This window comes from Sulfitobacter sp. UBA1132, from assembly GCF_002311545.1.
Lineage (GTDB): Bacteria > Pseudomonadota > Alphaproteobacteria > Rhodobacterales > Rhodobacteraceae > Sulfitobacter > Sulfitobacter pontiacus.
In genome coordinates, this window is sequence record NZ_DCAN01000016.1 from 1 (window position 1) to 113,006 (window position 113,006).

Here is a 113,006-nt window from a genome sequence, read left to right on the forward strand (position 1 = left end):
AGTCTCTGTCGCGTCGGCCAATGCCATGCGTGCCAAGATGGATGCGGCGGGACTGACCCATGAGACTGCGATACTCACCGCGGGCGAGGAGGCCCTGCGCGCGGCGGGGCTCAGCCGCCAGAAAATCCGCTATGCGTTGGCGTTGGCTGAGGCTGGGATCGACTATACCGCCTTGCGGGAGGCACCGGGTGCGGTCGTGATCGAGACGCTGACCGCGGTGCCCGGTGTCGGGCTGTGGACGGCGCAGATCTATGCGATGTTTTCGCTGGGCCGCGCCGATATCCTGCCGCAGGGCGATCTGGCCTTGCAAGAGGCCGCAAAAATCCTGTTTGATCTGCCCCAGCGACCAAAGCCGAAGCAGCTTGCGGAGATGGCGCAGGACTGGTCGCCCTGGCGATCGGTTGCAGCCCGCATCCTGTTTTCGTACTACCGCGTGGCAAAACAACGGGAAGGGATTTCATGACACGAGTACTAAACGCAGAGCGCCGCGAACCGGTCTCGGGGGAAACGCGGTCTGCCGTCGTGTTCCTGCATGGCTATGGCGCGAATGGTGCCGATCTGCTGGGGCTTGCCGACCCGTTGGGGGAACATCTGCCCGACACGCTGTTCGTGGCCCCCGATGCGCCCGAAGCCTGTGCCGGTGCGCCCATGGGGTTCCAGTGGTTCCCGATCCCCTGGATCGATAACTCCTCTGAGGAAGAAGCCGAACGCGGGATGATGCAGGCGGTCGATGACCTGAACGCCTTTCTCGATGCGCTGATGGTGGACGAAGATCTGCTGCCCGAACAGGTCGTGCTGTTTGGCTTTTCCCAAGGTACGATGATGGCGCTGCATGTCGCGCCGCGCCGCGAAGATGCCGTGGCCGGTGTTGTCGCGTTTTCGGGGCGCTTGCTGTCGCCCGAGAGCCTGAAAGACGAAGCGGTCGTGCGCCCTCCGGTCTTGCTGGTGCACGGCGACGCCGACGATGTTGTCCCGCCGCAATCCCTGCCGCAGGCCGCCGAAACCTTGCAAGAGGCCGGATGGACGGACGTTTTCGCCCATATCATGAAGGGGACAGGCCACGGAATCGCCCCCGACGGGCTGAGCGTGGCGCTGGCCTTTATGCGCGACAAACTGGGTCTTTGATCCCATCCCCTGCGGGCGCATGCGCGACCCGCAGGAAGGCCCCGGCCGGATTGGCCGTTTCCGTCACATGCCTGTTACGTAATCAGCTTACGCATTCTGCGACATCTTGTACCCGTTTGCGACTTGTCAGACGCAAACCACGAGATATAGTCGAAAGCATCAGCGGGGCTGTCCCGCTGGACCGGACGCGGAACGGCAAGGGGCTATCGAACAATGGACGGCGACTTTAGAACTGAATTCACCCGAAGCCCGGCAGGGCTGAAAAACAAACCGGCCCTTGTGCTGAACGCGGATTACAGGCCCTTGTCCTACTATCCGCTGTCGCTGTGGCCCTGGCAGGAAGCGGTGAAGGCCAAATGGCTGGATCGGGTGGATATCGTCGCTGAATATGACGACTATGTTCACAGCCCGTCGATGCAAATTCGCATCCCGTCGGTGGTCGTTCTCAAAGATTATGTCAAACCTCAAAAGCGCGTGGCCTTCACGCGCTTTAATTTATTTCTGAGGGACGAATTCTGCTGCCAGTACTGCGGTGCACGGGGGGATCTGACCTTTGACCACGTGGTGCCCCGTGCCGCGGGCGGTATCACAAGCTGGCAGAACGTTGTTGCGGCGTGTAGCCCGTGCAATCTGAAAAAAGGGTCCAAGGCGCTGCACCAGACCGGATTCCAGTTGCGCAAACCGCCGCGTCAGCCGCAAGCCGAGGATCTGCGCAATATGGGCCGGAAATTCCCGCCCAACTACCTGCATGATAGCTGGATGGATTTTCTTTATTGGGACGCCGAGCTTCAGGCGTGATCTAGGGCCGCGCTTGTGCGTCCGCGTTAGAGGTCAAGCTCCACCCAGACGGGCACGTGATCGGAGGGTTTCTCGCGTCCGCGTACATCCTTGTCGATCTGGCAGTCGCGCAGGCTGTCCGCGATGGCAGGGCTCAGCAGGAAATGGTCGATACGGATGCCGTTGTTGCGGTTCCACGCGCCTGCTTGATAATCCCAAAAGCTGTAATGCCCCGGCCCTTGGGTCCGTGCGCGGAACGCCTCTGTCAGGCCAAGGGCCAGCAGACGTCGCCAGGCGGCGCGGGATTCAGGACGAAACAGCGCATCTTCACGCCAGGCATCTGGCGTTGCCGCGTCTTCGGCTTGGGGAATGATGTTGAAGTCGCCCGTCAGCAGAAACGGTGTTTCCTCGGCCAAGAGTGCGCGCGCACGGTCTTCAAGACGCTGCATCCACGCCAGTTTGTAATCGTACTTCGGGCCCGGCGCGGGGTTGCCGTTGGGCAGATACAACCCACAAAGCCGAACCGAAGAATGATCGCCCACGACCGTTGCCTCGATATAGCGCGCCTGTTCGTCGCTGTCGTCCCCGGGCAGGCCACGGGTCACATCCTCAAGCGGGAGCTTTGACAGGATCGCGACGCCGTTAAATGATTTCTGCCCGTGGGTCTCGACGTTATAGCCGCGATCCTCGAACAGCTCGCGCGGGAAGCCTTCGTCGACGGATTTGATCTCTTGCAGAATGGCGACGTCGGGCTGCGCTTCGTCGAGCCATTGGGGCAGGGCGTCGATCCGCGCTTTGATCCCGTTGATGTTGAACGTGGCGATTTTCATGGCGGCCCCCTGCATTGGTCCCCGCAGCTATCGCGCATACCGCAATATGGGGCAAGGGGGCTGCACCGGTTTGGGCATGTTTCGCCCGCGATTCGAAGGAGAGCCGACAGTGCCCACGCCGCCGCGGGGCGCTTTGCCTGCGTTCCGTTACAATTGTCGCTATTGTGGAGAACACGGCATCGCCGCGTGGTTTCAACCGGATCAAAGACGCAGCGCATGTGGATGATTTACATCGTTAAAATGCGATCTTTTTGTCGCCTAGGTCAAAGCCCTTAGGTGGTGATTGATGAAGAGAGTGCAGCTTGAGGTTTAGTTGCCGATTTCAAAATCACGTCAAAAAGGAAAACTCATGACCGCTATTGCCTACGTCGAAACTGCTTTCCCGAATGTTCACGCCGGGGCGGCATCGCTCCATCAGGGGGCGGGGACAGGGTTTTATACCACCGGCTGTATCCGTGCAGGGCAAGACCCCCATTGCGGCCACGGCACCGGGCTGTTCACCACAGGGCTACAGTCGGGACCGCAGGCAGGCGGCATGGCGACTGGGGAGCTTACCGGTTTGTTTACCACCGGCTGCTAATCCAAACACACCCTGCGCTTGAACCGGCGCAGGGGTTTCTTGCCGAAGGGGGGCCTATGTCGAATGTTATACCGCTGTCATCCGTGCGTGCGCGCAATAGCGGTCGCAAACACGCCGATACCGCCGCGATCAGCCGTATGTTTGCGGTACAGCGACGCCGTGCGGGGGATGTGTTCTGGTTGAAGGAAAACGCGGAATGGTTGGGGATTCTGGCAAGCGCGGACATGCCTGTCCCGCCAGACGCTCTGGTGCCCTATGCATCCTTCTATGACCACATCGAAGAGACGATCCGCTTTTTTCCGCAGTACTACCGCTTTTTCCTGTCCCTCGCGCTGGACCTTGAGGATCTGGGCTTGCCCGGCGACGCGGGGGAGCGGCTGGTGCATTGGGTCGCCCGTATGCGGCTGACGGATGGGGAGCTGTCTGACCTGCAACGCGCCGAAGCGCAGCGCCTACTGGCGCGTCGGATGTCCGTGCCGCGCGATGACGCGCTGCAGTCACGCTTGCGCCGGTTTTTCACGCGATCCGAAACCTTTGCGCTGCCCAACAAGAAAGCATCCTATGAGCTGGCACATATCGTTTTCTATCTGTCAGACTACGGCCAGAGCGACCCCCAACTGCCGGCGACAGCGATCAGAAGCCTGAATTTTGCCGGTATTCTGGCGTATCTTGATCAGGATATGGATCTGCTGGCCGAGATTTGTGCCGCGCTACGGTTTGCAGGCGCTGCGGCACCTGCACTGTGGGAGGATGCGGTTCAGTCCGCTGCGCGTGCCTGCCGGATCGTACCGCAGCAGGGGGGCGGACCGGTGGACGGGTATCACGCCTATCTGGTGACCGGCTGGGCCGCGCACATGTCCGGAGGGGCGGCATTCTGCCAACCGGTGCCACAAGGGGCTGTGGCCATCCGCTATACCCCGCCAAACGGGGCGCTGCAGGCGCTATCGGCGGCGCTTTTTGACATGGGAGAGACGCGGCAAGCGCAGTGGTCGCTTATGCGTGGACGGGTCATGAGGGCTCTGGACCCTGAGGCGCAAGAGATACTGACCGAGGCAGAGGCGTCCTGCCCGCAATTTGAAGCGTTTTTCGCGCGGTTTGCGCGGGCACCGATCCCGGCCGTGGCTTCTATGGTGCAGCTACGGCACTAGAATGGCCTCATGCGGGCATGAGGCCAGCCTCCGGCGGGAGTTTACTTTGGCAAAATGAAGCGGGCGCGTGTATCGGGCGGGCGTTACATCGAGAAAGACGTGCCGCAGCCGCAGGCGCTGGTGGCATTGGGGTTTTCGATCACGAAACGCGCGCCGATCAATTCCTCGGAAAAGTCGATGACGGCATTGGCAAGAAAGGGCAGGGAGATGCTGTCGACCACAACTTTCTGGCCGGCCCCTTCAAGGATCAGGTCATCGTCTTTGGGATCATCCAGCGCGATGTCGTACTGAAATCCGGAGCAGCCGCCGCCCTCTACGGCGACGCGCAGGGCTTTGCCCTCTGCGGCGGCACCGATTTCGGCAAGGCGGTCAAAGGCGCGCGGGGTAACTTGGGGGGGCAGGTTCATTTTCGGGCTCCGGTGTGATCGGTTTCCATCTGTGTTGTCTTACAATATAGAAACCCGCAGGACAGGCCACAAGGACCACCGACTATGCGCGCTTCTTTTGCCTCTGATCCGGCGTTGACCCGGGGACGGTTGATACCGGAAGAGGAAAGCACCTTTCGTTCCTGCTTTCAGCGGGACCGCGACCGGATCATCCACGCCAGCGCCTTCCGGCGGCTCAAGCACAAGACGCAGGTCTTTATCGAACATGAGGGCGATTACTATCGCACGCGGCTGACCCATTCGATCGAGGTGGCGCAAGTGGCGCGCACGATCGCTGGTGCCTTGGGTCTGAATGCCGAGCTGACAGAGGCGGTCGCCCTGGCCCATGATCTGGGGCATCCGCCCTTTGGTCACACGGGCGAGGACGCGCTGGAAGCCTTGATGGCCCCCTATGGCGGGTTTGACCACAACGCCCAAGCCATCCGCATCGTCACCCATCTGGAGCGGCATTACGCGGATTTCGACGGGCTGAACCTGACTTGGGACACGCTGGAGGGGTTGGCCAAACATAACGGGCCGGTGACGGGAGAGCTGCCGTGGGCACTTGCGGCCTATGAGCGTCAGCATGATCTTGAGCTGGAGACATTCGCCAGTGCCGAGGCGCAGGTGGCGGCGATTGCCGATGATGTGGCCTATAACCACCACGACCTGCATGACGGTTTGCGGGCCGAGCTGTTCTCGACGGACGAGCTGGCCGAACTGCCGATCCTGAAGCAGAATTTCGCCGAAGTGGACAGGCTGTATCCCGGTCTGAACTACTATCGCCGCCGTCACGAAGCGCTGCGCCGTTTCTTTGGCGTACTGGTGGAGGACGTGATCAGCGTCGCGCGGCACCGTCTGGCCGAGATGAAGCCCGAAACCGCCACCGATATTCGCATGGCCGGGCGCACGTTGATCCAGTTCTCCGATCCGGTTTTCCAGGATCTCAAGGTCATCCGCGCCTTTCTGTTCGACCGCATGTATCGCGCGCCATCCGTGGTGATCATGCGCAAGCAGGTCACGCAGGTGGTCGAGGATCTGTTCCCCTATTTCTGCGCGCATACGGACCAATTGCCCAAGCAATGGCGCAAGGATGTAGAGGACGCGGACGGCGATACGGCGCTTGCGCGGATCGTCAGCGACTATATCTCGGGGATGACAGATCGCTTTGCCTTGCAGGAACATGAGCGGTTGATCGTTAAAGGCTGAACCGCCCTTGATTATGGGCGCATATTCAGGTGATACACGGGGCCAAGTCGAAGGAACCCCGTTATGAACCTATTTGCCGATATCCGCAGCCTCGTGCTGTCCACCCTTGATACGCTGGTTGCCGACGGGTTTCTGCCCGAGGGGCTGAGCTTTGACGCCATCACCGTAGAGCCGCCGCGTGATGCGGCGCATGGGGATATGGCGACCAATGCCGCGATGGTGCTGGCGAAACCGGCCCGTATGAAACCGCGCGATATCGCCGAGAAACTGGCCGAAAAACTGGCCGAGGATCCACGGATCACGGCGGCGGATGTGGCGGGCCCGGGGTTCTTGAACCTGCGGCTGAGTGCTGCGGTTTGGCAGGGCGTTGTCGGTGCCGTTCTGGGGCAGGGCACAGACTTTGGCCGCGGCGATCTGGGGCAGGGCAAACGGGTCAACGTCGAATATGTCTCGGCCAACCCGACGGGGCCGCTGCATGTAGGGCACACCCGCGGTGCGGTCTTTGGCGATGCGCTGGCGTCCTTGCTGGATTTCGCGGGTTTCGATGTCACGCGTGAATATTACATTAACGACGGCGGCGCGCAGGTCGATGTCTTGGCGCGCTCTGTTTATCTGCGCTATCTCGAGGCGCATGGCCAAGAGGTCGCCTTTCCCGAAGGCACATACCCCGGCGACTATCTGATTGATGTGGGGGCCGCGCTGAAAGACAAGGTGGGCGACGCCTATATCGACGCCGATGAATCCGTCTGGCTTGAAGAGGTGCGCAACTTTGCCACCGACGAGATGATGAAGCTGATCCGCGATGATCTCGCCTCTCTCGGGGTGGAGATGGATGTCTTTTATTCCGAAAAATCGCTTTATGGCACGGGCCGGATCGAATCCGCGATTGATGACCTGAAAGCCAAAGGGCTGATCTATGAGGGCGTGCTTGAGCCGCCAAAAGGCAAGAAGCCCGAGGACTGGGAGCCGCGCGAGCAGACCCTGTTCAAATCCACCGCCCATGGCGATGACGTTGACCGTCCGGTGATGAAGTCCGACGGCGGCTGGACCTATTTCGCGCCCGATATTGCGTATCACTACGACAAGGTGCAGCGTGGCTTTGACATGCTGATCGACGTCTTTGGCGCGGATCACGGCGGATATGTCAAACGGATGAAAGCCGCTGTTTCGGCGCTGTCCGAGGGGGCGGTGCCGCTCGACATCAAGCTGACGCAGCTGGTCAAGCTGTTCAAGAACGGCAAGGAATTCAAGATGTCCAAACGGGCAGGGACATTCGTCACCCTGCGTGATGTGGTTGATCAGGTAGGCCCTGATGTGACGCGTTTTGTCATGCTGACCCGCAAGAATGACGCGATGCTGGACTTTGACTTTGCCAAGGTGCTGGAACAGTCGCGCGAGAATCCGGTGTTCTACGTGCAATATGCCCATGCGCGTGTGCACTCTGTCCTGCGCAAGGCGGCAGAGGCGGGTGTTGCCACGGATATGGAAACCTTGCAGCGTGCCGACCTGAGCCAGCTTGACCACGAAGCAGAGTTGAAACTGGCGCAAAAGCTGGCCGAATGGCCCCGGATGGTAGAGACCGCGGCGCGCAGCAACGAACCGCACCGGATCGCGTTTTATCTCTACGAGCTGGCGGGCGATTTCCACGGGCTGTGGAACCGCGGCAACGACGTGCCTGAACTGCGTTTCCTGCAGGATGATGTGGCCATGTCCCAGTCAAAAATCGCGCTGGCCCAAGCCGCAGCGATTGTAATTGCGTCAGGTCTTGGTATTCTTGGGGTCAAGCCAGCGGAAGAGATGCGATAACGCACCATTGCTGGTCAGGCAGGTTCAAAAAACAGACCCGCGCGGGTGATATCTGACGCGGGCAGTGAGGCAGAAATGGCAGATTACACGTCCTCCTCCCAGGGTGGGGGGTACTCCTTTGAACATGACGCAGGGATGGCACCGCAAGTTGCGGCCAAGCCCTTGACCAAGTTTGCAAATTTCGCGGGCGCGGCGCTTTCCATCACCTTGATCGTCGGCATCGGGGTCTGGGGCTACAAGCTGCTGGTGCGCGATGTTACCGGCATTCCGGTGGTGCGTGCGGCCCAGGGCGATATGCGCGTGCGGCCCGAAAATCCGGGCGGCCAACTGGCGGATAATCAGGGTCTGTCGGTCAATGCTGTGGCCTCTGAAGGGACGGCGAACCAATTCGCGGAACAGCTGATTTTGGCCCCGAAGCCACTGGATCTGGAAGAAGAAGACCAGCCCATTCCCGTCGCGATGGTTGCACCTGCGCAACAGGCACCAACGCAATCATCGCCTGCGGCTGACGTGGCAGAGGCGTTGAAAAACGGCGATGTGGACGATCTTGTCGCCTCTCTCACCGATGGGGTGGAACCACTGGAAGACGAAGAAGACGGCACCGCCCTGCCAGAGCCGATGAACGCAAGTGCCACGATGGATGTCGACCCGCTTGAGATGGCGGTGTCGAACGCGGTGGCCGTTGCCATGGGCGAAGAGCCGGGCGTGCGCGCATCCTTGCGTCCTCAAACGCGCCCCGGTGGCCGTGCCGTGGCGACCAAAGCGTCGTTTGAACCCGCACCGGTTGCCGCCGCCGAAGTGAAAGAGCTTTCGCCCGACAGCCTGCCGACAGGGACGCGTCTGGTGCAGCTTGGCGCATTCGATTCACCTCAGATCGCACGGGCGCAATGGGTCCGTCTGAACGCGCGTTTCGGGGCCTATATGGAAGGCAAGGACCGCATCATCCAAGAGGCCAGCAGCGGCGGGCGCACTTTCTACCGTCTGCGTGCGCATGGGTTCTCGGACATCGCGGATGCGCGACGCTTCTGTTCGGCGCTGGTTGCTGAAAACACCGACTGCATTCCCGTCGTTACACGCTGATGCGATACGGGGCGACGATACTGGACGCGTCGGGGCTTCGGCTGACGGCGCAGGAACAGGCGTTGTTTCGCGCCGTAAAGCCCTTTGGGTTCATTCTCTTTGCGCGCAATATCGACACGCCGGATCAGGTCCGCGCGCTGTGTGATGAATTGCGCGAGGCGGCGGGCCACGAGGCTGTTATCACCGTGGATCAAGAAGGCGGGCGGGTGCAGCGGTTGCGCGCACCGCATTGGCGCGACTGGACGGCACCGCTGGACTTCGTGCAGGCAGCAGGCCCCAACGCGGCAGAGGCGATGTATCTGCGCTTTCGTCTGATCGCGGACGAGCTGCACCGCGTGGGCATCGACAGCAATTGCGCGCCGATGGTCGATGTCGCCGGGGCGGAAACCCACACATTCCTGCGCAACCGCTGTTACGGCACGACGCCCGATGCGGTGGCGGCTTTGGGCCGTGCGGCGGCAGACGGCATGTTGGCGGGGGGCGTCTTGCCCGTGGTCAAACATATGCCCGGACATGGGCGCGCCACGATGGATAGTCATTTTGACTTGCCGCAGGTTGACGCGCCGCGTGCCGCGTTGGACACCCATGATTTCGCCCCGTTCAAGGCGTTGAACGACCTGCCGATGGGGATGACGGCGCATCTGGTCTATGACGCGATTGATCCGCGCCCTGCCACGCTGTCGCCGGTGATGATGCGGCTGATCCGCGAGGATATCGGCTTTGATAACCTGATCATGACGGATGACATTTCGATGAAAGCATTGACGGGCGAGGTGGATGCCATCGCCGCCGGTGCCTTGGCAGCAGGCTGTGACGTGGTGTTGTACTGCAACGCCACGCTTGAGGATCGCACCCGCGTTGCCGATGCTGCCGGAGAGATGTCTGAGGCCGCGCAAACACGGGCCGTGCGCGCCCTTGCCATGCGCCGGACCCCTGATGATGTTGACATTCCTGCCCTGACTGCAAAGCTCGACAGGCTTTTGGGCGGGGCGGTATATGGCTGAAACGCAGTTGGAAGACGGGCAAACGAAAGTTGCTGAACGGCTCGCGGCCGAGGCGCTGATCGTGGATGTCGACGGGTTCGAGGGCCCGTTGGACCTGTTGCTGACCCTCAGCCGCACCCAGAAGGTCGACCTGCGCAAAATCTCGGTGCTGCAACTGGCACGCCAATATCTGATGTTCGTGGACAAGGCCAAGGCGCTGCGGCTGGAGCTTGCGGCGGATTATCTGGTCATGGCTGCGTGGCTCGCCTTTCTGAAATCCCGCCTGCTGCTGCCGCCTGATCCGCAGGACGATGGCCCCTCGGGCGAGGAACTGGCCGCGCATCTGGCGTTCCAGCTGGAACGTCTGCAAGCGATGCGCGACGTGGCGGCTCAGTTGATGGCCCGTGACCAATTGGGGCGCGACTTCTTTGCCCGCGGCCAGACCCAGGAAATGCGCCAGACCCGCCGCGTGACCTATACCGCGACCTTGCTGGACCTGATGCAGGGCTACGCGCGTATCCGCACCCGCGACGATTTCCGCCCCTTCGTGATGGATCGTGACAAGGTCTTTACGATGGAGCAGGCACTGGAGCGCATGCGCGGCTTGATTGGGTTTTCTGGCGACTGGTCTGACCTGACCAGCTACATGCCTGACGGATGGGGCGAAGAACCGGCAATGCGCCGCTCGGCCACGGCATCGACGTTTGCGGCGTCGCTTGAATTGGTAAAGGAAGGGCATCTGGAAATTCGTCAAGAGGGCGTGTTTGCCCCGATCCAGTTGCGCAAGAAGGATATCTGACGTGGCCGAACCCGTTGAACACACAGAAGAAAGCCTGTTCGAGGCCCCGCCATTGGCCGAACAGGAGCGCATGATCGAAGCGATCCTTTTCGCCACCGCAGAGCCGATGACCCTGCGCGAGATCGCGGCGCGTCTGCCGCATGGCTGTGACCCTGCCGAAGCGATGGTGCATCTGCGCAAACGCTACACCGGCCGCGGTGTCGAGCTGTGCCGCATCGGGGATGCCTACGCCATGCGCACGGCGGCGGATCTGGGGTATCTCATGCAGCACGAAACGGTCGAGACGCGCAAACTGTCGCGCGCCGCGATCGAGACCTTGGCGATCATCGCCTACCACCAGCCCGCCACCCGCGCCGAGATCGAAGAGATCCGCGGCGTATCCGTATCGCGCGGCACGCTGGATCAGCTGCTTGAGCTGGACTGGATTCGCTTTGGCCGTCGCAAAATGACCCCCGGTCGTCCGGTGACCTTTGTCGTGACACAGGAATTTCTGGCCCACTTCGGTCTGGAAAGCCCCCGCGACCTGCCGGGGTTGAAAGAGCTCCGCTCTGCCGGATTGCTGGAAAGCCGCCCCGCCTTTGGCGAGATGCCGGGTGTCGACAGCGAGGAAGAGCCAGAAGCGACCGAGGGCCAGAGCGAGCTGTTCGAGGATTAATCCCGCAGGTGGCCTGAAAATCGCCGCAATAGGTGTTATATTAGCCTCAGACACAGTTTAACGCGCGGTAAAGAGGTCAGGACATGAACCAGATAATTAATATGATTATGCGTCGCGTGATGGGGCGTTTGATCAACAAAGGCGTTGATATCGGCTTTGATCAGGCGTCAAAGCTGGGCAAGGGGCGTCGGGCGTCGGTGGACCGTGACGGCAATCCTGTCCAACCAAGCGCCGAGGAAATGGCCCGTCGTGACAGAAGCAGCCGCGAGCAGGGCAAACAGGCGCGCAATATGGTCAAGAATATGCGCAAGCTGACGCGTTTCTAACCCGCGTGATCAGACGCTGCGAAGTTTAACGCGGCGCGCTGAAATGCTTGCTGAGCTTGAGGCCCTGACCCTGATAGTTCGACGCGATGCCCGACCCGTAAAGCTGGGTCGGGATGTCGGTCATTTTCTCATAGACCAACCGTCCGACAACCTGACCATGCTCCAGCACGAAAGGGGCCTCGTGGCAGCGCACTTCAAGCACGCCCCGTGATCCCGCACCCCCTGCAGAGGCATGGCCGAAACCGGGGTCAAAGAAACCTGCGTAATGCACGCGGAATTCGCCCACCATCGCCAGATAGGGGGCCATCTCTGCGGCGTATTCGGGCGGGATGGTCACGGCTTCGCGGCTGACCAGAATGTAGAACGCACCGGGGTCGAGGATGATCTGACCGTTGTCGCTGTGCACCTCTTCCCAGTATTGCGCGGGGTCATAATGGCCGATCTTGTCCAGATCGATAACACCCGTATGCGGCTTGGCGCGGTAGCCAACCAGCGTGGTGTCAGGCAAGCGCAGATCGACCGAGAATCCCAGACCATCATCGATCACGGCCTCGCCATCCACCAGCGGGCTGTCGGCGTGCAATGCGCGCAGCGCTTCATCGTCAAGCGTGGCGGCACCGGTGGAAAAACGGATCTGGTTCAGCCGCATGCCCGGACGTACGAGCACCGAGAAAGAGCGCGGACAAATCTCTGCGTAAAGCGGGCCGGTATAGCCCGGCGCGATGCGATCAAACTCGGTCCCGCCGTCGGTGATGGTGCGCGTGAGTAGGTCCAGCCGCCCGGTGGAGCTTTTGGCATTGGCCGCCGCGGAGGTGCCTTGGGGCAGGGCGAGGCTTTCCATCAGCGGGACAACGTAGACGCAGCCCTTTTCCAGCACCGCCCCATTCGTCAGGTCGACGCGGTGCATCTCGAACTCTTCCAGACGGTCGGCGACCTTGGCCCCATGCCCCGCAAGAAAAGACGCACGCACGCGGTAAGCCACTGTTCCTAGACGAAGATCTAGGCTCGCAGGCTGGATCTGGGCACTGTCGACAGGCGGTGTGCCGATGATCTGACCCGAAGCGATCATGTCGGTGATATGCTGGTTGGGAACTACGCCGATCATATCCGGGCCTTTCAAATGCAAACACCCGCACCCATTAGGGTACGGGCGTTTGTTGTATGTCGGTTGGTCGGGCTAGCAGGACTCGAACCTGCGACCTTCCGTCCCCCAGACGGACGCGCTACCAGGCTGCGCCATAGCCCGACATGAGGCGTTTCATACCTGATAAAACCGTGCGTGCAAGGGGGAATTGTCGCAAATCGCACGCGCGGCTTAGACTTTTGTGCCGCGGACCACATCGGCCCGAATGGAATCGCGCAGTTCGCCCAAACGGCTCAGCAAAGGCGCGATATCGCGGGCCGAATCCTCGGGCAGATCGCGGCACAGCAGTGCAGCAGAAAGCACAGAGGGTTTGGCGGGGAAGTCTTCTTCTGCCGTCAGAGGCGGCAGATCGATCACACGCGGCTTGGGGCCTGCAACAATAGGGGCTTTCGGTGCCTCGTTGATCTCTGGGGCTTCGACGTCCCGCGTTTCCGCCTCCAGCGTTTCGGCGGTGCTGTCTTCCGGCGCTGCCTCTGGCGTGCTGTCGATGGTCGGCGCGGGCGCGTCCTGATCCGGGGCGCGTGTTTGCGTAGCGTCAGGGGCTTCGTCCGGCGTGTTATCGCTTGGCGGGACCGGCGCGTCGGTCATCGGGTGGCGCAGGAAGCCGGGCAGGGTGGCACCGTCCTCCGCAGAGCTATCGGCGGGGGTGACGGTTGTCTCCTCCGGCTCCGGCTCTGTTGCGTCGAGGGTCGGTTCGTCGGTAGGCAGGGGTGGGGTATCCTCGGCCGACATCTCGGGCGCGGAAACGGCTTCTACGTGTGTTTCGGGCGCTTCGACAGGGGCTGGCTTGGCCGCTTTGCTCCCGCGTTGCTCGAACGGGAGAACAACACCCTCGTGGGTCTGTTCTGCGTCTTCTTGCATCGGCGCGGGGGTCATGTCGATGGTGTCGCCACCAGCATCCAGATCATCCTGCGTGACCCCGTCAAGAGGCGCGGACAGGGCTGCGACATGGCCCATGCCTTCTTCACGCAATACCTTCTGGACACCTTTGATCGTCAGCCCGTCTTCATGCAGCAAGCGTTTGATACCGCCAAGCAGCAACATATCGTTGGGGCGATAATATCGCCGCCCGCCTGCGCGTTTGATCGGTTTGACTTGCGTGAACTTGCTTTCCCAGAAACGCAGGACATGTGCCTGAATTTCAAGCCATTCTGCAACTTCGGAGATGGTTCTGAATGCGTCCGGAGACTTGGGCATTAGGTTATCGCTTGTTCCCGTCTGCAACCCGGTCCTTCATCAGATGGGACGGGCGGAATGTGAGCACGCGGCGCGGGTTAATCGGGACCTCTTCGCCGGTTTTGGGGTTCCGGCCCACGCGGGCCGACTTGTCGCGCACCGAGAAAGTACCGAAAGATGAAATCTTGACCTGTTCGCCTTTGACCAGCGCGTCGGACATATGTTCAAGCACCGCTTCGACCAGCTGTGCGCTTTCATTGCGGGAAAGACCTACTTCACGAAAGACTGCTTCGCTCAAATCCATCCGGGTCAACGTTTTGTCGGCCATATCTTCCCCCCATGTGTTTTAAGCAGCATAGGCTGTGATTTTTCCGCAAGTCAACAACTATGGGGCGTAACGTGCTGTTCGCGCGAAGAAAAGCCGCTTACCAGCGCAGAACGATCGCGCCCCAGGCCAGCCCGCCGCCGATCGCCTCGGTGACCAGCAGGTCGCCTTTCTTGATCTGGCCGCGCTCTTGCCCGACGGAAAGGGCCAGCGGAATCGACGCGGCAGAGGTGTTGCCGTGGTCCTGAACCGTCACGACGACGTTATCCATCGACAGGTTCAGCTTTTTGGCAGTGCCTTGAATAATACGGATATTCGCCTGATGCGGGACGATCCAGTCGACGTCCTCGGCGCTGACACCGGCACGGTCCATCGCTGTGTTTGCCGACGCGGCGAGCTTTTCGACCGCGTGACGGAAGACCTGATTCCCCTGCATGCGCAGATAGCCGGTCGTGCCCGTGCTGATGCCACCGTCGACATACAGCAAGTCTTTGTAGCGCCCGTCCGAATTCAGATCGGTGGAGAGGATACCGCGGTCGGCTGCCGTGCCGTCGCCGTCTTGCGCTTCAAGCAGGATCGCGCCAGCACCGTCCCCAAACAACACGCTGGTGCTGCGGTCGGTCCAGTCCATGATTTTCGAGAACGTCTCGGAGCCGATGACCAGCACGCGGTCAGCCTGACCCGAGACGATCAGCGCGTTGGCATTGGCCAGCGCATAGACAAAGCCCGCGCACACGGCCTGTACATCAAAGGCAAAGCCGCGCTCCATCTCTAGCTGCGCCTGCACCATCGTTGCGGCGGAGGGGAAAGTCAGATCGGGGGTAGAGGTGGCGACAATCACCGCATCCACATCGGCGGCTGTCTTGCCCGCGTCGGCCAACGCGGCCTTGGCGGCAGCGGTGGCCATGGTCGACGTGGTTTCGCCTTCGCCGACAAAGTGACGCCGTTCAATGCCAGAGCGTGACCGGATCCATTCGTCACTGGTGTCGATCTTGCCTTCAAACTCTGCGTTTTCGACAATGCGTTCCGGAAGGTAGTGTCCGGCACCAATTACGACGGCTCTTTTTGTCATTCTTCGGTCTCTTTCGTCGGCTTTGCTGCGGCAACACGCGCAGCCAACCGATTTGTAAATTCACTTTCCGCTAATCGCGCGGCCAGTTTGATCGCCGAGGAAACCCCCGTCGCGTCAGCGGCACCGTGGGATTTAACGACCGTGCCGTTCAACCCCAAAAACACACCGCCGTTCACACGGCGCGGGTCAAACCGTTTGCTGACGCGGCGCAGCGAGGTATAGGCCAGCAGCGATGCCGCGCGGGACCAGATCGAATTCTTGAACGCTTGGCGCAGGCCATTGCCGATCAGCGTCGCGGTGCCTTCACCGGTCTTGATCGCAATATTACCTGTAAATCCATCGGTGACGATCACATCTGCGACATCACCCGAGATATCGCCGCCTTCGACGAAACCGACAAATTCAAAACCCGCGTCATCCGCGGCGTCGCGAATCAACTCGTGGGCTTCTTTCAGTTCGGTCCGGCCTTTGTGTTCTTCGGTGCCGACATTCAGCAACCCGATGCGCGGGCGTTCGATGTCCATGCCGTTGCGGGCGTAGGATTTGCCCATCAGCGCATAGCGCAACAGGTCATCGGCATCCGCACGCACATCCGCACCCACATCCAGCAGAACGTTAAAGCCCTGAGGGTTGGTGGAGGGATACAGCACAGCGATGGCAGGACGGTTCACACCCGGCAGCTTTTTCAGGCGGATCATCGACAGCGCCATCAGCGCGCCGGTGTTCCCGCAGCTGACCGCGACCGAGGCTTCGTTGTCGCGCACGGATTCGATGGCGGACCACATCGATGTGCCCTTGCCATTGCGCACGACATTACTGGGCTTGTCATCCATTGTGACAACCCCTTGGGCATCCCGAATGGTGCAGCGCCCTTTCAGTTCGGGCCGCTTTGCCACCAGCGGTTCCAGCGTTTCGGCAGGGCCGTGCAGGATAAAGCTGATATCGGGATTCTTTAGCGCGGACGCAGAGCACCCGGCAACAACGATTGCCGGGCCCTGATCGCCCCCCATCGCATCAACTGAGATAAGGGTGCGCTGAGTTCTCGCGCTAGGCTGATCGGACGTGGCCGTCATCTGGTGCGATGCCTCTTATGAACTGCGGTTGACGTGACGAGCTTACGCCGCGTCTTCGTCGAGGTCGATCTCTTCGTTCAGAGAAACAACTTCGTTGTCGTCATAGTGACCGCATGCTGCGCAAACGTGGTGCGGGCGCTTCAGCTCACCACAGTTGGAGCATTCGTTCGGGTTCGCTGCAGTCAGCGAATCGTGTGCGCGGCGGTTGTTGCGACGCGATTTGGAAACTTTATTCTGTTGGACAGCCATGTCTGGTGCCTTTGCCTTCGGGGTCGTTCATCGGCTTCCTGCCAAAGACGACCGTGTTTCAGATCAACTCCCGGTTTGGGCGTGACGTGCGTTTAGGCCGAAGCCTATCCGATGTCCAACCTTAATTGGGGTGAAGGGCGCAAAATACTGCGAAAACCCGCCGAAGCAACCCTTTTTTCACCCAAACCGGCAGGGTTATTCGGTGGTATCGTCCTTAAGCTGGTTCTTGAGGCCGGCCAGCCCCGCAAAGGGGCGGGCGTCTTCGTCGGTCATCGGGGTGTCGCCGGGTTTGGTATAGACCGCTTGCCCCAGTTCGGCCCCGTCGGCGCGGGGATATTCGGGAATCTCAAGCGCCAGCGCTTCGATCATGATGGCCGCGGGATCAATCCACGCGCCAAGCGGTTCGGTGCGATCATCCTCGGGCATCTCGACCTCGGCTTCCTCGGGTTCTTCGTAATCCTGCACGAAAAGCCGTGTGACATCGACGTCGATCCGAGTCTGGACCGGCTCCAGTGTCACCACGCAGGGCTGCACCACAGTGGCCCCCAGACGCGCCTTGAGTTCCCAATCGCTGCGACCAAGCGCCTTGAGACGCCCTTCGAATGAAAGTTTACGTAAGGCTGAAAGATCAAGTTCTTCTGCGATCATCCGCAAGCTGTCGGCGTCGGGACGCAGGGAGAAAGGGGTTTGCGCATTCTGCGACAGCTCTGCGACGCGCAATGCTGTGGGGCTTGGGGGCGTGCGAGACATGTTAGGGGTACTTTCGTTTCTTGAACCATGGGGCGTGCTTAGTGTATGCGAGATAAAAGCCATGATCCCCAAGGGCAAGAGGGCACCAAGAATGCGTATCGACCGCCATGTCAAAAAGACACTGCTGACCGCCACAGTTCTCGCTGCTGGTCTGACGCTTGGGGCCTGCTCCCCGCAATACTCCAACCACGGCTATATCCCGCCGCAAGAGGATCTTGAGAAGATCACCGTGGGCCAGGACACTCGCGACACCGTGGCCGAAACCGTGGGCGTGCCCGCGTCGGCAGGGTTGCTGACCAATTCGGGGTATTACTATGTGCGGTCGCGCCGTCAGGCGATGTGGTTCATGGCCCCGCGCGAGACAGAGCGCGAAGTTGTCGCTGTCAGCTTTGACAGCAACGGGGTGGTGCAGAACGTCGAACGTTTCGGGCTGGAGCGTGGCAATGTCGTCACCCTTGACCGCCGCGTCACCAGTTCGCCGATCTCGGATAAATCCTTTATTCGCCAGCTTCTGGGCAACATTGGCCGCTTCAACCCTGCGGCGCTGGCTGGCTAGGGCAGGCCCGTGACGGTGCCACAGGGTGCTGTGATCAAGCCGCTTTTACGCGGTCCGTACCGCGCCTATTGTGCCACCACGCCTGAGGATATCGACGCCGCGCAAGCCTTGCGCGCGCGGGCCTTTGGGCTGGTTCAGTCGCGCGATATCGACGGGTTTGATGCGCAAAAGCATCATATACTCGTGCGGCATCAAGGCAGCGGTGACCTGCTGTGCTGCTATCGGATCGGGCTGATGGAGGGCGCGTCGCTGGATCAAAGCTATGCCGCGCAATTCTACGATCTGACCAAGCTATCATATTTCCCCGGCACGATGATGGAGCTGGGGCGGTTCTGTCTGGCCCCGGGGGTCACAGACCCGGATGTCGTGCGCATGGCCTGGGCCGCGCTGGCGCAGTTTGTGGACGCCCATAGGGTCGCGTTGCTCTTTGGGTGCACCTCCTTCAAGGGTACCGATCCGGCACCCTATAGCGATGTCATGGCGCTTTTGCACAGCCGCCACCTTGCGCCACTGCACTGGCAGCCGCAGGTCAAGGCCCCCGATACGGTGGGCTTTGTGGAACGGACGTTGGATAAACCGGCCGAGAAAGCCGCGCTACAAATGCTGCCGCCGCTGCTGCGGAGCTATCTGATGATGGGGGGCTGGGTGAGCGATCATGCGGTGATCGACCACCAGATGAACACGCTGCATGTATTTACCGGCCTTGAAATCGCGGCGATCCCCGAGGGGCGTAAGCGCCTGCTGCGCGGTGCCGCCTAAGAGTTTCATGCCTTCGGCGAGGATTTTAGCCCATTTGGAAGAGGGGTCATTGACGCTGACGCGGCGCGGCGCTAGCTGGCTGTCATGGCACGCGCACCCCTTTTACAAGTTAACGAGATCTCGCTGACATTCGGCGGAGATCCCGTATTCGAAGACATGTCCCTTGTGGTTCAATCCGGCGACCGACTGGCGCTGGTGGGCCGGAACGGGTCAGGTAAATCCACTTTGATGAAGGTTATGGCCGGATTGGTCGAGGCCGACAGCGGCGACGTGATCGTCGGGCCCGGCGTTTCGGTAGGCTATATGGAGCAAGACCCGGATCTGACCGGTTTCGAGACTTTGGGCGACTTCGCGGCCCATGGACTGGACCCGTCCGAGATGTACAAGGTCGAACGCGCCGGAGAGGGGCTGAAGTTCGACCCCGCGCGCCCTGTCAGCACCGCATCCGGGGGGGAACGTCGCCGCGCGGCATTGGCGCGTCTGATGGCCTCTGAGCCCGAGCTGATGTTGCTGGACGAGCCGACGAACCACCTGGATATCGAAGCGATCCGCTGGCTTGAAGACGAGCTGAAAGCGACGCGGGCCGCTTTTGTGATTATCTCTCACGATAGGGCGTTCCTGCGCGAGTTGACCCGTGCGACGCTCTGGGTCGACCGCGGTGTTGTGCGTCGGCAGGACATCGGCTTTGGCGGGTTTGAAGCCTGGCGCGACCAGATGTGGGAAGAAGAGGACATGCAGCGCCACAAGCTGAACCGCAAGATCAAGGCGGAGGCACGGTGGGCTGTCGAAGGCATTTCGGCGCGGCGCAAGCGCAACCAGGGCCGTGTGCGTGCCCTGCAAGACCTGCGGGCCGAACGCGCCAGCCAGATCAAACGTCAGGGCACCGCCGCCATGGCGCTGGAAGCGGGTCCGAAGTCGGGCCGCAAGGTGGTCGAGGCTATGGGCATCACCAAAGCCTTTGGCGACAAGACGATTCTACGCCCCTTTGACATCACCATCCAGCGGGGGGATCGGATCGCCTTGGTCGGGCCGAATGGTGTGGGCAAGACGACGTTGCTGAATATGCTGATCGGGAAAGAACAGCCCGACGGAGGCGAGATCAAACAGGGTACCAACCTTGAGATCGCGCTGTTCGACCAGGCGCGCGCGCAGCTTGATGGCGATATGTCGCTGTGGGACAGTCTGACCGGGGATCCGGAAATGCGTGTATCGGGCAAGGCGGACCAGATTCTGGTGCGCGGGCAGCCGAAACACGTGGTTGGGTACCTGAAAGAATTCCTCTTCGACGAGGGGCAGGCCCGTGCGCCCGTGCGGTCCTTGTCGGGGGGCGAAAAGGCGCGGTTGCTGCTGGCCAAGATCATGGCGCGCTCCAGCAACCTCTTGGTGCTTGACGAACCGACCAACGATCTGGACGTCGAAACCCTTGATCTGATGCAGGAGCTGCTGTCGACCTATGACGGCACCGTGCTGCTGGTCAGCCACGACCGTGACTTCCTTGACCGTGTTGCCGCGACCACCATCGCGATGGAGGGTGACGGCAAGGCGACTGTCTATGCGGGCGGTTGGACGGATTATCTGGCACAGCGCCAGCAGGATGATTTTGACCAAAGCGTTGTTGTCAAATCAAAGCCCGGGGCGAAATCCGAAAAGCCCAAAGCGGCGCAGCAATCGGGCCTGAGCTTTACCGAAAAGCACCGGCTTGAGGCGCTGCCCGCCGAGATTGCGCGTCTGGAAGCTGAAATCGCGAAACTGGAAGAGTTGATGAGCGACCCGACGCTCTATTCCGACAATCCGGTGAAATTCCAGAAAGCGACCGATGCCTTGGTCGAGCGGAATGAAAAGCTGCAGGACGCAGAGGCCGAGTGGCTGATGCTGGAAGAAAAAGCCGAAAGCTGAAGGGGGCAGGGCGACCCGCCCCCTCTCATTCTGCGGGAGACTTAGCCCAGTTGTACCAGCGCGTGGCGTTTCTTGCCCGCGCTAAGCTTGATCGGTGTGGCCAGCGTGGCAGCATCGACCATCAGGCCTGCGTCTGTCAGCGGTTCGTCATTATAGCGGGCACCGTTTTCGGTGATCAGACGCTTTGCCTCTTTGCCCGAACCGGCCAGACCGGATTTCACGATCAACTGCACGATAGAAATGCCGTCGCCGATATCCGCCGCGCTGAGCGTCAGGGTGGGTAGGTCATCGCCGACACCGCCTTTTTCGAACACTTCGCGTGCCGTGGCTTCGGCATTCTTTGCGGCTTCGGCACCGTGCAGCAGGGTCGTGACCTCATTCGCCAGAATGATCTTGGCCGCGTTGATGTCGGAGCCTTCCAGCGCGCCCAGACGGTCGCATTCCTCGACCGGTAGTTCGGTGAAGATCTTGAGAAACTTGCCCGTATCCGCATCGGTGGTGTTGCGCCAGAACTGCCAGAACTCGTAAGGCGACAGCATGTCCCCGTTCAGCCAGATCGCGCCGCCTTGGGATTTGCCCATTTTGCGGCCGTCGCTGGTGGTGAGCAAAGGCGTGGTGAGGCCGAAAATCTCTTGATCCAGCACGCGGCGGGTCAGGTCGATCCCGTTGACGATATTACCCCATTGATCCGAGCCGCCCATCTGCAGCAAACAGCCATAGCGGCGGTTGAGTTCAAGGAAGTCATAGGCCTGCAGGATCATGTAGTTGAATTCGAGGAAGGACAGCGACTGTTCCCGATCAAGACGGGATTTGACGCTTTCGAACGACAGCATCCGGTTCACGCTGAAATGCCGCCCGATGTCGCGCAGGAATTCGAGGTAGTTCAGATTGTCCAGCCATTCGGCATTGTTCAGCATGATCGCGTCACTGTCGCCGTCACCGTAGGACAGGTATTTCTCGAACACCTGCTGCATGCCGGCGATATTGGCGTCGATGGCGGCATTGTCGAGCAGGGGGCGTTCATCCGACCGGAAGGACGGGTCGCCCACTTTGGTGGTGCCGCCGCCCATTAGGGTGATCGGTTTGCCGCCGCATTTCTGCAACCAACGCAGCACCATGATATTCATCAGATGCCCCACATGAAGGGATTTCGCTGTCGCGTCATAGCCGATATAGGCAGGCACAGCCCCGTTGATCAGCGCGTCATCAAGGCCCTGATAGTCCGTACAATCGGCGAGAAAGCCGCGCTCCATCATGATGCGGATGAAATCGGATTTGGGGTGGTATGTCATGGTGCTTGCCCTCAGCTTGGGTGGTGGTGCACTCTATAGGTGCTGAGCAGACAAAGGAAAAGGCCATGAATAAGGCCCAAGGGGCAAGAACCCCGACACGGATCGCGAAAACAGGCCCGCTGCGGGCCGCAGGCGCGATGAGCGGCACTTCGCTCGACGGTGTGGACGTTGCGGTGATCGAGACGGACGGCCGCGATATCATAGGCTTCGGCACATCGAGCTACCGCAGCTATTCAGCCGAGGAGCGCCGCACCATCGCGGCCGGTTTCGGCAAATGGTCAGGGCCAGAGGTGGCGGCGGCGACGCAGGTGGTCGAGGCGGCGCATATCGATGCCCTTGGGGCGTATACCGATGTCGATCTGATCGGCTTTCACGGACAGACGCTGGCCCATGCGCCGCGCATGCAGGGGACGTTGCAGGTGGGCGACGGTGCAGCGCTGGCGGATCATCTGGGGCTGCCCGTCGTGTGGGATTTCCGCAGCGCCGATGTACATCTGGGCGGAGAGGGCGCACCGCTGGCCCCGTTCTTTCACCACGCCTGCGCCCGCTATGCCGGGCTGACGGGGCCGGTGGCCTTTTTGAATCTTGGCGGGGTGGGGAACCTGACCTGGGTGGATCCGGCGATCCCCTTGCCCGAGGCGGAGGGGGCGCTGCTGGCTTTCGACACGGGGCCCGCCAATGCGCCCATCAACGATCTGATGCAGGCGCGTCTGGGGCTGCCCTTTGACGAGGGCGGCAAGACCGCGTCGCGTGGGCAGGTCGAGGCCGGCGCGCTTGAGCTGTTTCTGGCCGAGCCCTATTTCGCACGGATGCCCCCCAAGTCGCTGGACCGGAACGATTTTGACGAGATGGTCGCGCTGGTGACCGAACTGTCGGACGCAGATGCCGCCGCGACGCTGACGGCCATGTGTGCCGCTGGCGTGGCCGAAGCAATGCAGCATTGTCCGCGTTTGCCCGATCGTGTGTTGGTCACCGGGGGCGGGCGGCACAACCCTGTGTTGATGAAGATGCTCAGTGTCAGTCTGGATTGTCCGGTCATGCCGATTGAAGAGATCGGGCTCGACGGTGATATGCTGGAGGCGCAAGCCTTCGGATATCTTGCCGTGCGGGTGGCGCGCGGGCTGCCGACCTCTTGCCCCGGCACCACTGGGGTGCGGGCTGCGGTCGGGGGCGGCACCGTCAGCATGCCGACCGAGGCGATGAGCGTTTAGAATAAGGCCCTTTGATGGGTGGCGCGCCAGCGTATCGTCGCCCTTGTGACCTGCGTTTTTCGCTGGACAGGACGTGTTGCGGCGTGAGTCGCCTGTTAGAATTTCGCGCTATGGTCGTACGTAATCTTCATTTCTCCCGAATAGGTTAGCTCCGCGCCGCGGGTTTTCCACGCGGCAAAGGGCTGTTGCCCGGTTGCACAGTGGCGTTCCGTAAACAGTCTGTTTCCTTGCTTGGGATCGGAGTGGTTCTACCTTGAATTGTACTACCTCAGAACGGTGGCGCAGAAAGTGGGGGCTTTGCTTGCGCCGTTCCTTTTCAAAAGGAGAATGACCATGACGAGTATGTTTCTTAAAAACGCCGCAACTTCGGTTGCAACGGTATTCATCGCCACGTCGGCCTTTGCGCTGGATGTCGGCGTCGGTGCCAGCGTGGGCGGTATTGGCGCGGGCGTAGGGGCCAGTGTCGGCCACGGGTCCGCCGCGGATGTCGGTGTTGGTGTGGGCGCAGGCAGCGTCGGCGCGGGGGCGGGAGCCTCTGTCGGTGGCGGTTCGGTTGCTGATGCGGGCGCTGGCGCCTCTGTCGGCGGCGTGGGCGCTGGTGTCGGGGCCTCGGTTGGCGGGGGTTCCGTCGCGGGCGTTGGCGTGGGTGTCGGCAGCACTGGCGGGTCCAACAGCGGTGGCGGCACGACGACCGACAACAGCGGAACGACCGGCAGCACGACTGCCGCGGTATCGCGCAGTGTCAGCGGCGATGTGACCCGCGCCGCGGCCTCTGTCCCGATCACGGCGGCATTGGGCGCTACGGTCATGACCACCGACCGCGAGGTCGTGGGTATGATCGAAGACGTGCGCCCGTCGACGCAAGGCAAATTCGTGGCCACCATCCGGATGAACGTGGCCTTTGGCGCGCAGCCGCGGACGATCCAGATCAAGATGCCGATGCTGAAAAGCGACACGGACATGATACGTGTGGGCTTTACCAGGTCGAGCCTGTTGCGTCAGATCCAAAGCTGACGCCGGACGCGATACTGCAAGCATAAAAAAAGCGCGCCTTGATCGGCGCGCTTTCGTATCTTCGGGCGGGGCGAACTGCCCCCCGTAATCAACCTTTCAGGATCGAACGACCGGCGTATTCCGCTGTCACACCAAGCGATTCCTCGATGCGGATCAGCTGGTTGTATTTCGCCAACCGGTCGGACCGCGCGAGCGAGCCCGTCTTGATCTGACCGCAGTTCGTCGCAACAGCAAGATCCGCAATCGTCGCGTCCTCGGTCTCGCCCGAGCGGTGGGACATCACGTTGGTAAAGCCCGCACGATGCGCCATGTCGACCGCTTGCAGCGTCTCGGACAGGGTGCCGATCTGGTTGACCTTCACCAGCATGGAGTTGGCAGAGCCCCGTTTGATGCCTTCGGCCAGACGTTCGGGGTTGGTCACGAACAGATCGTCGCCCACCAGCTGGATCTTGTCGCCCAAACGGTCGGTCAGCAGCTTCCAGCCATCCCAATCGTCTTCGGACATGCCGTCTTCGATAGAGATGATGGGGTAGTCGGCGCATAGGGCCGCCAGATAATCCACATTCTCGGCGCTGGTCAGGGTTTTCCCTTCTCCAGAAAGGACATAGCTGCCGTCCTTGAAGTATTCCGTTGCCGCGCAATCCAGTGCGAGGTAGATTTCCTCGCCCGGTTTGTAGCCTGCTTTTTCGATGGATTTCAGAATGAAATCAAGTGCATCTCGGGTGGAGCTGATGTTGGGTGCGAAGCCGCCTTCGTCGCCGATACCGGTGGACAGACCTGCGGCCGAAAGCTCTTTCTTCAGCGTGTGGAACACCTCGGAGCCCATGCGCACCGCGTCGCGGATATTCTCTGCCGCGACGGGCATGATCATGAATTCCTGAATGTCGATCGGGTTATCCGCGTGCTCGCCCCCGTTGATGATGTTCATCATCGGCACGGGGAGCATGCGCGCAGAGGTGCCGCCCACATAGCGGTAGAGCGGCTGCGAGCAATAGTCAGCGGCGGCCTTGGCCGTCGCCAGCGATACGCCCAGAATGGCGTTTGCCCCCAGACGCGACTTGTTGTCGGTGCCGTCCAGCTCGATCATCGTGCCGTCAATCTCGACCTGTTCTGTCGCGTCGATGCCGACCAGCGCATCCGCGATCTCGCCATTGACGGAGGCGCAGGCTTCCAGAACGCCCTTGCCCATATAGCGCTTTTGGTCGCCATCGCGACGCTCTACCGCCTCATAGGCACCGGTGGATGCGCCAGAGGGAACGGCCGCGCGGCCCATTGTGCCGTCTTCAAGCGTCACATCGACTTCGACCGTGGGGTTGCCCCGGCTGTCAATGATTTCGCGGGCGTGGATGTCGATGATCGTGCTCATAAGGGGCTATCCTTTTGCAGATGACAATTGCGCAGCGGTTTAGCGCGCCGGGGGGAGGATGGAAAGTGTTCAGGCCTGTTCTTTGACCTTTCGCTCACGCCATACCGTATAGATGCCCGAGGCAACAATGATGGTTGCGCCAACATAGGTCAGCAGATCGGGGCGTTCGCCAAAGATCGTGATGCCCACAACCATCGCGAACAGCAGGCGCGCATAGCGGAACGGTGTGACAAAGCTGATTTCGCCGATACGCATGGCCGCGACGATGCCGTAATAGGCGACCATGCCGGTTGTCAGCGCGGCCCCCATGAACAGCCATTGCACCCCCGACATCGGCGCAAAAGCCGTGCCCGTGCCCAGCATGAAAAGCAGGCTTGCAGGGACCAACGCCAGAAACGCAAGGAACGACAGTTGGAACGTAGAGGTCGATTTCGGCACCCGCCGCGTCGCCAGATCGCGCAAGGACAGCCCCAGCACCCCAAGCACCGCCAGCAAGGACAGCGCCTGAAAGCTGTCCATCCCGGGGCGGATCACCAGCAAGACGCCCAGCATACCAACCAAAATAGCGCTCCACCGGCGCCAGCCGACGGGATCGCCCAGAAACAGCGCCGCGCCTAGGGTCACCACCAGCGGTGTCGCCTGCAAAATGGCCGAGGCAGAAGAAATCGGTGTCAGCACAATGGCCGATACGAACCCCAAGGTGCCGACAATCTCGCCCAAGGCGCGCAGCAGGATCGGGCGGGTCAGCATCGCGCGATCCATCAAGGGTTCGCCCTTCATCACCACCATCGCACCATAGCAAAGCGCGCCACCGGTCCCGAGCATAAAGATAATCTGCCCGATCGGGATATCCGTCCCGATCAGCTTGATGAACATGTCCTCAATGGCAAAGCCCAACATCGACAGCACCATGATCAAAGCGCCGCGCAGATTGTCCATATCCTATTCCTTCATACAATCGTTCTAAAATTCCGTCAGTGGATGCATGTCCCTTTGTCGGGGGATGTGCAAGCCTCGCGGCGCATCGCGTGACGGGGCTGGTGGCGGAAGGGACCAACTGCTAGCACAAGCGTATGAAATGGCCGCGCCCCCCGACTGATACGCTTACGACCGTTTTCACCGTCTGTATCGGCGCGGTGGGGGCCGGTATCGGCTGGCTGCTGAACGCGCCGATTTACATGCTGCTGGGGCCTGCGGTGCTGGTGTCGCTGGCCGGTCTGGCGGGCGCGCGCATGGGGGTGTCGCTGCCGCTGCGCAACATCTGCTTTGTCGTCATTGGCCTGTCGGTGGGGGCAGGGTTTGACCAAAATGCGGTCGATGCCATGATGCGCTGGCCGCTGGCTTTTGTAGGGATGGCCGTGCTGGTCTGGGCGATGCTGGTGCTCAGCCGCTGGCTGCTGGCGCGGTTCTTTGGCTTTGACCGTCGTGCAGCACTGCTGGCTTCGGCGCCCGGACACCTCAGCTTTGTGCTGGCGATGGCGGCCGATGGCGGGGATAATGTGGTGCGTATCTCGACCACGCAGTCGGTGCGGCTGTTGTCGCTGACGCTGGTGGTGCCCTTTGTCGCGCTGGCGATGGGGGTTGATCTGGGCGGGTCCATCGTGCCCGACGGCCCTGTTATGGGCGGCGTGACATTGCTGGTGATGGCGGTGCTCTCCGTCGGGGCAGGGGTGCTGCTGGGGCGCATCCGGGTGCCTGCGCCGATGTTGATCGGGCCGATGCTGGTGTCATCGCTTGCGCATGTGACAGGGCTCGCCCCCGGTGTGCTGCCCCTGTGGCTGGTGATGCCCGCCTATGTGGTGCTCGGCGCCCTGATCGGCACGCGGTTCTCCGGCGTGCGGCTTGACGATCTGACCAAGGGCCTTGCCGCAGGGCTGGCTGTGACCTGCCTTGCCGTGGGGCTGGCCCTGCTGGGGGCGATCCCGGTCGCTATGGCGCTTGGCATGCCGCTGGCGCATATCCTCGTGGCCTTTGCGCCCGGTGGGTTCGAGACCATGATCGCCATGGGCAGCGTGCTGGGGATCAGCCCGGGTTTCGTCGCCGCCTGCCACATGATGCGTCTGTTCATCCTCAGCGCTGTGCTGCCCCTGATGCTGGCCCGCAGCACCCCGCGCTAGGCTATCTTTCACAGCACCGTTGACTTTGCCGCCCAAACAGCCCATCTGGGGCGCAAGCGATGCCTTCTGCCGCGTGAGCAGACCAGCCCTTGACCTGTCGACCTAAAATCGTCGCGTCTTATGAGAGCTGAACAAAAGGCCGCCGATGTTCCCAAAATCACGCGTGGGGCCAAGCGCAACAGACAGGGTGTTGGCACTAGGCTGCCCCCTGCGATCTGCTTTGCGTCCCTCGCGGTTTCCCTGCATCGACAGGGCCCGCGTGATTGCTATGGCGGGAAGGGGCTTTGCCCCCGCATCCCGCGGAAAGACGACAAAACGATGAGCGATTTTGAAATGATGGGCCTGCCGCGCCGTCTGGTCAAAGCCTTGACCAACATGGGTATGACCGATCCGACCCCGATCCAGAAACAGGCGATCCCCCACGGGATGAATGGCCGCGACGTAATGGGGCTGGCACAGACCGGCACCGGCAAAACCGCCGCCTTCGGTATCCCGCTGGTGGCCCAGATGCTGGAACGCGAAGCCCGCCCCGAGCCGCGCACCGTGCGCGGGCTGGTGCTGGCCCCGACCCGCGAGCTGGCCAACCAGATCATGGAGAACCTCAAGGGCTTCTGCGAAGGCACCCAGCTGAAAACCATGATGATTGTCGGCGGCCAGTCGATCAACCCGCAGATCAAACGGATGGAGCGCGGCGTCGACCTGCTGGTGGCCACACCCGGGCGCTTGCTGGACCTGATGGACCGCCGCGCGGTGCTGCTGCACAAGACCACTTTCCTTGTGCTGGATGAAGCGGATCAGATGCTCGACATGGGCTTCATCCACGATCTGCGCAAGATCGCGGCGGTGCTGCCGAAAGAGCGTCAGACGATGCTCTTTTCGGCAACCATGCCGAAACTGATGAACGAGATCGCCAACAGCTACCTCAACAGCCCGATCCGCATCGAAGTCTCGCCTCCGGGCAAGGCGGCGGACAAGATCACCCAAGAGGTGCATTTCATCGCCAAGGCGGAAAAGAAATCCCTGCTGATCGAACTGCTTGGCAAACACACCGAGGAACGCGCCCTGGTGTTCGGGCGGACCAAACACGGCTGTGAAAAGCTGATGAAAGATCTGGTCAAAGCCGGTTTCAAAGCCGCCTCTATCCATGGCAACAAAAGCCAGGGTCAGCGGGACCGCGCCATCGAATCCTTCAAGAAAGGCGAGGTCACCGTGCTTGTAGCAACGGATGTCGCCGCCCGCGGTCTGGATATTCCCGACGTGAAGCACGTCTACAACTACGAGCTGCCCAATGTGCCCGACAATTATGTCCATCGTATCGGCCGGACCGCGCGCGCGGGCAAAGACGGGGCGGCGATCGCTTTCTGCGCACCGGATGAAATGGGCGAGCTGAAAGATATCCAGAAGACGATGAAAATCTCGATCCCCGTGGCCTCCGGCCGTCCGTGGGAAGCGATTGACGAACCCGCCAAGCCAAAGGGTCGCGGGGGACGCGGTCGTGGTCGCGGTGGTCGCCCCGGTGGCGGTGGCGGCAACGGGGGCGGTGGCAATGGCGGCGGTGCGGGCAACCCCGCCGGTGCCGCGCGGCGTCGTCGCAAGCCAGCCGGACAGCGCGCCGCATAAGCGCGCAGGTACCGACACACTATCAAAAGGGGCACCGCCATCAGCGGTGCCCTTTTTGTTACCTCTCTCTAAAGCGCCTTGGTCCGCGCTTCCAAATGGCTCTAAATCCTCGCCCGAAGGGCGAAACCGGCACCACCAGCCACCACGTGGTCGCTCAGCCCTATTCCGCGGGGTCTGCTGCCGCCTGCCGGTTGACCCGCGCCAGAAGCAGCATCAGCGCAAAGGCGAGTGTCGCCAGCGTCAGTACCGCGCCGATCAGCGGGGTGATCGTGCCGTTGAACATCAACCCGATGGGCGAGGCGAGCATGGCCGCCATCACCGTCGACACCGCCCCGATGACCGACGCCGCCATGCCGGCGATATGGCCCAAAGGCTCCATCGCCAGCGCGTTGAGATTGCCCATCACCAGCCCCACCTGAAAGAACAGCGACGCCTGCCACATCAGGAAAAAGACAAAGCCATAGGGCTCGGGCAGATCGCCCAGACCAAGGCCCAGCATCAGGCCCGACAATACGATCTGCAGGCCAAGCGCAAGGATCACGATGCGCTGCATCCCCAGCCGGACGACCAGCAGCGCGTTCAGCAGGCTCGACGTCCCCGAGATCAGCGCCGCGACGCCAAACCAGAAGGGGAAGCTCTCGGCGCGGTCATAGACTTGGTCGTAAATGGGTTGCACCAGCATCAGCGTCGAGAACAAGAACCCCATCACCAGCGTCTGCACCGTGATCGACAGACACACCATCGGGTTGCTGAATATCTCTTTCACCGCGTTCCACAGCAGGCCGATCTGTAAAGGTCGACGCTTGGGCTTGGGCAGGGTTTCGGGCAGGCGGAGCATGGCCCAGACCACACAGGTTGCCGAGAAAACGATGAATGACAAGAATACGCCACGCCAATCGGACAGGGCGATGATCACAGCCCCCATTGCAGGGGCAAAGGCGGGAACCACGACAAATATCATCATCACGAAAGACATGATCTTGGCCATCTGCCGGCCCGAATAAAGGTCGCGGATCACCGCAAGCGCCACAACCCGAGGGCCCGCAGCCCCCACGCCCTGCACGACCCGCGCGATCAGCATCACCTCAAGCGATTGGCTTAGCCACGCCACCACAGCCCCCGAGATATAGATCGCAGACCCGAGGTAGATGATATTCTTGCGCCCGAAAGCATCCGACAGCGGGCCGGTGACAAAAGTGCCCATCCCCATCCCCAGAATAAAGGCGGTCACAATCAGCGGGACTTTGGTCATATCCAAAGGCGACAGCTCTGCGCCGATCTCTGGCAGGGCAGGCAGCATTGCATCGGTCGAGAAAGCAATGATTGCAAACATCATCGCAATCAGCGCCACGAACTCGGGGCGGCTCATGTTGATGTGGGGGCGGTCGTCGGTCATCCATCGGCTCCATCGTGACGGTGGGCCGCAGGGCGCAGCCTATGGTGTTCATAAGGCTGCCTTACAGATAGTGCAATCGGCGTCGCGCCGTCAGCTGGCTTGGGCGCGGTGGCGCGGCTCTGTCTCGCGGGCGGTCACCGGCAAACGCAGTACCTGAACGATCTCGTCCAGTCCCGACACCGGCAGGGGAAGATGCGCGGGCAGGGCCAATACCGAGACGTTGTAATTCACGATATCGCTGCGCACCTGATCCCATGTCTCAAGCGGAATGACCCGCGAGACATAGCGGCACCGCTCCAGCACCGCACGGCGGGCGGCAAAGGCGAGATGCGCCGGACGCCCCGCACGTTGACAGAACTGTTCGCTCTGGCATCCGACGACCAGATCGCTGCCCATACGGGCCAACTGCCGTAGCCAGACGGCGTGACCGGTGTGGAAACCGTCGAACCCGCCATAGGTCAGGATCGTCCGCGTCATTGGCGTGGAGGGTGTGAAGCTGGACGGGCGCGCTGCCGGTGTCACCACCGTCGCCCGCCCGCGTCCCATAAAGGGAAAGGGGATATCGTATTTCATGCTGCCCGCTCGATCTGGATAGGGGTCTTTGCCCCTTTATCCGTTTGATTCTAGGCGGGTTTCAGCACAAAGGCAAAGCCTTTCTGCCCCATATCGCCAGTGCGGGCGCGTGGCCTCAGCCTTCGTTGCGCAGCTCGGCCAGAACTTTTTTCCAAAGCTCGGGCGGCTGCGCGCCCGGCACCGCGTGACGCCCGCCCACGATAAAGGTCGGGACGGAGTTGATGCCCATCTCGCGGCTGTGCGCATCGCGTTTGCGGATGTCTTCCATATCCTCATCTGTCGCCAATAGACGCGTCACGACAGATGCATCCATCTCGATCCCGTCGGCGATATCGGCGAGCACCTCGGCATCGCCAATATCGCGCGCATCAACAAAATAGGCTTTGAACAACGCCGATACCGCAGCGGTTTGGCGCCCTTCGATCCCGGCCCAGTGGATCAACCGATGGGCGTTCAGCGTGTTGGGGGTGCGCTGCATCGCCTCGAAGTTGATCTTGAGACCGGCTTTCTCGGCATGTTCCACCACAGGGGCATAGGCCCGCACTGCACCTTCCTTGCCGCCGAATTTGCCTTCCAGATAGGCACGGCGGTCCATCCCTTCGGCAGGCATGTCGGGGTTAAGCTGGAACGGGTGCCATTCGATCGCGAAAGGGTGGTCCGGCTCGCTTTCCAGTGCGCGGTCCAGATGGGCCTTGCCGATATAGCACCAAGGGCAAATCGGGTCGGACATGATATCAAGCTTGATCGTCTGGGTCATCGTTGTGCCTCATAGGCTGCACGCAAGGACCGGCGCAGCAGTTTGCCATTCGCGCCCATCGGCAGCTCTGGCAGGTGGATGAAAAGGCGCGGCTGCTTGTAGCGCGCCATGTTGTCTTGTGCATAAAGCGCCAGCGCGGCCTCGTCCAGCGGGCTGTCGGCGGTATAGAAGGCCGCGATCACGGTCACGTCGGGTTTAACCTCGACCTCCGCCGCACCGACAGCATGGATGCCGGGGAATTTGGCGAGGGTTTGTTCCACCTCGATCGGCGAGACACGGACCCCACCCGCGTTCATCATATCGTCATTGCGCCCCAGATAGGTGATCTGCCCATCGGTGCCCATGACGCCTTGGTCGCCGGTCAGGAACCAGTCCCCCTGATATTTCTGGGCCGTTTGATCCGGCGCGCCAAGATAGCCAAGCATCAGCCCCGGGTCGCTCTTGTGGATCGCGATGGTGCCCTCTTGGCCGATCTCTACCGGGCCTTCCGTCCCGATCAACGCGATGCGCCGCCCGTCCTGAGGCTGGCCCAATGTGCCGGCCCGCGCCGGCCGGTCGGGAGAGGCGGAGAGAAAGGTCGAACACTCCGACATACCGTAGGCCTCGAAGATCGGCGTGCCGCTGGCAGCTTCCCATGCCCGGGCAACGGCCGAGGGAAGCTTCTCCCCCGCGCTCAACCCGTGGCGCAGGCTTGGTACGTTGATCCGGTCGTGGTGTTTCAGGATCTGACGGTACACCCCCGGTGCGGCTGCAAAAAGACTCGCCTCATGCCGCGCCATCAAGGCAGGTAAATCCGCAGGCACCACGCCCGCAGCCGGGATCAAGGCGGTGGCACCGGCGGTCCAAGGGTCCATCAGGCCGGTCCCCAGCGTATAGGTCCAATTGAACGCGCCTGCATGCATGACCCGATCCTCGGGCTTCAGATCATACCATCCGCGCACCATCATCTGCCGCGCCCAGATGGCGCGATGTGCGTGCATCACCGCACTCGGCCGGCCCGACGTGCCAGAGGTATAGATGATATAGCCCAGCCGGTCGGGGTCTCCCATATGCCAGGGGGCCGCGGGCAAATCGCGCATGGACCTGAGCTGGGCCAGATCAACGGTGGTGTCATTCGGCGGACAGGGCACGGCGGGATCGCGCAAGACCGCCTTGGGCGCGAGGGTGGCGATGATCGCGGCAACCTCCGGCTCTGTCAGTGCGGCGGCGGTGGGGACAGGCACCAAGCCTGCGGCCAGCGCGCCCAGATAGGCCAGCGGGAAATCCACAGTATTGCCAAGGCGCATCAGCACGATGTCCCCCGGGCGCAGCCCCATGCCCAGCAACCCCGTCGCGGTGCCGCGCACGGCGGCCTCAAGCTGGTCGAAACGCCACGCCTCAACGCGATCGGGCCCGACAATGGCAAGCGCCGTCTTGTCGCCCAAAGCGGCGGCGCGGCCCAGAACATGGGCGGCAAGATTGAACGGGGCGGGGCAAGGCGCAAAGCCGGTGGACGCAGAGACGGACAGCATGCCCAATCGCTACCCCGCGCGCAGCAGCGTTGCAAGCGCTCCGGCGCGACGCTATAGCCAGCGCATGACGCAAGACGGCCCGAAATCCATGATCCAGATCGCCCGCGAAAGCGGCGAGACGGAAACCGCCCCGCCTGTTGATCTGGGGGCGCGCGTGCGCGAGCTGCGCAAGGCGCGCAACTGGACGCTGGAGCAAGCCGCCAATCAGGCCGGACTGGCCCGCTCCACGCTCAGCAAGATCGAGAACGGCCAGATGTCGCCCACCTATGAGGCGCTGAAAAAGCTCGCCGTGGGGTTGGAAATCTCGGTGCCACAGCTCTTTACGCCCCCCTCGGCGGGGCAGATCAACGGGCGCATGGCGGTCACCAAATCGGGCGAGGGGGCGGCCAAGGCGACGACTACCTACGAGCACACAATGCTGGCCGATACGCTGCGCAAAAAGCAGATGCTGCCCTACCGCGCGCGTATCCGTGCCCGCCGGATGGATGAATTCGACGGCTGGGTGCGCCACGACGGGGAAGAGTTCCTTTACGTGCTGACCGGCGTCATCACCTTATACACCGAATTCTACGAACCCGTCGAAATGCGCCGCGGGGACAGCGCCTATTATGATGCGACGATGGGGCATAACGTCGTCTCTACCAGCGATGAGGACGCCACGATCCTTTGGGTCACATCGCTCACCTAACCGACGGGCCCGCGCTTCATTTTGCCAAATAAACTCTCCCCGAAGGGCCGCTACGCCACAGGCACCGCCGCCTGATACCTATATGCGTCGCTTACTGGGCCGGTTCAATCCACCAGACCTCGGGCATATAGTTCGGCCCGTCGCCATACAGCGGCACGTGTTCAGGGTATTTCAACGCTGCGACATGCGCGATGCGGTCTTCGGTGAACTGCCAGAACGGGATGACATAGCGCCCGGCGGTCAGCACGCGATCCAGCGCGCGCGTGGCGGCGGTGAAATTCTCGGCGCTGCTGGCCCCGACCATCGTATCGATCATCGCATCAATGGCAGGGGATTTCACCCCCATCAGGTTGCGGCTGCCTTCCTGATCGGCTGCCTCCGACCCCCAGTAATAGCGTTGTTCGTTGCCCGGGCTCAGCGAGAGGGCGCGGCGGAAGATGGCCATGTCAAAGTCGAAGGCCGCGTTACGCGCGACGAATTGCGCGTCATCCACAGCGTCCACGCGGGCGGTGATGCCCAGACGGGCCAGCGCCTGGATATAAAGCTCGGCAATGGCGATATTCTCGCTGCTGCCTTTGGACAGCAGGATGCTGAACGACAAAGGCTGCCCGTCAGGCCCCCGCATGGTGCCGCCGTCGGCGCTGAAACCCGCGTCGGCCAGCGCGCCCATGGCGCGGCGGATGCCCGCGCGGTTGCGGGCGGATCCGTCGGACACGGGCAGCGCATAGCCGTCAAGCGCACCGGCGGGCAGATCATCAGCAAAGGGAGTCAACAACTCGGCCACACGGCCGGTGGCGGGGCCGTCTTGCATCGCCAGCGGAGAGTTCGAGAAATAAGAGGTAATGCGCGGTTGCGCCCCGCCGGTCAGCGTCTCGTTGATATACTCAAAGTTAAAGGCCGCGATCAGCGCCTCACGCACGCGGATGTCGTCAAAGGGCGCGCGGCGGGTGTTCATGACCAATCCGGTCATGCCCGAGGGTTTGCTATGGGCGAAGGTGGATTTGACCACGTCACCGCGCTGCACGGCGGGGAAGTCATATTGCGTCGCCCAGCTTTCGGCGTTGAATTCGCGCAGGGCGGAAATCTCTCCGGCCTTGAACGCCTCGAACAACACATTCGCGTCGCCGTAAAAGTCGAGCTTTATCTCGTCGATGTTATGGGTGCCTTTGCGAAACGGCACATCCTTGCCCCAGTAGTCAGGGTTACGCGTCAGGATGACCTGTTTGCCCGCCTTATAATCGCTGACCACATAGGGGCCGGAGCCCAGCGGTATCTCCGCCAGCGGGGCGTTGGCGAAATCGCGGCCTTCCCATTGCGCCTTGCTCAGGATCGGACGCATCCCTGCCAGCAGGGCCAGCTCTCGGTTGTCGGTGTTGAACACCATTTTGACGCTGCGCGGACCGGTCAGGGTGATGCTGTCGATCTGGGCATAAAGCCCATGGTAGCGCGGGTGCCCCTTTGTGCCGAGCATTTCGTAGCTAAAGATCACATCCTCGGGGGTGACCGGACTGCCATCAGAGAAGCGCGCCTCGGGTCGCAGGGTGAATTCGACCCAGGACCGGTCCTCCGGGACCTCAATCGATTCGGCCAAAAGCCCGTAAAGCGCGAAAGGTTCATCCCACGAACGGCCCATCAGGCTTTCATGGGTGAAGAACGGCAACTGCCACGGAGAGGTGCCCTTGCGCACGAAGGGATTGAGGCTGTCAACCCCGCCGGTGTTGCCCAGAACGATCGCGCCGCCTTGGGGCGCTTCAGGGTTGGCATAGGGCAGCGACACAAAATCAGGTGGGAGAGCAGGGGCCCCATACATAGATATACCATGTGCGGGCTCGGCGCGGGCGAATCCACTGAGAAGAATCAGTGAAGAAACAGCTGCAACTGCCCGACAGCTTTGGAAAAATTTAAACGCCATTTTAGCAACAATCCCGCTCTGCCCTTGTTTTATTAGCGTATTCCTTAGCGATGCGGCGGCTACAGTTCAAACTTTAAGCTTGGATTACGGCGGCGAATTGCGTATAACGAACTCACTGCTCGATAGGTTTCTTGCCTGTATGAAACCTGCCTCAATAACTTAACGTCCGCTTCGTGCGGACGTTTTTTTTTGCCCGTGTTCCGGCATATGTCTAGGCAGCAGGGGCATTCCGCCGGGGTGCGGAATTAGCCGTTTCCATTCGTTTCGCAGCCCGCCATGATGCACCTGCAGAAACGCTAGGAGATTTTCATGGCTTACAGCATCGATCTTTCAGGAAAAACAGCAGTCATCACGGGGTCCAATTCCGGTATTGGGCTTGGCATCGCTTGGGCATTGGCGCGGGCGGGGGCGGATGTCGTGCTGAACTCCTTTACCGACCGCGACGAAGACCACGCTATTGCTAAAGACATCGCCACCGAAACCAGCGTGACCGCGCGCTATATCAAGGCGGATATGTCGAAAGCCGAAGAATGCCGCCAGCTGATCACCGATGCAGGGCGCTGCGATATTCTGGTGAACAACGCGGGCATCCAGCATGTCGCGCCGATCCCCAGCTTCCCGACCGAAAAATGGGACGCGATCATCGCCATCAACCTCAGCTCTGCGTTTCACACCACGGCGGTGGCTCTGCCAATGATGCGCGAGGCGGGCTGGGGCCGCGTGATCAACGTCGCTTCGGCGCACGGGCTGACAGCCTCGCCCTATAAATCCGCCTATATTGCGGCCAAGCACGGGATCGTCGGGCTGTCCAAAACCACAGCCCTGGAAACGGCCGAAGACCCGATCACCTGCAATGCCATCTGCCCGGGCTATGTGCTGACCGATATCGTAGAAAAGCAGATCCCCGACACGATGAAAGAATACGACATGTCGCGCGAAGAGGTGATCAAGAACGTCATGCTCAAGCGCCAACCGTCGAAAGAGTTCGCCACGGTCGAACAACTGGGCGGCACCGCGACCTTCCTATGTTCCGAGGCGGGGGACCAGATCACCGGTACAACGATCAGCGTCGATGGTGGCTGGACCGCCCTGTAATATAGCACCCGTCGCCGCGCGCGGGGATACCTCGCGCGCGCCGATTGGCGGAGCGTCTAGATGCAGAAAAAACAGATCAACCTTGCCCTACAGGGCGGCGGCGCGCATGGGGCCTACACCTGGGGCGTGCTTGACCGGCTGCTGGAAGAGCCAGAGCTTGAGATCAGCGGTATTTCCGGCACATCGGCTGGCGCACTGAACGGCGCTGCATTGAAGGCGGGGCTGATCAAGGGCGGGCATCAGGCCGCGCGCGATAATCTGGATTGGCTGTGGGATAAGGTCGCCGGTGTCGGTAACCTGCATCTGAACGGCTGGATGGCCCCCTTTGGCGTCGGTGCGCTTAGTCAGGCGATGGCCTATAGCTGGCCGGTCATGCTCAGCACGGCGATGACGCAGATCGTGTCGCCCTATGTCTACGGCCCGCTCTATCGCAACCCGCTGCGCGATATTGTCGAGACGTTTGATTACGAACATATCTGCGAGGCGGCGGGACCACGGCTGTTTGTCAGCGCGACCAAAGTGCGCGACGGCAAGATCCGCGTCTTCGAGAAAGAAGAGATCACGCCGGATGCGATCCTCGCCTCTGCCTGTCTGCCGACGCTGTTTCAGGCGATCGAGATGGAGGATCCGAAATCGGGCCGGCGCGAGGCGTTCTGGGACGGGGGCTATACCGGCAATCCGGCGCTTTTCCCGCTGTATTCCTCGGACTTGCCGGGGGATATCGTCATCATCAATATCAACCCGCTTGAACGGGACGAACTGCCCACCACGCCGCAGATGATCCACAATCGAGTGAACGAAATCAGCTTTAATTCCAGCCTGTTACGCGAACTTCGTGCGATCCACTTTGTGCAGAACCTGCTGGATCAGGGACGTGTCGAGGAAGGTCAGATGCAGCGGTTGCGGATTCATATGGTCGCTGACGATGATCTGATGTCGCAGCTGTCCACCGCTACCAAAAGCGTGCCGAACGGGGCGGTGATCACTGCGCTTAAATCCGCGGGCCGCACCTCGGCCGAGCGGTTTCTGCAAACCGATATCGACAGTATAGGCAAACGCAGTTCAGTCGATCTGCGCAAGATGTTCAGCTAGGGGAAATGCGGTCGGGCCGCGGGGTCGCGGATGGGTCCACAGGCACCGGTTTCTTTGGCGGATAGACCAGCCCGGCAGAGATCACCAGCTTGGCTGCGTCCTCGACCGACATGTCGAGCTCGGTCACATCCTTTTGCGGCACGAACAACAAAAAGCCCGAGGTCGGGTTGGGCGTGGTTGGCACAAACACCCCCACAAGGTTCGATCCTTCACCCCCTGCTGCGGCGACCTCTCCCTTTGCGGGGATAGAGATAAAACCAAGCGCCCACATACCCTTACGCGGGTATTCAATCATGCAGGCGGTTTCAAAGCTGCGCTCTGACTGGGCGAAAATCGTTTCCGAAATCTGCTTGATGCCGGAATAGATGGTCCGCACCACAGGTGTACGCTCTACCAGACTTTCGGCGAAACGGATGAACGACCGCCCGATAATGCCCTTGGCCAGCCAACCGACGATGACCGTAAACAGCAAGAAGATGATCACACCGATGCCGCGCACGTTGATCTGGGCAGACGGGTCCAACCCGAAATACGTCTGGATCAGCCGGTCGGGGTGATAGGCCAGCGGCACCATCGGCAGCACGATCCCGTCGATCCAGCCGATCACGCTCCAGATCAGCCAGATCGTGAGGCCGACCGGCGCAATCACCACCAGCCCCGTCAGGAACGAAGCCCTGATCCGCGAGAGCAAAGTCCGGCGCGGTGCGGGAGGAAGGGGCGGCGTAAACGGTGTGTTCATGAATGAAGGTTATCCCACTGCAGCAATGCGTTAGAGCTAGGGCGTTTCACGCGTTGCTACAATGGAGGACGCATAATAATTAAGCTTTATGCGTCTTTTGACATAAGTGCAGCCGCAATTTTGGACGCAAAACGGGCGTTGTTGCGCACCAATGCGATGTTCGCGCTGAGCGACCGGCCTTCGGTCAGTTCAAAGATGCGCTGCAATAGATAGGGGGTCACGGCCTTACCGCTGATGCCGTGGGTATTGGCATCGGCTTGCGCGGCCTTGATGATGGGTGCCAGATCAGCGGCGGCGATTTCATCCTCTTTCGGGATCGGGTTGGCGACCAGCTGCCCCCCGGGCAGACCCATGTGGCCGCGCATTTTATGGGCGGCGGCGATATCAGTCGCGTTATCCATGCGCAGGGGCGATTTCAGCGGGGAGGTGCTGCTCCAGAAGGCGGGGAAGCTGTCTTGGCCGACGGTGATCACCGGCACGCCTTGCGTTTCCAGCACCTCGAGCGTTTTGGCCACATCCAGAATGGCCTTGGCCCCCGCGGCGACAACGGTCACCGGCGTTTGGGCAAGCTCCATCAGGTCGGCAGAGATATCAAAGCTGTCTTCTGCGCCCTTATGCACGCCGCCGATACCGCCGGTGGCGAAAACCGCGATCTCGGCCAGATGGGCGGCGATCATCGTCGCGGCAACCGTTGTGGCACCGGTGCCGCCCGTGGCGATGCAGGCCGCCATATCGGCGCGAGACAGTTTGGCGACATTCTTGGCCTGCGCCAATGCCGTCAGCTCCTCGTCCTCGAGCCCGATGTGCAACCGTCCGTCGATCACAGCGATGGTGGCGGGGATCGCACCGGCCTCACGCACATCTGCCTCGACCTGACGCGCTACCTCGAGGTTTTGCGGATAGGGCATCCCGTGGGTGATGATCGTGCTTTCCAGCGCAACAACGGGGGTGCCATTCGCATGGGCTTTGGCGACTTCGGCAGAGCGGTGCAGGGGAATCATATTTTGGTCTCTCCAGAAACATATTGGGCAGCGGCACTAAGCGCTTGGGTCAGGGCCGCGTCTGGTGCCGCCCCTTTGATTTCAGCCGCGATATGGGCAGCCATGAACGTATCACCGGCACCGGTGACGCGGGTGACAGAGACGGGCGGCGGGTTCTGGGTGATCAGACCGCTTGGCGCACCCACCGTCGCGGGATTGCCGCCATCGGTCACCACCGCGCGAACGGCACCGCGCGACAGCAGCGCCGTGGCCGCATCGCGCGAATTGTCGAATGTCGCCTGACACAGCAGACCCGCTTCTTCGAGGTTGACGTAAAGCGTGCCGCGTTCCGCCTGCAAAAACGGTGTGAGCCGTTGCGCCTTGCCCGGCGACGCAGGAGCGACGCGCAGATCGGCATGCTCAAGCAGCGGGCTACGGGCCATTTGCGACAGCAGGTCTAGCGTCAGGTTGCCATCCAGCGCCACGGCCCCGCGGTAGGGAGTGGGCAGCGATCCGTCTTCGAACGGGCGCAAGATTTTGTCGCCCGCAGCCTCGAGCGAATGAGCATCGGCAATGGCAGCGATCAGGCCGTTGGTGCCCTCGACCGCCATATAGCGGTCCGTGGGCAGATCATCCGAGCGGTACACATGATCCGTATGCAGCCCGCGCAGCTTGCACGCGGCGATCAGTTCATCGCCTTCCGGGTCACGCCCGACGGCGCTGATGAGGGCGGGGGACAGCCCAAAGCGGGCCAGCGCCATCGCGATATTCAGCGCAACGCCACCGGGCAGACGCGAGATGCGACCGGGCATATCAGAGCCTTGTCGCATGACCGTATCGCCACGGCCGATAATGTCCCAAAGCACGGAACCGATGCAGAGAATGTCAGGTGTATGTGTCATGCCGCCGGTATGGCCCAACCGATATGGCGGGCGCAAGGCGCGGCGGCGCGAAAAGGCCTATTCCGGCACGGCAAATGTCAGCGATGCCCAAAGGCTCTCCCATTGGGGGCTGGTGGGGGTGGTTTCCACGTCCGGGGCAGGGCGCAGCACCACGGCATCCACCAGATAGGTCATCCCCGCGGTAACCGGAAATTGGACGTGCCCCGCGTCATCCGTCCGGTATTTGGTCACGGTGACGTTCTTGTCGGCGTCGCGTTCATAGACTTCGACCTGCACATCGCGGCGCGGCTCTTGCTGGTAGGTCAGCGCGACCTCCATCTGCTGATCGGCCGCAAGCGTGTAGGGGTTGGTGAGAGCGACAAATTCGGTTTCAAGCCCCAAGGCTTTGTCTTCACCTTGTCCGTCGCCGACAGCGATCAGTGCCTTGGAATAGCGGCTATAGCGTTCGCGCACCTTGTCTTGGGGGTAACCCTTCGAGCGGTGCTCGGCCAATGCCTGCATGAAATCCTTGTGCACGGTAAATCCGACGAATGTTTGCCAGTCTTTATAGGTCAGCATTGTCGCCTTGGCCTGATGCGCGACGATTGCCAGCCCTTCCTGATCCGGCGCGGTCATCTTCAGCGCCGGGATATCGCCCATGCGCGCTGCGACCGGTGTGGTTTCCCCGTCAAAAGTCACGTCAAACCGTTCGGTGCTGTTCGGGAAATAGGCGAGGCGTGTGCCCTCGAACAACTGACCGTTGCGGATGTCGGTTGTTATTTCGGTGCCGGGCTGTACTTGATACGCGGGCGCGTCCAGCCAGAATTCATGCGCAGTGACAGCCGAAGTTGGTAATAAGAATGATAGTACGAGTACGAAACGGGACAGAAACATGATAACAACCTTTTATAAACTGATACTCAAGCTGGCCTATGCGCTGGTTTTGTCAAGTGGGATGGCAGGGCTCGCGCAGGCGCATGAAGTCGTGCCGACCATCGCCGATGTGCAAAGCAGCGACGGTCAGGTCACGCTTGATCTGCGCGTGAACCTAGAGGCGCTGATGTCCGGCATTGATCTGGACGCTGTGGCCGATACGAATGATGCCGAAAATGCCAGCGATTACGACAGCTTGCGTGCCTTGCCCGCCGATGAGGTCGCGGCCCGTACGCCGGAATTGCTGGCCCAGTGGAACGCGCTACCGCTGCTGCGCGCCGATGGGGAGCCTGTGGCGCTGGAGGCAGTGGCGCTGACGCTTCCCGAAGACGTGAACCCAGAGCTGCCCCGTATCGCCGAATGGTCGCTGCAAGGAATGGTGCCGCAAGACACGCGCGGGCTGGTGGTGTCATGGCCTGATGGGTCGGGCGCGCTGGTTCTGCGCCAACAAGGGGTCGAAAACCCCTATACCGGTTATCTGGACGGTGGCGCGGAAAGCCCCGAAATTTTGCTTGCGGGCGGCGGACAGCAATCCGCGTGGGAGGCGTTTGCCAGCTATATTCCCGTCGGGTTTGACCACATCCTGCCCAAAGGGCTGGATCATATCCTGTTCGTGCTGGGGCTGTTTTTCCTGTCGACGCATCTGCGCCCGCTGGTCTGGCAGGTCACGGCGTTTACGGCCGCGCATACGGTGACATTGGCGCTTGGCGCGCTTGGCTGGGTGACTGTCCCCGGTAGCATTGTCGAGCCGTTGATCGCCGCCTCTATCGTCTATGTCGCGGTCGAGAATATCTTTCTTGCAGGGCTCAGCCCGTGGAGACCGCTGGTGATCTTTGGCTTTGGTCTGTTGCACGGGCTTGGTTTTGCCTCGGTGCTGGGGGAATTCGGCTTGCCGCAAGACCAGTTCATCCCCGCGCTCATCGGGTTCAACATCGGGGTAGAGATCGGGCAGCTCACCGTGATTGCCGTCATGTTCCTCTGTGTCTGGCAGGCGCTGCGGGTGATGCGCGGGCAGGGTGACCCGCGTGCGACCAAGGGGCTTTATGTTGCGCTGACGGTGATTGCGCTGGCGCTGTGCATTGTACCGATGCCCGCCGTGGCCGCGCTGCTGGAGGCACCGGTGCCGGTGTTCCTGATCCCGCTGGCGCTGGTCTTTACCGGGTGTTTCCTGTCGGTGCAGTTCCGTCAGGTCGCGGCACCCTACCGTCGCTTTGTCGCCATCCCGGCGTCGGTCGCGATTGCGATCATCGGGGCCTATTGGTTCGTAGAGCGGGTGTTCCTGTAACACCCGCCCTGCGTGGTTACTTCATCGCGGCAATCAGATCAGCGAGCGCATGTTCGGGTGTTTCGCTGGTCCAGATTTCATCCCCGATGCCGAAAAAGTCGGTAACGGGGGTGAGCGCGCGGATCAGATCGGTGTTGAGCCCGCCTTCGGCGACGACCGGCACTTCGATCACTTCGGACCACCATTGGAATAGCTCTAGTTCGGCGTGGGTGCCATCGTCCAGCAGGGACGCGTTCACCGGACCAAAGCTGATGTAATCCGCACCCGCTTCGCCTGCGGCCATGCCGTCGTGACGCGAGCCGTTGCAAAAGCTGCCGACAATGGCGTCATCGCCCAAGGTCTTGCGCGCATGACGCACGGAGCGTGCCGCATCCGACAGATGCACGCCATCAAGCCCCAACCGTTCCGCCAGCAAAGTGTGATCCGCAATCACCAGCGCAATGTCACGCGCGTCGGTGACGCCCCGCAGTGCATCCGCCGCGCGCATTACGCGATCTTCGTCACGGGTGCTGAGCGCCAGACGCACGCAGGCCACATCATGCGCATCCAGCACACGCGCCAGCTGGTCGGGGAAGCTGGAGAGTTCAAGCTCGGGCGGGGTAATCAGGTAAAGCTGCGGCTGTTCGGGCGTATCCATGGCTTGCTGTCCTTTGCGTTATTGCGCGTCAATTAGCGGATCACGCGGGGAAAGAAAAACTTTTATGCCTTCGGCGAGGATTTTTTCCCATTTGGAAGGCGCGCGGAGCGCCCCGTCGTTCTTGCGAGGTGCGCGCCGCGCGCGTATGAGGTGCCCATGAATGATACAGTAGAACACCCGCAGATCCCGGCCTTTGTGCTTGTGCGCCCGCAGATGGGCGAAAACATCGGTGCCGCCGCACGGGCCATGTGGAACTTTGGCCTTGATCGCATGCGCATTGTCGCGCCGCGTGACGGCTGGCCGAACCCTTCGGCCGTTGCTATGGCCTCGGGTGCAGGGCGGTTGCTGGATGAGGCAGTGATCTATGATGATGTCGCCGGTGCTGTGGGCGACGCTGCCTTTGTTTTTGCCACCACGGCGCGTGATCGTGATCTGACCAAGCCAGTGTATAGTCCTGAAGCAGCCATGGCCAAAGCCGCGCAGATGATCCGCGAGGGCCGCCGTGTGTCGGTGCTGTTCGGGCCGGAACGGGCTGGGCTTGAGAATGATGATATCAGCCGCGCGAATGCGATTGTCTCGGTGCCGGTAAACCCTGCCTTCGCCTCGCTTAACCTTGCGCAATGTGTGTTGCTGATGGGCTATGAGTGGATGCGCGCGCAGGGCGATGTCGTGGCCGAGCAGGTCGAGATGGCGGGCACCGACTGGGCCGACAACAGCGAGATCGAACATCTCGCACGTCATTTCGAGGAACGTCTCGACACCGCCGGCTTTTTCTACCCCGAGCACAAGGCCGCCAGCATGAAGATCAATCTGCGCAACATGTGGTCGCGCCTGCCGCTGACCCGTGCCGACGTGCAGACCTTGCACGGCACCCTGCGACAGATGGTACGTTGGAAAGAGCGCGGCTAGACCTTTGTGCGCTTGTGTCCTACTTCTGCACAAACCCTAGCAGACGAGAGGCACCATGGCCGAAAAACGAAAGCTGTTCGAGGACGTAGGCGAGGCGCAGGCCACGCGCCCCGTGGCACAGGCTGGCGGCATTGACCGCGGGCGGGGTGGGGCACGCCGTGGCATCCGTATCTGGCTGTTCATCCTATTCGCATTGGTCTTTGTGATGATCGCCGTGGGCGGTCTGACCCGATTGACCGACAGCGGCCTGAGCATCACCGAATGGAAGCCCTTTACCGGAGCCATGCCGCCGATGAACGAGGCGGACTGGCAGTCGGAATTCGCCAAATACCAAGAGATTGACGAGTTTCAGGTCCAGAACTCCTGGATGGAACTGTCTGATTTCAAAGCAATCTACTGGTGGGAATGGGGCCATCGGCAGTTGGGGCGGGTGATTGGTCTGGTCTGGGCTGTCGGGTTTTTGTGGTTTCTCTTGCGTCGCCAGATCCCCGTTGGCTGGTCCGGGCGTTTGCTTGTCTTGGGCGGTCTTGGCGGTCTGCAGGGTGCGATCGGCTGGTGGATGGTGTCGTCGGGCGTCACCACCGGAGAGGCGGTTCTGGATGTCGCCAGCTACCGTTTGGCCACGCATCTGGGGCTTGCCTTTGTCATCCTCGGGTTCATCACCTGGTATGCGTTGCTCTTGGGCCGGAGCGAGCGTGACCTGATGCAGGCGCGACGCGCCAAGGAGGCGAAGCTTTTCGGCATGTCCACGGGCCTGTTGCATTTTGCCTTCCTGCAGATCCTGCTGGGCGCGCTGGTCGCGGGGATCGATGCGGGGCGGTTCTTTGTCGACTGGCCGCTGATGCAGGGGCAGTTCTTTCCGCCTGACGCCTTCAGCATCACGCCGGTCTGGCGCAACTTCTTTGAAAACCCCGGGCTGGTGCAGTTCATGCACCGCATGGCGGGCTATCTGCTGTTTGCCTTCGCTATCGTGGTCTGGCTGCGGGGCCGTAAGTCGGCGCATCCCAATACGCGCAAAGCGTTCAACCTGATGATGATTGCGATGCTGGGGCAGATCGCCTTGGGCATTGTGACCGTGATCAACGCCGCACCGGTACATATCGCGATCTTCCATCAGGTGCTTGCCGTGGTGCTGTGGGTGTTGATCCTGCGCGCCCGCTTCCTGAGCGCCTATCCCATTCCGACATCTGTACGAGGTAAATCCTGATGAGTGCTTTTGATGAGCTGATGGCGTTCCAGCGCGAAACCGAGGCGCTGGCACAGGTCGCGGGCCGGTTGGGTTGGGATCAGGAGACCGTCATGCCACGCGGGGCGGCCCCGCAGCGTGGCGAGGAGATGGCGGCAATGGAAGGCGTGCTTCATGCGCGCCGTGTTGATCCGCGCATTCCCGAGTGGCTGGACAGGATCGACGAGGCGGCGCTGAACCCCGTCGGACAAGCACAGCTGCGTGACATCCGTCGCAGTCACGCGCGCAGCTCTAAAGTGCCCGCAGCCCTTGCCGCGCGCATCGCGCGGGTCACCTCGGAAGCGCAGGGCATCTGGGCCGAGGCGCGCGCCGCCGATGATGTCGCGGCCTTTGCGCCAACCTTGGCCGAGGTGATCGCGTTGAAGCGCGAAGAGGGGCAGGCGCTGGCTGCTGGCGGCGATGTCTATGACGCGATGCTGGATGATTATGAACCCGGTGCGCGTGCTGCCGAGCTGGAGGCGATGTTCGGCGCATTGCGCCCCGAGCTGACGCGCCTGCGTGAAGCCGTGCGCGCCGCCGAAGCACCGCCGGTACTAGAGGGCCGCTTTGACGCGGAGACCCAGATGAAGCTGACACGTCAGCTCGCCACCACCTTCGGCTATGATATGGCTATGGGGCGTGTCGACAAGGCCGTGCATCCGTTCTCAAGCGGGTCGGGGCTTGATGTTCGGATCACCACACGCACCAACGAGCTGGACCCGTTCAACTGTTTTTATTCCACCATCCACGAGGTCGGACATGCCTGCTACGAGCAGGGCATCGACAAAGACTACCTTTTGACGCCGCTTGGGGCGGGGGTGTCTATGGGGGTGCACGAAAGTCAAAGCCGGATCTATGAAAACCAGCTTGGGCGCAGCCGTGCCTTTACCGGCTGGTTGTATGGTCAGATGCGCGATGCCTTCGGTGATTTTGGCGTGGCGGATGAAGAAACCTTCTACCGCATCGTGAACCGCGTGTCTGATGGCTATATCCGGACCGAGGCCGACGAGCTGCAATACAATCTGCACGTGCTCCTGCGGTTTGATCTGGAACGCGCTCTGATGGCCGGTGATCTGCAGGTCGGTGATCTGGAAGCCGCGTGGAACGACAGGTTCGAGGCCGATTTCGGCTATGCGGTTGACCGGCCCTCGAACGGCGTGTTGCAGGATGTGCATTGGTCGGTCGGTTTGTTCGGCTATTTCCCGACATATTCCTTGGGCAACGTCTATGCCGGGTGCCTGAATACGGCGCTGCGCCGCGATGTACCGGAACTGGATGCGCAATTGGCGCAGGGCGATACCTCTGCGGCGACGGGCTGGCTGCGCGAGAATGTCCAGCGCCACGGCGGGCTTTACGCTCCGCGGGATCTGATCACGCGCGCCACCGGGGAGCAGCCGAGCGAGGCCCCCTTGCTTTCTTATTTGACGGAGAAATTCAGCACTCTATATGCATTATAGTCTGGCCGAGCCCGAAAACGGTCGGTTGAATTGCATTTACTTGATCTGATGACCCTAGCGTCAATATCAAGTTTGCTATTGCGCCTGAAATATGCGATATGATGATCAAGATTTTTGACCTTCGCAAACTGGAGAAATTATTATGACACGCTTCACAGCATTCGCCGCCGCGCTTTTGATGACTGCCGGCGCAGCTTCCGCCCAAGTTACAACCCAAGCCGCTGTTGGTGGTGATTCCGGCGTTGCCGGCTACCCAACCACAGTTGTTGGCGAAAACGGCGTTACCTACGCTTGCCAAGCACCTACCGAAATCGATGGCATCATTGCACGTCGTTGCATCGATCCAAGCGCCGCTGGTGGCGTTGGCTTTGAAGGCCTGAGCCCCGCCGCGGCCGGTGGTATCGCAGCGGTTATCGTTGCTGTCGCAGTTATCGCAAGCAACGATGACGACGCAAACGGCACAAACGGCTCCAACGGTTCCAACGGGTCGTAAGCAATACAGATCTGACGATCTGAGAGTTTAGAAAACGCCCCCTCGGGGGCGTTTTCTTTATGGGTTTCCAATCCGTAGCGCGCAAAGAAAAAAGCCGCCCACTCAGGAAGAGGGGCGGCTATTTACATTTTGGTGGGCGACTTACGCCTCAGGCGTTGCGATCTCGTCGTCGCCGGTTTCATCACCCTGATCTGCAATCCAGGCAACGCTAACCACAACTTCGCCGCGTCCGGTGTCAAAGACTTTGACGCCACCGGCGCTGCGCGACCGGAAGGAAATACCCTCTACCGGGACGCGAATCGATTGCCCTTTAGAGGTCGCGAGCATGATCTGATCATCCATCTCGACAGGGAAGGAGGCGACGATATCGCCACCGCGCATTGCTTTGTCCATCGCGGTCACACCCAGGCCACCACGCCCGCGAACGGGATAGTCGTGGCTGGAGGACAGTTTGCCCGCGCCTTTTTCGGTGATTGTCAGCAGCAGGTTCTCGGCCGCGGACATTTCAGCGTAGCGCTCTTGCGAGAAATTCGGATCGGCGGGGGCTTCGTCTTCGTCGCCTTCCGCATCATCGGCCAGACCGGCCATCGCGCGGCGCATCTTGAGGTAGGCCGTCCGTTCTTCCGAGCTGGCGTCGAAGTGACGGATGATCGACATGGAGACGACCTTGTCATCGCCGTTCAGCTTGATTCCACGCACCCCGACAGAGGCGCGGCTGTTGAAGACGCGCACATCCGTCGCAGGGAAGCGGATCGCGCGGCCCGAATTGGTCACCAGCATGACATCATCGTCATTCGACGCGATGCGTGCGTTGATCAGCGTGGTGTCGGCGTGGTCGTCCTCGAACTTCATGGCGATCTTGCCGTTGCGCATGACGTTTGTGAAATCCGACAGCTTGTTCCGGCGCACGGTGCCCGCGGATGTCGCAAAGACCACCTGCAGATCGTCCCATTCTTTTTCGTCACGGTCCACGGGCATAATCGCCGCGATGGAAACGCCGGTCGGGATGGGCAGGATATTAACGATCGCCTTGCCCTTTGACGTGCGCCCGCCTTGGGGCAAGCGCCAGGTCTTGAGCTTGTAGACCATGCCGTCGGTCGTAAAGAACAGCAGTTGCGTGTGGGTATTAGCAACGAAGAGAGTGGTGACGACGTCCTCTTCCTTCGTTTGCATGCCCGAAACACCTTTGCCGCCGCGGCGTTGGCTGCGGAAATCGACCAGTGGGGTGCGTTTGATATAGCCGCCGGAGGTTACGGTCACGACCATATCCTCGCGCGCGATCAGGTCTTCGTCGTCCATGTCACCGGACCAGTCGACAATCTCTGTGCGGCGCGGCACGGCAAACTGGTCTTTCACTTCGGCCAGCTCGTCCGAGATGATGCCCATGATCCGTTCGCGGCTGCCCAGAATTTCAAGGTATTCCTTGATCTTCTTGGCCAGTTCTTCCAGCTCGTCGGTGACCTCTTTCACTCCGATCTGCGTCAGACGCTGCAAACGCAGTTCCAGAATGGCGCGGGCCTGTGCTTCGGACAGGTTATAGGTGCCGTCGTCATTGGCGGTATGTGTCGGATCGTCGATCAGTGCGATATATTGCAGGATCTGTTCCGCGGGCCAACGGCGGGTCATCAGCTTTTCGCGCGCTTCCGCGGCATCGGCGGAGGACCGGATCGTCGCGACGACCTCGTCGATATTGGTAACGGCCACGGCCAGACCACACAGGATGTGGCTGCGTTCACGCGCTTTGCGCAGCAGATAGGCAGTGCGGCGGGCGACGACATCTTCGCGGAAATCGATGAAGGATGTCAGGAACTTGCGCAGGGTCAGCTGTTCGGGCCGGCCGCCGTTGAGCGCCAGCATGTTACAGCCGAAATAGGTCTGCATCGGGGTGAAACGGTAAAGCTGGTTCATCACCACTTCGGCCGTCGCGTCGCGTTTCAGCTCGATCACAACCCGCACGCCGTTGCGGTCAGATTCATCCTGTACATGGGCGATGCCGTCGATCTTCTTCTCGCGCACCTGCTCGGCGATCTTTTCGATCATGGTGGATTTGTTCACCTGATAGCAGATCTCGTCGATGACGATGGCGAAACGGTCTTTACGAATCTCTTCGACACGGGTCTTGGCCCGCATGATCACACTGCCGCGCCCCTCAAGATAGGCTTTGCGCGCGCCCGAACGACCCAACATGATCCCGCCGGTGGGGAAGTCGGGGCCGGGGATATATTCGATCAGCTCTTCCGAGGTCAGATCGGGGTTCTCGATCAGGGCCTGACAGGCGTCGATCACTTCGCCCAAGTTATGCGGCGGGATGTTGGTCGCCATACCAACGGCGATACCGCCCGCGCCATTGACCAGCATATTCGGGAACCGTGCCGGCAAAACAGTGGGTTCACGTTCTTTGCCATCGTAGTTGTCGATGAAATCAACAGTTTCCTTGTCCAGATCGCCGGTCATGAAGGACGCGACCTTATCAAGGCGCGATTCCGTATAACGCATCGCCGCAGCGCTATCGCCGTCCATCGACCCAAAGTTACCCTGACCGTCGATCAGCGGTAGCGACATAGAGAAGTCCTGCGCCATGCGGACCAGAGCGTCGTAGATCGCGCTGTCCCCATGCGGGTGATAGGAACCCATCACGTCGCCCACGGACTTTGCCGACTTGCGGTAGGCTTTTTCGTGGGCGATGCCTTTTTCATACATCGAATAGATGATGCGGCGGTGAACCGGTTTCAGCCCGTCTCGCAGGTCGGGAATGGCGCGCGAAACGATGACCGACATGGCGTAATCCAGATAGGATGTCCGCATCTCGTGTTCGATATTGACCGAGGGGCCATCATACACGGGGCGCATAGCCGGGATTTCGTCATCGTTTTCAGGGGTTTCTGGCGTGTCGTTCACGTAATCTGCCTAGCTCTTGCTGGTTCTATATCTTGCGGTTTTGTATAGCAGACGGGGCATATCGGGTGCAATGCCTGCGGCCTTGGCAGGCGGGGATTCACTTGCTCATCAGGCTAAGTTGTTGAAATGTAATGATACTAAATCCGGCGTGATTTTTGTGGCGTAACGTCAATGTCAATTGGTGGTTCAAGCCCGCGCGTTTGGGGTAGGCTAAAGCAAAACGAGGGGGAGGCATCTACGTGCAACAGATATTGGTCAATCAAAACGCAATCACCGAAACCCGCATGCTCGAGGCGGAGGGAGAGCCGCTGGCACCGGGGCAGGCGCGTCTTGCGATCGAAAGCTTCGCGGTGACATCGAACAATGTGACCTATGCGGCGGCGGGTTTCGATATCGGCTATTGGCAGTTTTTCCCGACATCCGAGAACGGATGGGGGATCGTGCCCGTGTGGGGGACTGCAAAGGTTGTCGAAAGCCGCACAGATGTGCTTGAGCTCGGCACGCGGCTTTATGGCTTCTATCCAATGGCATCCGAACTGGTGATCACGCCAGAAAAAGGCGCGGCGGGTCTGGTGGATGCGGCGGCACATCGCGCGAAACTGCCCTTGATCTATAATCAGTACACGCCCGTCAAAACCGCCCCCGCATCAGAGGATCACCTGCGCGCCTTGCTGCAACCGCTGCTGGCGACGTCTTATCTGATTTACGACTGGCTGCTGGATAATGATTTCTTCGGTACCCAGCAGATTATTGTGGGCAGCGCGTCGTCCAAGACCGGATTGGGTCTGTGCAGCTACCTCGCCGAGGCAGAGGCGCGCGGGGTCAAGATCGTGGGCCTCACATCTGCTGGCAATCGCGCGTTTGTCGAAGGTTTGGGGCATTGCGATACGGTGCTGACCTACGACCAGATCGACGCGCTGGACCACGTCCCATCCGTCTATGTCGATATGTCCGGCAATAGTACGGTCAAAGCCAAACTGCACAGCACGTTGAAAAATCAGCTGAAACATTCCTCGGCTGTCGGGCTGAGCCATTGGGATCAGTTCACCCCGACAGCCCCGTTGGATGGTCCCAAGCCGCAATTCTTCTTTGCGCCCTCACAGGTCGCCAAGCGGCGCGAGGAATGGGGCCCCGGCAAGATCGAGGCGCAGATCACCGCCGCGTGGAAACGCATCGCGGCCAGCGCATCCGATTGGATGGAGGTGCAGGTACATGACGGCGTGGCCGATGCGGAAGAGGTCTATGCCACCCTCGCACGGGGGGAGGCCGACCCCAAGGTCGGCGCGATCATCCGCCCCTAGTGCTGTGCGGGAGCGGGGTCAGGCCGAACAGCTTGCCCCGCCCAAGACGCAGAATTTGGCGCAATGGGGGTGGTTCAGGGCAACGTCTTTTTCCGCCTCTTCCAGCGAATGGCCCAGCTCAAACTCTTCAGTGTAGGGCAGCAGGGTGCAGGCCAGCACGGCAGGGGTCGCAGCACCTTTGCGCTTTACCACCATACGCGAGCTTGAACACATCACCGCGTCGGGGGATTTATCCAGGATTCCCCAGCAGGCGGTGGTGATTTCGGGCACTTCGACGGTTTCATCCATCTCAGGGAAAAGCACTGTCATCCCAGGGTCTTGCGGGTCGATGTCAAAGCTGTGTTCAGCATAGAAAGCCCCGTATCCGGCGCGGCTGTCTTCGTCTGTGGCGCCAAAAATCGACCGCCCTGCAACGGCCATGCGGATGTTATTATCGCGCAGCCATTTCATGCCGGTCACTGTCTTTTCCAGCGCGCCCGCGCCGCGCTCTGCGTCATGCAGATCGGTGCGATAATGATCGACCGAAATGCGCAATGTCAGCTTGCCGGGATAGGCTTCGTTCAGGCGCACCAGCCCCGCTTGCACCGATTTACGCATCATCGGGCGCATGGCGTTGGTCAGGATCAGCACGTCATATCCGGCGGCCAGCGAGGCTTCGGTGATCTCGATCATCTGCGGGTTCATGAACGGCTCGCCGCCGGTAAAGGCAATCTCTGTCACTGGCCAGTTGCGCTGCGTGATTTGCCCCAGATAATCGCGCACCTCGTCGGCGGTGATATAGACCAGCGCATCATTCGTCGGGCTGGACGCGATATAGCAGTTCACACATTCAATGTTGCACAGGGTGCCGGTGTTGAACCACAGCGTCTGCGGGTTTGTCAGGCTGACAGTCGCGCGGGGTTCGCCCTTGGCCGTCAGGGCAGGATCCTGAAATTTACCGATATTTGCGTCGACAACGTCTTTCATAGGAAACCGGACCTCACCTGTATAAATTACTTTTCTTTGTCTATGCGAATGGTATGCGCAATAAAACCCCGTGTCATTTGGTGCACAGACTTGTGAAAAACGGAAATCTCAGTATGTTTGCGCTAACATCACATCTCGGCACCCAAACGTCGTAGCCTCGCGACAAGGAGCATCCACATGGTATCACGCGTCATTCCGGTCGATCCTTTTGATCTGGTGATTTTCGGCGGCACAGGCGATCTGGCGCGCCGCAAGATCCTGCCGGGCTTGTTCCGGCGCTTTTGTGCGGGGCAGATGCCCGAAAACGCCCGAGTCATCGGTGCCGCGCGCACAGAAATGGACCGCGCGGGCTACCAGCAGATGATCCGCGAGGCGATTGCCGAATTCAACGGCGACTTTGAGCACGAGAAGGCGCAGCTGGACGGGTTCATCGACCGGCTGGAATATGTCGCGATTGACGCGAAAGGCAAGGACGGCTGGGCCGAGCTGCAAAAGCTCATGGCCGGGACCGAACGGGTAGAGGCCTATTATTTCTCTGTCTCGCCCGCGTTGTTCGGTGATCTGGCGGAACGTCTGCAACAATGGGGCATGGCTGACGCGCAAAGCCGGATCGTCGTCGAAAAGCCCTTTGGCCGCGACCTGAAAACCGCGCAGGCGCTCAACGCCACGCTCGCCAAGTATTTCGACGAAAGCCAGATCTACCGGATCGACCACTATCTGGGCAAAGAGACAGTGCAAAACCTGATGGCTGTGCGGTTTGGCAACATGCTGTTCGAGCCGCTGTGGAACAGCCAATATGTCGATCACATCCAGATCACCGTGGCCGAAACCGTCGGCGTCGGGGGCAGGGGCGAATATTACGACAAATCAGGTGCCATGCGCGATATGGTGCAAAACCACCTGATGCAGCTTTTGTGCCTGATCGCGATGGAGCCGCCCGCGCGGTTTGACCCCGACGCGGTCCGCGATGAAAAGCTCAAGGTGATCCGCGCGCTCGACCCTGTGCTGCCGCACCACATCGCCCGCGGTCAATATCAGGCAGAACCGTGCAACGAGGCCGAACAACCCGGTTACCGTACCGCTGTGGGGGATCCACGCTCGCGCACCGAAAGCTTCGTCGCGCTGAAAACCCACATCAGTAACTGGCGGTGGGCTGGCACGCCTTTTTACCTACGCACCGGCAAACGCATGGCGGCGCGGTCCTCCGAGATCACGGTCGTGTTCAAGGAAACACCCCATTCGATTTTTGCCGAAGACGCAGGCCGCCACCGCAATGTTCTGTCGATCCGTTTGCAGCCGAACGAAGGCATCACCCTTGGCGTGACGATCAAGGAACCGGGCCCGGGCGGCATGCGTTTGGTGGACGTGCCCTTGGATATGACATTCGCCGACGCTTTGGGGCCTGAAGGCTCCGAACAGGTAGACGCCTATGAACGTCTGATCATGGACGTGATCCGTGGCAACCAGACCCTGTTCATGCGCGGCGACGAGGTAGAGGCCGCTTGGGCCTGGACCGACCCGATCATCCAGGGCTGGGAAGCGCGCAATGACGTGCCCAAACCCTACGACAGCGGGTCCGACGGCCCGACAGATGCCAACGAACTGATGCGCCGTGACCAGCGCCAATGGCGGGAGTATTCTGCATGAGGTTGATCGAATATGCCGACCGCGAAGTCCTTGCGATGGACCTCGCCAATCTGATCGCAGGGGAGCTGAAGAACGCCCTGCTGTCCCATGACACGGTCAGCTTTGCCGTGCCGGGCGGGACAACCCCGGGGCCGATCTTTGACAGCCTCAGCGGGGCCAATCTTGACTGGGCGCGGGTGCAGGTCATGCTGGGTGACGAACGCTGGGTCGCCCCCGACCACGAGATGTCGAACGCGCGGCTCTTGCGCAATCGCCTGCTGGTGGGTCGCGCGGCCGAGGCAGCGTTCACCCCTTTCTACATCGACGGGCTGACCTCGGCCGAGGCCGCAGAAACACTGTCCCCCAAGATCGAATCCCGATTGCCGCTGTCGGTGCTGTTGCTGGGCATGGGCGCGGATATGCACACGGCCTCGCTCTTTCCGGGTTCCAACGGGCTGGAGGCGGCAATGGCCGCGGACGCGCCGGCGCTCTGTCCAATCGATGTCGACGGGCAGGACATCGGGCGTATCACCCTGTCGCGCAGGGTGCTGGAAGGCGCAATGTCAAAACATCTTGTGATCTTTGGCGATGAAAAACGCGCAGCGGTGGAACAGGCGCAAAGCCTGCCGGCCCTCCAGGCCCCCATCGGCGCAGTATTGAACGAGGCAACAGTACATTGGGCACCATGACGCATTTTGATGATTTGATCCGTATGCAGGCGGCGGTGCAAGACCGCTCTATCCTGTCGTTGTTCGACACAGCCGATCGCGCCCAGACATTCAGCGCGCAGACCGGCGACATGTTGTTCGATTTCTCCAAAACCAATCTTGACCGCGATACGATGGATGCGCTGCTGGCGCTGGTAGACGCCTCCGATGTGCCCGCGCGCCGCGATGCGATGTTCGCAGGCGAAAAGATCAACGAGACCGAAGACCGCGCGGTACTGCACACGGCGCTGCGCAATCTTGATGGCGGGGCGGTGATGGTGGATGGGGCGGATGTGATGCCCGGCGTTCATGATACGCTCGACCGGATGCGCGGTTTCGCGGATCAGATCCGCAGCAGCGACATTACGGATGTGGTGAATATCGGTATCGGCGGGTCCGATCTTGGGCCCGCGATGGCGGTGCAGGCGCTCTCGCCCTATCATGACGGGCCGCGCTGCCACTTCGTGTCGAATGTCGACGGGGCGCATATCTCGGACACGCTCCGCGGGCTCGATGCGAAAACCACATTGGTGATCGTCGCTTCCAAGACCTTCACCACGATCGAGACGATGACCAACGCCCGCACCGCACGCGCGTGGATGACAGAGAATGGCGGCGATCCGGCAAAGCAGTTTGCCGCCCTGAGCACAGCGCAGGACAAGACCAGCGATTTCGGCATCGATGCGGATCAGGTCTTTGGCTTCGAAGACTGGGTCGGCGGGCGCTATTCCGTCTGGGGGCCCATTGGCCTGTCGCTGATGATCGCCATTGGCCCACGCGCCTTTGATGCGTTTCTGCGCGGCGGGCAGGCGATGGACCGTCACTTCTGCGCGGCCGCCCCGCACGAGAACATGCCCATGCTGCTGGCCTTGGTCGGCATCTGGCACAATCAGATATGCGGCTATGCCACCCGCGCCGTGCTGCCCTATGACCAGCGCTTGGGGCAACTGCCCGATTACCTCCAGCAGCTTGAGATGGAATCCAACGGCAAGTCGACCCTGATGGACGGCACAACCGCGCCCTATCACACGGGCCCCGTCGTCTGGGGCGCAGCGGGCACCAATGGTCAGCACGCGTTCTACCAGTTGATCCACCAAGGCACCCGCGTCATTCCTTGCGAATTCCTGATCGCGGCCAATGGGCACGAGCCGGACCTGACGCACCACCACAAGCTGCTGATCGCCAATTGCCTTGCGCAATCCGAAGCTTTGATGCGCGGTCGATCCTTGCAAGAAGCGTCAGAGATGATGGCGGCAAAAGGTCTGACCGGTGCCGAGCTGGACCGTCAGGCGCGCCACCGCGTCTTCCCCGGCAACCGCCCGTCGACCACGCTCAGCTACCCTCTGCTCGACCCGTTCACCTTGGGGCAGATCATCGCGCTGTATGAACATCGCGTCTTTGTGGAAGGCGTCATTCTGGGCATCAATTCCTACGATCAATGGGGCGTGGAGCTGGGCAAAGAGCTCGCCACCTCTTTGCAACCCATCGTCGAGGGCGCGGCACCTGCCACCGATAAAGACGGCTCAACCGCCGCTCTTGTCGCCTTTATTGCAAAACACGCCGATTAGGATCACGGCTTCATTTTGCCAAATAAACTCCGGGGAGTGTGAGGGGCAGCGCCCCTCATCCCCAACCTCGCGCACAACGCTGCAGCCTACCCGTTCAGCGCGATGTCATAGGTCACCCAGCCCGTGCGGGTTGCCAGCTTGTCGTAGGCACCACGCCCGCGATAGTTATCCTCTGCCGTGATCCAGCGCAGCGTGCCCCAGCCGTTGTTTTTCGCCACCGTCTCAACCGCTTTGATCAGCGCCTGTGCGGCCCCGGTGCCGCGGGCCTGCGGGCTGACAAACAGATCATCCAGAAAACAGTTCGTCGCCGCGCGCAGCTGGCTGACAAAGGGGCGGTAATGGGTAAACCCGACAAGCGCGCCGCTGGCATCCTGTGCCACGATGCAATTGCTGCCGTGATCGGGGTCCATCAGCCAGCCAAAGACGGTTTCACGCATCTGCGGCGTCTGATCGACCTTGTAGAAAGCGGCGTAGCCGGCAAAGAGCGCTTCCCAAGCGCTGCGATCCGCGGCCTCCATCGGGCGGGTGGTGAGTGTCATAGCTTATGTTCCTTTCGATGCACGCGCGCGCGGCGATTACCCCTCGGGGCGGGCGTTTTCAGTCTGCTCAAAATATTGTTTCAAACGGTCGGGCAGGGGATACCGACCGGAGCCGTCCCGTTCCAGCAGCACCAAAATACACTCGAACGTGGCCCGCAGTTCGCGGCCTACCCAAACCTCTTGCGCCAAAGCGTAAGAGGTGTTGCGAAAGCTGGTGCAGCGGCAGGTCACGATGTAATTCTCGCGCTCCAGCATCTCTTGCAGATAGCGGATCGACCCTGACCGGATCACCACGCGCGGGCCGGGGCTGTCGATCAGCCCGCGTTCCACCAATGACTGCGTATAGCGGATGCGCAGCCGTTCGAACCATTCGAAATAGACGGTGTTATTGACGTGGTTATTGGTGTCCAGATCAGAGAAGCGGACCTGATCTGCCATGGCCATCGGTTGCGGTGTTGGCATACCGGCGGCGCGTTGCTGATCGGGGGAAAGGGGCGTGTGATAAATAACTGTCATGAACCCTGCGTAAGCAGCAATGAGGGCGCTTGCAAGACTGGGGTGATTTGTCCATTTTGCACCCAACGACTAATTGGGAGGATGCGCCATGCTTGGCCAAATGATGAATAAACCGCTGCTGATTTCGAGCTTGATCGAACACGCACAACGCTTTCACGGCGAGACAGAGATTGTCTCTGTCAAGACCACCGGCGGGTTGGAGCAGACCTCTTGGGGTCAAGTCGCGCGCAATGCCCGTGCGCTGGCTTCTGCGCTGACAAATCTGGGGCTGGACCCGCAGGCGCGCTGCGGCACCATCGCCTGGAACAACCGCCGTCACCTCGAAATCTACTTTGGTGCATCGGGCGGCGGTTTCGTCTGCCACACCATTAACCCGCGTCTTTTCCCCGAACAGCTTGTCTATATCCTGAACCACGCCGAAGATAAGGTGCTGTTCATCGACAAGACGTTTGTGCCGCTGATCGCAGGCATTCAGGACAAGCTTGAACATCTTGAGCATGTCGTGCTGATGGAAGGCACCGACGAAGAAGCCGCCGCGCAACTGCCCGGGATCAAGTTCTATGACGACCTGATCGCCAGCGGTGACCCAGAGTTCATCTGGCCGGATCTGGACGAGAACACCGCCTCCAGCCTGTGCTACACTTCGGGCACCACGGGTAACCCCAAGGGCGTTCTGTATTCACACCGTTCGACCGTGTTGCACAGCTTCGGGATCAACCTGGCCGACAGCATTGCGATCACGGCCAAGGATGTGGTGCTGCCCGTCGTGCCGATGTTCCACGTCAACGCCTGGGGCGCGCCCTATGCCTGCGCTATGGTTGGCGCGGCGATGGTAATGCCCGGTCCCGGTCTGGATGGCCCGTCTCTGGTGAAACTGATCGACACCAACCATGTGTCGCTGGCGCTTGGCGTTCCAACCATCTGGCTAGGGCTGCTGAACGAGGCGGATAAGATCGGCAGCAAGCTGGAAAGCCTGCAGCGTACGGTCGTTGGCGGCTCTGCCTGCCCGCCGTCGATGATGACCGCCTTCCGCGAGAAATACGGGGTAGAGACGATTCACGCCTGGGGCATGACAGAGATGTCGCCCGTCGGCAGCATCAACCAGCTGCTGGCCAAACACACCAAGCTTCCTGCCGACGCGCAAAACAAGCTGCGCGAAAATCAGGGTCGTCCGGTCTTTGGTGTGGATCTTGAAATCCTTGATGACGACGGTAACCCCGTGGCACATGACGGCGTGACACAGGGCGATCTGGTCACCAAGGGCTACTGGATTCTCGACAGCTATTTCCGCAAGACCCGCAGCGAGACTCTGAACAAGGACGGTTGGTTCGACACGGGCGATGTGGCAACAATGGACCCCGACGGCTACGTCACGATCCGCGATCGGTCAAAAGATATCATCAAGTCGGGCGGCGAATGGATCAGCTCGGTCGAGCTTGAAAATATCGCGATCGGTCACCCGCAAATCGCGGATGCGGCCGTCATCGGGGCCCGTCACGAAAAGTGGGACGAACGTCCGATCCTGATTGCGGTGAAAGCCGAAGGCCAGGACCCGAGCGAGGCAGAGATTCTGTCGATCTTCGAAGACAAGATCGCCAAATGGCAGATCCCTGATCGCGTCGTATTTACCGACGCATTGCCGCGCAACGCGACCGGCAAGGTGTTGAAACGTGATCTGCGCGAAAGCTTCGGCGAAGTGCTGATCAACGGCTGATGAATGCTTCACCGGGGCAGGCCGCTGCCCCGGTGACTGAGCTTTCTTCTGTCCCACAGTATAGAATATATGCGGGGCAGGAGCGTTATATGTGGTCTTCAGAAGGGCGCCTTATGAAGCGGAGACATTGACCTTAAACGTAGGTCTGTCGCCGACAGTGGCACCTCGTACAGACTTTTTGCGGCATGGTCGTACTGTCACGCCAGCGATGAATACCAAATTTGCACGGCACGCGCGAAAGCGCCCGGACGAGCTTCGAAAACATGTGTCACCTGAAATGTCTGCCAAAAAAAAAACTTGGCGAAGTGTAAAAATCGATACTCGTACTGAAATCACTCGCTATCGAAATATTAACGCAATTTAAAAGTGCAATGTCTAGCGATAAATAACCTTTAAGGCTAACAGCTTACGTGCGGTAACACGTTTTAGTTGTTCTTGGTCTTGCGAGACGGGGCTGACTGATCGCCGGGCTTTGCACTCATATCTAAAGGTAATCGGCAGGTTTGGCATAAGAATATGCCGAGAAATCCGAGCACAAAAAAGCTGCGCAACGAGGCACTCGTTGCGCAGCTTTGATCTACCTTAGGTAGTGTTGGGGTTTCTCTTGCTTCACCCGCGCCCGCGATAGGGCGGCACGCCTTGATCGGGAATCCAGACGCTATTGGGGGTCTCGCCCGTTTGCCAGAACACGTCGATGGGGATGCCCCCGCGCGGGTACCAGTAACCGCCGATGCGCAGCCAGCGGGGCGACAGCAGCTCTACCAGACGGCGGCCGATCGAGACGGTGCAATCCTCGTGAAAGGCACCGTGGTTGCGAAATGCGCCCAGGTAAAGCTTGAGCGATTTGGATTCGACCAGATACTGATCCGGTACATAGTCAATCACTAGATGCGCAAAGTCGGGTTGGCCGGTCATCGGGCAAAGCGAGGTGAACTCGGGCGCGGTGAAGCGCACGCAATAATCGACATCGGCCTGAGGGTTCGCGACTTTCTCGAGCATCGCTTCTTCGGGCGAGGCGGGAAGCTCTGTCTTGCCGCCAAGCTGCTGCAAATCGCTGTAAATCGTTTCCATAAATCCTCCGGTGGCGGGTCAGACCCCGCGTTTGTTGCCCCATAGCAATACATGTAGTTGCGGAAGCAGGCGCGGCGTGAACCAGCGATCTGCCATGGTTTTGTCCACCAGCCACAATAGCTTATCCGCCAGCACCTGCGGATCGACAGCGACGCTGGGGTCGACCTCGTCGTTGCCCGGTTGCAGATAAAGCGGCAGTTCGGCGTAGCGGGTGGCGGCGTCGCGGGCCCAATCGTAATCCGCGTCGTCGAATATCACGATCTTCATCACCGTCTGGGCCGCCGTTTCGCCAGCTGCAACGCAACGGTCGAAAGCGGCCCAATCCACCGTCTCGCCGCTGGATGGTGGTTTCGGGCTCAGCACAAGACAATCCAGCTGCCCGAACCACGGCTTCGCGATGGAGCCTTGCGTCTCGCAGGCAAAACGGTAGCCGGCGGCATGACCCAATTGGATCAAAGGCGCGAAGTCCTGAATGGCGGGGTTGCCGCCTGACAAGGATACGGTCAGCGGCGTGTTGTCCGACAGGCGCTGCACCTCTTGCCAGACCGCGTCGGTCGACATGCTGGCCCAGTCATGGCGGAATGCGGGATCGACCGCATGCATGCTGTCACACCACGCGCAGCGATAGTCACAGCCGCCCGTGCGCACAAAGACGGTGGGTTCACCGATCAGCGCGCCTTCGCCCTGTATCGTGGGGCCGAACACCTCGGCGATGCGCAGCTGGCTCATGGCCGGTACTCTGCCCAGGTCTTTGGCGTCTCGCTGACCTTGACAGCGGTGGTTTCGGGCCAGTGCTGCGCGCACCATTCATAGAGATGACGCGCCATATTCTCGCCGGTGGAGACAAAATCCAGCACGTCGTTGAGGTGACGGTGATCGAAAGTCTCGTCTATATAGGTCTTGAGCGGCTTCAGCTCTCCGTAGTCGCGAACGAAACCGTCGGCGTTCAGCTCTTTGGCCCGAAGCTCGACCACCACGACATAGTTATGCCCGTGCAGGCGGGCGCATTGGTGGCCATCGGGCAGATGCGACAGCTGATGCGAGGCGGAGAAATGGAACTCTTTCGTAATTGTATACATCAGGCGAGGATCTTCCGCTTGACCGCTTCGGCCCAGAAATCGGGATCGTCATATTGGGTCGGGTCGGTAACCCCCGCCAGATCGAAAGCCTCGCGCCGTTCCACGCAGGTGCCACAGCGCCCGCAGTGATGCGCGCCGCCCTTGTAGCAAGACCAAGTTTCGGCGAAGGGGGTGTTATGGCGCTGGCCCTCGGTCACGATGTCCGCTTTTGAACGGTGCACGAAAGGCGTGTAAAGCGACACATCGGCGTAGCCGTCCAGCGCCATATATTGCATGAACTCAAACGCTTGGGTGAAATCGGGGCGGCAGTCGGGGTAGATAAAGTGATCGCCCCCATGCACCGCGGTTGCGACCGCCTGATCCCCCCGTGCGGCGGCAATGCCATAGGCGACCGTCAGCATGATCGCATTCCGGTTGGGGACAACGGTGACCCGCATCGTTTCTTCGGCGTAATGCCCGTCGGGTACATCGACATCATCGGTCAGCGCGGATCCGGTCAGCGCCGCACCGATCCCGCGCATATCGATGATGTCATGGGGAACATCCAGACGTTTGGCGCAAAGCGCGGCATAGTCTAGTTCCTTGCGGTGACGTTGGCCGTAGTCGAAAGACACGAGCCCCGTCAGCTTGCGCTTGGCCGCCACCATATGAGCGAGCGACACAGAATCCAATCCGCCGGAGCAGATGACAATCGTTTTCATTTCTTAACCCTTGTTTTGATACCCGGGTAGGCTGCGACCGGGAAGGCGCCTGATAGACGAGACGATCAGGGATGCCAAGGGGGGCAATGCGGCGGATTTGGCGCGAAATGTCGCATTCGCAGCGTCACTCATAGAAAAACCTCCAGACCGGTGGGGTCTGGCGGCACGGCGCATTCTTTCCGCGAACGGGTGGGAGGTGCCCGCGCGCAGTCAGATCAGGCGCAAACCCGTGATCAGGCGGATTGCATCAGCAAAGCCTGGTTCTTCCATTCGGGGTCGGTGACAGCATCGACCAAAGCGGTGGCAACATCGCCACGGGCGGCCTTGGCTTTGACGTCAACGCTGTCGCCAAAGATCATATTCCGATTGCCCGCATCATCCGTCAGCGCGACGGGGCGCAGGATAGCGTAGTCGAGGCCGGAGTTTCGCAGATGCACGTCGGCTTCGTGTTTGGCTTGCAGATAATGCGCAAGCTCGCTGTCTGGGTCGGGGTTGCCTGCGCCGACGCTGCTGAGCATCACAAAGCGCGAGATGCCGGCCTTGGCGGCGATATCAACCAGATCTTTGGCACCATCGCGGTCGACCTTGTCGGTCATCTCTGGCCCCGTGGACCCGCCGGATCCCGCGGCAAAGATCACCGCATCGCAGCCTTCGCAGGCGTCAGCGGTCAGATTGGTCAGGTCCCCCTTGCGCAGCACCACGTCGGAGGCCAGCGCACTGGTGTCAGAGGAATCGCGGACAAGGGCGATCGGCGTGTAACCCTGTTCGCGAAGTTGTTCAGTGACGCGGACACCGGTTTTGCCGGTCGCGCCGGCGACGAGAATATTCATGGTTGTAATCCTTGTTATACGTGTCGCGGAAAAACTGCCCGCCGCGCGGCCTTCGCGCAGCGGGCGGTCTTTTACAGCAGCGACAATAGCTTGTGGGCGGCTTCTTCCGAAGACGCCGGGTTCTGTCCGGTGACAAGCTTGCCATCGGTCACCACAAAGGATGCCCAGTCGTCACCCTTCTTATAGGTCCCACCATTGGTCTTGAGCATGTCTTCGACCAGAAAGGGGACCACATCGGTCAGGCCCACGGCCTCTTCCTCGGTATTGGTGAAACCGGTGACGGTTTTGCCGGAAACCAGCGGTTTGTCGTCGGTGCCTTTGGTGTGCTTGAACACCGCTGGCGCGTGGCAGACGGCCCCGACGGGGCGGTCGCTGGCGGCAAAGCTTTCGATCAGGTTGATGCTGGCCTTGTCTTCAGCCAGATCCCATAGCGGGCCGTGGCCGCCGGGGTAGAAGATCGCGTCAAAACCGTCGGCCGAAACGCTCGAAAGCACCTCGGTATTGGCCAGCTCTTTCTGTGCAGCGTCATCGCCCTTGAACCGTTTGGTCGCGTCGGTCTGCGCATCATCTGCATCGCTGGACGGATCAATCGGCGGCTGTCCGCCTTTGGGCGATGCCAAAGTGATCTCTGCACCAGCGTCCTTGAACACATAATAGGGGGCCGCGAACTCTTCGAGCCAGAAACCGGTTTTGTTACCAGTGTCGCCCAGCTTGTCGTGGGAGGTGAGTACCATGAGAATTTTCATGTTTTTGGGCCTTTCAATTCATTTCTTATACCGGTCAGGGCGTCATTGGGGACGCCGCAATCACGACCGCGTAGACCGTTCAACGAATGGGCGCGCCCGTTGTTCCGCGATATGTCTGACGTTTTTGTGACTGATGCGGGTGCGGAAGGGGCAATGGCGGATATGCTCTGGCACCACGGGGGCAAAGCGATTAAACCCGCGGTAGTTTTTCGAGCGAAAGGTCCGGCCGGATGCATAGAGTAGAACTAGCCGAACGGCCCCACTGGCGCGACCACGCTAAAGAGGTCGGTTTTTCCTTCGCGGACATGCACGGGGAACCCTATTGGGACGAAACCTCTGTCTACGCGTTCTCGCTTGACCAGATCGAAAATGACATCGAAGACCCCGCGACCGCGCTGCATGGTATGTGCCGCGAGGCGGTGGATCACATCCTTGCCAGCGAAGAGCTGTTGGACAAACTTGCCATTCCCGAAGCGCACCGTGATCTCATTGCGAACAGCTGGAAGCAAGGCGACCCCGAGATTTATGGCCGCTTCGATCTGGCATATAACGGGCAGGGGCCTGCCAAGTTGCTGGAGTATAATGCCGATACGCCGACCTCGCTTTATGAATCGGCGGCCTTCCAGTGGCAGTGGTTGGAAGATCAGCTAGAGGCAGGCAACCTGCCCGAGGGGTCGGATCAGTTCAACGGCATCCACGAGGCGCTTGTCGCCCGTTTCGCCGACGTGTTCGAACCCGATAGCGATCTGCATTTCACCGCCGTGGCGGGTAATCCCGAAGATTACGGCACGGTAGAGGCTATGGGCTGGGCCGCGCGCGAGGCGGGGTTGGGCGCGCATTATTGCGACATTGATAAAATCGCGCTGAGCGATGACGGGCAGTTTCTGGATGATGAGGACCGGCGCATCGCCGTCTTGTTCAAACTCTACCCGTGGGAAGACCTGCTGCGCGACGATTACGCGGACCACATCGAAGGCTCTGGCTGTCTGTTTCTTGAACCCGCATGGAAAGCGCTGCTGTCCAATAAGGGCCTGCTGCCCGTGCTGTGGGAGATGTTCGAGGATCACCCGAACCTGCTCCCTGCGTTCTTTGAACAGGATGTGGGCGAGGCGATAGCGGGGCGCGGCTCTGTCACGGGGCGTGCGGCGGATGCCTTTGACCGTGCGCGGGCAGGGCTTGCACGGGCCCATGTGCGAAAACCGATCCTGTCGCGCGAAGGTGCCTCGGTCGAGATCGTGAAATCCGGCCAGATCATCGAAAGTGCCAGCAACACGGCGTATGCCGAACACGCCCGTATCCTTCAGGCCTATGCGCCCTTGCCGCAGTTCGACGGGATGCGCCCCGTGGTCGGCGCGTGGATCATCGGGCAGACCTGTGCGGGCATCGGCCTGCGCGAGGACCGGTCGAGGATCACGCAGGATTTGTCGCGTTTCAAACCCCATTACATTGCGCCATATTCCGGTTAGCATCGTCGCTCAATCGCCGCACCACAGCAGAAAGCAGATCATCATGACAAAACGGTCAAAACGCGTCGCCATCGCGATCATCGGGGCCACCGCCTTTACACTGGCCGGTTGCCGCGACGAAAAGATTGATGCCGCTGCCTTTCCCGATGTGCAAAGCTGCAAGAACGAGGCGTCTTTTGGGGGCACATTCACCGCCGCCGATTGTGAAACCGCCTTTGCAGAGGCAGAGACGCTGCATGTGGAATCCGCACCGCGCTACAACAGTCTGGATGTCTGCGAAGAACAACACGGCGAAGGGGCCTGCGGGTCAGAGGCGCAGCAAACACAGGGCGGATCGGGCGGTATCTTTATGCCGTTGCTCGCGGGCTATCTGATCGGGAACATGCTGGGCGGGCGGTCGGGTATGGCCGCAAGCCAGCCGATGTATAAGACGGCGGATGGCAAGTTCACCAATGCGGCGCGCAACAGCACTTATTCTAGCAACAAGGGGGCCGCCAAGCTCAGCACCTCGCAGTTCACCCGCCCCGCGACGACCGTGGGCAAAACCCCGATGACCCGCGCTACGGCGAAATCCCGTGGCGGTTTCGGGAAGGTGGGCAGCGGTCGCACGGGCTTCGGCGGCTAAGGGTGCGGGCGTCGCACACGCAGACGTGACCGCAGCAGCCGCAACCGCAGGAACTTGATACGACGGCCATGTGTTTGCCCTTCGACGCGAATAAGCGAAGAAGGAGCAGACATGTCCAAGATCACGACAATCAATCCCGCCACCGAAGAAGAGATCCAGTCCTACGATCTGATGAGCGAGGCAGAGGCTATTCAGCGGGTCGAAGCCTGTCATGACGCGCATCTTGAATGGCGCAAGCTGTCGCACAAGGAACGCGCGCCCTATCTGACCAAGATCGCCGCCAAGCTGCGCGAGAACGCGGATGAACTGGCCGCTCTTATGACGCGCGAGACAGGTAAGCTGCTGAAAGATGGCAAGACCGAGGTAGAGATTTGCGCGGCCATCTTTGAATATACCGCCAAGAATGGCCCCGACGTGCTTGCGGATGAAGAGCGTACCCACGGTGCCGACGGCAAGCGCGGGGTCGTGAGCTATCAGCCCATTGGCGTGATCTACTCTATCCAGCCGTGGAACTTCCCACTGTACCAACCCACCCGCGTGCTTGCGGCGAACCTGATGACCGGCAACGGTTGTGTTCTGAAACACGCGAGCATCTGCACCGGCTCGGGCCTGCGCCTGCGCGAGCTTTGTATCGAGGCAGGGCTACCCGAAGACCTGTTCCAAGTGATCCTCATCGACCACGACACCAGCGACAAGCTGATCGAACACCCCAAGGTGCGAGGCGTGACAATGACGGGCAGCGATGGCGCGGGCCGTCATATCGGGTCGGTCGCCGCGAAGTCGCTGAAAAAGACCGTGCTCGAACTTGGGTCCAACGACGCCTATCTGGTGCTTGAGGATGCTGATATCGAAACAGCGGTCAAATTCTCGGTTATGGGTCGGCTCTATAACAACGGGGAAACCTGTGTATCGGCGAAACGCTTTATTGTCGCCGATAAGGTCCATGACGCCTTTGTTGATGCCTTCGTCGCCGAGATGGAAAAGATCAATATGGGTGATCCGACCGACGAAAACGTTCAGCTGGGTCCATTGTCCAGCCAAGACCAGTTCGAGACCGTGCGCGATCAGGTGAAAGAAAGCGTTAATAAAGGGGCCAAGGTGCTGTGCGGTGGCGAGGTGCCTGACCGTACGGGGGCCTATTACCCCGCGACCGTTCTGTCTGACCTTAAACCCGGTATGCCGGCGTTTGACGATGAAATCTTCGGGCCCGTTGCGTCGATCATCCGTGCGAAGGATGACGAAGACGCGATGCGTCTGGCGAATGACAGCCGCTACGGTCTGGGCGGCGGGATATTCTCGAAGGACGAGGATCGCGCGTTGAAGCTCGCGAAAGAGCATTTCGACACAGGCATGATCCGCATCAACTCCTTCGGGGCTGCCGATCCGAATATGCCCTTTGGCGGGGTGAAAGACTCCGGCTATGGGCGTGAGCATGGCGGATTTGGCATGAAAGAATTTGCCAATGCCAAGGCGATTTTCCTGCCCTAAGCCTGCAAGGCAACGGTAACGTGGTGCGCGCGTCGGAGATATGTCCGGCGCGCGCAACTTATTTAGGCACGAAGGTTAAGGTTTACGCACAGTTAACAAATGCGGCGCGCGCGCCACACATCTCCAATTGTATTATGTCGGCGGAACCTCGCCCTGCCGCCGCATAGAACGATCTCTTAGACTTGGATGCTTCAGGTAATCCGCAGCTACGCTGCGCTTCAGGCGGAACAGTGCTTGCCCTTAAGTAGAACAAAGCGCACCCACATCGGCGGTATATGGTCACTGGTCGCATTCCTCGTCGCGACGGTCATCATTACCTACGCCGCCGGCCGTCTGGACCGTCTGCTCTCCGAAGCTTTCGTATACGAAGCCCGCGCCCAGACATACTTGGACCTGCTTGAGGTGCGCGAACAGTTTGAAGAGATTATTCACCAAAGGTCCCTTGCGCTGCGCGAGCTCGCGACGTTCATCGGCGAGAACCCCTTCGCCAAACAGGAAGAGTTTACCCAGCGGGTTCAAAATATACGTGAAGTCGACGACACGGTCATCAATATCGCTGCCGCGCCTGACCTCGTCGTGACCCTGATTCACCCGCTCGCGCCGAACATGGGCGCGCTTGGGTTAGATTACCGCACAAACGAAGACCAGTTTCCCGGCATCGAACGGATGCTGAACCTGGGCAAAGAGCTGATGACCGGCCCCGTCGATCTGGTGCAAGGCGGTAAGGGGCTGATCCTGCGCGCCCCGGTCTATTGGCCCGATCCCGACTTTGCCACCGAAGGCGATGTTGACGGCAGCAAACGCCAGCTGTGGGGGATCGTATCGCTTGTGCTGGACTATGATCAATTCCTGATCAATTCCGGCATACGTGAGGCCGAAGAACGCTATGACATCCTCATTCATGCGGCCTCTCCACAGGTTGGTACAGGGCCGCAGATGTTCACCTACGGCGATCAGAGCCTGCGGGAGGCGGATACTGTTACGTTGGAATTCGATTTCTCCTTCGAGGAATGGATGCTGGAAGCACGCACCAAGGGCGGGTGGCCCAAACACGCGCCCGATCAATGGTCAAAACGCGCGCTCATCGCGTCGGCCGGGCTAATGCTTTTGGGCACGCTGCTCTATGTGCTGCAGGTGTCAGAGCGGCGCAAGCGTGCCGAAGTCCTGCTAAGCAGCGGGATCGAGGCGCTGAACGACGGGTTTGTCATGTTCGACGCGCAGGACCGTTTACTTCTAAGCAACTCTAAATACAAAGAGATGTACGAGCTTCCCCCCGAGGTTCTCAAACCCGGAACACCTTTTGCCGAGCTGTTGCGTATCGGTGTCAAAAGCAAGCAGTTTCCCATGGGGCGCTATAATGAGGATGAATGGATCGAGCGTCGCTTGGCCATCCACCGCGAAAACAGGACATCCGAGACAGAACAACATCTGTCGGGCGGGCGCGTGATCAAAGCCTCTGACCGGCCTCTGGCAGACGGTAGCTATGTCGGCCTGCGCGTGGATGTGACCGAGCTGAGCCACGCCAAGGATGCCGCCGAAGCCGCCAGCAAGGCCAAGACGGATTTCATGGGCGTCCTCAGCCACGAGCTGCGCACGCCGCTGACGGTGATCATGGGCGTGGCGCAGCTTTCCCGCAACGCGCGTATGCTGTCGTCTTCCAAGGCGCTGCTCAAGGGCTATGAAGACGGAGAGATCAGCCACGCAGAGGCAAAGCGTCTGCTGGACGAAATGTACGACCAACTGTCCGGCCTGATGAACCGGTTGGTACAATCCGGCGAGCATCTGTTGCATCTCATCAACGAGATCCTCGACGTGGCCAAGATCGAATCCGGCAGCCTTGTGATCGAACCCAGTCATTGTGCGGTGCAGGATATTGTCGACCCGGTGATCGAACAGCTTCGCACACTTTCAAGCAAGAAGGGGTTGGTGTTTGATGTGGTGCAAGAGGCGGATATGGTCTTTGCCGATAAGGTGCGCGCGCGGCAGATCCTGTTCAACCTGATCGGCAACGCGATCAAATTCACCGACACCGGTTTCGTCCGTCTGGTGGTGAAACCCGTGGGCGATGTCGTCAGCTTCGAAGTGCATGACAGCGGTGCCGGCATCCCCGAAGCCGAACTCCAAAGCATTTTCGAGGTCTTCTATCAGGTCGATTCCACCGCCACGCGTCGGGCAGGCGGCACGGGCATGGGGCTCGCGATTTCGCGCAGTCTGGCGGAAATGCAGGGCGGCAGCCTCAGCGTGTCCAGCGTCGTCGGGCAGGGCAGCTGCTTTATCCTGACACTCCCCATCCGCGCCGCGCAAAGCCTCGAGGTAAACGCTGCCGCCTGAGGCCACGCGAAACAGCGCGATTGTCCCGCGGATCGTAGCGTGCAACCCCGGAGTAACCCTGTGTTTCCAAATGGAATGCGGCGGTTTCAGATTGAATACTGAAAGTTTGGTAGGCCCGGCAGGACTTGAACCCGCAACCAAAGCGTTATGAGCGCTCTGCTCTAACCAATTGAGCTACAGGCCCGCCTGCGCGGTTTGGTAAGCGGGCGGGCGCGGCGCGTCAAGGGATAGAAACGCGCAGATGTGGCTTAGGTGCATTGCACGCCTGCGCAACCTGCTATAACCCACTTTCGCAAAGGGAACAGGCAGCGGGATGCGTCATGACCAACTCCAAGAACTCGATCACCTATGCAGACGCTGGTGTGGATATTGATGCAGGTAACGCGCTGGTAGAACGTATCAAACCAGCGGCCAAACGGACAAAGCGTCCGGGCGTGATGTCGGGGCTTGGCGGTTTCGGCGCGCTGTTCGACCTCAAGGGGGCGGGCTACACCGACCCGATCCTCGTCGCTGCGACGGACGGTGTGGGCACCAAGCTGCGGATCGCGATTGATACCGGCAACGTCGATGGCGTTGGGGTCGATCTGGTCGCCATGTGCGTCAACGATCTGGTGTGCCAAGGGGCGGAGCCGCTGTTTTTCCTCGATTATTTCGCCACCGGCAAGCTTGAGACCGAACAGGCCGCGCGGATCATCGAAGGCATCGCCAAAGGCTGCGAAGGCTCTGGCTGCGCGTTGATCGGGGGCGAGACGGCAGAGATGCCTGGCATGTATTCCGAAGGTGATTTTGACCTTGCGGGCTTCTCTGTGGGCGCGATGGAACGCGGTGCGGACCTGCCACGTGATGTGGCGGCGGGGGATGTGCTGCTGGGGCTTGCCTCGGACGGGGTGCATTCGAACGGCTATTCTCTGGTGCGTAAACTGGTCGAGATCTCTGGCCTTGGCTGGGATGCGGACTGTCCTTGGGCAGACGGAACATTGGGCGAGGTGCTGCTGACGCCGACGCGGCTTTATGTGAAACCCGCGTTGCAGGCCGTGCGGGCAGGGGGCGTGCATGCGCTGGCCCATATCACCGGCGGCGGTCTGACGGAAAACCTGCCCCGTGTGCTGCCCGATGATCTGGGCGCGCAGATTGATCTGGACAGCTGGGAGCTGCCCGGCGTGTTCAAATGGATGGCCGATGTGGGTGCGATCTCGGAAACCGAGATGCTCAAGACCTTTAACTGCGGCGTGGGTATGATCCTTGTGGTCAAGGCGGATGAGGCCGAGGCGCTGACCAAACTGCTGACCGAGGCGGGCGAAACGGTCTATCCGATGGGTAATGTCACCGAGACCACGGGCGTTGCCTATACCGGCAGCCTGCTGTGACCAAACGGGTTGCGATTTTCCTTTCGGGTGGCGGGTCGAACATGCGGGCGCTGGTCGAAGACATGACCGGCGACCATCCCGCGCGGCCCTGTGTGGTGGTGTCGAATGTGACGGACGCGGGCGGGATTGCCTGGGCCAAAGAACGCGGCATCCCGACCGAAGTCGTGGATCACAAGCCCTTTGCAGGGGATCGCGCTGCCTTTGAAAACGAACTGACCGCGCGGCTGATGCCCCATGCGCCCGACATCATCTGTCTGGCAGGGTTTATGCGCAAACTGACCGGTGGCTTTACCGATGCTTGGGCCGGCCGGATGATCAATATCCACCCGTCTTTGCTGCCGCGCTATAAGGGGCTGCACACCCATGCCCGCGCACTTGAGGCCGGCGATACCCAGCATGGCTGCACCGTGCACGAGGTCACGGCAGCGCTGGATGACGGGCCGATTTTGGGGCAGGCGACCATTCCCGTCATGGCCGGCGACACGCCAGAGGATCTGGCAGCGCGGGTTCTGGTGCAGGAACATCGTCTTTACCCGGCGGTGCTGCGGCGGTTTGCCAGCGGCAACCGTGATCTTTTAATGCTGGAAAGCTGACCGCGCGACCTATTGCGCTGAAACCATGCGCTTTTCCATTGCCTGAATGGCTTCCTCTGTCCAAAGTAGCGCTATGAAAACAATCACCACCACCGCCGAGCTTGAAGCCTACTGCACAGAGGCCGCCAAGCATGATTACGTGACCGTCGATACCGAGTTTCTGCGCGAACGGACCTATTATTCCAAGCTCTGTCTGATCCAGTTGGCGATGCCCGGAACCGACGATAGCAATGCCGTTCTGGTGGACCCGCTGAGCGAGGGGCTGTCGCTTGACCCGCTGTACACGCTGTTCCGTGATACGTCGGTGGTCAAAGTCTTCCACGCCGCGCGGCAGGATCTAGAGATTTTCTATGTCGATGCGGGCGTCTTTCCCGAACCCTTGTTCGACACACAGGTCGCGGCGATGGTCTGTGGCTTTGGCGAACAGGTGGGATATGAAACTCTGGTGCGCAAGATCGCCCATCAACCTCTTGATAAGACGTCCCGTTTTACCGACTGGTCGCGCCGCCCACTGAGTGATGCGCAGGCGAAATACGCGCTGGCCGATGTCACGCACCTGCGCCAGATCTACGAATTCCTTGCGCGTAAGCTTGAACAGACGGGCCGCGCCCGTTGGGTTCAGGAAGAGCTTGAGATCCTGACCAGCCCTGACACCTATGTCACCCCGCCGCGCGAGGCATGGCGTCGGGTCAAGACGCGCACGAATTCGCCAAAGTTCCTGGCGCTTGTGCGCGAACTGGCCGCGTTCCGCGAGGAGTACGCCCAGACCCGCAACATCCCGCGCAGCCGCGTCTATAAGGATGACGCGATGGTAGAGTTGGCCAGCAACAAACCGAAAAACCACGAGGAACTGGGCCGTGCCCGTCTGCTTCTGCGCGAGGCCCGCAAGGGCGAGATCGCGGATGGTATCCTCAAGGCGGTGGCCGCTGGCGTGAATTGCCCGCCCGGCGATATGCCGCAGCCCGATCGCAGCCGCGACAAGCTTCAGGTCAATCCGGCGCTGTCCGATCTGCTGCGTGTCTTGCTAAAGGCCAAGTCCGAAAGCGCAGGCGTTGCGGCCAAGCTGATCGCCCCCGCTGCGGATCTTGACGGGATCGCCGCAGGGCTGCGTGATGTGGCCGCCCTGAAAGGGTGGCGACGCGAGGTATTCGGGGAAGATGCGCTGCGTCTGTGCAACGGCGAGATCGCTTTGACCGCGGTCGGGTCCGATCTGAAAGTGGTTGAGCTTTAACGCTCAACCTTCTGGATTTAATAGATTTGTTTAGGGTTAGCGGCGCGATGTCATCGCGTTGCGCAGCCCTTCGACGCGGATGGTCGTCACGCCAGCCAGCGTCTGGTTGGTCAGCTTGCGGCCGGCCGTAACCTCGCGGGTGGGGGGCGTGCCGATGGCGGTCGCCTCGCTTGGTTCTACCCCTTCAAGACGGTAGGTCAGAACGCCGTCCACTGGCAGCTCGTCTTCGTTCGCGGGGGTCAGCTGCACCTCGTAAATGCCTTGGCGATCCGCGCGCCCCGTGGCGCGCACGACGGCACCGCCCGGCACCTGTTCAATCGTCAGATCGATGATCTGGTCGAAGGGGCGACCGGCATATACCACCTCTTTATTCCGCGAGGAGGAGAATAATCCGGTCCGCTGCGGGATCAAAGGGTTGGTCGAGGCTTCCTGACGGGTGATCGGTTCAGACCGTGCGGTCCCGAACCAGTTGAACGGGTTCACACGGCTGTCGCGCACGGTCGCGCAGCCTGTCAAAACAAGGGTCGATACCAAGATGGCTGAAAAGGTCTTGCGCATGGGGTCCGCCGTAGAAATTTCGGTAATATTTGACTAACCCATCCCAGACCCGTTGGGAAGGGGGTGGACCTTTGGCATCGTGCAACCTACCTGTTTGGCAAGCGAAAAGAGGGACGCACCGTGGCGACAGAGGCATTTGAAGAACTGGTCGAGGATTTCGAGTTTCTGGACGATTGGGAAGACCGCTATCGCCATGTGATCGATCTGGGCAAAGCGATGGAGCCGCTGACCGAAGAGCTGCGCGTGCCCGCAACCAAAGTAGATGGGTGCGCCAGTCAGGTCTGGTTGCATACGCAGTTCGAGGACGGCGTGCTCCATTTCGACGGGGCCAGCGATGCGATGATCGTTTCAGGCCTGATTGCGGTGCTTCAAAAACTGTATAACGGCGTGCCCGCGGCCGAGGTCAGCGCCATCGATGCCCGCGCAGAGATGGGGCGCCTTGGGTTGAACGAACATCTTTCAGCGCAGCGGTCGAACGGGTTGACCGCGATGATCGAACGGATTCGCGGCGAGGCTGCACAGCAGGGTTGAACGCGCGCCTGTGGGGTGTGGCGACGGCTGTGCCAGTTGAGTTTATTTGGCAAAATGAAGATCAGAGCGCCTTGAGCGTGCGCGCCAGATCGCCGTAGCCGGTAAAGCGCCGTTCAAAGGCAAGGCCGAGCCTATCAGCGCATGTTTTCGCCTTGGCGGTGAGCGCGGGATCATCTGTTTGCGCCTGATACACAAGCTTTTCGTAGTTCCCGAAGTACATATCGCGCAGGTCGGGGTGCCGGTCGAGCCCCATGGGTTTGATAATGAAAGCGTCGAACTGGCGGACCAGAAAATCGGTGAGATAAAAGGTGGTAATCTCGTCCTCCGAGATCTTGGAAAAGCGGTCGTTGCCTTCGAAAAAGCTATAGCAATGCGGCCCGGCGACCATCTGCACGCCAAGTTTCTTACACTCCACCTCTAGCAATCCGCCGGTGCCGCAGTCGGCGTAGACAACGAATATATCGTTGTATTTGTCGCGGTGCTTCTCAACGGCTTCGCGGACTTCGTTGGTGATTTTTTCTGGGTAGAGATGCAGCTTGGCGGGCAGGCAGGTCAGGTCCAGATGCGACCAGCCGTTCGCCTCTTTCAGGTCGAGAATTTCCCGCGCCAGCGCCCCGCAGGCGATCAGCAGAATGCGGCCCGTCTGCGGGGCGAGCGGCAGGCCTTTTTCTGTCAGATCACGGTCCGAGGGCGGCTTCATCTCACGCTCCGTCATGCAAAAGGCCCCTCCGGTAGGGAAGGGCCTTTATGTTCTAGATCAACTGTTTACGCCTTGGCGGCGTTGTGTTTCCGCCCGACCCATTCCTTGGCGGTTTCCACCGCGACGGCGGCATCGCGGCAATAGGCGTCGGCACCGATGGCCTTGCCGAATTCTTCGTTCAACGGGGCCCCGCCGACCAGCACGATATAGTCATCGCGGATGCCCTGTTCGACCATCGTGTCGATCACGACTTTCATATAGGGCATTGTCGTGGTCAGCAGCGCGGACATGCCAAGGATGTCCGGCCCTTCGGTTTCCATCGCTTCAAGATAGGCTTCGACCGAATTGTTGATGCCAAGATCGACAACCTCAAAGCCCGCGCCTTCCATCATCATCGACACAAGGTTCTTGCCGATGTCATGGATGTCCCCCTTGACCGTGCCGATCACCATCTTGCCCACGCGTGGCGCGCCGGTTTCGGCCAGCAGCGGCTTTAGGATCGCCATGCCGCCTTTCATCGCGTTCGCAGCCAGAAGCACTTCGGGGACAAAGAGGATACCGTCGCGGAAGTCGGCCCCGACGATGGTCATGCCGCCAACAAGCGCCTTGGTCAGAATATCATAGGGTGCCCAATCGCGTTCGATCAGGATATTGACCCCTTCTTCGATCTCTTCGCGCAGACCGTCATAGAGATCATCAAACATCTGCTGAACAAGTTCTTCGTCGTCCAGATCGGCAAGGATAATTTCGTCTTCATCCGACATAGTCGTTCCTCATCGGTTAACTCACCCGCGCGGGCTTGTGCCTTTTTGTCACATACACGTCGAAAGCTTCGTGCTTTTTGCGACAAACCCGGCACCGCGTGCGACGCTTTGGTTGGTGGGAAATTACGCTCAATCGTGCTGTAAAACAATGGCTTGGGCCAATATACTTGACCATGTTCCTAATTTGTTCCAAAAGATTTGAATGGATCAGGCACAGCGCAAATACAGACTGCCCGGACGGGGCACATCCAGCAACCGCCCGGGCCGGTTCGAGCCGCTGACCGTCAGCGCTGTGGCCGATGGATGGGCGGGCGATGATGACCCTTTGCCGGTCTTGCGCACCCAGGTGAGCGTCGAAATTCCGCGCTCCGTGATCAGCTACAACCAGTCGCCGGACCTGCCGTTTGACCGGTCGATTAACCCGTATCGCGGGTGCGAACACGGTTGTGTCTATTGTTTTGCGCGGCCAAGCCATGCCTATCTGGGGTTGTCGCCTGGCCTGGATTTCGAGACGCGGCTGATTGCACGGCCCGAGGCACCCGAGGTGTTGAAACGAGAGTTGGCGGCGAAGAAATACCAGGTCGCCCCAATTGCGATTGGCACGAATACCGATCCCTATCAGCCGATCGAGAAAGAGCATCGGATCATGCGCGCGCTGCTTGAGGTGTTGGCAGATGCGAACCATCCCGTTGCCATTGTGACCAAGGGCAGTCTGATCGAGCGGGATATTGATATTCTGTCGGATATGGCGGCGCGCGGGCTGTGCCGCGTGGGCGTGTCGGTGACGACGCTGGATGCGAAGCTTTCACGGTTGATGGAGCCGCGGGTGCCTGCACCGAAACGCCGGTTGCAGGTGATCGAACGTCTGGCAGAGGCAGGCATTCCGGTGCGGGTGATGGCGTCACCCATGGTGCCGGCGCTGACCGATCCCGAGCTTGAGACGATTTTGGAAGCGGGGCGCAATGCGGGGGCCGTGGCGGCCAGCTGGATCATGCTGCGCTTGCCGCGCGAGGTATCGCCCTTGATGCAGGAATGGTTGGCGGCGCATTACCCTGACCGCGCGGGTCGCATCATGGCGCGGCTGCGCGAGATGCACGGGGGGAAGGAATATGACGCAAATTGGCACCGACGGATGCGCGGCGAAGGCCCCTATGCCGAGATGATTGCGCAGCGGTTTACCTTGGCGGTCAAGCGGTTGGGGCTGGATACGCGCCTGCCGCCGATGCGCTGCGATCTGTTCCGCCCGCCCAAACGGACGAGCGCGCAGTTGGATCTGTTCGGGGATTAACCCCGGCGGCGGCCACGGCGTGGTGCGCGGGTGGGGCCTTCGCCATCGGTGCCATCGCTGGCCGAAGAGAACGGTCCAAGCGCTTCGACAATTTGCTCCAGCGTGGGGGCGTCGCCCTTGGGCCGGCTGTCGAGAGCGGCGCGCATATGCACCAGATGTTCCGGCATGGTGCCACAGCAACCGCCGATGATCGACGCGCCGCAGTTGCGGGCCATCTCGGCGTAATCGGCCATCAGTTCGGGCGTGCCGTCATAGTGGATGTGGCCTTCGACGTATTTCGGAATGCCCGCGTTGCCTTTGGATACGATCGGCGTCGGCATGCCTTTGGAGGCGAACCCCAGCACCGTACGCAACACATCCGACGCGCCGGTGCCGCAGTTGGCCCCATAGGCCAGCGGGCCATAATCGAGGTCATGCACCATGTCGACCATCGCCTCGGATGTCATGCCCATCATGGTGCGGCCTGCGGTGTCAAAGCTCATCGTGCCAACCCAGTCGAGCCCTGCCAGCTTGAAGCCTTCGGCGGCGGCGCGGTATTCCTCGGGGGCGCTGATCGTCTCCAGCCAGCCCACATCGGCACCACCGGCTTTCAGCCCGTCCGCGGTTTCATGGAACATCTCGACCGCCAGCGCGTGGGTGAGGGGGCCGACCGGCTCCATGATCTCGCCCGTGGGGCCGACGGAGCCTGCAACGATTACCTTGCGACCGGCCTTATCCGCGACCTCGCGCGCAAGCTCGGCGGACACGCGGCTAAGCTCATGGGCGCGTTTTTCGGCATTATGCAGTTTCAGACGCGAGGCATTCGCGCCGAAGGAGTTGGTCAGGAAGATATCGCTGCCCGACTGCACCGCACCCTGATACAGCTTGATGATGTTTTGCGGCTGCTCCGTGTTCCACATCTCTGGCGCATCACCGGACATCAGGCCCATGTTGAACAGGTTCGTGCCAGTGGCACCATCGGCCAGCAGCGTGCCTTTTTCAGCCAGAAGATCGGTGAGGGGGTTGGACATCAAAACGCTCCGCTAAATGGGTGATTTTGCCGTTTCCCACAACGCCCCTGTTGACGCAACTTCATTATTCTCATGATCGTCATGAGCCGCCGCCATGGTTTCTGCGTGCCTGACCGCCATGAGGGCAGGGCGCGCGCTTGCGTGGCAGGGGCGCTTGGACTATGTGACAGGCTAGAAATGGCTGATGGGTATTCCAACCGGCCTGTTGTCTGGAAGGGATGTGCATGGCCCGTCGCACGAAAATCTATGAAGGTACGGCGAAGATCCTGTATGAAGGACCGGAACCGGGGACCATTGTCCAGCACTTCAAAGACGACACAACCGCCTTTAACGCCGAGAAAAAAGCGGTGATCGAAGGCAAGGGCGTGCTGAACAACCGCCTGTCCGAATTCTTCATGACCGGCCTGAACAACATCGGCGTGCCGACGCATTTCATCAAACGTCTGAACATGCGCGAACAGCTGATCCGTCAGGCAGAGATCATCCCGCTCGAGATCGTCGTGCGCAACTATGCGGCGGGGGATCTGTCCACGCGGCTTGGCATTGACGAGGGCATGCAACTGCCGCGCCCGATTGTGGAATATCACTTCAAGAACAACGACCTTGGCGATCCGCTGGTCACCGAGGAACATATCGCCGCCTTTGGTTGGGCCGGTCAGCAGGACATGGAAGACATCCTGAGCCTGTCGCTGCGGGTCAATGATTTCATGTCCGGCGTGATGATGGCCGTGGGCATCCGGCTGGTGGACTTCAAGCTTGAGGTGGGCCGGATCTACGAGGGCGATTTCCAGCGTCTGATCGTCGCCGACGAGATCAGCCCCGACAGCTGCCGTCTGTGGGATATCGAAACCGGCCAGAAACTGGACAAGGATGTGTTCCGCCGCGATCTGGGGTCGCTGACGGATGCCTATACCGAAGTCGCCCGACGTTTGGGGGTCATGCCCAAGACGTCGACACCGATGATGAAACCGACGTTGATCAACTAGGCTGGCGTCGCAGATGAGTTTATTTTGCAAAATGAAGATAGGGGACGCGTCATGAAAGCACGGGTGCATGTGATGTTGAAAAACGGTGTTCTGGATCCGCAGGGCGAGGCCGTGCGCCACGCGCTTGGGGCCATGGGCTTTGAAGGCGTCAATGGCGTGCGTCAGGGCAAGGTGATCGAGCTGGACCTGAACGACGACGCAACCAAGGCCGACGTCGAGGCGATGTGTGAAAAGCTGCTCGCGAACACGGTGATCGAATCCTACACAGTGGAGATGAGCTGATGCACGCAGCGGTCATCGTTTTTCCCGGCTCTAACTGTGACCGCGATCTGGCGGTGGCATTCAAAGCGGTCGGTGCCAAAGTGTCGATGGTCTGGCACAAGGACACAAGCCTGCCCGAGGGCGTCGATATTGTGGGTGTACCCGGCGGCTTTTCCTATGGCGACTACCTGCGCTGTGGTGCCATTGCGGCAAACTCTCCGATCTGTCGCGAAGTGGCGGCCCATGCGGAGCGTGGCGGTTATGTCATCGGGATCTGCAACGGCTTTCAGGTGCTGACCGAAACCGGTCTGCTCCCCGGTGCCCTGCTGCGCAATGCGGGGCTAAAATACATCTGTCGCACCGTGCCGCTGCGCGTGGCCACGGCGGACAGCGATTACACATCGGGCTACGAGGCCGGTGCGATGATCGACATCCCGATCGCACACCATGATGGCAATTATTTTGCCGATGGCGATACAATTGCCAAACTGCATGGCGAGGATCGTGTTGCCTTTACCTATGGTGATAACCCCAACGGGTCGCAGTCCGACATCGCGGGCATCCTTTCGTCGAACCGTCGTGTGTTGGGGATGATGCCACACCCCGAACGCGCCGCGGATGCGGGGCATGGGGGCACGGACGGGGCGGCGCTCTTCCGCGCATTGGCGGGGTCTCTGGTCACAGCGTGACTTGAGTGCACCGGTGAGGACGCGTAGATTGCCGCCATGTTTCGGTCTGCGTCCTCTAGTGAAGCCCCTTTATCTGTCAGCTGGCGCGTCCGGCTGGCGGTTGCTTTGCTTTTGGTCATTGCGGTGGCCACGATTTCGGTCACCAACAAGCTGCTGACGGATCGCTTTACCGAAAGCACACGTAACCGGGCCGAGCTTCGGATCGCGCTCTACAGCGGCAACCTGCTGGCCGAGCTGCGCCAGAACGCGATTGTGCCACAGCTTTTGTCGCGCGATCCCGCCTTGATCGAGGCGCTGACCCGATCTGATTACTCCCTGTCGACCCAGCGATTGATCTCTTTTGTAGAGGAGATCGGCGCGGCGTCCTTGATGCTTTATGATATCGATGGGCGCACGGTGGCAGCGACCGACCGCAACCGGTTGGGGGCCTCACACCGGCAAGAGGCTTATTTTGTTGACGCGCTGCGATCGAATTCGACCGTGTTCAGCGTTATTCCCCGTGATACCGGCGGCTACCGGTTCTTCTATTCGCGGCGTATTCAGGAAGGCGGCACCAACCTTGGGGTGATCGCGGCCGAGGTGGATCTGCAACGGTTTGAACGGGCCTGGGCCGGTATCTCGGATGCGGTGATTGTCACCGACAGCACGGGTGACATCATCATGGCGACCGAACCGCGCTGGCGCGGTCTGACGGAAAGCGAGGCCCTGTCGAACCAGACCCCGCAAAGCGCCATCGAGCGCGCGATCAAGGCCACCGCCGATTGGACCGCATTGCCTGCCGATGCCTATCTGCAGGGCGAGGCGGTGATGCGTCTGTCGTCACGGATACCGTTTCGGGGCTGGCGGATCACGAGTTACACCACCTATGCCTCGGTCCGCGAGAAGGTGAACGGGGTGCTTGCGCTTGAGGTGATGGGCTTTGCGATCCTGCTGGCGCTGACGTTTTATGCTCTCAGCCGTCGGACGGCGGGGCGCGCGGCGCTGTTTCAGCGTGAATCCGCCGAGCTGCGCGCGCTGAACGCCGCCCTTCAGCGCGAGGTGGCAGAACGCAAACGGGTGCAGCAGACCTTGGCCGTGGCCGAGCAGACGTTGGAACAATCCAGCAAGCTCGCCGCCTTGGGTGAAATGTCCGCCGCCGTCAGCCACGAGCTGAACCAGCCGCTGGCCGCGATGAAAACCTATCTGGCGGGCGCGCGTCTGTTGATGCAGCGCAACCGGCTGGAGGAAGCGCTGGCTTCATTCGGGCGCATCGACGATCTGATCGAACGCATGGGGGCCATTACGCGGCAGCTGAAAAGCTATGCGCGCAAGGGCCAGCAGCAGTTTTCGCCCTTTGATATGGGGGAGGCGCTTGCCTCTGCCTTGTCAATGATGGAGCCGCAGCTACGTCAGCGCCAGGTGCAGATCAACCGTATCCTGCCCGCGGAGCCTGTTCAGGTGATGGGGGACCGCATGCGGATCGAACAAGTATTGGTCAATCTCTTGCGTAACGCATTGGATGCCACCAAATCGGAACGAAACCCGACGGTAGAGATTATACTATCAGCGGGTGAGACGGCGACGCTTACCGTGCGCGATAATGGCCCCGGGATCGAAGATCTCGATAGCCTGTTCGAGCCGTTTTACACGACCAAGCAGCCCGGCGATGGTGTCGGGCTGGGGCTTGCGATCTCGTCGGGTATTGTATCCGATCTGGGGGGCAGGCTGACAGCCCGCAACGGCCAACATGGCGGTGCGGTTTTTGAAATGCAGCTGCCCATTATGGACAGCACAGAGAAGACACAGGCGGCAGAGTAAACCAATGGCTCAGGCAATGAAAATCGCGATCGTTGATGATGAACAAGACATGCGTCAGTCGATCAGCCAGTGGCTGGCGCTTTCGGGCTATGACACAGAGACGTTCGGCAGCGCCGAGGATGCGCTGAAAACGCTGGGGCCGGATTACCCCGGTATCGTGATCTCCGACATCAAGATGCCCGGCATGGGCGGCATGCAGTTCCTGAAAAAGCTGATGGGGACCGACAGCGCGCTGCCCGTGATCATGATCACCGGCCACGGCGATGTGCCCATGGCGGTCGAGGCAATGCGCGTCGGCGCGTTCGACTTCCTTGAAAAGCCCTTTAACCCCGACCGGATGAGCGAACTGGCCAAAAAGGCCACCAACGCGCGCCGTCTGGTCATGGACAACCGCGCCTTGCGTCGGGAACTGTCTGACGGCAGCCAGTTGATGAAAAAGCTCATCGGCGGCTCACCTGTGATGGAGCGGCTGCGCGAGGATATTCTGGACCTTGGTCAGGCCGACGGTCACGTGCTGATCGATGGCGAAACTGGTACGGGCAAGACACTGGTGGCGCATGCGCTGCATGCCGTGGGATCGCGCGCGGGCAAGAAATTCGTGCTGGTCAGCTGCGGTGCGCTAGAGGAAGACGCATTGAGCAAGCGTTTGTTTGGTCCGATGATGCCAGAAGACGCCCAGCTTCCCGCGATCGAGGAGGCCCGCGGCGGTACCTTGGTGCTGGAAGGTGTTGAATCGCTCAGCGAGACGCTGCAAGCCCGTCTTCTGAGTGCGATCAACGACCAAGGCACGCCAGCGGAAACGCGGATCGTTGCGATTTCGAACCTGCAAGAAGCGGGGCGCACCTCCGAAGATGCGCTGCGTTCTGATCTTTTCTATCGTCTGGCCGCTCTGCGCATCACCGTGCCGCCGCTGCGCCAACGGGGCGAGGATATTCTGACGTTGTTCACACGTTTGTCCGAAGAATTCGCGGATGAATATGGCTGCGAGACTCCGCAGGTTTCCGCGCAAGAGGCCGCGCAACTGTTGCAAGCGCCCTGGCCCGGGAACGTGCGCCAATTGATCAATGTGGCAGAACGCGCCGTGTTGCAGTCGCGTCGCGGGTCCGGTTCTATCGCATCACTGCTGATGTCGGACCACGAAGAGATGCAGCCGGTGATGACCACCGACGGCAAGCCGCTGAAGGAATATGTAGAAGCCTTCGAACGTATGCTGATCGACAATACCATGCGCCGGCACAAAGGGTCTATCGCCAGTGTGATGGAGGAGTTGTGCCTGCCGCGCCGGACGCTGAACGAGAAGATGGCGAAATACGGTTTGCAGCGCTCGGATTACCTCTGAGCGCCGCATTTTGCAGACAGGCTCAGCCGAGCCGCGTCTCGATCAACTCGCGTGCTGCACCGGTTTCATCGGTGTAGCAGGTCCACGACGGGCCGCCGGGGATATCGACAATATGCTGGCCAGTCTCGACGATAGGGATGGTCGTGTTGAGCGTACCGCCCGATTTGCCGGTGTGTTTTTCCACGGCACGGATGCAACTGCGCTTGGACGGGCCCTCGGGGTCGCTGCCGCCGGTCGTGCTCATGTCTTCGCAGGCGGCAAGCGCCAGAAACGGCAGGCACAGGGCTGCGCGCAGGGAAATATGCATTCGTATCATCCTTATCTGTCTTATTTTTGTGCATCCCGTCACAGGGCTGCGGCACGGGCATAAACCCGCTGGCAAAGCTTTTCCCATAGCACCGACGCTTGTCAAGCAAGGCGGCGGGGGGCGTGATACCGCTATCGGCCCCCGTATCTGTAAAGCCGCTAAACGCGATTTCCCATTGTCATTTGGTGCCTTCTGCCGTTAATTGTAGGTAGGGCTGTTTGCCTCTTTGGATGGCAAACCAGACCCCAGACAGTTTCGATGCCTCGGTTCCCCGGCATGTGGTGACCAGGCAGACCGATTAGGCCCTTAAAAAAGGCTCAAGAACCGCTGAAGATTGCGCCGTGCCTTTGGCCGGACAACCGCAGTAAATTAATGGATATGGGGGCGCGGTACGCACCACCCATGTCGGAGAAGAACCGCGATGACGCGTGCAGACGCCAAGAGCAGACAGACAGGCGGCCTTTTGGGCCCTGTTTTAGCCGCGTCACCCATCGCCCTGACAAGACATACCCTGCCTCGCAGCGCCCCACCGGGGCTGCTGTTTGCGCAGCTGTGCAAAATGGATTTATGCCTAAGAAAATGCTTATCGATGCCACCCACGCTGAGGAAACTCGCGTTGTTGTGGTTGACGGAAACAAGGTCGAAGAATTTGACTTTGAATCGGAGAATAAACGCCAGCTAGCTGGCAATATCTACCTCGCGAAAGTCACGCGGGTCGAACCTTCGTTGCAGGCCGCGTTTGTGGATTATGGCGGCAACCGCCATGGTTTCCTCGCCTTTTCGGAAATTCACCCCGATTACTACCAGATCCCCGTCGCTGACCGTCTGGCGTTGATGGAGGAAGAGCGTGCCTATGCCGAAGCGCAGGCCGCCAAGGAAGACGAAGACGAAAAGCCCAAACGCCGGACGCGCTCGCGCAGCCGCAGCAAGTCCAAGGCCGAAGACACCGTGTCCGATGACGCGACGGTCAGCAAAGACGCCGATGCCACCGACAGCGACCAGATCAACGGCATGCAGACCGTCGATCTGGACGATGAAGAAGGCTCCTCTCCGATGGAGCGGGTTGCCGAGACGCCTGTCGAAGAGCCAGACGGTGATGACAGCAAGGCAGAGGGTGACACGCCCAAGGCCGGCAAAGCAGAAGCGAAAGACGCTGCAAAACCTGATGCCGATGATCAGGACGAGAGCGACGACGCGGATGAGAGCGACGATAGCCCCAAGGCTAAAGATGCGTCCTCCAAGGATGACAGCATCGAATCCGTGGCGGATGATGATGACCACGACGATCTGCGCACCGCGCGCAAGCCACGGCCCAAGCGCTATAAAATCCAGGAAGTCGTCAAGGTGCGTCAGATCCTGCTGGTGCAGGTCGTTAAAGAGGAACGTGGCAACAAAGGTGCCGCGCTGACAACCTATCTGTCGCTGGCCGGCCGCTATTGTGTGCTCATGCCCAACACCGCGCGTGGGGGCGGCATCAGCCGCAAGATCACCAACGCCGCGGACCGCAAGAAGCTGAAAGAGATCGCAAACGAAATTCAGGTGCCAAAAGGTGCCGGTCTGATCGTGCGCACCGCCGGTGCACAACGCACCAAGGCCGAGATCAAGCGCGACTACGAATACCTGCAACGCCTGTGGGAACAGATCCGCGAGCTGACGCTGAAATCCATCGCGCCTGCCAAGATCTACGAAGAAGGCGACCTGATCAAACGCTCGATCCGCGACCTTTATAACCGCGAGATTGACGAGGTGTTTGTCGAAGGTGAACGCGGTTACCGCATCGCCAAGGACTTCATGAAGATGATCATGCCGTCCCACGCCAAGAACGTGAAGCTCTATAGCGAAACGCTGCCTTTGTTCGCGCGCTATCAGGTCGAAAGCTACCTGTCGGGCATGTTCAACCCCACGGTACAGCTGCCTTCGGGCGGGTATATCGTGATCGGTGTGACCGAAGCGCTTGTCGCGATCGACGTGAACTCGGGCCGGGCCACCAAGGAAGGCTCCATCGAACAGACCGCGACCAAGACCAATCTTGAAGCCGCCGCCGAAGTCGCCCGTCAGCTGCGTCTGCGCGATCTGGCCGGTCTGATCGTCATCGACTTTATCGACATGGACGAGCGTCGCAATAACGCCGCCGTTGAAAAGCTGATGAAGGAAAAGCTGAAAACCGACCGTGCGCGTATTCAGGTGGGCCGTATTTCCGGCTTTGGCCTGATGGAAATGTCGCGCCAGCGTTTGCGTCCCGGCATGATCGAGGCGACGACCCAGCCGTGCCACGCCTGCCACGGCACCGGCCTGATCCGGTCGGACGACAACCTTGCGCTGTCGATCCTGCGCCAGATCGAGGAAGAGGGCACCCGCAAACGGTCGCGCGAGGTATTGATCACCGCGCCCGTGGGCATCGCCAACTTCCTGATGAACCAGAAGCGCGAACATATTGCTCACATCGAAGGCCGCTATGGCATGGCCGTGCGCATCGAAGGCGACCCCGCTTTGGTCAGCCCCGATTTCTCGCTTGAAAAGTTCAAGACCGCGACACGCGTTGTCACGCCGATCGAACATGTGGTGTCGGTTGATACCTCCATCATGGACGAGGTCGACGATCTGGATGTCGATGCGGAAGCAGATGCGGACAATGCTGACAATGAACCTACCGGCAACGGCAATGGCGGGCAGAACCAGCACAATGGCTCTGACGATGACAATGATGGCGAAGGGAAACCCAAGCGCCGTCGTCGTCGCCGGCGGCGTCGGGGTGGCAAATCCAACGGGGATGATGCTGCCAACGGTGAAAACAACGGCGATAGCAACACCAACGGTGACAACGGCGATAGCGACGCGCCCGCGCAAACCGAGGCGGAAACTGCTGGTGCCAAAGATGACGCGAAAACGGATGCGACTGCAGACGCCGCTTCTGATGACGCGAAACCGCAGGACAAACCCAAGCGCACCCGTAGCCGGACCCGCAAACCCAAGGCTGATGCCGCGGCAGAAGCGGCCGTAGACGCGGACGCCGCCGAAGACGCGAAACCTGCCGACGCGGCTCCTGCCGACGCGGACGCCGCCGAAAACGCGCCCAAGCCAAAACCCAAGCGGACTCGCACGCGCAAGCCCAAGGCCGCTCCGGTTGAGGCTACCGAAGAGGGCTCGCAAGAGGCACCCAAGCCCGAGGAAACACCTGCGCCAAAAGAGCAGCCAACCCCCGAGCCCAAGCCCGAGCCAGAGGTGACACCAGACGCGCCGACGCCCGAGCCCGCAAAGGAGCCGACGCCGATCCCGACGCCGGAACCCACGCCCGCGCAGCCGTCCCAGCCCGCCGAGGTGGAGCAAACGCCGGCCCCAACCGAGGTGCCCGATAGCACCCCGACGGAAATGCCGCCCGCGCAGGAATTCCAGCCGGAGCCACCGGTCACCGAAGTCCCACAGCCCGAGGCGACCCCGCAGGCGGAGCCCGAAAAACCCGCCAAGCCCAAGCGGCGCGGCTGGTGGTCCTTGGGCGGCTAAGCAGCGCCCCTGCGCCGACATATGGAAACGAAAAAAGGCAGACCTTCGCGTCTGCCTTTTTTATCTGCGGTATCCGCGGCACGTGGGGCGGCGGGACCGTTACTTTTTGCGGATCACATAGGCCTGCGGCGTTTCGTCCATCGCGGCGCTTTCAAGGCTGTGCCCGGCCTCGGCACAGAAATGTGGGATGTCGATGATCGCGGCGGGATCATCCGCATGCACGGTCAAAAGATCGCCAGAGGTCAATGATTGCAGGCGTTTACGGGCTTTGAGCACGGGCAGGGGGCACAAAAGCCCCGTCGCGTCGAGAAAGTTTTTATCTGTCATGATCCTCAGATAAGCCACATGTTTCAACGCGTCCACAACCTTGTGACGGGGATCACGCGCAACAGCAGGTGACGCGCCGGACAAAGCAGATTATGGCTGATGTCATGTTTGGATTTGACCTGATCGACGCGGGACTACTGCCCGCCATACTCATCGCGCTGACCGCCGGGATCATCAGCTTCCTGAGCCCCTGCGTCCTGCCCATCGTCCCCCCGTACCTCGCCTATATGAGCGGGGTAACCCTGAACGACATGTCATCGGTCGCCGCCGCGCGCCGCAAGGCTGTCATCGCGGCCCTGTTCTTTGTTATGGGGCTGAGTACGGTGTTCCTGATTCTGGGGTTCACGGCCTCGGTCTTCGGGGCGTTCTTCCTGCAAAATCAGGTGCTCTTCGCGCGGCTGTCGGGCATTGTGGTGATCATCTTTGGTCTGCATTTTCTGGGCGTCTTCCGCATTCCCTTTCTCGATCAAGAAGCGCGTCTGGATGCGGGCGACAAGGGCGGCACGTCCTTTGGGGCCTATATCCTTGGGCTGGCCTTCGCCTTCGGCTGGACACCCTGCATCGGGCCGCAGCTTGGTGCGATCCTGTCGCTCGCGGCGTCCGAAGCCTCGGTCACGCGCGGCACGCTTTTGTTGGGGGTCTATGCGGCGGGCTTGGGTATCCCTTTCTTGCTGGCGGCGATGTTCATCACCCGCGCCACCCACGTCATGAACCGGATCAAGCCCTATATGAAGCTGATCGAACGCGGCATGGGGATCTTGCTGGTGATCGTCGGTCTGGCGCTGCTGACGGGGGCGTTTACGACCTTCTCTTTCTGGTTGCTGGAAACATTTCCTGCATTGGGATCCTTGGGTTAGGCGCCTTACTCTTGCCGGAAAACCTGTTTAAGCTGCGGCGAAATACAGGGTGAACGATGGCCGAGAACATAGAGCAGACAGTCAGGACGCGACGGGTTTTCTATATCCCGGGCTATGACCCCATTCATCCGCGCCGCTACCGCGAGCTTTACCGCAAGGAAGGCAGCGCGCAGGCGCAGATCTCGGACTATCAGATCGCGCTGTCGCCCAAGAAGGGCGGCGGGAACTACGGCTGGAACGTCGCCGCGCATATCGATGGCGTTGATGTTGAGGCTCAGGTCGACGTGCTCGTCTGGTCCGACATCGTGCGCATCTCCATGAGCAATTCGATCCTAGCGACCTATGGGCAGTTGGTGCAGACGGCTTGGGTCTATATCGCGTCGGGTGCGCTTTGGCGGTTGATGAAGCTGCGCAAGGGGCCAGTGATTGCGGCGCTTTATCCGGTGGGGATGTTGCTGCTGCAATTGCTGATCGCGGCCCTCGCGGGCAAGCTGCTTTACGCGGGGCTGACCTTCTTTGGCGGGCCTGCGTGGTTCAAGGGGATCGTCGCCGCCGCTGGCGTGGGGCTGGGCTGGCAGGTGCTGCGCTGGTTCAAGAAACACGATGGCAAGCTTTTCGCCTATTACCTGATGCATGATTACGCTTTCGGGGCCGCGACGCGAGGGGCGAACCCGCCCGCGCTTGAAACGCGCATGACCGAATTCGGGGATGCCATCGCGCAGGCGCTGAGGTCTGATGTGGACGAGGTGCTGGTCGTGGGCCATTCCTCCGGCGCGCATCTGGGGGTGTCAATCCTTGCCGATCTGATCCGGGCGGGCCGTGTCCCTGCTGACGGGCCTGCGCTGGCCTTTATGACCTTAGGGCAGGTGGTGCCGATGGTGTCCTTCCTGCGCGATGCCCACCGTCTGCGCGCCGATTTGCGCTTTCTGTCGCAATGCGATGATCTGACATGGGTCGATGTGACTGCCCCCGGCGACGGCTGTGCCTTTGCACTTTGCGATCCGGTAGCGGTGTCGGGCGTTGCCCCCGAGGATAAACGCTGGCCGCTGGTGTTTTCCGCGGCCTTCACTCAATCGCTGACCCCAGCCCGCTGGAAAGAGCTGCGCTGGCGGTTTTTCCGGCTGCATTTCCAATACCTCTGCGCCTTTGATGCGCCCAAGGACTATGATTATTTCCAGATCACCGCCGGCCCGCATAGTCTGGCCGAACGCTATGCCGGACGGCCTGCATCCCGGTCGCGCATTGTCAAACCGGTGAATAAATTCACCTCTACCGCGCCATGACGCTGCCCCCCAAACCCGAGAGCCGCCCCGCGAAAGTGTCGCTTTGGCGCTATGCGCGGCTCTTTCGTCAGGACATCCTGTCGGCGCAGCCCGCACGGCTGTATCGGGCCTGGATGGCAGAGTTCAAGACGCCGTTCTTCCGCAGTTATCTGATCAACCAACCCGATCTGATCCAGACCGTGCTCAAGACGCGCCCCGACGAGTATCCCAAGTCCGACCGGATCGGCGAAGGATTGCGCCCGCTGCTTGGCAATTCGGTATTCCTGACCAACGGGGCGATATGGAAACGGCAGCGGCGCATCATTGACCCCGCGTTTGAAGGGGGCCGTTTGCGCGAAACCTTCCCCGCCATCTGGGACGCGGCAGAGGCAGCAGCGGCACGGCTTGCGCCTCATGATGGCGCGCCGCTAGAGGTGGAGGCGCAGACCAGCCACGCGGCAGCGGATGTGATCTTTCGTACGTTGTTTTCGATTCCTATCGAACACCACATGGCGCGCGAGGTCTTTGACGAATTCAAAACCTATCAGCGCAGCCAGCCGATCCTGAACATCGCGACCTTTGTGCCGCTGCCGCGCTGGCTGCCACGGCTGTTCCGCCGCGACACCAAACGCAGCGCCGCCAAGATCCGGCAGCTGATCACCGCGCTGACAGCCGAGCGGATGGAGGCGATCAAGGCAGGCACCGCCCCCGACGATCTGGCGACCAAGATCATGACCACGCCGGACCCCGAAGACGGCTCTACCTTTACCACCGATGAAATGGTCGATCAGGTCGCGATCTTCTTTCTTGCAGGGCATGAAACGAGCGCATCGGCGCTGGCCTGGGCGATGTATCTGGTGGCGACCCATCCCGACTGGCAGGACCGTCTGGCCGAAGAGGCGCAGGTGATCGACCAGTGTGATTTTGCTGTCATGGGCAAGCTTAGGCAAAGCCGCGATGTCTTCCGCGAGGCGCTGCGGCTGTATCCGCCCGTTCCTATGATGGTGCGCGAAGCTAGCTGCCCCGCGACGTTCCGTGACCGGACCGTCGCGCGTGGGGCACAGGTGGTGATCAGCCCGTGGCATCTGCATCGTCACGAACGCCTGTGGGACAACCCCGACGGATTTGATCCGGCGCGATGGCACAGCGAGAACGGCAAGAAATGCCAGCGCGAGGCCTATCTACCGTTCAGCGCCGGTGCACGGGTCTGTCCGGGGGCGGGCTTTGCCATGGTCGAAGGCCCGTTGATCCTGTCGCGTATCTTACGCGATTACCGCATAGAGGTTGTCGGCGAAAAGCCACCTGTTCCCGTGGCACATCTGACAGTTCGTTCAAAAGACGGCATTTTGCTGCGCTTTGTCCGGCGCTAACGATATATCATCGCGGGAATAGATGCGTTAAACGAACATTCGACGGAATCAATAAGGGCCAGGATCATCATGACCACGACAGACGCACAGCGCACACAAATGGAAACAGGGCAGGGATTTGTGGCCGCATTGGACCAGTCGGGCGGATCGACCCCCAAGGCGCTGAGCCTTTATGGCGTTGAACCCTCTGATTACTCGGGCGATGCCGAGATGTTTCAAGCCATGCACGACATGCGCGCGCGGATCATCCTGGCCGATGATTTCACCTCTGACAAAGTTCTGGGCGCGATCCTGTTCGAACGCACGATGGACAACACGATTAACGGCAAACCTGTGGCCCAACTGCTTTGGGAGGATCGCGGCGTCGTGCCTTTCCTGAAGATCGACAAAGGTCTGGAAGACGAAGCAAACGGCGTGCAGCTGCTCAAACCCATGCCCGAGCTGGACGATCTGCTGAAACGCGCGAAAGCCGCCGGAATCTTTGGCACCAAGGAACGGTCGGTCATCCAATCCGCCAACGCCGAAGGGATCGCGTCGGTTGTGGCGCAGCAATTCGCCGTCGCCAAAACCGTCTGCGCTGCCGGTCTGGTCCCGATCATCGAGCCAGAGGTGAACATCCATTCCGAGAGCAAGGCGGAAGCCGAAGACATCCTGAAATCCGAGCTCGAGAAGCACTTGGCCACGCTGTCGGCGGAGGAACTGGTGATGCTCAAGGTGACGCTGCCAGAAGTTGCGGGGCTTTATGACAGCCTTGCGGATCACCCCAATGTGCTGCGGGTCGTGGCGCTGTCGGGTGGGTATTCCACCGAAGACGCCTGCGCGCGTTTGACGCAAAACCCCAAGATGATCGCCAGCTTCTCGCGTGCGCTGACCGAAGGGCTGAACGTCAAGATGTCGGATGCCGAGTTCAACACGGCACTGGGGCAGAACATCAGCAAGATCTACGACGCCTCTGTCGCCTAAATTGGAATTTTCCTAAATTCCGCGGGGGTTTTCTTGGGAAGAAAACCCCTAAACAATAATGCGGATCGGTTCCTGATTGCAAAAGATCACGAGCTGGCCCGCATTTTCCACAGCGTGATAACCGCGGCGTAGCAGTTCTTGCTCGAATGCGTGGCGGCCTACATATCTTTCGACATCCCTGACATTCCGCCGCACGACACACCCGCTGCGGGCGGCCTTCGAACTGAATAGCGCGAGCATCCAGCCCTCGGGCGACAATGGAGAATACTGTTGTTTGACCATGGGGGAAACTTACCCCCGCGAAGGTAAACGTTCCTTTAATGCACGCAGGACATAGACGCGGATCGCAGAGGCCAGCCCCGCTTCAACGCCGCGCTCTGCATCGATCTGCGCCACCAGCGCATTGATCGGCATGTCCATCTCTTGCGCAAGGTCGCGCAATTCCTGCCAGAATTCATCCTCCAGCGAGATCGACGTACGGTGACCCCGAAGGGTCACCGAATGTTTCACCGGTCGGGCGCTCATGTGTCGCGCTTATGGGCTTCCAGATTGCGCGAGATTTGCGCCAGACGGGCTTTCAAAACCTCTTTCTGGTCCTTGCTCTGGCCGAACTGTACCGCGTTTTCATCGGCACGGGCCTTGCGCGAGGCGCGGTTGCGCTCTTTCTTGACCTTGTTGAGGTTGATGGGGGCGCTCATTCTTTGGGTCCGATCATTTGCTCCGGCCGCACCACGCGGTCGAATGTTTCGGCATCGACAAAGCCCAAGGCGATTGCTTCTTCCTTGAGCGTCGTGCCGTTCTTGTGGGCCGTCTTCGCGACTTTGGTCGCGTTGTCATAGCCAATCGTGGGGGCCAGCGCTGTGACCAGCATCAGGCTTTCTTTCATCAGCTTGTCTATACGTTCGACATTGGCCTGCGTGCCGACAACCATATTGTCCGTGAAGGCCGCGGCGCTGTCGCCCAAAAGCTGCATGGATTGCAGAACGTTATAGCTCATCATCGGGTTGTAGACGTTAAGCTCGAAATGCCCTTGCGACCCGGCAAAGCCGACGGCGGTGTCATTGCCCATGACATGCGCACAGACCATTGTCAGCGCTTCGGCCTGCGTCGGGTTCACCTTACCCGGCATGATCGATGACCCGGGCTCGTTCTCGGGCAGGATCAACTCGCCCAGACCCGAACGCGGGCCGGACCCCAGCAAGCGCATGTCATTGGCGATCTTGAACAGCGATCCCGCCACGGTTTTCAGCGCGCCCGAGAACATGACCATCGCGTCATGGGCGGCCAGCGATTCAAACTTGTTGGGCGCGGTGACAAAGGGCAGGCCGGTGATCTCGGCCATATGCGCGGCCACGGCTTCGGCCCAGCCTTTCTTGGTGTTCAAACCGGTGCCAACGGCAGTACCGCCTTGGGCCAGTTCATAGATATCGGGCAGGCAGGCGTTGACCCGTTCGATCCCCTTTTTCACCTGATGCGCATAGCCCGAGAATTCCTGCCCCAGGGTCAGCGGTGTCGCATCCTGGGTATGGGTCCGGCCGATCTTGATGATGTCCTTGAACTCTTCGGACTTCGCGACCAAGGCGTCGTGCAGTTTTTGCAGGCCGGGCAGCAGTACATCGCGGGCCTGCATGCCGATGGCCACATGCATCGCGGTAGGGAAGGTATCGTTGGACGACTGTCCCATGTTGCAGTGGTCGTTGGGGTGGACCGGATCTTTCGAGCCCATCTCGCCGCCCAGCATCTCGATCGCGCGGTTCGAGATCACCTCGTTCGCGTTCATGTTCGACTGGGTGCCGGAACCGGTCTGCCAGACGACCAGCGGGAAGTTGTCGTCGAACTTACCCTCGATCACCTCGGTCGCGGCGGCGGTGATTGCATCGGCCAGCTTCTGGTCCAGATTGCCCTGGTTCAGGTTTTCCATCGCACAGGCTTTTTTCACGACGCCAAGGGCGCGGATGATCGGCACGGGCTGTTTTTCCCACCCGATGGGGAAGTTGATGATCGACCGCTGGGTCTGCGCGCCCCAGTATTTATCGGACGGCACTTCCAATGGGCCAAAGCTGTCGGTTTCTGTACGGGTATCGGCCATGAAAAGGCTCCTGATCTTGGGCTTATGTCTGATCAGGGTTTACCCCGCGGGCCGCAGCGGTGCAATGAGCCGATGGCGCTAACCTTGGCGACAAGGCGCGGTGACCGGTCGATTACTTGCGGAAGCTGTCCAGCGATACGATTTCGGCGGCTTTGGGGGCTTCTTCCTCGACCTCAAGCTCGCTTTCGTCCTGCTGGGGCAGGTCTTCGTCCTCGTCCTGCTGGCCGGGTTCTTGCTGTTCGAACTTCAGGCCGAATTCCACCGACGGATCCACAAAGGTGCGGATCGCGTCATAGGGGATATACATGGGTTCGGGCGCATCGCCAAAGTTCAACGTGACCGAGAATCCTTCCTCGGTGACCTCAAGCTTGTCGTACCAATGCTGCATGACAACGGTCATCTCGCCGGGATAGCGGTCAGACAGCCAATCGGCCAGTTCCGCATCCGGATGTGAGGTGTCGAACGTGATAAAGAAGTGATGGTTGCCGGGCAGTCCATTGGCTGCAACGTCAAGTAATACCTGACGAATTAACCCGCGCATGGCATCGTGCATCAGATTGCCATACTCAATGCTTCGGCTCATTATTTCTCTCCGGCCTTGGTTGATGGCGATAGCATACGGCATTTCGCACCAGTGAAAAGGGGGCGCAAAAATTTATAGCAACAGGCTCCAGCAAAGGGCCAATGCAGCGCTTATCGTCATCGTCAGGACAAAGCCGAACCGCAGCCCCAGCATCAACACTCCCGCCACACCGGTCAGCACAGCGGCCACGGGATCAAAGCTGCTCCAATCAGGAAGAGGCACGGCCAGATGCGCCATAGGCAGCACGCGTTCAAACATCACATGCAGCGCGAACCAAACCGATAGATTGGCAATCACGCCGACGACGGCGGCGGTAATCGCGCGCAAGGCCCCCGCCAGCCGCGGCTGCGCCGAGATCGCCTCCAGATACGGGCCGGCAAGGAATATCCATAGAAAACAGGGCGTAAACGTCACCCAGAGCGCCAGAGCCCCGGCCGAGACCGCGCCCCATGGCCCCGATTGCGCAAAACCCGCCAGCAGGGCAACAAACTCCGTCACCAGAATAAGAGGGCCCGGCGTCGTCTCGGCCAGCCCCAAGGCGTCGATCATTTGTTCGGTGGTGATCCACCCGTGATCCTGCACCACGGTCTGCGCCATATAGGCCAGCACCGCATAGGCACCGCCAAAGGTCACCACCGCGAGTTTCGAGAAGAAGAGCCCGATCTTGAGCAGGAATTCATTCCCCATGACCCAGACAAACAGCAGCGGAGACGCCCATAGCGCGACCCAAAGTCCGATGACGCCGAAGGGGCGGGCAGGGCGGTGATGTAGCCCCTCAATCTCGGCCATGCTGCCGTGCCCGGTGGCACCGAAAGCGCCCCAAAGGCCCGCACCCAGAATGATCAGCGGGAAGGGCAGGCCAAAGACGAACAAAGCCACAAAAGCCAGCGCAGCCAGCACCCATCCGGCGCGCCCGTGCAACGCTTTGCGTCCCAGATTGCGCAGGGCTTGAAAGACCACGACAATGACCGCCGCCTTGATCCCCATGAACGCGGCTTGAACCAAGGGAAGCTGGCCGAAATAGGCATAGCCAAAGGCCAGCGCCAGAATGACCGCAGCCCCGGGGAGTACAAACAAAAGCCCCGCCAACAGCCCGCCAAGGGTGCCGCGCAGCCGCCATCCGGCATAGGTCGCCAGCTGCATCGCCTCTGGTCCGGGCAATAACATGCATAAGGACAGCGCGCGCAAAAAACCGTCTTCCGAAAGCCAGCGATGACGCTCGACCAACTCTTTGTGCATCAGGGCGATCTGTGCCGCTGGCCCCCCAAAGGACAGCACCCCGATCCGCCCGAACACACGCGCCAGCAGGCCCCATTCCGGTACACTCATATCTCGCATATGCCTCTCACGATGCCCCGCGCCAGAGGTCGCAGTACCGGCCCCCGAGGTCAAGCGGCGGTGGGGCAGCGATCATGGCCCGGCCCGCATATACGCGCGGTGGCATTCAAAGGATGCAGATTGTCAGGTTAGGGGGCGCGGGTTGCAATTACGCCAAACTATCGAACTCGTTGAACTCTTTGAACGGCACGTCCAGCATCCAAGGGAACCGTGATTTAAAGTCCTCGTCGTCGCGCCAATTCTCGACCTCTGTCCATCTTTCACCGACGCTGACACGCGAGTCGTTCACGTCGCTCAACGTGCGGATATACATGAGTTTCCGAGTGTCGCTGGTGTAGCCGAACCGTTTCGGTGCATCCATATGGCCGATGCCGAATATGTTTTTATGGTCTTTCCTGCCAACCATCGTCAGACCCAAATTGATGAACTTGAAGCGATGTGCCCATAACTGAACCTCGTCGTCACGCAGGCCCAATGCGTACCCCTTTGGGAATGTGTAAAAATGGGGCGTGCCCTCTGCTTCGAGCGGCTCGGCTTGCGCTAGATGCGCTCTGAGCGTTGCGATGAAATCCGAAGACAGCCCGTCATCATCATCAAGGACGACTTGCGCCACAGGATCGCTCCCTGCAAATTTTCCGATTGCGTGGCGCTGAAACTTCCTCGCCGGGCCCTGCGGCGCGAATTGTATCGTGAACTTACCAGCCCCTAAACGGTCTTCGCACATATCGGTCAGCTCTGATTTTGCCCAATCGGGCATCTGATCGCTGGAGAGGATGAAATGGTGAAAGTTATCGTCCGTTTGCGACGCGAGGCTCGCCAATGCGATATTGTTGAACAGCCATAGCCGCCGCAACAGCCTGTTTTTATCGAACAGCATCGCCGCATCTTTGGAAAAGTCGCTTTGCCATCCTGACGCCCCTAGAAACGAGAACCGAGTTGAGACAAGGATTTCAGTCGATTGGGACATTGAGCGGCTTCTCTGCGTTGTGGGCGGTTAATGTATCTTATTAAAAATTATGGACTTTTTGACTGCAAGTCAAACAAACCCGAAGTGCGCGTTGAAAGTCAGGGGCAAGGGGCTTGGGTGTTCTGCCGTTCATTCTGAAGCGGACGAAGTGCTTATGCAAGCTGCCCTTCGATTGCAGCACAGGCGAAGGCCCGCCTGACCATAAGCAGGCGGAAAGTGCACATCATGCGCTTGAAAGTGGAAAATTACGGGGGAGAGGTAAGTGCAGGTTTCTGTTGCCAGGTACCTGCGAACCCCGCCTTAGGTCGCTAAACGTAAGGACTTAAGTTTCAATAGTTCCGGTCGCTTACGCGGCCATCGCCATTGGAGCACGATTGTCATTTGCAATTGTACATTTTACGCCGATAACGGTGGCAGTCAGCCGAGATAAAGCAACATCTTTAGACGTTCGTCGATCCTATTTCGACCCCATGATCCGCAAATGACGGATGTTTGGTGGAGTCGCCGGGTACCGCCCCCGGGTCCGAACCGCTTATTACATGCGCGTTTATACCCATAGTCCCGAAGGACACCCCAGATATAAGGGGCATGATTTGCTTTGCAAGGGGAAAGCTTTGAAAACGAAAGGTGACCCGCGGCTATCGGGCCGCGTCAATCTGTTTGCTGCGGCGGGCAAAGACGGTGCGGGCGAGGGCCTGGGTCTCTTCCTCAAGCAGGGTCAGCCCTTGGGCGGCGGCGCCGGCGTCGCGGGTGGCGATCGCGGTGGCAATGTCACGATGGCGCGCGACGATGGCGTCGCGGGACCATGCGGTGAAGGTGATCATGTTCATCAGCGGCTGCATCGCTTCGACCGCACCGGCGAGTTGATAGGACAGCACCGGATTGCACGCCCCATCGACCAGCGCGCGGTGAAACGCGACATCCGCCGCGCAAAAGCCCGCGTCCGACAGATCGGGGGCGGATTGCGCGGCAAGCGCGTTTTGCATCGCGTCCAAATGATGATCCTGCCTGCGTGCCGCCGACAGGGGCGCGCAGGCGCGCTCTAGCGCGAAGCGGGCCTCGCAGGCGGTCTCGAAGCTCACGTCGTTCATCGACAAAAGCAGGGTAGAGGTGGTGATCTGCTGCGCTTGGGCGGCTTCAAAGCTGATGCGATTGACGAAAGCGCCGCCCGTTGCCCCCCGTTGCGTACGGATCAGTGATTGTGCCGCCAACCGCTTGAGCGCCTCGCGCACCGTCGCGCGCGAGACGTTGAACTGCGCCGACAGATCCGCCTCGGAGGGAAGGCGTTCGTCCACAATCAGCACACCCTTGATGATGGCATCCCGGATGTTCGCGGCAATATGGCTGGACAGATCAGAGGCGGTTTCTGGCGTGGAATTCATATGTCTTACATTTATGGTTTGGAAAAACTTTAATTGTCTGACATTAATTTTGCAAGATGTGAGTCGGCGGGCCCCCCCACTGGCGCGCAGCTTGAACCCATGGGACCGAGGGGCCAGCCCCTCGGGCTCCCCGGAGTTTACTGGCAAAATGAAGCGGGCCCTGAACAGCGGTCCGAGACAGGAGAAATGATGTTTGATGCGTTGATGGTGAATAAGGACGAGGAAACCGGCAAGACCCATGCCGAGGTCACCCAGATCGACCTTGATCGTTTGCCCGAGGGGGATGTGACCGTTGCTGTCGAATATTCGACCGTGAACTACAAAGACGGGCTGTGCATCGGGCCGGGCGGCGGCTTGGTGCGCAAGTATCCCCATATTCCCGGTATCGATTTCGCAGGCACCGTGGAGGCATCGGACGATGATCGCTACAAACCCGGTGACAAGGTCGTGCTGACCGGCTGGCGTGTGGGCGAGGCCCATTGGGGCGGCTATGCGCAAAAGGCGCGTGTGAAGGCAGACTGGCTGGTGCCGCTGCCCGAGGGGCTGGATACCCGCCAAGCCATGGCCGTGGGCACGGCGGGCTTTACCGCGATGCTGTCTGTCATGGCGCTGGAGGATCACGGGCTGGTGCCGGGCAACGGGCCTGTACTGGTGACGGGTGCCGCCGGTGGCGTGGGGTCGGTCGCGGTCGCCATCCTTGCTGCATTGGGTCACGAGGTCGCCGGTGTGACGGGCCGCCCGGATACGGCGGATTATCTGAAATCGCTGGGTGCCACGCAGATCGTCGCGCGGGAAGAGTTGAACGAAACCGTTAAACGCCCGCTGGAATCCGAAACCTGGGCCGGTTGCATTGATGCCGTGGGCGGCGAGATGCTGGCGCGGGTCTTGGGGCAGATGAAATACGGCGGTTCGGTCGCAGCTGTCGGGCTTGCGGGTGGGGCAGGGTTGCCGGCCACGGTGATCCCCTTCCTGCTGCGCGGTGTGAACCTGCTGGGGATCGATTCCGTCATGCAACCCTATGACAACCGTCTGCGCGCTTGGCAGCGGATCGGGAAAGACCTGCCGCTGTCCAAGCTTGAAGATATGGTCGTGCCTGCGACGCTGAGCGATTTGCCCAAGCTGGGGGCAGACATCCTGAACGGTCAGGTGCGGGGCCGTGTTGTGGTTGATGTGAACGGCTAAACCACCGGCACGACGGTTACGATTTGTCTGGCGGCGGCCCCTTGGGGTCGCCGTTTGGCGTATTTAGGGACTGGTACGGCCTTGACCTTGCGGGGGCAGCACTAGCTTTGCATCACCTTAACGCAAAGTGTGACATGTCCGATAAAAGCCCCATCCTTCTTTGGTATCGCCGCGATCTGCGGCTTAGCGATCATCCGGCGCTATCTGCCGCTGCAAACGCGGGGCGGCCCCTGATACCCGTCTTTATCAAGGACAAGAGTGTCGACGCCCTTGGCGCGGCACCGAAATGGCGTCTTGGTTTGGGGATCGGGGCGCTGGCGGACAGTCTTGAGGGGGTGTCGAGCAGGCTGATCTTGCGTGAAGGCGATGCGCTTGAGGTATTACAGGCTCTGATCAAGGAGACGGGCGCGGGTGCCGTCTATTGGTCGCGGCTTTATGATCCGGACAGCGTGCAGCGCGACAGCAAGATCAAAGAGACCCTGTGCAACGACGGGATAGAGGCGAAATCCTTTGGGGGGCACGTTATGTTCGAACCCTGGACGGTCGAGACCAAGGCGGGCGACTGCTATAAGGTCTACACGCCGTTCTGGAACAACGTCAAAACCCGCGATGTTGAGCCGCCGCTGTCGGCACCTTCAGACCTGCCCGCGCCGGAAAGCTGGCCCGACAGTGATGCGCTGGACGGGTGGGGCTTGGGGGCTGCGATGGACCGTGGTGCCGATGTGGTACGCCGGTTTGTCTGTCTGGGTGAAAAAGCCGCGCAGTCGCGGCTGGGGGCCTTCATGGCGCATGGGGTGGCCGACTATAAGCAGACCCGCGACATTCCCGGCACCGATGGCACGTCGAACCTGTCGGAAAACCTGTCGCTGGGTGAGATCAGCCCGCATCAATGCTGGCACGCCGCACAGCGCGCCTTGCATGACGGTAAACAGGGGGCGGAGACCTTTCTGAAAGAGCTGGTGTGGCGCGAGTTTGCCTATCACCTGATGCATCACACGCCACGGATGCTGACCGGTAACTGGCGCGAGGAATGGGATGCCTTCCCCTGGAACGAGGATGAACGCCGCGCCGAGGTGAAGGCCTGGAAGCAGGGGCGCACGGGCGAACCCTTTGTCGATGCGGCCATGCGCGAGCTCTATGTCACCGGCCGCATGCATAACCGGGGCCGCATGATCGTCGCGAGCTATCTGACGAAACATTTGATGTGTCACTGGCGCATCGGGCAAAAGTGGTTTGAACATTGCCTGATCGACTGGGACCCCGCGAGCAATGCGATGGGGTGGCAATGGGCGGCGGGGTCGGGGCCGGATGCGTCTCCGTATTTCCGCGTGTTCAACCCCGAGACACAGCTGGATAAATTTGATAAGAATAGAGACTACGCCAGTCGCTGGATCGCCGAAGGGCGCGCCAATCCGCACAAAGACGCGCTTGCGTTCTTTGATGCGATCCCGCGCAGTTGGCCCTTGTCGGCGGATGATGACTATCCCGAAAAGATCATCGCGCTGGACGAAGGGCGCGAACGAGCCCTTGAAGCCTATAAGGGGCGAAACTTTTAACCTTTTTGAAACGTGGATCTCCCACGTAACACCCATAAACCAATAAGATACGCGTCCAAGCGCATACAGGAGAGCGAATGATTTTGACCAGCACCGAGGGGCAGACTGCCCTTCCTCGATATTTCTCGCGTGTTTTTGCGATGGCGCAGGAAATGCAAAACGGGCAGGTCGACTTTGTTTTGCCAGATGGGCGGTGCTTTCGCGCAACCGGAAAGAACCCGCTGCCCATTGCGGAAATTCGTATCCATAACAATGACTTGTTCGCGCGTCTTATCAGGGAAGGTGATCTTGGTTTTAGCGATGCCTACCTTGACGAATGGTGGAGCACACCGGACCTGCAGGCCTTTATGGACGTGGCCCATGCGAATGAGGATATTTACGATTCATTCCCCGGCATGGGGTTGATCCGTAAATTTGAATCCCTGCGCTTCTGGTTGCAGCGCAACAGCAAGAAGCAAGCGCGTAAGAACATCAGCTATCACTATGATTTGGGGAATGATTTCTACAAATTGTGGCTTGATGACACGATGACCTATTCAAGCGCGCTTTTTGAAGACGGCTTTCAACAATCGCTAGAGGCGGCGCAGACCGCGAAATATGCCTCTATGGTGGATCAGATGGGGGTCTCGGCTGGGGACCATGTGCTGGAAATCGGCTGCGGCTGGGGCGGTTTCGCTGAATATGCAGCGAAGGAACGCGGGCTCAAGGTGACGTGCCTCACGATCAGCAAAGAGCAGTTTAACTACGCCAAAGAACGTATTGAAAACGCGGGCTTGGCCGATGTTGTTCAATTCAAGCTTCAAGATTACCGTGACGAGCGTGGCACCTACGATGGTATTGCCAGCATCGAGATGTTCGAAGCCGTTGGGGAACAGTATTGGCCTTCGTATTTCAATACGTTGCACGCTTGTCTTAAACCTGGATGTCAAGCGACGTTGCAAATCATCACCGTGCCGGACCGTCGCTGGAAGGTGTACAAGCGAGGCGTTGATTTCATTCAGAAATATATCTTTCCGGGGGGAATGCTGCCAAGCCCTACGGTGTTGAAGCAACAGGTTGAGAATGCCGGACTAGCCGTTGAAAAGTCTATCGAATTCGGGAAAAGTTACGACGTCACGCTGCGCCGCTGGCATACGACCTTCAACGAGAAGTGGGAAGAGATCGCGCGCATGGGCTTTGACGAACGCTTCAAGCGGATGTGGGATTTCTACCTCACCTCTTGCGCGTCTACCTTTGACAGCGGCAATTGCGATGTGACACAGATTACCGTGAAGCGTCCGGCCTGAGGGCGCATTGCTTGTAGTCTAAGGAAATCCCGATGCCGACCGCTGCCCGCCTGACAGCCGCTTTCTGCCTGGCGCTGATGGGCTTTGCCCTTTCGCGCATGATCATGCCCCTAATGCCTGAATCCACCCAGTTCGGGTATTTCATTCCAACCAATATTGCCCTCGGGCTCGCGGTCGGATGGCGGGTCATGGGGGCACGTGCCGGCGGTGGCGTTTCCGAAGGGATCACCATCGGGCTGACCGGTGCCGTGGTTCTGGTGTTCTGGGGGCTGTTCATCCAGGCAGGCCGCGAGATGATCGAGAACGCGATGATGCACCGCTATGGCGGTGTCGGAGAGGCGCTGGTGGGCATGATCGGTATCGGTGCCGAATACTTCCTGATCATGGCGACGGTGCCGATCATCGCGGTCGTGTTGATTGGCGGCGCCGTCAGTGGCGTGATCACAAACCTTATCGACAGCAAGTTTCCTTAAGCCGATGACAGATCTTTTCCTCTATGGGTCGTTGCGGCATGTGCCGCTGCTTGAAATCGTGATGGGGCGCGCGGCGGACCGGCTTGACATCTCGCCGGATCGTTTGCCGGATTACATCGCTTTGTCCGTGGTCGAGGGGCCGTTCCCCTGCATCGTGCCGGCACCGGGCCAATCCGCCGAAGGGGTGTTGCTGCGCGGGCTGGGGCAGAACGATCTGGACCGGTTGAATTTCTACGAGGGCAGCTTTGCCTACGACCTGCAAGAAATCACGTTGGAAAGCGGCGCAAAGGCTTTGGGCTATTTCGCGCGGCCCGATCAATGGACAACACGTGACCCGTGGTCGCTGACGCAGTGGCAGGCAGATTGGGGTGCGCTCAGCTGCTTTGCCGCGCGCGAGGTGATGGATTATTTCGGCGTCTATACTGCCGACCGCGTAGCGCAGATGTTCCCGATGATCCGGTCGCGGGCAGCGGCGCAGGTGAATGCGCTTCGGTCGAAACACGGGGCAGGGACGCTGGACGGCAAGGTCCGGATCGACCGGATTGACCGCGCCTATACCAATTATTTCGCGCTGAACGAATATCACCTCGCGCACGAGCGTTTCGACGGCACGATGACCGATGTGCTGGAGCGTGCGGTCTTCGTCGCGACCGATGCCGCCTTGGTGCTGCCCTATGATCCGGTGCGGGATCGGGTGATGCTGGTAGAGCAGCTGCGTATGGGGCCGGTGGCGCGGGGGGATCGCGCGCAGTGGCAGCTTGAACCCATCGCGGGCCGTGTTGATCCGGGCGAAAGCCCCGAAGACGCCGCGCACCGCGAGGCGCAGGAAGAAGCGGGGCTGACCCTGCGCAAGCTTGAAAAAATCGCGGAAGTCTATGCCTCCCCGGGGGATTCTACGGAATTTTTCTATATCTATCTGGGGCTTGCTGATTTGCCCGATGGTAGCACCGGCGTGAACGGGCTTGAGGCGGAAAACGAGGATATCCGGTCCCATCTCATCGGCTTTGATGCGCTGATGACCATGGTGGACCAGCTTGAAGCTGCCAATGCGCCGCTGGTGATCGCCGCTTACTGGCTTGCGCGGCATCGGGAACGCTTGAGGTTGGAAGCGCCCGCCGCTACACCGGATGTAACTTGATTTAGGAGCATCCCATGCACGTCGCATCTGATCTGGCGCAGGCCATTGGCAACACCCCTCTTATTCGTCTGCGCAAGGCGAGCGAGGAAACCGGCTGCGAGATATACGGCAAGGCAGAATTCATGAACCCCGGCCAGTCGGTCAAGGACCGTGCTGCGCTGTTCATCATTCAGGATGCCATCGCGAAGGGCACGCTGAAACCCGGCGGCACGATTGTCGAAGGCACGGCAGGCAACACCGGTATCGGGTTGGCACTGGTCGGCGCATCGATGGGGTTCAAAACCGTGATCGTCATTCCTGAAACGCAAAGTCAGGAAAAGAAAGACATGCTGCGCCTTGCCGGGGCCGAGCTGGTGCAGGTGCCCGCGGCACCCTACCGCAACCCCAACAACTTTGTGCGCTACTCGGAACGGCTCGCCAATGAACTGGCGCGCACCACGAATGAAGGTGTGATCTGGGCCAACCAGTTCGACAACGTCGCCAACCGTCAGGCGCATATCGAAACCACCGGCCCCGAGATTTGGGAGCAGACCGGCGGCAAGGTTGACGGGTTCTGCTGTGCGGTAGGATCCGGCGGCACGCTGGCCGGGATCGGCATGGCGTTGCAGCCCAAAGGCGTGAAAATCGCGATTGCCGACCCGGACGGGGCCGCGCTGCATAACTACTACACCAAGGGTGAACTGGTCGCCGAAGGCGGATCAATCGCTGAAGGTATCGGTCAGGTCCGCATCACCAAGAACCTCGAAGGGTTCACGCCCGATTTCAGCTATAACGTCTCGGACGCAGAGGCGCTGCCCTATGTCTTTGACCTGCTGCAGCACGAAGGGCTTTGCCTTGGGGCGTCGTCGGGTGTGAACGTCGCCGGTGCGGTGCGTCTGGCCAAGGATATGGGGCCGGGGCATACCATCGTGACGATCCTGTGCGATTTCGGCACGCGCTATCAGTCGAAACTGTTCAACCCCGACTTCCTGCGCGAAAAGGATCTGCCCGTGCCCGCTTGGCTGGACCGCGCCCCACAATCCATTCCCGGCGTCTTCGAAGACCAATGATCGCGACGCTCAGGGGGCTTCTGGCCTGCGGTCTTCTGGCGCTTTGCCTGACGACCGCGGCTTTCGCGCAGACCGACGTCGAAGAAACGGCGGAGCAATGGGATAGTGTTGCGGTCAAGGCGGAACAATCGGTTGAAGAGGCCGACACACCGACTTCCGAGCTCGACAGCCTGCGCGGGCGTATCGTCAACTACCGGTCCGAGTTCGAGGCCGCGCGCTCGCTGAACGCTGAACGTATCGCCGCGCTGCGCGACCAGCTTGCCGCCTTGGGCACAGCGCCCGAGGGCGAAAATGCCGAACCCGAAGCGCCAGAGGTGGCCAAGACCCGCGCCGACATCAACCAGCAGCTGAACACCCTACTGGCCCCCGTGCAGATCGCAGAGCGCGAGTTTCTGCGCGCAGACGGGCTGGTGCGCGAGATCGACAAGATCATTCGCGAACGCCAGACCGAACGGTTGTTGCGCACCACGCCGTCGCCGCTGAACCCCGCCTATTGGGGCCCCGCGCTGGTCGAGATGCAGGATGCGTTTGCCGCTTTCTGGCAGGAAAGTGCTGAACAGGATACGGACAGCGCGCTGAATACGTTGGAAAACAACCTGCCGACCGTTTTCTTCGCAGGTATTGCCGGCTTGCTCTTGCTGTTCCGCGGCCGTGTCTGGGCGATGAAGATTGCGCATACCCTGCGCGTTCATCAGGCGCGCGGCATGGGGATCTGGCGCTTTGTCGTTTCCCTGTTGCGCATCCTGTTCCCGCTGGTAGGGCTCTACCTGCTGACCATCGCGGCACGGCAATCGGGTTTTCTGGGCGCACGCGCGACACAGGTCGTTGAATTGCTGCCGCTGATTGGCCTGCTTATCTTCGGGTTCCGCTGGGTGTCCGAACGGGTCTTTGCCCGCGAAGAAGACGAAGCGCTTTTGCCGCTGTCTGCACAGCAACGTAAATCCGCACGGCTCTACGTGAACGCGATCACCTTCGTGATGATCCTGTCGATCGTGGCGCTGACGGTGCTTGAAATCGGCGACCCCAGCTTGGCGACCCGCGCGGTAGTGCAATTCCCGCTGGCGGTGCTGACCAGTCTCGCGCTGTTCCAGATCGGTCGTATCCTGCGCAGCTACCGTGAACCCGAAGAGGATACGCCAGACGCCGATGGCATGACCAAAGCATCGTCTCATGCGCGGGTTGTACGCGGTGCCGGGCTGGGGGCTATTGCGGTCTCTGTGGTGGCACCGCTGCTGTATGCCTTTGGCTATCAGGATCTGTCGGATGCGATCCTGCGCCCTTATGTGACGACACTAGCCGTGCTGGGGCTGGTCATGGCGCTGCAACGCTTTTCTGCGGATGTCTATGGCGCGATCACGGGGCAGGGCATTGCCGCACGCGAAGCGCTGATGCCGCTGTTCTTCGGTCTGATTTTGCTGTTACTGGCGATGCCTGTGCTTGCGCTGGTCTGGGGCGCACGGGTCGCGGACCTGACCGAGTTATGGGCCGCATTCTCGCGCGGTTTCACCATCGGGGAAAGCCAGATCTCGCCGTCGAACCTGCTGGCCTTCGCGGTGATTTTTGCGATCGGTTATCTGCTCACGCGGCTGCTGCAGGGGGCGCTGCGCAGCAATGTCCTGCCCAAGACCAAGATCGACATCGGCGGGCAGAACGCGCTGCTGTCTGGGCTGGGCTATGTCGGGATCTTTCTGGCCGCGCTGGCCGCGATTACGGGGGCGGGCATTGACCTTAGCTCGCTCGCCATCGTTGCCGGTGCGCTGTCGGTTGGTATCGGTTTCGGTCTGCAGAACATCGTCAGCAACTTCGTCTCGGGGATCATCCTGCTGATCGAACGCCCCATTTCCGAAGGCGACTGGATCGAGGTCGGTGGCAAGTCCGGCTATGTGCGCGATATTTCGGTGCGGTCCACGCGGATCGAAACCTTTGACCGCACCGATGTCATTGTCCCGAACGCCGATCTTGTCAGCGGTACGGTGACCAACTTTACCCGTGGCAATACCGTGGGGCGGGTCATCATTTCGGTCGGGGTGGCCTATGGCACTGATACCCGCCGTGTCGAAGCGATCCTGCGCGAGATCGCGGAGGACCAGCCGCTGGTGCTTGCGAACCCCGCGCCGAATGTGCTGCTGGTGCGTTTCGGGGCCGACGCGCTGGAGTTCGAGATCCGTGCCTTCCTGCGGGACGTGAATTGGATGATGTCGGTCAAAAGCGATATCAATCACGCCATCGTCGAACGCTTTGCCGCCGAAAACATCGAGGTGCCCTTTCCCCAGCGGGACGTATGGCTGCGCACCCGCGCGGGCGAAAAACCCTCTAAGCAGGATGGAGAGGACAGTTGAACGAGCCGATCTACCTCACCAACGCCTATGCCCGCGACAGCGCCGCCAAAGTCATCGCCATCACCGACGAGGGCGGGATCGTGCTGGACCGGACGGTGTTCTATCCCACGGGCGGCGGGCAACCGGGGGACAGCGGTTGGCTGAACTGGGACAAGCAGCGCATGCCGATCGCGACAACGGTCAAGGGGCTGGACGGGTCCATCATTCTGGTTCCGGCCGAGCCCGAGGAAATCCCCCAGCCGGGCACCCATGTCACGCAGAAGCTGGATTGGGACCGCCGGCACCGGCATATGCGGGTGCACAGCCTGCTGCATCTGTTGTCCGTGGTCGTGCCGTTCCCCGTGGTGGGAGGGCAAATCTCTGCCACGCATGGGCGGCTCGACTTTGACCTTGCCGATGCGCCAGAGGATCGCGACGGCATCGAGGACGCGTTGGCGTCCTATATCGCGCAGGATTTGCCGATCACGGATCACTGGATCACCCAAGAGGAATTGCAAGCCGCGCCTGAGTTGGTCAAGACGTTATCCGTCGCACCACCGGTCACGGCGGCCAACGTGCGTCTGGTGCAAATCGGAGAGGGTGACGCATGGATCGACCTGCAGCCCTGCGGCGGTACGCACGTTGCCCGCACCGGAGAGATTGGCGCGGTACGCCTTGGCAAGATTGAGAAAAAGGGGCGCGGCACCCGTCGGATCTACGTCCATCTCGACAGCTGAACGGTGCATTGAAATCTTGTTGAATTTCGCGCGTTTTACCCCTTGCACCCCGCCTGCAGGTCACGTTAAACACCCCCTCAATGGACAGGTGGCCGAGTGGTCGAAGGCGCACGCCTGGAAAGTGTGTAGGCGGGAGACCGTCTCCAGGGTTCGAATCCCTGTCTGTCCGCCATACCCCCCTTACGATATATTCCGCCTCTACGGTGATCGGTTTCGATGCCCCGAACGGGTCGTCAGATGCCCGTTGGTTCGGGCGCGTCAATGACCGGTTACCTGAGCCTTTTCGCGGTCGCCTTTCTTGCAGCGACGATTCTACCGATGCAATCCGAAGCGGTGCTGGTCGGGCTGATGATCCATGGCCAGCACGGGGTTCTGGGGTTGCTGGCGGTTGCCACGGTGGGCAATGTCTTGGGGTCGGTGGTGAATTGGGGGCTGGGGCACGCGGTGCTGCGGTTCCAGCACAAGCGCTGGTTTCCTGCGTCCCCGTCGCAAATGGCGCGGGCCGAGATGTGGTATGCGCGCTATGGCCGCTGGTCGCTGCTGGTCAGCTGGTTTCCGGTTGTCGGCGATGCGCTGACCGTCACCGCAGGGGTGCTAAGAGAGCCGCTGTGGTCCTTCGTCGCAATCGTCGGCATCGGCAAGGCATTGCGCTATGGCGTGCTGGCCTGGGTGACGCTCGTGTGGATCGGCTGAGCGAAAGAGATCGAATAGCGCGTTGTCTTAAAACGAAAAAAGCGCCCGAGGGCGCTTTGTTTCCGTGGTCGTCCTCTGGCGCTTAGCCGCCCCAGTTACGCACCTGACCGCAATCCATATGCACGAAGTTAGAGCCGGAATAGCGACCAACGCCGCCACCGTTGCAGGCAATCGCCGCACGTGCCATCTGGTTCACCGAACGCGATGCCAGACGCAGGTCAGCCGCCTGACCACGCATATGGAGTGAGTTCTTGGCCACACCGCGCGATCTGGAACGCAGCATCGCGTTGGTCTGCGGGCTGCGGTAGCCGGATAGAAGCATGTAGGGCTCGGACACATCCAGAAGGTTATGCGACGCGGCCATAATGTCCACGGTGCGCAGGTCCATCGATTTGACGCCATCGGTACGCCAGTCACGCATGAAATAGTTCAGCTCGGATACGGCATCTTTGATGTAGTTGCCTTCGATCCAATAGATCATGTCGATGCGTTCGCCGGTCCGGCCGGAATACATCTTGATGCGACGAATATCGCCGGCCCCACGCAAAAATCCTGCTGCGTTTGCGAAGGTCGGTGCCGCTGCTACGGCCGTCGCTGCGAATGCGCCCAATACGGAGCGCCGGGTCATGCCCGAAGTGCTCTTACCAGTCATTGATTGTATGTCCCGTCTTCTGCCTTTGGTTCCATGATGTTACACGGAGTTTTCCATCGATCCCCAGATGCAACAATTTATGGCATAGCGCGATTCTTGAACCAAGTGCTGAATCGAAAAGGTTCCATCCATCAACAAATTTAGGCGAATTTTTGCGCAACCCTCAGTTGGTTGTTCATTTTTGCCACAGGGGCGATGCCGATAAGCATCAATTTATCCTTAGTTTTCAGTTCACGGGCATTGTTATTGGACAAGAGCATAGGGTTCCCTGCCTATCTAGGAAATCCAAAGCTCACCGATTTCGGGGGAATCAATGACTCGTATTTTAAGCATTCAATCGCGGAAATTTCGCCGCATGGCAGGTTTTCTGGGGGCTGCTGCCACCGCTCTGACACTCTTTACAGCGCCGCAACCCGCTTTTGCGCAGGTGACCGCGTTCAAACAGGCCGTTGCCGAAGCCGCCGCGCGGGATGAGGATATCGCCGCCTACTACCGGACCCACGGCTATGCACCGATCTGGACCGAAGCGACAGAGACACAGCGCGCCCGACGTGCCGCACTTATGTCAGCGATCCGCGCGGCTGATTTGCACGGGCTGCCCGTCGCACGCTATGACCCTCAAGGGCTGATGGAAAAGCTCAAAAACGCGCAGACCCCGCGGGATCGCGGGCTGGCCGAGGTCGAGATGACGCGCGTTTTCCTGCAATACGCCCGTGATCTGCAAACCGGTGTGCTGGTGCCGTCGCGCATTGATCCGTCCATCGTGCGCGAAGTGCCATACCGCGACCGTCAGACCTATATCACCGATTTCATTTCTTCCGATCCCACGCCGTTCCTACGCAATCTGCGCCCGCGGACGATGGAGTATAACGCCCTGATGCGTGAAAAGCTGCGGATGGAGCATTTGCTGACCCAAGGCGGTTGGGGCCCCGCGGTGCCTGCATCCTCGCTCAAGCCCGGGGCGCAAGGCACGCAAGTGGTCGCGCTGCGCAACCGGTTGATGTCGATGGGGTATCTGAAACGGTCCAACGTGATGACCTATGACGCCACGTTGCAAGAGGCGGTGCGCAGCTTTCAAAAAGATCACGGGCTGAATGAGGACGGCGTTGCCGGCTCCGGCACCATGGCCGAGATCAACAAGAGCGTCGAGACGCGGCTGCAATCCGTCATCGTCGCGATGGAGCGTGAACGCTGGCTAAACAAGGAACGCGGCGCACGTCACGTGCTGGTCAATATCCCCGCCTTCACCGCGTCCATCGTCGATAACGGGCAGGTCACCTTCGAGACACGCTCGGTCGTGGGGGCGAACCAATCGGACCGTCTGACGCCTGAATTCTCGGATGTGATGGAATATATCGTCATCAACCCGACGTGGACGGTGCCGCGGTCGATCGTGACCAAGGAATATCTGCCGTCGATGCAGCGCAACCCCAATGCAGCTGGTCATATTGATCTGATCGATAATCGTGGCCGGATCATCAGCCGTGGGTCTGTGAACTTTAGCCGTTATACAGCGCGCACCTTCCCCTATGGCATGCGCCAAAAGCCGGGGCGGACCAATGCGCTTGGGTTGGTGAAGTTCATTTTCCCCAACAAATACAACATCTACCTGCACGACACGCCCTCCAAGAGCCTGTTTGACCGCGACGTTCGTGCCTTTAGCCACGGCTGCGTGCGGCTCGCCGATCCGTTTGATTTCGCCTATACGCTGCTGGCCCCGCAAGCCGCTGATCCTGTCGCCTATTTCAAACGGCAACTGGCCACAGGCCGCGAGACTTTCGTCCATCTGGATACCGAAGTGCCGGTCCACATCATCTACCGCACCGCCTTCACCACACCGCGCGGCCATACGCAGTATCGCGCCGACATCTATGGTCGCGATGGCCGTATCTGGGATGCGCTAAGCAAGGCGGGGGTGGCATTGGGCGCGGTTCAGGGTTAACTCGTCCCTGACAAGGGGAGACCGCACATGACCTACACCATCCAACAGATCGCCGACGCGCTTGGCTTGCCAGCGGTCGGCGATACGTCCATTTCGATTGCCAAACTGGCAGAGCCGGCAGACGCGGGCCCCGACGATCTCGCGCTCGCCATGAGCCCCAAATACGCACAATCGCTGTCTGACGGATCGGCCCGCGCGGCCATGCTCTGGCCCGATGCTGATTGGCAAGAGATGGGGTTGAACGCCGCCATCTTGCCGGACCGTCCGCGCTTTGCCATGTCGGGACTGACCCGCATGATGGATCCGGGGCAGGGGTTCGGGGCTGGCATCCACCCCTCTGCCATTATTGATGAGACTGCCGAACTGGCCGAGGACGTCTCTGTCGGCCCATTGACGATTGTGGCGGCAGGCGCGAAAATCGGCGCTGGCTCTGTCATCGGGCCGCAGTGCTACATTGGGACAGACGCGGTTCTGGGTAAGAACGCTTATCTGCGCGATCACGTCAGCATCGGCGCGCGGGTGCGCATCGGCGATGATTTCATCGCGCAACCGGGCGCGCGGATCGGCGGCGACGGGTTTTCGTTCGTGACGGCTGAGCCCAGCACGGTGGAACAGACGCGCAAGACTCTTGGTGATCGCGGCGACACAAAAGCGCAACAATGGACCCGTATTCACACCCTTGGAAGTGTGACGATCGGGAACGACGTGGAATGCGGTATGAACTGCACGGTTGACAGCGGCACCATTCGCAACACCGTGATTGGCGACGGCAGCAAGCTCGATAACCTCGTGCATCTGGGGCATAACGTTGTGGTCGGCAAAAACTGTCTGCTGTGCGGGCAGGTCGGTATCGCCGGTTCCGTGACCATCGGCGACAACGTGGTGCTGGGGGGACAGGTGGGCGTCAGCGACAATATCACCATCGGCGACGGGGTGATCGCGGGCGGCGGCACCAAGATCCTGTCCAACGCGCCCGCGGGCCGTTCGTTGCTGGGCTATCCCGCGACAGAGATGGGCAAGCAGATCGAAGGCTACAAAGCGCTGCGCCGTTTGCCGCGCTTGCTTCGCGATGTGGCGGCGTTAAAATCCCAGATGGGCACCTCCAAAGACAGTGAGACAAGCTAGGGCCGATCCATGGCCCGTTCTGACGGAGACTTAGGATGAACATCAAAGATCAGGTCATCAGCATTATCGCCGATCAAGCGTTTCTGACGCCATCGGATGTCACCATGAACAGCACGCTCGAAAGCCTTGGCATCGACAGCATGGGCATCGTCGAAAGCATCTTCGCGATTGAAGAGACATTTGACGTATCGGTGCCGTTCAACGCGAACCAGCCGGATGCTACGGGGTTCGATATCTCTAGCGTGGCCAGCATTGTCGCAGGGGTGGAACGGCTGCGCGCCGAGCAGGCCTGACGCGTGAAACGTGTCGTGATTACGGGGGCGGGCACGGTCAATCCGCTGGGATTGAACGTGCCCGATACGCTTGCGGCCATGCGCAACGGGGTGTGCGGAATCGGGCCGCTTGATTTCCGCGACGTGGATCGGCTGTCGATCAAGATCGGCGGTCAGGTCCACGGGTTTGACGGCGAAAGCCAGTATAACCGCCAGAAGATCGCGCTGTATGACCGGTTCACCCAGTTCACCCTTGCCGCCGCGGCGGAGGCGATCCGCCAATCGGGGCTAGAGTTCAAAGGAGAGCTCTCGGCGAAATCCGGCGTGGTGCTTGGCACAGCGGGCGGCGGCGTCAGCACATGGGACGATAACTACCGTGCGGTCTATGCCGAAGGGAAAAACCGCGTGCATCCCTTTGTGGTGCC

111 protein-coding genes, 3 tRNA genes and 1 other RNA gene (1 of these 115 running past the window's edge) are annotated in these 113,006 nt (G+C 60.5%); 65 read left to right on the plus strand and 50 right to left on the minus strand.

Going from position 1 to position 113,006, the window contains the following annotated elements:
- From B4F27_RS12030 to B4F27_RS12040, 3 genes are all read left to right on the plus strand, one after another.
- A partial coding sequence (locus B4F27_RS12030) for a DNA-3-methyladenine glycosylase family protein (protein WP_286759787.1) occupies positions 1–463 on the plus strand: 463 nt, incomplete at its 5' end.
- Entirely contained in the window at positions 460–1,125 is a 666-nt protein-coding gene (locus B4F27_RS12035; protein WP_005853810.1) for an alpha/beta hydrolase, read from the plus strand. The genes B4F27_RS12030 and B4F27_RS12035, both read left to right, overlap by 4 nt.
- Before the next feature lie 213 nt (positions 1,126–1,338).
- The gene (locus B4F27_RS12040; RefSeq protein ID WP_005853809.1) at positions 1,339–1,923 is read left to right on the plus strand and encodes an HNH endonuclease; all 585 of its coding nucleotides are present in this window, start codon (positions 1,339–1,341) and stop codon (positions 1,921–1,923) included.
- Positions 1,924–1,949: 26 nt separating this feature from the next.
- On the opposite strand, the gene xth is transcribed toward B4F27_RS12040, so the two are convergent.
- Positions 1,950–2,732, minus strand: a complete 783-nt coding sequence (xth, locus tag B4F27_RS12045) for an exodeoxyribonuclease III (RefSeq protein ID WP_037944404.1) — start codon at positions 2,730–2,732, stop codon at positions 1,950–1,952.
- A 349-nt stretch (positions 2,733–3,081) separates the two neighbouring features.
- Between xth and B4F27_RS12050 the strand changes: the two genes are divergently transcribed.
- Both B4F27_RS12050 and B4F27_RS12055 read left to right on the plus strand, forming a co-directional pair.
- Positions 3,082–3,312, plus strand: coding sequence for a hypothetical protein (locus tag B4F27_RS12050; RefSeq protein WP_074634815.1), 231 nt, complete (start codon positions 3,082–3,084; stop codon positions 3,310–3,312).
- A gap of 56 nt (positions 3,313–3,368) precedes the next feature.
- Positions 3,369–4,460, plus strand: a complete 1,092-nt coding sequence (locus B4F27_RS12055; RefSeq protein ID WP_286759788.1) for a DUF6902 family protein — start codon at positions 3,369–3,371, stop codon at positions 4,458–4,460.
- Positions 4,461–4,543: 83 nt separating this feature from the next.
- On the opposite strand, the gene B4F27_RS12060 is transcribed toward B4F27_RS12055, so the two are convergent.
- On the minus strand, positions 4,544–4,867 hold the full coding sequence (locus B4F27_RS12060; protein ID WP_009824761.1) for a HesB/IscA family protein: 324 nt from the start codon (positions 4,865–4,867) through the stop codon (positions 4,544–4,546).
- A gap of 84 nt (positions 4,868–4,951) precedes the next feature.
- On the opposite strand from B4F27_RS12060, the gene B4F27_RS12065 reads away from it, so the two are divergent.
- The 7 genes from B4F27_RS12065 (at position 4,952) to B4F27_RS12095 (ending at position 11,743) form a co-directional block, all read left to right on the plus strand.
- Positions 4,952–6,094 (plus strand): deoxyguanosinetriphosphate triphosphohydrolase, encoded by a 1,143-nt coding sequence (locus B4F27_RS12065; RefSeq protein WP_005853804.1) that lies wholly within the window; start codon positions 4,952–4,954, stop codon positions 6,092–6,094.
- A 63-nt stretch (positions 6,095–6,157) separates the two neighbouring features.
- The gene (gene argS, locus B4F27_RS12070) at positions 6,158–7,900 is read left to right on the plus strand and encodes an arginine--tRNA ligase (RefSeq protein WP_286759789.1); all 1,743 of its coding nucleotides are present in this window, start codon (positions 6,158–6,160) and stop codon (positions 7,898–7,900) included.
- 135 nt (positions 7,901–8,035) lie between these two features.
- Complete coding sequence (locus B4F27_RS12075; RefSeq protein WP_005853801.1) at positions 8,036–8,980, plus strand: SPOR domain-containing protein; 945 nt, start codon at positions 8,036–8,038, stop codon at positions 8,978–8,980.
- Positions 8,980–9,984 carry a beta-N-acetylhexosaminidase gene (gene nagZ, locus B4F27_RS12080; protein ID WP_286759790.1) on the plus strand — a complete coding sequence of 335 codons (1,005 nt, stop codon included), beginning with the start codon at positions 8,980–8,982 and terminating at the stop codon, positions 9,982–9,984. The genes B4F27_RS12075 and nagZ overlap by 1 nt, the downstream gene beginning before the upstream one ends.
- The gene (locus B4F27_RS12085) at positions 9,977–10,762 is read left to right on the plus strand and encodes a segregation and condensation protein A (RefSeq protein ID WP_005853799.1); all 786 of its coding nucleotides are present in this window, start codon (positions 9,977–9,979) and stop codon (positions 10,760–10,762) included. The genes nagZ and B4F27_RS12085 overlap by 8 nt, the downstream gene beginning before the upstream one ends.
- A gap of 1 nt (position 10,763) precedes the next feature.
- The gene (scpB, locus tag B4F27_RS12090; protein WP_074634821.1) at positions 10,764–11,417 is read left to right on the plus strand and encodes an SMC-Scp complex subunit ScpB; all 654 of its coding nucleotides are present in this window, start codon (positions 10,764–10,766) and stop codon (positions 11,415–11,417) included.
- 83 nt (positions 11,418–11,500) lie between these two features.
- Positions 11,501–11,743, plus strand: a complete 243-nt coding sequence (locus tag B4F27_RS12095) for a hypothetical protein (protein ID WP_037953720.1) — start codon at positions 11,501–11,503, stop codon at positions 11,741–11,743.
- 25 nt (positions 11,744–11,768) lie between these two features.
- Here the strand turns inward: B4F27_RS12095 and B4F27_RS12100 are convergent, their stop codons facing one another.
- The 8 genes from B4F27_RS12100 to B4F27_RS12135 form a co-directional block, all read right to left on the minus strand.
- Positions 11,769–12,848 (minus strand): 2'-deoxycytidine 5'-triphosphate deaminase, encoded by a 1,080-nt coding sequence (locus tag B4F27_RS12100; protein ID WP_064216849.1) that lies wholly within the window; start codon positions 12,846–12,848, stop codon positions 11,769–11,771.
- 64 nt (positions 12,849–12,912) lie between these two features.
- Positions 12,913–12,989: transfer RNA gene (locus tag B4F27_RS12105), tRNA-Pro, on the minus strand.
- Between the two features lie 69 nt (positions 12,990–13,058).
- Positions 13,059–14,084 carry a MerR family transcriptional regulator gene (locus B4F27_RS12110; protein ID WP_286759791.1) on the minus strand — a complete coding sequence of 342 codons (1,026 nt, stop codon included), beginning with the start codon at positions 14,082–14,084 and terminating at the stop codon, positions 13,059–13,061.
- Between the two features lie 4 nt (positions 14,085–14,088).
- Complete coding sequence (gene ihfA / locus B4F27_RS12115; RefSeq protein ID WP_005853794.1) at positions 14,089–14,391, minus strand: integration host factor subunit alpha; 303 nt, start codon at positions 14,389–14,391, stop codon at positions 14,089–14,091.
- Between the two features lie 97 nt (positions 14,392–14,488).
- Positions 14,489–15,460, minus strand: coding sequence for a beta-ketoacyl-ACP synthase III (locus B4F27_RS12120; RefSeq protein ID WP_037944395.1), 972 nt, complete (start codon positions 15,458–15,460; stop codon positions 14,489–14,491).
- Positions 15,457–16,533 carry a phosphate acyltransferase PlsX gene (gene plsX, locus B4F27_RS12125; RefSeq protein ID WP_037953718.1) on the minus strand — a complete coding sequence of 359 codons (1,077 nt, stop codon included), beginning with the start codon at positions 16,531–16,533 and terminating at the stop codon, positions 15,457–15,459. The genes B4F27_RS12120 and plsX overlap by 4 nt, the downstream gene beginning before the upstream one ends.
- A 42-nt stretch (positions 16,534–16,575) precedes the next feature.
- The gene (gene rpmF / locus B4F27_RS12130; protein WP_005853791.1) at positions 16,576–16,782 is read right to left on the minus strand and encodes a 50S ribosomal protein L32; all 207 of its coding nucleotides are present in this window, start codon (positions 16,780–16,782) and stop codon (positions 16,576–16,578) included.
- A 195-nt stretch (positions 16,783–16,977) separates the two neighbouring features.
- Positions 16,978–17,532 carry a YceD family protein gene (locus B4F27_RS12135; RefSeq protein ID WP_074634824.1) on the minus strand — a complete coding sequence of 185 codons (555 nt, stop codon included), beginning with the start codon at positions 17,530–17,532 and terminating at the stop codon, positions 16,978–16,980.
- A gap of 91 nt (positions 17,533–17,623) precedes the next feature.
- Between B4F27_RS12135 and B4F27_RS12140 the strand changes: the two genes are divergently transcribed.
- From B4F27_RS12140 to B4F27_RS12150, 3 genes are all read left to right on the plus strand, one after another.
- The gene (locus tag B4F27_RS12140; RefSeq protein ID WP_005853789.1) at positions 17,624–18,088 is read left to right on the plus strand and encodes an outer membrane protein assembly factor BamE; all 465 of its coding nucleotides are present in this window, start codon (positions 17,624–17,626) and stop codon (positions 18,086–18,088) included.
- Positions 18,089–18,097: 9 nt separating this feature from the next.
- Positions 18,098–18,847 (plus strand): GNAT family N-acetyltransferase, encoded by a 750-nt coding sequence (locus B4F27_RS12145; RefSeq protein ID WP_286759792.1) that lies wholly within the window; start codon positions 18,098–18,100, stop codon positions 18,845–18,847.
- 84 nt (positions 18,848–18,931) lie between these two features.
- On the plus strand, positions 18,932–20,743 hold the full coding sequence (locus tag B4F27_RS12150) for an ABC-F family ATP-binding cassette domain-containing protein (RefSeq protein ID WP_074634825.1): 1,812 nt from the start codon (positions 18,932–18,934) through the stop codon (positions 20,741–20,743).
- Positions 20,744–20,784: 41 nt separating this feature from the next.
- Here B4F27_RS12150 and tyrS read toward each other — a convergent pair whose 3' ends face one another.
- A complete protein-coding gene (tyrS, locus tag B4F27_RS12155; RefSeq protein ID WP_074634826.1) occupies positions 20,785–22,035 on the minus strand; it encodes a tyrosine--tRNA ligase in 1,251 nt (416 codons plus the stop codon).
- A 65-nt stretch (positions 22,036–22,100) separates the two neighbouring features.
- Between tyrS and B4F27_RS12160 the strand changes: the two genes are divergently transcribed.
- Positions 22,101–23,246, plus strand: a complete 1,146-nt coding sequence (locus B4F27_RS12160; RefSeq protein WP_286759793.1) for an anhydro-N-acetylmuramic acid kinase — start codon at positions 22,101–22,103, stop codon at positions 23,244–23,246.
- Between the two features lie 333 nt (positions 23,247–23,579).
- The gene (locus B4F27_RS12165; protein WP_074634828.1) at positions 23,580–24,260 is read left to right on the plus strand and encodes a hypothetical protein; all 681 of its coding nucleotides are present in this window, start codon (positions 23,580–23,582) and stop codon (positions 24,258–24,260) included.
- Between the two features lie 88 nt (positions 24,261–24,348).
- On the opposite strand, the gene eno is transcribed toward B4F27_RS12165, so the two are convergent.
- Both eno and B4F27_RS12175 read right to left on the minus strand, forming a co-directional pair.
- Positions 24,349–25,626 carry a phosphopyruvate hydratase gene (gene eno / locus B4F27_RS12170; protein ID WP_009824746.1) on the minus strand — a complete coding sequence of 426 codons (1,278 nt, stop codon included), beginning with the start codon at positions 25,624–25,626 and terminating at the stop codon, positions 24,349–24,351.
- Positions 25,627–25,695: 69 nt separating this feature from the next.
- The gene (locus B4F27_RS12175; protein WP_037944386.1) at positions 25,696–26,565 is read right to left on the minus strand and encodes a DMT family transporter; all 870 of its coding nucleotides are present in this window, start codon (positions 26,563–26,565) and stop codon (positions 25,696–25,698) included.
- Positions 26,566–26,699: 134 nt separating this feature from the next.
- Here B4F27_RS12175 and B4F27_RS12180 point away from each other — a divergent pair, with 134 nt between their 5' ends.
- Together B4F27_RS12180 and B4F27_RS12185 are read left to right on the plus strand one after the other, a co-directional pair.
- The gene (locus B4F27_RS12180) at positions 26,700–27,743 is read left to right on the plus strand and encodes an AbrB family transcriptional regulator (RefSeq protein ID WP_286759794.1); all 1,044 of its coding nucleotides are present in this window, start codon (positions 26,700–26,702) and stop codon (positions 27,741–27,743) included.
- Positions 27,744–28,061: 318 nt separating this feature from the next.
- Positions 28,062–29,363 (plus strand): DEAD/DEAH box helicase, encoded by a 1,302-nt coding sequence (locus B4F27_RS12185; RefSeq protein WP_286759795.1) that lies wholly within the window; start codon positions 28,062–28,064, stop codon positions 29,361–29,363.
- A 160-nt stretch (positions 29,364–29,523) separates the two neighbouring features.
- Here B4F27_RS12185 and B4F27_RS12190 read toward each other — a convergent pair whose 3' ends face one another.
- The 4 genes from B4F27_RS12190 to B4F27_RS12205 all read right to left on the minus strand — a co-directional run bounded on the left by B4F27_RS12190 (position 29,524) and on the right by B4F27_RS12205 (position 33,600).
- Positions 29,524–30,759, minus strand: coding sequence for a multidrug effflux MFS transporter (locus B4F27_RS12190; protein WP_286759796.1), 1,236 nt, complete (start codon positions 30,757–30,759; stop codon positions 29,524–29,526).
- A gap of 90 nt (positions 30,760–30,849) precedes the next feature.
- Positions 30,850–31,332, minus strand: coding sequence for an adenylyltransferase/cytidyltransferase family protein (locus B4F27_RS12195; RefSeq protein WP_286759797.1), 483 nt, complete (start codon positions 31,330–31,332; stop codon positions 30,850–30,852).
- 115 nt (positions 31,333–31,447) lie between these two features.
- Positions 31,448–32,089: a DsbA family oxidoreductase gene (locus B4F27_RS12200; protein ID WP_009824740.1), complete on the minus strand. Its 642-nt coding sequence runs from the start codon at positions 32,087–32,089 to the stop codon at positions 31,448–31,450.
- Positions 32,086–33,600, minus strand: coding sequence for a class I adenylate-forming enzyme family protein (locus tag B4F27_RS12205; RefSeq protein ID WP_286759798.1), 1,515 nt, complete (start codon positions 33,598–33,600; stop codon positions 32,086–32,088). Before B4F27_RS12205 ends, B4F27_RS12200 begins: the two co-directional genes overlap by 4 nt.
- A gap of 64 nt (positions 33,601–33,664) precedes the next feature.
- Here B4F27_RS12205 and B4F27_RS12210 point away from each other — a divergent pair, with 64 nt between their 5' ends.
- Entirely contained in the window at positions 33,665–34,288 is a 624-nt protein-coding gene (locus tag B4F27_RS12210) for a helix-turn-helix domain-containing protein (RefSeq protein WP_039912303.1), read from the plus strand.
- 91 nt (positions 34,289–34,379) lie between these two features.
- Here the strand turns inward: B4F27_RS12210 and B4F27_RS12215 are convergent, their stop codons facing one another.
- Complete coding sequence (locus B4F27_RS12215; RefSeq protein ID WP_349676285.1) at positions 34,380–36,098, minus strand: extracellular solute-binding protein; 1,719 nt, start codon at positions 36,096–36,098, stop codon at positions 34,380–34,382.
- 423 nt (positions 36,099–36,521) lie between these two features.
- On the opposite strand from B4F27_RS12215, the gene B4F27_RS12220 reads away from it, so the two are divergent.
- Positions 36,522–37,295: a 3-hydroxybutyrate dehydrogenase gene (locus tag B4F27_RS12220; RefSeq protein WP_340246502.1), complete on the plus strand. Its 774-nt coding sequence runs from the start codon at positions 36,522–36,524 to the stop codon at positions 37,293–37,295.
- Positions 37,296–37,355: 60 nt separating this feature from the next.
- Positions 37,356–38,387: a patatin-like phospholipase family protein gene (locus B4F27_RS12225; RefSeq protein WP_286759801.1), complete on the plus strand. Its 1,032-nt coding sequence runs from the start codon at positions 37,356–37,358 to the stop codon at positions 38,385–38,387.
- Here the strand turns inward: B4F27_RS12225 and B4F27_RS12230 are convergent.
- The 4 genes from B4F27_RS12230 to B4F27_RS12245 all read right to left on the minus strand — a co-directional run bounded on the left by B4F27_RS12230 (position 38,380) and on the right by B4F27_RS12245 (position 41,881).
- Entirely contained in the window at positions 38,380–39,126 is a 747-nt protein-coding gene (locus B4F27_RS12230) for a DUF502 domain-containing protein (protein WP_074634838.1), read from the minus strand. The two genes, B4F27_RS12225 and B4F27_RS12230, sit on opposite strands and share 8 nt — an antisense overlap.
- Positions 39,127–39,212: 86 nt before the next feature.
- Positions 39,213–40,127 carry a pseudouridine-5'-phosphate glycosidase gene (locus B4F27_RS12235; protein ID WP_286759802.1) on the minus strand — a complete coding sequence of 305 codons (915 nt, stop codon included), beginning with the start codon at positions 40,125–40,127 and terminating at the stop codon, positions 39,213–39,215.
- Complete coding sequence (locus B4F27_RS12240) at positions 40,124–41,008, minus strand: PfkB family carbohydrate kinase (RefSeq protein ID WP_037944378.1); 885 nt, start codon at positions 41,006–41,008, stop codon at positions 40,124–40,126. Before B4F27_RS12240 ends, B4F27_RS12235 begins: the two co-directional genes overlap by 4 nt.
- 57 nt (positions 41,009–41,065) lie before the next feature.
- On the minus strand, positions 41,066–41,881 hold the full coding sequence (locus tag B4F27_RS12245; protein WP_286759803.1) for a DUF4198 domain-containing protein: 816 nt from the start codon (positions 41,879–41,881) through the stop codon (positions 41,066–41,068).
- Here B4F27_RS12245 and B4F27_RS12250 point away from each other — a divergent pair.
- Positions 41,880–43,205: a HupE/UreJ family protein gene (locus B4F27_RS12250; RefSeq protein WP_286759804.1), complete on the plus strand. Its 1,326-nt coding sequence runs from the start codon at positions 41,880–41,882 to the stop codon at positions 43,203–43,205. The two genes, B4F27_RS12245 and B4F27_RS12250, sit on opposite strands and share 2 nt — an antisense overlap.
- A 16-nt stretch (positions 43,206–43,221) precedes the next feature.
- Here B4F27_RS12250 and B4F27_RS12255 read toward each other — a convergent pair whose 3' ends face one another.
- The gene (locus tag B4F27_RS12255; protein ID WP_286759805.1) at positions 43,222–43,842 is read right to left on the minus strand and encodes a thiamine phosphate synthase; all 621 of its coding nucleotides are present in this window, start codon (positions 43,840–43,842) and stop codon (positions 43,222–43,224) included.
- A 156-nt stretch (positions 43,843–43,998) separates the two neighbouring features.
- Here B4F27_RS12255 and B4F27_RS12260 point away from each other — a divergent pair, with 156 nt between their 5' ends.
- From B4F27_RS12260 to B4F27_RS12275, 4 genes are all read left to right on the plus strand, one after another.
- A complete protein-coding gene (locus B4F27_RS12260) occupies positions 43,999–44,751 on the plus strand; it encodes an RNA methyltransferase (RefSeq protein WP_286759806.1) in 753 nt (250 codons plus the stop codon).
- 55 nt (positions 44,752–44,806) lie between these two features.
- Positions 44,807–45,958 carry a heme A synthase gene (gene ctaA, locus B4F27_RS12265; protein ID WP_037944373.1) on the plus strand — a complete coding sequence of 384 codons (1,152 nt, stop codon included), beginning with the start codon at positions 44,807–44,809 and terminating at the stop codon, positions 45,956–45,958.
- The gene (locus B4F27_RS12270; RefSeq protein ID WP_286759807.1) at positions 45,958–47,433 is read left to right on the plus strand and encodes a carboxypeptidase M32; all 1,476 of its coding nucleotides are present in this window, start codon (positions 45,958–45,960) and stop codon (positions 47,431–47,433) included. The genes ctaA and B4F27_RS12270 overlap by 1 nt, the downstream gene beginning before the upstream one ends.
- 142 nt (positions 47,434–47,575) lie before the next feature.
- Positions 47,576–47,926 carry a hypothetical protein gene (locus B4F27_RS12275; protein WP_005853754.1) on the plus strand — a complete coding sequence of 117 codons (351 nt, stop codon included), beginning with the start codon at positions 47,576–47,578 and terminating at the stop codon, positions 47,924–47,926.
- 141 nt (positions 47,927–48,067) lie between these two features.
- Here the strand turns inward: B4F27_RS12275 and gyrA are convergent, their stop codons facing one another.
- The gene (gene gyrA, locus B4F27_RS12280; protein ID WP_286759808.1) at positions 48,068–50,824 is read right to left on the minus strand and encodes a DNA gyrase subunit A; all 2,757 of its coding nucleotides are present in this window, start codon (positions 50,822–50,824) and stop codon (positions 48,068–48,070) included.
- Between the two features lie 239 nt (positions 50,825–51,063).
- Between gyrA and B4F27_RS12285 the strand changes: the two genes are divergently transcribed.
- Complete coding sequence (locus B4F27_RS12285) at positions 51,064–52,125, plus strand: DUF2855 family protein (protein WP_286759809.1); 1,062 nt, start codon at positions 51,064–51,066, stop codon at positions 52,123–52,125.
- An 18-nt stretch (positions 52,126–52,143) separates the two neighbouring features.
- On the opposite strand, the gene B4F27_RS12290 is transcribed toward B4F27_RS12285, so the two are convergent.
- Positions 52,144–53,091 carry a radical SAM protein gene (locus B4F27_RS12290; protein WP_286759810.1) on the minus strand — a complete coding sequence of 316 codons (948 nt, stop codon included), beginning with the start codon at positions 53,089–53,091 and terminating at the stop codon, positions 52,144–52,146.
- A 177-nt stretch (positions 53,092–53,268) separates the two neighbouring features.
- Between B4F27_RS12290 and zwf the strand changes: the two genes are divergently transcribed.
- From zwf to pgi, 3 genes are read left to right on the plus strand one after another with little or no spacing between them, the layout of a single operon-like run.
- A complete protein-coding gene (gene zwf, locus B4F27_RS12295) occupies positions 53,269–54,738 on the plus strand; it encodes a glucose-6-phosphate dehydrogenase (protein ID WP_286759811.1) in 1,470 nt (489 codons plus the stop codon).
- Positions 54,735–55,406 carry a 6-phosphogluconolactonase gene (gene pgl / locus B4F27_RS12300; protein WP_286759812.1) on the plus strand — a complete coding sequence of 224 codons (672 nt, stop codon included), beginning with the start codon at positions 54,735–54,737 and terminating at the stop codon, positions 55,404–55,406. Before zwf ends, pgl begins: the two co-directional genes overlap by 4 nt.
- Complete coding sequence (gene pgi / locus B4F27_RS12305) at positions 55,403–56,992, plus strand: glucose-6-phosphate isomerase (protein WP_286759813.1); 1,590 nt, start codon at positions 55,403–55,405, stop codon at positions 56,990–56,992. Before pgl ends, pgi begins: the two co-directional genes overlap by 4 nt.
- Positions 56,993–57,078: 86 nt before the next feature.
- On the opposite strand, the gene B4F27_RS12310 is transcribed toward pgi, so the two are convergent.
- The gene (locus tag B4F27_RS12310; RefSeq protein ID WP_286759814.1) at positions 57,079–57,531 is read right to left on the minus strand and encodes a GNAT family N-acetyltransferase; all 453 of its coding nucleotides are present in this window, start codon (positions 57,529–57,531) and stop codon (positions 57,079–57,081) included.
- A 36-nt stretch (positions 57,532–57,567) separates the two neighbouring features.
- The gene (locus tag B4F27_RS12315) at positions 57,568–58,047 is read right to left on the minus strand and encodes an acyl-CoA thioesterase (protein ID WP_037944363.1); all 480 of its coding nucleotides are present in this window, start codon (positions 58,045–58,047) and stop codon (positions 57,568–57,570) included.
- Positions 58,048–58,135: 88 nt separating this feature from the next.
- Between B4F27_RS12315 and B4F27_RS12320 the strand changes: the two genes are divergently transcribed.
- Positions 58,136–59,761, plus strand: a complete 1,626-nt coding sequence (locus tag B4F27_RS12320; RefSeq protein ID WP_037944362.1) for a long-chain fatty acid--CoA ligase — start codon at positions 58,136–58,138, stop codon at positions 59,759–59,761.
- Between the two features lie 609 nt (positions 59,762–60,370).
- Here B4F27_RS12320 and queF read toward each other — a convergent pair.
- The 6 genes from queF to B4F27_RS12350 all read right to left on the minus strand — a co-directional run bounded on the left by queF (position 60,371) and on the right by B4F27_RS12350 (position 64,188).
- Positions 60,371–60,832, minus strand: coding sequence for a preQ(1) synthase (gene queF / locus B4F27_RS12325; protein WP_074634849.1), 462 nt, complete (start codon positions 60,830–60,832; stop codon positions 60,371–60,373).
- A gap of 18 nt (positions 60,833–60,850) precedes the next feature.
- A complete protein-coding gene (gene queE, locus B4F27_RS12330; protein WP_286759815.1) occupies positions 60,851–61,561 on the minus strand; it encodes a 7-carboxy-7-deazaguanine synthase QueE in 711 nt (236 codons plus the stop codon).
- A complete protein-coding gene (gene queD / locus B4F27_RS12335; RefSeq protein ID WP_009824714.1) occupies positions 61,558–61,911 on the minus strand; it encodes a 6-carboxytetrahydropterin synthase QueD in 354 nt (117 codons plus the stop codon). Before queD ends, queE begins: the two co-directional genes overlap by 4 nt.
- Positions 61,911–62,612, minus strand: a complete 702-nt coding sequence (gene queC, locus B4F27_RS12340) for a 7-cyano-7-deazaguanine synthase QueC (RefSeq protein ID WP_286759816.1) — start codon at positions 62,610–62,612, stop codon at positions 61,911–61,913. The genes queD and queC overlap by 1 nt, the downstream gene beginning before the upstream one ends.
- Before the next feature lie 233 nt (positions 62,613–62,845).
- On the minus strand, positions 62,846–63,442 hold the full coding sequence (locus tag B4F27_RS12345) for an SDR family oxidoreductase (protein WP_286759817.1): 597 nt from the start codon (positions 63,440–63,442) through the stop codon (positions 62,846–62,848).
- Between the two features lie 71 nt (positions 63,443–63,513).
- Positions 63,514–64,188 (minus strand): type 1 glutamine amidotransferase domain-containing protein, encoded by a 675-nt coding sequence (locus B4F27_RS12350; protein ID WP_074634853.1) that lies wholly within the window; start codon positions 64,186–64,188, stop codon positions 63,514–63,516.
- Positions 64,189–64,418: 230 nt separating this feature from the next.
- On the opposite strand from B4F27_RS12350, the gene B4F27_RS12355 reads away from it, so the two are divergent.
- From B4F27_RS12355 to B4F27_RS12370, 4 genes are all read left to right on the plus strand, one after another.
- Positions 64,419–65,654, plus strand: coding sequence for a glutathionylspermidine synthase family protein (locus tag B4F27_RS12355; protein WP_286759818.1), 1,236 nt, complete (start codon positions 64,419–64,421; stop codon positions 65,652–65,654).
- Positions 65,655–65,697: 43 nt separating this feature from the next.
- Positions 65,698–66,279, plus strand: coding sequence for a DUF1190 domain-containing protein (locus tag B4F27_RS12360; RefSeq protein ID WP_286759819.1), 582 nt, complete (start codon positions 65,698–65,700; stop codon positions 66,277–66,279).
- Between the two features lie 111 nt (positions 66,280–66,390).
- Positions 66,391–67,767, plus strand: a complete 1,377-nt coding sequence (locus tag B4F27_RS12365; protein WP_286759820.1) for an NAD-dependent succinate-semialdehyde dehydrogenase — start codon at positions 66,391–66,393, stop codon at positions 67,765–67,767.
- A 234-nt stretch (positions 67,768–68,001) separates the two neighbouring features.
- On the plus strand, positions 68,002–70,098 hold the full coding sequence (locus tag B4F27_RS12370) for an ATP-binding protein (protein ID WP_286759821.1): 2,097 nt from the start codon (positions 68,002–68,004) through the stop codon (positions 70,096–70,098).
- 107 nt (positions 70,099–70,205) lie between these two features.
- On the opposite strand, the gene B4F27_RS12375 is transcribed toward B4F27_RS12370, so the two are convergent.
- Positions 70,206–70,282 (minus strand) — tRNA-Ile (locus B4F27_RS12375).
- A gap of 136 nt (positions 70,283–70,418) precedes the next feature.
- Between B4F27_RS12375 and purM the strand changes: the two genes are divergently transcribed.
- From purM to rnd, 3 genes are all read left to right on the plus strand, one after another.
- A complete protein-coding gene (purM, locus tag B4F27_RS12380) occupies positions 70,419–71,465 on the plus strand; it encodes a phosphoribosylformylglycinamidine cyclo-ligase (RefSeq protein ID WP_286759822.1) in 1,047 nt (348 codons plus the stop codon).
- Positions 71,462–72,058, plus strand: a complete 597-nt coding sequence (purN, locus tag B4F27_RS12385) for a phosphoribosylglycinamide formyltransferase (RefSeq protein ID WP_286759823.1) — start codon at positions 71,462–71,464, stop codon at positions 72,056–72,058. Before purM ends, purN begins: the two co-directional genes overlap by 4 nt.
- Before the next feature lie 73 nt (positions 72,059–72,131).
- On the plus strand, positions 72,132–73,289 hold the full coding sequence (gene rnd / locus B4F27_RS12390) for a ribonuclease D (protein ID WP_005853713.1): 1,158 nt from the start codon (positions 72,132–72,134) through the stop codon (positions 73,287–73,289).
- A 36-nt stretch (positions 73,290–73,325) separates the two neighbouring features.
- Here rnd and B4F27_RS12395 read toward each other — a convergent pair whose 3' ends face one another.
- On the minus strand, positions 73,326–73,847 hold the full coding sequence (locus tag B4F27_RS12395) for a hypothetical protein (RefSeq protein WP_286759824.1): 522 nt from the start codon (positions 73,845–73,847) through the stop codon (positions 73,326–73,328).
- A gap of 120 nt (positions 73,848–73,967) precedes the next feature.
- Between B4F27_RS12395 and B4F27_RS12400 the strand changes: the two genes are divergently transcribed.
- The gene (locus tag B4F27_RS12400; RefSeq protein ID WP_064216568.1) at positions 73,968–74,378 is read left to right on the plus strand and encodes a SufE family protein; all 411 of its coding nucleotides are present in this window, start codon (positions 73,968–73,970) and stop codon (positions 74,376–74,378) included.
- Between the two features lie 61 nt (positions 74,379–74,439).
- Here the strand turns inward: B4F27_RS12400 and B4F27_RS12405 are convergent, their stop codons facing one another.
- Together B4F27_RS12405 and B4F27_RS12410 are read right to left on the minus strand one after the other, a co-directional pair.
- On the minus strand, positions 74,440–75,093 hold the full coding sequence (locus tag B4F27_RS12405) for a DUF1638 domain-containing protein (protein WP_414717701.1): 654 nt from the start codon (positions 75,091–75,093) through the stop codon (positions 74,440–74,442).
- Between the two features lie 50 nt (positions 75,094–75,143).
- A complete protein-coding gene (locus B4F27_RS12410) occupies positions 75,144–75,842 on the minus strand; it encodes a corrinoid protein (protein WP_005853706.1) in 699 nt (232 codons plus the stop codon).
- Positions 75,843–76,044: 202 nt separating this feature from the next.
- Here B4F27_RS12410 and B4F27_RS12415 point away from each other — a divergent pair, with 202 nt between their 5' ends.
- The gene (locus tag B4F27_RS12415) at positions 76,045–77,130 is read left to right on the plus strand and encodes a PA0069 family radical SAM protein (RefSeq protein ID WP_286759825.1); all 1,086 of its coding nucleotides are present in this window, start codon (positions 76,045–76,047) and stop codon (positions 77,128–77,130) included.
- Here B4F27_RS12415 and bmt read toward each other — a convergent pair.
- Positions 77,127–78,140 carry a betaine--homocysteine S-methyltransferase gene (bmt, locus tag B4F27_RS12420; RefSeq protein WP_005853702.1) on the minus strand — a complete coding sequence of 338 codons (1,014 nt, stop codon included), beginning with the start codon at positions 78,138–78,140 and terminating at the stop codon, positions 77,127–77,129. The genes B4F27_RS12415 and bmt overlap by 4 nt on opposite strands.
- A 224-nt stretch (positions 78,141–78,364) precedes the next feature.
- On the opposite strand from bmt, the gene purC reads away from it, so the two are divergent.
- From purC to B4F27_RS12445, 5 genes are read left to right on the plus strand one after another with little or no spacing between them, the layout of a single operon-like run.
- Entirely contained in the window at positions 78,365–79,126 is a 762-nt protein-coding gene (gene purC / locus B4F27_RS12425) for a phosphoribosylaminoimidazolesuccinocarboxamide synthase (RefSeq protein WP_005853701.1), read from the plus strand.
- A 51-nt stretch (positions 79,127–79,177) separates the two neighbouring features.
- On the plus strand, positions 79,178–79,408 hold the full coding sequence (gene purS, locus B4F27_RS12430) for a phosphoribosylformylglycinamidine synthase subunit PurS (protein ID WP_286759826.1): 231 nt from the start codon (positions 79,178–79,180) through the stop codon (positions 79,406–79,408).
- Positions 79,408–80,076: a phosphoribosylformylglycinamidine synthase subunit PurQ gene (gene purQ, locus B4F27_RS12435; protein ID WP_286759827.1), complete on the plus strand. Its 669-nt coding sequence runs from the start codon at positions 79,408–79,410 to the stop codon at positions 80,074–80,076. The genes purS and purQ overlap by 1 nt, the downstream gene beginning before the upstream one ends.
- Positions 80,077–80,112: 36 nt before the next feature.
- A complete protein-coding gene (locus B4F27_RS12440) occupies positions 80,113–81,873 on the plus strand; it encodes a sensor histidine kinase (RefSeq protein ID WP_005853695.1) in 1,761 nt (586 codons plus the stop codon).
- A 4-nt stretch (positions 81,874–81,877) separates the two neighbouring features.
- A complete protein-coding gene (locus B4F27_RS12445; protein ID WP_009824697.1) occupies positions 81,878–83,212 on the plus strand; it encodes a sigma-54-dependent transcriptional regulator in 1,335 nt (444 codons plus the stop codon).
- A gap of 22 nt (positions 83,213–83,234) precedes the next feature.
- Here B4F27_RS12445 and B4F27_RS12450 read toward each other — a convergent pair whose 3' ends face one another.
- On the minus strand, positions 83,235–83,519 hold the full coding sequence (locus B4F27_RS12450) for a hypothetical protein (protein ID WP_009824696.1): 285 nt from the start codon (positions 83,517–83,519) through the stop codon (positions 83,235–83,237).
- A 567-nt stretch (positions 83,520–84,086) separates the two neighbouring features.
- On the opposite strand from B4F27_RS12450, the gene B4F27_RS12455 reads away from it, so the two are divergent.
- On the plus strand, positions 84,087–87,020 hold the full coding sequence (locus tag B4F27_RS12455; protein ID WP_286759828.1) for an Rne/Rng family ribonuclease: 2,934 nt from the start codon (positions 84,087–84,089) through the stop codon (positions 87,018–87,020).
- 99 nt (positions 87,021–87,119) lie between these two features.
- On the opposite strand, the gene B4F27_RS12460 is transcribed toward B4F27_RS12455, so the two are convergent.
- Positions 87,120–87,347 (minus strand): sulfurtransferase TusA family protein, encoded by a 228-nt coding sequence (locus B4F27_RS12460; RefSeq protein ID WP_286759829.1) that lies wholly within the window; start codon positions 87,345–87,347, stop codon positions 87,120–87,122.
- 104 nt (positions 87,348–87,451) lie between these two features.
- On the opposite strand from B4F27_RS12460, the gene B4F27_RS12465 reads away from it, so the two are divergent.
- The 4 genes from B4F27_RS12465 (at position 87,452) to B4F27_RS12480 (ending at position 91,799) form a co-directional block, all read left to right on the plus strand.
- Positions 87,452–88,204, plus strand: a complete 753-nt coding sequence (locus B4F27_RS12465) for a cytochrome c biogenesis CcdA family protein (protein ID WP_286759845.1) — start codon at positions 87,452–87,454, stop codon at positions 88,202–88,204.
- A 56-nt stretch (positions 88,205–88,260) separates the two neighbouring features.
- Positions 88,261–89,487, plus strand: coding sequence for a hypothetical protein (locus B4F27_RS12470; RefSeq protein WP_286759830.1), 1,227 nt, complete (start codon positions 88,261–88,263; stop codon positions 89,485–89,487).
- Complete coding sequence (locus B4F27_RS12475) at positions 89,484–90,836, plus strand: cytochrome P450 (protein ID WP_286759831.1); 1,353 nt, start codon at positions 89,484–89,486, stop codon at positions 90,834–90,836. Before B4F27_RS12470 ends, B4F27_RS12475 begins: the two co-directional genes overlap by 4 nt.
- Positions 90,837–90,905: 69 nt before the next feature.
- Positions 90,906–91,799 carry a fructose bisphosphate aldolase gene (locus B4F27_RS12480; RefSeq protein WP_074634870.1) on the plus strand — a complete coding sequence of 298 codons (894 nt, stop codon included), beginning with the start codon at positions 90,906–90,908 and terminating at the stop codon, positions 91,797–91,799.
- 48 nt (positions 91,800–91,847) lie between these two features.
- Here B4F27_RS12480 and B4F27_RS12485 read toward each other — a convergent pair whose 3' ends face one another.
- The 9 genes from B4F27_RS12485 to B4F27_RS12525 form a co-directional block, all read right to left on the minus strand.
- Positions 91,848–92,081 (minus strand): hypothetical protein, encoded by a 234-nt coding sequence (locus B4F27_RS12485; protein ID WP_009824689.1) that lies wholly within the window; start codon positions 92,079–92,081, stop codon positions 91,848–91,850.
- 9 nt (positions 92,082–92,090) lie between these two features.
- Positions 92,091–92,324: a ribbon-helix-helix domain-containing protein gene (locus B4F27_RS12490; protein ID WP_064216470.1), complete on the minus strand. Its 234-nt coding sequence runs from the start codon at positions 92,322–92,324 to the stop codon at positions 92,091–92,093.
- Positions 92,321–92,497: a DUF4169 family protein gene (locus B4F27_RS12495; RefSeq protein ID WP_005853675.1), complete on the minus strand. Its 177-nt coding sequence runs from the start codon at positions 92,495–92,497 to the stop codon at positions 92,321–92,323. Before B4F27_RS12495 ends, B4F27_RS12490 begins: the two co-directional genes overlap by 4 nt.
- On the minus strand, positions 92,494–93,888 hold the full coding sequence (gene fumC / locus B4F27_RS12500; protein WP_286759832.1) for a class II fumarate hydratase: 1,395 nt from the start codon (positions 93,886–93,888) through the stop codon (positions 92,494–92,496). Before fumC ends, B4F27_RS12495 begins: the two co-directional genes overlap by 4 nt.
- 112 nt (positions 93,889–94,000) lie before the next feature.
- Positions 94,001–94,471 (minus strand): SspB family protein, encoded by a 471-nt coding sequence (locus B4F27_RS12505; protein ID WP_005853671.1) that lies wholly within the window; start codon positions 94,469–94,471, stop codon positions 94,001–94,003.
- 72 nt (positions 94,472–94,543) lie between these two features.
- Positions 94,544–95,800, minus strand: a complete 1,257-nt coding sequence (gene chrA / locus B4F27_RS12510; RefSeq protein ID WP_286759833.1) for a chromate efflux transporter — start codon at positions 95,798–95,800, stop codon at positions 94,544–94,546.
- A 157-nt stretch (positions 95,801–95,957) separates the two neighbouring features.
- Positions 95,958–96,776: a glycosyltransferase gene (locus B4F27_RS12515; protein WP_286759834.1), complete on the minus strand. Its 819-nt coding sequence runs from the start codon at positions 96,774–96,776 to the stop codon at positions 95,958–95,960.
- 261 nt (positions 96,777–97,037) lie between these two features.
- Positions 97,038–97,384: a transfer-messenger RNA gene (ssrA, locus tag B4F27_RS12520) on the minus strand.
- Between the two features lie 30 nt (positions 97,385–97,414).
- Positions 97,415–98,158, minus strand: a complete 744-nt coding sequence (locus B4F27_RS12525; protein ID WP_286759835.1) for a FadR/GntR family transcriptional regulator — start codon at positions 98,156–98,158, stop codon at positions 97,415–97,417.
- Positions 98,159–98,347: 189 nt separating this feature from the next.
- Here B4F27_RS12525 and acuI point away from each other — a divergent pair, with 189 nt between their 5' ends.
- The 10 genes from acuI to B4F27_RS12575 all read left to right on the plus strand — a co-directional run bounded on the left by acuI (position 98,348) and on the right by B4F27_RS12575 (position 108,590).
- Complete coding sequence (gene acuI / locus B4F27_RS12530) at positions 98,348–99,340, plus strand: acryloyl-CoA reductase (RefSeq protein ID WP_286759836.1); 993 nt, start codon at positions 98,348–98,350, stop codon at positions 99,338–99,340.
- A 134-nt stretch (positions 99,341–99,474) separates the two neighbouring features.
- Positions 99,475–100,896: a cryptochrome/photolyase family protein gene (locus tag B4F27_RS12535; RefSeq protein ID WP_286759837.1), complete on the plus strand. Its 1,422-nt coding sequence runs from the start codon at positions 99,475–99,477 to the stop codon at positions 100,894–100,896.
- A 77-nt stretch (positions 100,897–100,973) separates the two neighbouring features.
- On the plus strand, positions 100,974–102,182 hold the full coding sequence (locus B4F27_RS12540) for an SAM-dependent methyltransferase (RefSeq protein ID WP_037964449.1): 1,209 nt from the start codon (positions 100,974–100,976) through the stop codon (positions 102,180–102,182).
- 32 nt (positions 102,183–102,214) lie between these two features.
- Positions 102,215–102,655 carry a TrgA family protein gene (locus tag B4F27_RS12545; protein ID WP_005853664.1) on the plus strand — a complete coding sequence of 147 codons (441 nt, stop codon included), beginning with the start codon at positions 102,215–102,217 and terminating at the stop codon, positions 102,653–102,655.
- A gap of 4 nt (positions 102,656–102,659) precedes the next feature.
- On the plus strand, positions 102,660–103,793 hold the full coding sequence (locus tag B4F27_RS12550) for an NUDIX domain-containing protein (protein WP_286759838.1): 1,134 nt from the start codon (positions 102,660–102,662) through the stop codon (positions 103,791–103,793).
- Positions 103,794–103,807: 14 nt separating this feature from the next.
- On the plus strand, positions 103,808–104,842 hold the full coding sequence (locus tag B4F27_RS12555) for a cysteine synthase A (RefSeq protein ID WP_005853660.1): 1,035 nt from the start codon (positions 103,808–103,810) through the stop codon (positions 104,840–104,842).
- Positions 104,839–107,181 carry a DUF3772 domain-containing protein gene (locus B4F27_RS12560; RefSeq protein WP_286759839.1) on the plus strand — a complete coding sequence of 781 codons (2,343 nt, stop codon included), beginning with the start codon at positions 104,839–104,841 and terminating at the stop codon, positions 107,179–107,181. Before B4F27_RS12555 ends, B4F27_RS12560 begins: the two co-directional genes overlap by 4 nt.
- On the plus strand, positions 107,178–107,897 hold the full coding sequence (locus B4F27_RS12565; protein ID WP_286759840.1) for an alanyl-tRNA editing protein: 720 nt from the start codon (positions 107,178–107,180) through the stop codon (positions 107,895–107,897). Before B4F27_RS12560 ends, B4F27_RS12565 begins: the two co-directional genes overlap by 4 nt.
- 82 nt (positions 107,898–107,979) lie before the next feature.
- A tRNA-Ser gene (locus B4F27_RS12570) sits at positions 107,980–108,069 on the plus strand.
- A 65-nt stretch (positions 108,070–108,134) separates the two neighbouring features.
- On the plus strand, positions 108,135–108,590 hold the full coding sequence (locus B4F27_RS12575) for a YqaA family protein (protein WP_244268836.1): 456 nt from the start codon (positions 108,135–108,137) through the stop codon (positions 108,588–108,590).
- Positions 108,591–108,672: 82 nt separating this feature from the next.
- On the opposite strand, the gene B4F27_RS12580 is transcribed toward B4F27_RS12575, so the two are convergent.
- Positions 108,673–109,218: a YcbK family protein gene (locus B4F27_RS12580; protein ID WP_005853653.1), complete on the minus strand. Its 546-nt coding sequence runs from the start codon at positions 109,216–109,218 to the stop codon at positions 108,673–108,675.
- Between the two features lie 379 nt (positions 109,219–109,597).
- Between B4F27_RS12580 and B4F27_RS12585 the strand changes: the two genes are divergently transcribed.
- The 4 genes from B4F27_RS12585 to B4F27_RS12600 all read left to right on the plus strand — a co-directional run.
- Complete coding sequence (locus B4F27_RS12585) at positions 109,598–111,184, plus strand: L,D-transpeptidase family protein (protein ID WP_286759841.1); 1,587 nt, start codon at positions 109,598–109,600, stop codon at positions 111,182–111,184.
- A gap of 27 nt (positions 111,185–111,211) precedes the next feature.
- Positions 111,212–112,309, plus strand: a complete 1,098-nt coding sequence (gene lpxD / locus B4F27_RS12590) for a UDP-3-O-(3-hydroxymyristoyl)glucosamine N-acyltransferase (RefSeq protein ID WP_286759842.1) — start codon at positions 111,212–111,214, stop codon at positions 112,307–112,309.
- Positions 112,310–112,344: 35 nt separating this feature from the next.
- Positions 112,345–112,602, plus strand: coding sequence for an acyl carrier protein (locus tag B4F27_RS12595; protein ID WP_009824672.1), 258 nt, complete (start codon positions 112,345–112,347; stop codon positions 112,600–112,602).
- A 3-nt stretch (positions 112,603–112,605) separates the two neighbouring features.
- On the plus strand, positions 112,606–113,006 hold part of the coding region annotated (locus B4F27_RS12600; protein WP_286759843.1) for a beta-ketoacyl-[acyl-carrier-protein] synthase family protein (this coding region is incomplete at its 3' end). 827 nt of the annotated region lie beyond the right edge of the window; 401 of 1,228 annotated nt are visible.

Coding starts and splice junctions, on each gene's coding strand:
- B4F27_RS12165 (WP_074634828.1), top strand. CDS start 23,580: ATGACGAGTATGTTTCTTAAAAACGCCGCAACTTCGGTTGCAACGGTA.
- B4F27_RS12235 (WP_286759802.1), bottom strand. CDS start 40,127: ATGATTCCCCTGCACCGCTCTGCCGAAGTCGCCAAAGCCCATGCGAAT.
- B4F27_RS12245 (WP_286759803.1), bottom strand. CDS start 41,881: ATGTTTCTGTCCCGTTTCGTACTCGTACTATCATTCTTATTACCAACT.
- B4F27_RS12320 (WP_037944362.1), top strand. CDS start 58,136: ATGCTTGGCCAAATGATGAATAAACCGCTGCTGATTTCGAGCTTGATC.
- ctaA (WP_037944373.1), top strand. CDS start 44,807: ATGGCCGAAAAACGAAAGCTGTTCGAGGACGTAGGCGAGGCGCAGGCC.
- B4F27_RS12200 (WP_009824740.1), bottom strand. CDS start 32,089: ATGACCCAGACGATCAAGCTTGATATCATGTCCGACCCGATTTGCCCT.
- B4F27_RS12050 (WP_074634815.1), top strand. CDS start 3,082: ATGACCGCTATTGCCTACGTCGAAACTGCTTTCCCGAATGTTCACGCC.
- B4F27_RS12140 (WP_005853789.1), top strand. CDS start 17,624: ATGCGTATCGACCGCCATGTCAAAAAGACACTGCTGACCGCCACAGTT.
- purQ (WP_286759827.1), top strand. CDS start 79,408: ATGCACGCAGCGGTCATCGTTTTTCCCGGCTCTAACTGTGACCGCGAT.
- B4F27_RS12255 (WP_286759805.1), bottom strand. CDS start 43,842: ATGGATACGCCCGAACAGCCGCAGCTTTACCTGATTACCCCGCCCGAG.
- purS (WP_286759826.1), top strand. CDS start 79,178: ATGAAAGCACGGGTGCATGTGATGTTGAAAAACGGTGTTCTGGATCCG.
- B4F27_RS12225 (WP_286759801.1), top strand. CDS start 37,356: ATGCAGAAAAAACAGATCAACCTTGCCCTACAGGGCGGCGGCGCGCAT.
- B4F27_RS12085 (WP_005853799.1), top strand. CDS start 9,977: ATGGCTGAAACGCAGTTGGAAGACGGGCAAACGAAAGTTGCTGAACGG.
- B4F27_RS12250 (WP_286759804.1), top strand. CDS start 41,880: ATGATAACAACCTTTTATAAACTGATACTCAAGCTGGCCTATGCGCTG.
- B4F27_RS12515 (WP_286759834.1), bottom strand. CDS start 96,776: ATGTCCCAATCGACTGAAATCCTTGTCTCAACTCGGTTCTCGTTTCTA.
- B4F27_RS12195 (WP_286759797.1), bottom strand. CDS start 31,332: ATGAAATACGATATCCCCTTTCCCTTTATGGGACGCGGGCGGGCGACG.
- B4F27_RS12455 (WP_286759828.1), top strand. CDS start 84,087: ATGCCTAAGAAAATGCTTATCGATGCCACCCACGCTGAGGAAACTCGC.
- B4F27_RS12450 (WP_009824696.1), bottom strand. CDS start 83,519: ATGCATATTTCCCTGCGCGCAGCCCTGTGCCTGCCGTTTCTGGCGCTT.
- fumC (WP_286759832.1), bottom strand. CDS start 93,888: ATGGCCGATACCCGTACAGAAACCGACAGCTTTGGCCCATTGGAAGTG.
- ihfA (WP_005853794.1), bottom strand. CDS start 14,391: ATGGCCGACAAAACGTTGACCCGGATGGATTTGAGCGAAGCAGTCTTT.
- queF (WP_074634849.1), bottom strand. CDS start 60,832: ATGGAAACGATTTACAGCGATTTGCAGCAGCTTGGCGGCAAGACAGAG.
- eno (WP_009824746.1), bottom strand. CDS start 25,626: ATGAGCACGATCATCGACATCCACGCCCGCGAAATCATTGACAGCCGG.
- B4F27_RS12535 (WP_286759837.1), top strand. CDS start 99,475: ATGTCCGATAAAAGCCCCATCCTTCTTTGGTATCGCCGCGATCTGCGG.
- B4F27_RS12580 (WP_005853653.1), bottom strand. CDS start 109,218: ATGACCCGGCGCTCCGTATTGGGCGCATTCGCAGCGACGGCCGTAGCA.
- B4F27_RS12355 (WP_286759818.1), top strand. CDS start 64,419: ATGCATAGAGTAGAACTAGCCGAACGGCCCCACTGGCGCGACCACGCT.
- B4F27_RS12465 (WP_286759845.1), top strand. CDS start 87,452: ATGTTTGGATTTGACCTGATCGACGCGGGACTACTGCCCGCCATACTC.
- B4F27_RS12270 (WP_286759807.1), top strand. CDS start 45,958: ATGAGTGCTTTTGATGAGCTGATGGCGTTCCAGCGCGAAACCGAGGCG.
- B4F27_RS12310 (WP_286759814.1), bottom strand. CDS start 57,531: ATGACACTCACCACCCGCCCGATGGAGGCCGCGGATCGCAGCGCTTGG.
- B4F27_RS12065 (WP_005853804.1), top strand. CDS start 4,952: ATGCGCGCTTCTTTTGCCTCTGATCCGGCGTTGACCCGGGGACGGTTG.
- B4F27_RS12185 (WP_286759795.1), top strand. CDS start 28,062: ATGAGCGATTTTGAAATGATGGGCCTGCCGCGCCGTCTGGTCAAAGCC.
- B4F27_RS12095 (WP_037953720.1), top strand. CDS start 11,501: ATGAACCAGATAATTAATATGATTATGCGTCGCGTGATGGGGCGTTTG.
- B4F27_RS12040 (WP_005853809.1), top strand. CDS start 1,339: ATGGACGGCGACTTTAGAACTGAATTCACCCGAAGCCCGGCAGGGCTG.
- B4F27_RS12540 (WP_037964449.1), top strand. CDS start 100,974: ATGATTTTGACCAGCACCGAGGGGCAGACTGCCCTTCCTCGATATTTC.
- B4F27_RS12440 (WP_005853695.1), top strand. CDS start 80,113: ATGTTTCGGTCTGCGTCCTCTAGTGAAGCCCCTTTATCTGTCAGCTGG.
- B4F27_RS12120 (WP_037944395.1), bottom strand. CDS start 15,460: ATGACAAAAAGAGCCGTCGTAATTGGTGCCGGACACTACCTTCCGGAA.
- queE (WP_286759815.1), bottom strand. CDS start 61,561: ATGAGCCAGCTGCGCATCGCCGAGGTGTTCGGCCCCACGATACAGGGC.
- pgi (WP_286759813.1), top strand. CDS start 55,403: ATGACGCATTTTGATGATTTGATCCGTATGCAGGCGGCGGTGCAAGAC.
- B4F27_RS12180 (WP_286759794.1), top strand. CDS start 26,700: ATGAAATGGCCGCGCCCCCCGACTGATACGCTTACGACCGTTTTCACC.
- B4F27_RS12160 (WP_286759793.1), top strand. CDS start 22,101: ATGAATAAGGCCCAAGGGGCAAGAACCCCGACACGGATCGCGAAAACA.
- rpmF (WP_005853791.1), bottom strand. CDS start 16,782: ATGGCTGTCCAACAGAATAAAGTTTCCAAATCGCGTCGCAACAACCGC.
- argS (WP_286759789.1), top strand. CDS start 6,158: ATGAACCTATTTGCCGATATCCGCAGCCTCGTGCTGTCCACCCTTGAT.
- B4F27_RS12560 (WP_286759839.1), top strand. CDS start 104,839: ATGATCGCGACGCTCAGGGGGCTTCTGGCCTGCGGTCTTCTGGCGCTT.
- B4F27_RS12360 (WP_286759819.1), top strand. CDS start 65,698: ATGACAAAACGGTCAAAACGCGTCGCCATCGCGATCATCGGGGCCACC.
- tyrS (WP_074634826.1), bottom strand. CDS start 22,035: ATGACATACCACCCCAAATCCGATTTCATCCGCATCATGATGGAGCGC.
- purM (WP_286759822.1), top strand. CDS start 70,419: ATGACCAACTCCAAGAACTCGATCACCTATGCAGACGCTGGTGTGGAT.
- B4F27_RS12480 (WP_074634870.1), top strand. CDS start 90,906: ATGACCACGACAGACGCACAGCGCACACAAATGGAAACAGGGCAGGGA.
- B4F27_RS12495 (WP_005853675.1), bottom strand. CDS start 92,497: ATGAGCGCCCCCATCAACCTCAACAAGGTCAAGAAAGAGCGCAACCGC.
- queD (WP_009824714.1), bottom strand. CDS start 61,911: ATGTATACAATTACGAAAGAGTTCCATTTCTCCGCCTCGCATCAGCTG.
- B4F27_RS12550 (WP_286759838.1), top strand. CDS start 102,660: ATGACAGATCTTTTCCTCTATGGGTCGTTGCGGCATGTGCCGCTGCTT.
- B4F27_RS12055 (WP_286759788.1), top strand. CDS start 3,369: ATGTCGAATGTTATACCGCTGTCATCCGTGCGTGCGCGCAATAGCGGT.
- B4F27_RS12460 (WP_286759829.1), bottom strand. CDS start 87,347: ATGACAGATAAAAACTTTCTCGACGCGACGGGGCTTTTGTGCCCCCTG.
- B4F27_RS12275 (WP_005853754.1), top strand. CDS start 47,576: ATGACACGCTTCACAGCATTCGCCGCCGCGCTTTTGATGACTGCCGGC.
- B4F27_RS12525 (WP_286759835.1), bottom strand. CDS start 98,158: ATGAATTCCACGCCAGAAACCGCCTCTGATCTGTCCAGCCATATTGCC.
- B4F27_RS12100 (WP_064216849.1), bottom strand. CDS start 12,848: ATGATCGGCGTAGTTCCCAACCAGCATATCACCGACATGATCGCTTCG.
- B4F27_RS12505 (WP_005853671.1), bottom strand. CDS start 94,471: ATGAGCCGAAGCATTGAGTATGGCAATCTGATGCACGATGCCATGCGC.
- B4F27_RS12315 (WP_037944363.1), bottom strand. CDS start 58,047: ATGACAGTTATTTATCACACGCCCCTTTCCCCCGATCAGCAACGCGCC.
- plsX (WP_037953718.1), bottom strand. CDS start 16,533: ATGACGGCCACGTCCGATCAGCCTAGCGCGAGAACTCAGCGCACCCTT.
- B4F27_RS12215 (WP_349676285.1), bottom strand. CDS start 36,098: ATGTATGGGGCCCCTGCTCTCCCACCTGATTTTGTGTCGCTGCCCTAT.
- B4F27_RS12395 (WP_286759824.1), bottom strand. CDS start 73,847: ATGCGCAAGACCTTTTCAGCCATCTTGGTATCGACCCTTGTTTTGACA.
- nagZ (WP_286759790.1), top strand. CDS start 8,980: ATGCGATACGGGGCGACGATACTGGACGCGTCGGGGCTTCGGCTGACG.
- B4F27_RS12230 (WP_074634838.1), bottom strand. CDS start 39,126: ATGAACACACCGTTTACGCCGCCCCTTCCTCCCGCACCGCGCCGGACT.
- B4F27_RS12445 (WP_009824697.1), top strand. CDS start 81,878: ATGGCTCAGGCAATGAAAATCGCGATCGTTGATGATGAACAAGACATG.
- B4F27_RS12075 (WP_005853801.1), top strand. CDS start 8,036: ATGGCACCGCAAGTTGCGGCCAAGCCCTTGACCAAGTTTGCAAATTTC.
- B4F27_RS12575 (WP_244268836.1), top strand. CDS start 108,135: ATGCCCGTTGGTTCGGGCGCGTCAATGACCGGTTACCTGAGCCTTTTC.
- xth (WP_037944404.1), bottom strand. CDS start 2,732: ATGAAAATCGCCACGTTCAACATCAACGGGATCAAAGCGCGGATCGAC.
- chrA (WP_286759833.1), bottom strand. CDS start 95,800: ATGAGTGTACCGGAATGGGGCCTGCTGGCGCGTGTGTTCGGGCGGATC.
- B4F27_RS12585 (WP_286759841.1), top strand. CDS start 109,598: ATGGCAGGTTTTCTGGGGGCTGCTGCCACCGCTCTGACACTCTTTACA.
- zwf (WP_286759811.1), top strand. CDS start 53,269: ATGGTATCACGCGTCATTCCGGTCGATCCTTTTGATCTGGTGATTTTC.
- lpxD (WP_286759842.1), top strand. CDS start 111,212: ATGACCTACACCATCCAACAGATCGCCGACGCGCTTGGCTTGCCAGCG.
- B4F27_RS12485 (WP_009824689.1), bottom strand. CDS start 92,081: ATGGTCAAACAACAGTATTCTCCATTGTCGCCCGAGGGCTGGATGCTC.
- B4F27_RS12365 (WP_286759820.1), top strand. CDS start 66,391: ATGTCCAAGATCACGACAATCAATCCCGCCACCGAAGAAGAGATCCAG.
- B4F27_RS12205 (WP_286759798.1), bottom strand. CDS start 33,600: ATGCTGTCCGTCTCTGCGTCCACCGGCTTTGCGCCTTGCCCCGCCCCG.
- rnd (WP_005853713.1), top strand. CDS start 72,132: ATGAAAACAATCACCACCACCGCCGAGCTTGAAGCCTACTGCACAGAG.
- B4F27_RS12405 (WP_414717701.1), bottom strand. CDS start 75,093: ATGACGGAGCGTGAGATGAAGCCGCCCTCGGACCGTGATCTGACAGAA.
- B4F27_RS12595 (WP_009824672.1), top strand. CDS start 112,345: ATGAACATCAAAGATCAGGTCATCAGCATTATCGCCGATCAAGCGTTT.
- B4F27_RS12290 (WP_286759810.1), bottom strand. CDS start 53,091: ATGAAAGACGTTGTCGACGCAAATATCGGTAAATTTCAGGATCCTGCC.
- B4F27_RS12345 (WP_286759817.1), bottom strand. CDS start 63,442: ATGAATATTCTCGTCGCCGGCGCGACCGGCAAAACCGGTGTCCGCGTC.
- purC (WP_005853701.1), top strand. CDS start 78,365: ATGGCCCGTCGCACGAAAATCTATGAAGGTACGGCGAAGATCCTGTAT.
- B4F27_RS12175 (WP_037944386.1), bottom strand. CDS start 26,565: ATGGACAATCTGCGCGGCGCTTTGATCATGGTGCTGTCGATGTTGGGC.
- B4F27_RS12135 (WP_074634824.1), bottom strand. CDS start 17,532: ATGTCTCGCACGCCCCCAAGCCCCACAGCATTGCGCGTCGCAGAGCTG.
- B4F27_RS12415 (WP_286759825.1), top strand. CDS start 76,045: ATGGATCAGGCACAGCGCAAATACAGACTGCCCGGACGGGGCACATCC.
- B4F27_RS12470 (WP_286759830.1), top strand. CDS start 88,261: ATGGCCGAGAACATAGAGCAGACAGTCAGGACGCGACGGGTTTTCTAT.
- acuI (WP_286759836.1), top strand. CDS start 98,348: ATGTTTGATGCGTTGATGGTGAATAAGGACGAGGAAACCGGCAAGACC.
- B4F27_RS12545 (WP_005853664.1), top strand. CDS start 102,215: ATGCCGACCGCTGCCCGCCTGACAGCCGCTTTCTGCCTGGCGCTGATG.
- B4F27_RS12260 (WP_286759806.1), top strand. CDS start 43,999: ATGAATGATACAGTAGAACACCCGCAGATCCCGGCCTTTGTGCTTGTG.
- B4F27_RS12210 (WP_039912303.1), top strand. CDS start 33,665: ATGACGCAAGACGGCCCGAAATCCATGATCCAGATCGCCCGCGAAAGC.
- B4F27_RS12035 (WP_005853810.1), top strand. CDS start 460: ATGACACGAGTACTAAACGCAGAGCGCCGCGAACCGGTCTCGGGGGAA.
- bmt (WP_005853702.1), bottom strand. CDS start 78,140: ATGTCCAACCCCCTCACCGATCTTCTGGCTGAAAAAGGCACGCTGCTG.
- B4F27_RS12410 (WP_005853706.1), bottom strand. CDS start 75,842: ATGTCGGATGAAGACGAAATTATCCTTGCCGATCTGGACGACGAAGAA.
- B4F27_RS12350 (WP_074634853.1), bottom strand. CDS start 64,188: ATGAAAATTCTCATGGTACTCACCTCCCACGACAAGCTGGGCGACACT.
- pgl (WP_286759812.1), top strand. CDS start 54,735: ATGAGGTTGATCGAATATGCCGACCGCGAAGTCCTTGCGATGGACCTC.
- B4F27_RS12240 (WP_037944378.1), bottom strand. CDS start 41,008: ATGACACATACACCTGACATTCTCTGCATCGGTTCCGTGCTTTGGGAC.
- B4F27_RS12555 (WP_005853660.1), top strand. CDS start 103,808: ATGCACGTCGCATCTGATCTGGCGCAGGCCATTGGCAACACCCCTCTT.
- queC (WP_286759816.1), bottom strand. CDS start 62,612: ATGAAAACGATTGTCATCTGCTCCGGCGGATTGGATTCTGTGTCGCTC.
- B4F27_RS12475 (WP_286759831.1), top strand. CDS start 89,484: ATGACGCTGCCCCCCAAACCCGAGAGCCGCCCCGCGAAAGTGTCGCTT.
- B4F27_RS12490 (WP_064216470.1), bottom strand. CDS start 92,324: ATGAGCGCCCGACCGGTGAAACATTCGGTGACCCTTCGGGGTCACCGT.
- B4F27_RS12060 (WP_009824761.1), bottom strand. CDS start 4,867: ATGAACCTGCCCCCCCAAGTTACCCCGCGCGCCTTTGACCGCCTTGCC.
- B4F27_RS12110 (WP_286759791.1), bottom strand. CDS start 14,084: ATGCCCAAGTCTCCGGACGCATTCAGAACCATCTCCGAAGTTGCAGAA.
- B4F27_RS12190 (WP_286759796.1), bottom strand. CDS start 30,759: ATGACCGACGACCGCCCCCACATCAACATGAGCCGCCCCGAGTTCGTG.
- B4F27_RS12150 (WP_074634825.1), top strand. CDS start 18,932: ATGGCACGCGCACCCCTTTTACAAGTTAACGAGATCTCGCTGACATTC.